Origin of the sequence: Fibrobacter sp. UBA4297 (genome assembly GCF_002394865.1) — a bacterium.
GTDB lineage: Bacteria > Fibrobacterota > Fibrobacteria > Fibrobacterales > Fibrobacteraceae > Fibrobacter.
In genome coordinates this window covers 57672-165048 of the sequence record NZ_DGUZ01000001.1, presented here as the reverse complement: position 1 = coordinate 165048, position 107377 = coordinate 57672, and the positions used below count along the sequence as shown (strand labels likewise).

General features: G+C 48.7%; 83 protein-coding genes, 3 tRNA genes and 1 pseudogene (1 of these 87 running past the window's edge). 29 read left to right on the top strand and 58 right to left on the bottom strand.

The features are described 5' to 3' along the window. The 6 genes and pseudogenes from B3A20_RS00695 to B3A20_RS00670 form a co-directional block, all read right to left on the bottom strand. A pseudogene (locus B3A20_RS00695) lies at positions 1-500 on the bottom strand (HlyC/CorC family transporter); the annotation flags it as partial. Further along, a complete protein-coding gene (gene ybeY, locus B3A20_RS00690) occupies positions 493-978 on the bottom strand; it encodes an rRNA maturation RNase YbeY (RefSeq protein WP_012820391.1) in 486 nt (161 codons plus the stop codon). The pseudogene B3A20_RS00695 and the gene ybeY, both read right to left, overlap by 8 nt. Continuing rightward, positions 978-1268, bottom strand: coding sequence for a hypothetical protein (locus tag B3A20_RS00685; protein WP_012820392.1), 291 nt, complete (start codon positions 1266-1268; stop codon positions 978-980). Before B3A20_RS00685 ends, ybeY begins: the two co-directional genes overlap by 1 nt. A gap of 246 nt (positions 1269-1514) precedes the next feature. Beyond that, a complete protein-coding gene (locus B3A20_RS00680; RefSeq protein ID WP_290760764.1) occupies positions 1515-2303 on the bottom strand; it encodes a metal ABC transporter ATP-binding protein in 789 nt (262 codons plus the stop codon). Then, the gene (locus B3A20_RS00675; protein ID WP_290760762.1) at positions 2291-3169 is read right to left on the bottom strand and encodes a metal ABC transporter solute-binding protein, Zn/Mn family; all 879 of its coding nucleotides are present in this window, start codon (positions 3167-3169) and stop codon (positions 2291-2293) included. The genes B3A20_RS00680 and B3A20_RS00675 overlap by 13 nt, the downstream gene beginning before the upstream one ends. Next, complete coding sequence (locus tag B3A20_RS00670) at positions 3169-3960, bottom strand: HAD-IIA family hydrolase (RefSeq protein ID WP_290760760.1); 792 nt, start codon at positions 3958-3960, stop codon at positions 3169-3171. Before B3A20_RS00670 ends, B3A20_RS00675 begins: the two co-directional genes overlap by 1 nt. Positions 3961-4094: 134 nt before the next feature. On the opposite strand from B3A20_RS00670, the gene B3A20_RS00665 reads away from it, so the two are divergent. Then, on the top strand, positions 4095-4835 hold the full coding sequence (locus B3A20_RS00665) for an RsmE family RNA methyltransferase (protein WP_290760758.1): 741 nt from the start codon (positions 4095-4097) through the stop codon (positions 4833-4835). Positions 4836-4944: 109 nt separating this feature from the next. Here B3A20_RS00665 and purT read toward each other — a convergent pair whose 3' ends face one another. The 17 genes from purT to B3A20_RS00580 all read right to left on the bottom strand — a co-directional run bounded on the left by purT (position 4945) and on the right by B3A20_RS00580 (position 30789). Continuing rightward, positions 4945-6129, bottom strand: coding sequence for a formate-dependent phosphoribosylglycinamide formyltransferase (gene purT, locus B3A20_RS00660; RefSeq protein WP_290760756.1), 1185 nt, complete (start codon positions 6127-6129; stop codon positions 4945-4947). 49 nt (positions 6130-6178) lie between these two features. Beyond that, positions 6179-8890 carry an FISUMP domain-containing protein gene (locus tag B3A20_RS00655; RefSeq protein WP_290760754.1) on the bottom strand — a complete coding sequence of 904 codons (2712 nt, stop codon included), beginning with the start codon at positions 8888-8890 and terminating at the stop codon, positions 6179-6181. 12 nt (positions 8891-8902) lie between these two features. Next, on the bottom strand, positions 8903-10687 hold the full coding sequence (locus B3A20_RS00650) for an FISUMP domain-containing protein (RefSeq protein WP_290760752.1): 1785 nt from the start codon (positions 10685-10687) through the stop codon (positions 8903-8905). 3 nt (positions 10688-10690) lie between these two features. After that, complete coding sequence (locus B3A20_RS00645) at positions 10691-14722, bottom strand: FISUMP domain-containing protein (RefSeq protein WP_290760750.1); 4032 nt, start codon at positions 14720-14722, stop codon at positions 10691-10693. Between the two features lie 75 nt (positions 14723-14797). Beyond that, positions 14798-16336: a hypothetical protein gene (locus B3A20_RS00640; RefSeq protein WP_290760748.1), complete on the bottom strand. Its 1539-nt coding sequence runs from the start codon at positions 16334-16336 to the stop codon at positions 14798-14800. 566 nt (positions 16337-16902) lie between these two features. After that, positions 16903-18576 (bottom strand): cell division protein FtsZ, encoded by a 1674-nt coding sequence (gene ftsZ, locus B3A20_RS00635; protein WP_290760746.1) that lies wholly within the window; start codon positions 18574-18576, stop codon positions 16903-16905. Positions 18577-18608: 32 nt separating this feature from the next. Continuing rightward, the gene (gene ftsA, locus B3A20_RS00630; protein WP_290760745.1) at positions 18609-19850 is read right to left on the bottom strand and encodes a cell division protein FtsA; all 1242 of its coding nucleotides are present in this window, start codon (positions 19848-19850) and stop codon (positions 18609-18611) included. Next, entirely contained in the window at positions 19843-20685 is an 843-nt protein-coding gene (locus tag B3A20_RS00625) for a cell division protein FtsQ/DivIB (protein ID WP_290760744.1), read from the bottom strand. Before B3A20_RS00625 ends, ftsA begins: the two co-directional genes overlap by 8 nt. Beyond that, the gene (murC, locus tag B3A20_RS00620) at positions 20682-22061 is read right to left on the bottom strand and encodes a UDP-N-acetylmuramate--L-alanine ligase (RefSeq protein WP_290760742.1); all 1380 of its coding nucleotides are present in this window, start codon (positions 22059-22061) and stop codon (positions 20682-20684) included. Before murC ends, B3A20_RS00625 begins: the two co-directional genes overlap by 4 nt. Next, positions 22061-23131, bottom strand: coding sequence for an undecaprenyldiphospho-muramoylpentapeptide beta-N-acetylglucosaminyltransferase (murG, locus tag B3A20_RS00615; RefSeq protein WP_290760740.1), 1071 nt, complete (start codon positions 23129-23131; stop codon positions 22061-22063). The genes murC and murG overlap by 1 nt, the downstream gene beginning before the upstream one ends. Continuing rightward, positions 23128-24306: a peptidoglycan glycosyltransferase FtsW gene (locus B3A20_RS00610; protein ID WP_290760739.1), complete on the bottom strand. Its 1179-nt coding sequence runs from the start codon at positions 24304-24306 to the stop codon at positions 23128-23130. Before B3A20_RS00610 ends, murG begins: the two co-directional genes overlap by 4 nt. A 20-nt stretch (positions 24307-24326) precedes the next feature. Then, positions 24327-25712 (bottom strand): UDP-N-acetylmuramoyl-tripeptide--D-alanyl-D-alanine ligase, encoded by a 1386-nt coding sequence (locus B3A20_RS00605; protein ID WP_290760738.1) that lies wholly within the window; start codon positions 25710-25712, stop codon positions 24327-24329. Next, on the bottom strand, positions 25699-27120 hold the full coding sequence (locus tag B3A20_RS00600; RefSeq protein ID WP_290760736.1) for a UDP-N-acetylmuramoyl-L-alanyl-D-glutamate--2,6-diaminopimelate ligase: 1422 nt from the start codon (positions 27118-27120) through the stop codon (positions 25699-25701). Before B3A20_RS00600 ends, B3A20_RS00605 begins: the two co-directional genes overlap by 14 nt. Further along, complete coding sequence (locus tag B3A20_RS00595; RefSeq protein WP_290760733.1) at positions 27120-29006, bottom strand: penicillin-binding protein; 1887 nt, start codon at positions 29004-29006, stop codon at positions 27120-27122. The genes B3A20_RS00600 and B3A20_RS00595 overlap by 1 nt, the downstream gene beginning before the upstream one ends. Beyond that, positions 28999-29316, bottom strand: coding sequence for a hypothetical protein (locus B3A20_RS00590; protein WP_290760731.1), 318 nt, complete (start codon positions 29314-29316; stop codon positions 28999-29001). The genes B3A20_RS00595 and B3A20_RS00590 overlap by 8 nt, the downstream gene beginning before the upstream one ends. Next, the gene (gene rsmH, locus B3A20_RS00585; protein WP_290760728.1) at positions 29313-30326 is read right to left on the bottom strand and encodes a 16S rRNA (cytosine(1402)-N(4))-methyltransferase RsmH; all 1014 of its coding nucleotides are present in this window, start codon (positions 30324-30326) and stop codon (positions 29313-29315) included. Before rsmH ends, B3A20_RS00590 begins: the two co-directional genes overlap by 4 nt. Then, positions 30316-30789 carry a division/cell wall cluster transcriptional repressor MraZ gene (locus B3A20_RS00580; RefSeq protein WP_290760726.1) on the bottom strand — a complete coding sequence of 158 codons (474 nt, stop codon included), beginning with the start codon at positions 30787-30789 and terminating at the stop codon, positions 30316-30318. Before B3A20_RS00580 ends, rsmH begins: the two co-directional genes overlap by 11 nt. A gap of 336 nt (positions 30790-31125) precedes the next feature. On the opposite strand from B3A20_RS00580, the gene fliB reads away from it, so the two are divergent. Both fliB and B3A20_RS00570 read left to right on the top strand, forming a co-directional pair. Further along, positions 31126-32196: a flagellin lysine-N-methylase gene (gene fliB / locus B3A20_RS00575; protein ID WP_290760724.1), complete on the top strand. Its 1071-nt coding sequence runs from the start codon at positions 31126-31128 to the stop codon at positions 32194-32196. Between the two features lie 160 nt (positions 32197-32356). Beyond that, positions 32357-32899, top strand: coding sequence for a TlpA disulfide reductase family protein (locus B3A20_RS00570; protein WP_290760723.1), 543 nt, complete (start codon positions 32357-32359; stop codon positions 32897-32899). Positions 32900-33060: 161 nt separating this feature from the next. Here the strand turns inward: B3A20_RS00570 and B3A20_RS00565 are convergent. Next, positions 33061-33134: transfer RNA gene (locus B3A20_RS00565), tRNA-Arg, on the bottom strand. A 253-nt stretch (positions 33135-33387) separates the two neighbouring features. Here B3A20_RS00565 and metF point away from each other — a divergent pair. After that, positions 33388-34278: a methylenetetrahydrofolate reductase [NAD(P)H] gene (gene metF / locus B3A20_RS00560; RefSeq protein ID WP_290760721.1), complete on the top strand. Its 891-nt coding sequence runs from the start codon at positions 33388-33390 to the stop codon at positions 34276-34278. 181 nt (positions 34279-34459) lie between these two features. On the opposite strand, the gene B3A20_RS00555 is transcribed toward metF, so the two are convergent. Together B3A20_RS00555 and B3A20_RS00550 are read right to left on the bottom strand one after the other, a co-directional pair. Then, positions 34460-36718, bottom strand: coding sequence for an OmpA family protein (locus tag B3A20_RS00555; protein ID WP_290760720.1), 2259 nt, complete (start codon positions 36716-36718; stop codon positions 34460-34462). A gap of 3 nt (positions 36719-36721) precedes the next feature. Next, positions 36722-40996, bottom strand: a complete 4275-nt coding sequence (locus B3A20_RS00550) for a hypothetical protein (protein WP_290760719.1) — start codon at positions 40994-40996, stop codon at positions 36722-36724. A 297-nt stretch (positions 40997-41293) separates the two neighbouring features. Here B3A20_RS00550 and B3A20_RS00545 point away from each other — a divergent pair, with 297 nt between their 5' ends. Together B3A20_RS00545 and serC are read left to right on the top strand one after the other, a co-directional pair. Then, positions 41294-41818: a hypothetical protein gene (locus tag B3A20_RS00545; RefSeq protein ID WP_290760717.1), complete on the top strand. Its 525-nt coding sequence runs from the start codon at positions 41294-41296 to the stop codon at positions 41816-41818. 116 nt (positions 41819-41934) lie between these two features. After that, positions 41935-43041: a 3-phosphoserine/phosphohydroxythreonine transaminase gene (gene serC, locus B3A20_RS00540; protein WP_290760715.1), complete on the top strand. Its 1107-nt coding sequence runs from the start codon at positions 41935-41937 to the stop codon at positions 43039-43041. Between the two features lie 744 nt (positions 43042-43785). On the opposite strand, the gene B3A20_RS00535 is transcribed toward serC, so the two are convergent. The 8 genes from B3A20_RS00535 to B3A20_RS00500 form a co-directional block, all read right to left on the bottom strand. After that, complete coding sequence (locus tag B3A20_RS00535; RefSeq protein WP_014545361.1) at positions 43786-44121, bottom strand: GerW family sporulation protein; 336 nt, start codon at positions 44119-44121, stop codon at positions 43786-43788. A 155-nt stretch (positions 44122-44276) separates the two neighbouring features. Next, the gene (locus B3A20_RS00530; protein WP_290760711.1) at positions 44277-45131 is read right to left on the bottom strand and encodes a hypothetical protein; all 855 of its coding nucleotides are present in this window, start codon (positions 45129-45131) and stop codon (positions 44277-44279) included. 21 nt (positions 45132-45152) lie between these two features. Continuing rightward, positions 45153-45869 (bottom strand): hypothetical protein, encoded by a 717-nt coding sequence (locus B3A20_RS00525; protein ID WP_290760710.1) that lies wholly within the window; start codon positions 45867-45869, stop codon positions 45153-45155. Positions 45870-45983: 114 nt separating this feature from the next. After that, positions 45984-46841: an archaetidylserine decarboxylase gene (asd, locus tag B3A20_RS00520; RefSeq protein WP_290760708.1), complete on the bottom strand. Its 858-nt coding sequence runs from the start codon at positions 46839-46841 to the stop codon at positions 45984-45986. A 104-nt stretch (positions 46842-46945) separates the two neighbouring features. After that, positions 46946-47782: a hypothetical protein gene (locus tag B3A20_RS00515; RefSeq protein WP_290760706.1), complete on the bottom strand. Its 837-nt coding sequence runs from the start codon at positions 47780-47782 to the stop codon at positions 46946-46948. 64 nt (positions 47783-47846) lie between these two features. Then, complete coding sequence (gene dtd / locus B3A20_RS00510; RefSeq protein WP_290760704.1) at positions 47847-48284, bottom strand: D-aminoacyl-tRNA deacylase; 438 nt, start codon at positions 48282-48284, stop codon at positions 47847-47849. A 57-nt stretch (positions 48285-48341) separates the two neighbouring features. After that, entirely contained in the window at positions 48342-49475 is a 1134-nt protein-coding gene (locus B3A20_RS00505) for an asparaginase (RefSeq protein WP_290760703.1), read from the bottom strand. Beyond that, the gene (locus B3A20_RS00500) at positions 49472-50488 is read right to left on the bottom strand and encodes a tetratricopeptide repeat protein (RefSeq protein WP_290760701.1); all 1017 of its coding nucleotides are present in this window, start codon (positions 50486-50488) and stop codon (positions 49472-49474) included. The genes B3A20_RS00505 and B3A20_RS00500 overlap by 4 nt, the downstream gene beginning before the upstream one ends. 68 nt (positions 50489-50556) lie before the next feature. Between B3A20_RS00500 and B3A20_RS00495 the strand changes: the two genes are divergently transcribed. The 3 genes from B3A20_RS00495 to B3A20_RS00485 all read left to right on the top strand — a co-directional run bounded on the left by B3A20_RS00495 (position 50557) and on the right by B3A20_RS00485 (position 53653). Next, positions 50557-51192 carry a hypothetical protein gene (locus tag B3A20_RS00495; protein ID WP_290760699.1) on the top strand — a complete coding sequence of 212 codons (636 nt, stop codon included), beginning with the start codon at positions 50557-50559 and terminating at the stop codon, positions 51190-51192. A gap of 93 nt (positions 51193-51285) precedes the next feature. Beyond that, a complete protein-coding gene (locus B3A20_RS00490; protein ID WP_173474638.1) occupies positions 51286-52116 on the top strand; it encodes a DUF4423 domain-containing protein in 831 nt (276 codons plus the stop codon). Between the two features lies 1 nt (position 52117). Further along, positions 52118-53653, top strand: coding sequence for a hypothetical protein (locus B3A20_RS00485; protein ID WP_290760694.1), 1536 nt, complete (start codon positions 52118-52120; stop codon positions 53651-53653). Positions 53654-54023: 370 nt separating this feature from the next. On the opposite strand, the gene B3A20_RS00480 is transcribed toward B3A20_RS00485, so the two are convergent. Beyond that, positions 54024-55373: an MATE family efflux transporter gene (locus tag B3A20_RS00480; RefSeq protein ID WP_290760691.1), complete on the bottom strand. Its 1350-nt coding sequence runs from the start codon at positions 55371-55373 to the stop codon at positions 54024-54026. Between the two features lie 170 nt (positions 55374-55543). On the opposite strand from B3A20_RS00480, the gene ychF reads away from it, so the two are divergent. Further along, positions 55544-56641 (top strand): redox-regulated ATPase YchF, encoded by a 1098-nt coding sequence (ychF, locus tag B3A20_RS00475; protein ID WP_290760687.1) that lies wholly within the window; start codon positions 55544-55546, stop codon positions 56639-56641. Between the two features lie 194 nt (positions 56642-56835). On the opposite strand, the gene B3A20_RS00470 is transcribed toward ychF, so the two are convergent. The 5 genes from B3A20_RS00470 to B3A20_RS00450 all read right to left on the bottom strand — a co-directional run bounded on the left by B3A20_RS00470 (position 56836) and on the right by B3A20_RS00450 (position 68057). Then, positions 56836-57420 (bottom strand): hypothetical protein, encoded by a 585-nt coding sequence (locus B3A20_RS00470; RefSeq protein WP_290760684.1) that lies wholly within the window; start codon positions 57418-57420, stop codon positions 56836-56838. After that, positions 57420-59900 (bottom strand): formylglycine-generating enzyme family protein, encoded by a 2481-nt coding sequence (locus B3A20_RS00465; RefSeq protein ID WP_290760681.1) that lies wholly within the window; start codon positions 59898-59900, stop codon positions 57420-57422. The genes B3A20_RS00470 and B3A20_RS00465 overlap by 1 nt, the downstream gene beginning before the upstream one ends. 68 nt (positions 59901-59968) lie before the next feature. Then, entirely contained in the window at positions 59969-65260 is a 5292-nt protein-coding gene (gene uvrA, locus B3A20_RS00460; RefSeq protein ID WP_290760678.1) for an excinuclease ABC subunit UvrA, read from the bottom strand. 129 nt (positions 65261-65389) lie between these two features. After that, entirely contained in the window at positions 65390-67222 is a 1833-nt protein-coding gene (locus B3A20_RS00455) for a hypothetical protein (RefSeq protein WP_290760675.1), read from the bottom strand. 1 nt (position 67223) lies between these two features. Continuing rightward, positions 67224-68057, bottom strand: coding sequence for a TIGR02147 family protein (locus B3A20_RS00450; protein ID WP_290760673.1), 834 nt, complete (start codon positions 68055-68057; stop codon positions 67224-67226). A 180-nt stretch (positions 68058-68237) separates the two neighbouring features. Here B3A20_RS00450 and B3A20_RS00445 point away from each other — a divergent pair. The 9 genes from B3A20_RS00445 to B3A20_RS00405 all read left to right on the top strand — a co-directional run bounded on the left by B3A20_RS00445 (position 68238) and on the right by B3A20_RS00405 (position 74594). Beyond that, positions 68238-68313, top strand: a tRNA-Asp gene (locus B3A20_RS00445). 210 nt (positions 68314-68523) lie between these two features. Then, positions 68524-70248 (top strand): SpoIIE family protein phosphatase, encoded by a 1725-nt coding sequence (locus B3A20_RS00440; protein WP_290760671.1) that lies wholly within the window; start codon positions 68524-68526, stop codon positions 70246-70248. A 113-nt stretch (positions 70249-70361) separates the two neighbouring features. Next, a complete protein-coding gene (locus B3A20_RS00435) occupies positions 70362-70946 on the top strand; it encodes a TetR/AcrR family transcriptional regulator (RefSeq protein ID WP_290760668.1) in 585 nt (194 codons plus the stop codon). A 61-nt stretch (positions 70947-71007) separates the two neighbouring features. Continuing rightward, positions 71008-71343 (top strand): hypothetical protein, encoded by a 336-nt coding sequence (locus B3A20_RS00430; protein ID WP_290760665.1) that lies wholly within the window; start codon positions 71008-71010, stop codon positions 71341-71343. A 56-nt stretch (positions 71344-71399) separates the two neighbouring features. After that, a complete protein-coding gene (locus B3A20_RS00425) occupies positions 71400-72596 on the top strand; it encodes an NAD(P)H-dependent oxidoreductase (RefSeq protein ID WP_290760662.1) in 1197 nt (398 codons plus the stop codon). Between the two features lie 17 nt (positions 72597-72613). Further along, on the top strand, positions 72614-72979 hold the full coding sequence (locus B3A20_RS00420) for an ACT domain-containing protein (RefSeq protein ID WP_290760659.1): 366 nt from the start codon (positions 72614-72616) through the stop codon (positions 72977-72979). Between the two features lie 178 nt (positions 72980-73157). Next, complete coding sequence (locus B3A20_RS00415; protein WP_290760656.1) at positions 73158-73790, top strand: GyrI-like domain-containing protein; 633 nt, start codon at positions 73158-73160, stop codon at positions 73788-73790. 48 nt (positions 73791-73838) lie between these two features. Then, positions 73839-74426 carry a zinc ribbon domain-containing protein gene (locus B3A20_RS00410; RefSeq protein WP_290760653.1) on the top strand — a complete coding sequence of 196 codons (588 nt, stop codon included), beginning with the start codon at positions 73839-73841 and terminating at the stop codon, positions 74424-74426. 95 nt (positions 74427-74521) lie between these two features. After that, positions 74522-74594, top strand: a tRNA-Ala gene (locus B3A20_RS00405). Between the two features lie 72 nt (positions 74595-74666). Here B3A20_RS00405 and B3A20_RS00400 read toward each other — a convergent pair. The 7 genes from B3A20_RS00400 to B3A20_RS00370 all read right to left on the bottom strand — a co-directional run bounded on the left by B3A20_RS00400 (position 74667) and on the right by B3A20_RS00370 (position 80941). Further along, positions 74667-75914, bottom strand: coding sequence for a hypothetical protein (locus B3A20_RS00400; RefSeq protein ID WP_290760650.1), 1248 nt, complete (start codon positions 75912-75914; stop codon positions 74667-74669). Continuing rightward, positions 75915-76415, bottom strand: a complete 501-nt coding sequence (locus tag B3A20_RS00395; RefSeq protein WP_290760647.1) for a hypothetical protein — start codon at positions 76413-76415, stop codon at positions 75915-75917. Positions 76416-76459: 44 nt separating this feature from the next. After that, entirely contained in the window at positions 76460-77914 is a 1455-nt protein-coding gene (locus B3A20_RS00390; protein WP_290760643.1) for a sigma-54 interaction domain-containing protein, read from the bottom strand. Positions 77915-77940: 26 nt separating this feature from the next. Further along, positions 77941-79128 carry a serine/threonine protein kinase gene (locus tag B3A20_RS00385; protein ID WP_290760639.1) on the bottom strand — a complete coding sequence of 396 codons (1188 nt, stop codon included), beginning with the start codon at positions 79126-79128 and terminating at the stop codon, positions 77941-77943. 11 nt (positions 79129-79139) lie between these two features. Further along, positions 79140-79862 (bottom strand): tetratricopeptide repeat protein, encoded by a 723-nt coding sequence (locus tag B3A20_RS00380; protein ID WP_290760636.1) that lies wholly within the window; start codon positions 79860-79862, stop codon positions 79140-79142. 174 nt (positions 79863-80036) lie between these two features. Next, a complete protein-coding gene (locus B3A20_RS00375; RefSeq protein ID WP_290760633.1) occupies positions 80037-80465 on the bottom strand; it encodes a DUF3332 family protein in 429 nt (142 codons plus the stop codon). A 98-nt stretch (positions 80466-80563) separates the two neighbouring features. Next, on the bottom strand, positions 80564-80941 hold the full coding sequence (locus B3A20_RS00370) for an NUDIX domain-containing protein (protein ID WP_290760630.1): 378 nt from the start codon (positions 80939-80941) through the stop codon (positions 80564-80566). A gap of 120 nt (positions 80942-81061) precedes the next feature. Here B3A20_RS00370 and B3A20_RS00365 point away from each other — a divergent pair, with 120 nt between their 5' ends. From B3A20_RS00365 to argF, 4 genes are all read left to right on the top strand, one after another. Then, positions 81062-82612 (top strand): sugar ABC transporter substrate-binding protein, encoded by a 1551-nt coding sequence (locus B3A20_RS00365; RefSeq protein ID WP_290760627.1) that lies wholly within the window; start codon positions 81062-81064, stop codon positions 82610-82612. Between the two features lie 48 nt (positions 82613-82660). Further along, positions 82661-84361, top strand: coding sequence for a sensor domain-containing diguanylate cyclase (locus B3A20_RS00360; RefSeq protein ID WP_290760624.1), 1701 nt, complete (start codon positions 82661-82663; stop codon positions 84359-84361). 32 nt (positions 84362-84393) lie between these two features. Next, positions 84394-85422 (top strand): tRNA dihydrouridine(20/20a) synthase DusA, encoded by a 1029-nt coding sequence (dusA, locus tag B3A20_RS00355; RefSeq protein WP_290760621.1) that lies wholly within the window; start codon positions 84394-84396, stop codon positions 85420-85422. A 350-nt stretch (positions 85423-85772) separates the two neighbouring features. Beyond that, positions 85773-86729, top strand: a complete 957-nt coding sequence (gene argF, locus B3A20_RS00350) for an ornithine carbamoyltransferase (RefSeq protein ID WP_290760618.1) — start codon at positions 85773-85775, stop codon at positions 86727-86729. A 215-nt stretch (positions 86730-86944) separates the two neighbouring features. Here argF and B3A20_RS00345 read toward each other — a convergent pair whose 3' ends face one another. From B3A20_RS00345 to B3A20_RS00335, 3 genes are read right to left on the bottom strand one after another with little or no spacing between them, the layout of a single operon-like run. Further along, positions 86945-88315, bottom strand: coding sequence for a sensor histidine kinase (locus B3A20_RS00345; protein WP_290760615.1), 1371 nt, complete (start codon positions 88313-88315; stop codon positions 86945-86947). Further along, positions 88312-88989 carry a response regulator transcription factor gene (locus B3A20_RS00340; RefSeq protein WP_173465146.1) on the bottom strand — a complete coding sequence of 226 codons (678 nt, stop codon included), beginning with the start codon at positions 88987-88989 and terminating at the stop codon, positions 88312-88314. Before B3A20_RS00340 ends, B3A20_RS00345 begins: the two co-directional genes overlap by 4 nt. A gap of 16 nt (positions 88990-89005) precedes the next feature. Beyond that, positions 89006-91240 (bottom strand): inorganic phosphate transporter, encoded by a 2235-nt coding sequence (locus tag B3A20_RS00335; RefSeq protein ID WP_290760608.1) that lies wholly within the window; start codon positions 91238-91240, stop codon positions 89006-89008. Positions 91241-91430: 190 nt separating this feature from the next. Here B3A20_RS00335 and bioB point away from each other — a divergent pair, with 190 nt between their 5' ends. The 4 genes from bioB (at position 91431) to rph (ending at position 95194) form a co-directional block, all read left to right on the top strand. Then, positions 91431-92402 (top strand): biotin synthase BioB, encoded by a 972-nt coding sequence (gene bioB, locus B3A20_RS00330; protein WP_290760605.1) that lies wholly within the window; start codon positions 91431-91433, stop codon positions 92400-92402. A gap of 100 nt (positions 92403-92502) precedes the next feature. Beyond that, complete coding sequence (locus B3A20_RS00325; RefSeq protein WP_290760899.1) at positions 92503-93267, top strand: C40 family peptidase; 765 nt, start codon at positions 92503-92505, stop codon at positions 93265-93267. A 186-nt stretch (positions 93268-93453) separates the two neighbouring features. After that, the gene (locus B3A20_RS00320; RefSeq protein ID WP_290760602.1) at positions 93454-94326 is read left to right on the top strand and encodes a prephenate dehydratase; all 873 of its coding nucleotides are present in this window, start codon (positions 93454-93456) and stop codon (positions 94324-94326) included. A gap of 142 nt (positions 94327-94468) precedes the next feature. After that, positions 94469-95194, top strand: coding sequence for a ribonuclease PH (gene rph / locus B3A20_RS00315; protein WP_290760599.1), 726 nt, complete (start codon positions 94469-94471; stop codon positions 95192-95194). Between the two features lie 58 nt (positions 95195-95252). Here the strand turns inward: rph and B3A20_RS00310 are convergent, their stop codons facing one another. The 7 genes from B3A20_RS00310 to B3A20_RS00280 all read right to left on the bottom strand — a co-directional run bounded on the left by B3A20_RS00310 (position 95253) and on the right by B3A20_RS00280 (position 104511). Next, entirely contained in the window at positions 95253-96899 is a 1647-nt protein-coding gene (locus B3A20_RS00310) for a hypothetical protein (protein ID WP_290760596.1), read from the bottom strand. 139 nt (positions 96900-97038) lie between these two features. Beyond that, positions 97039-99315 carry a hypothetical protein gene (locus tag B3A20_RS00305; RefSeq protein WP_290760593.1) on the bottom strand — a complete coding sequence of 759 codons (2277 nt, stop codon included), beginning with the start codon at positions 99313-99315 and terminating at the stop codon, positions 97039-97041. After that, positions 99308-100135 carry a TIGR02147 family protein gene (locus B3A20_RS00300; protein ID WP_290760590.1) on the bottom strand — a complete coding sequence of 276 codons (828 nt, stop codon included), beginning with the start codon at positions 100133-100135 and terminating at the stop codon, positions 99308-99310. Before B3A20_RS00300 ends, B3A20_RS00305 begins: the two co-directional genes overlap by 8 nt. A 255-nt stretch (positions 100136-100390) precedes the next feature. Next, positions 100391-101797: a hypothetical protein gene (locus B3A20_RS00295; protein WP_290760587.1), complete on the bottom strand. Its 1407-nt coding sequence runs from the start codon at positions 101795-101797 to the stop codon at positions 100391-100393. Then, the gene (locus B3A20_RS00290; protein WP_290760584.1) at positions 101787-102614 is read right to left on the bottom strand and encodes a TIGR02147 family protein; all 828 of its coding nucleotides are present in this window, start codon (positions 102612-102614) and stop codon (positions 101787-101789) included. Before B3A20_RS00290 ends, B3A20_RS00295 begins: the two co-directional genes overlap by 11 nt. Before the next feature lie 311 nt (positions 102615-102925). Next, positions 102926-103540, bottom strand: coding sequence for an imidazole glycerol phosphate synthase subunit HisH (gene hisH, locus B3A20_RS00285; protein ID WP_173564163.1), 615 nt, complete (start codon positions 103538-103540; stop codon positions 102926-102928). A gap of 86 nt (positions 103541-103626) precedes the next feature. Next, the gene (locus tag B3A20_RS00280) at positions 103627-104511 is read right to left on the bottom strand and encodes a DUF3078 domain-containing protein (RefSeq protein WP_173564165.1); all 885 of its coding nucleotides are present in this window, start codon (positions 104509-104511) and stop codon (positions 103627-103629) included. Between the two features lie 116 nt (positions 104512-104627). Between B3A20_RS00280 and B3A20_RS00275 the strand changes: the two genes are divergently transcribed. Further along, positions 104628-105146, top strand: coding sequence for a hypothetical protein (locus B3A20_RS00275; protein ID WP_290760578.1), 519 nt, complete (start codon positions 104628-104630; stop codon positions 105144-105146). Between the two features lie 319 nt (positions 105147-105465). On the opposite strand, the gene B3A20_RS00270 is transcribed toward B3A20_RS00275, so the two are convergent. After that, the gene (locus B3A20_RS00270) at positions 105466-106734 is read right to left on the bottom strand and encodes an argininosuccinate synthase (RefSeq protein WP_173564171.1); all 1269 of its coding nucleotides are present in this window, start codon (positions 106732-106734) and stop codon (positions 105466-105468) included. A gap of 179 nt (positions 106735-106913) precedes the next feature. Here B3A20_RS00270 and B3A20_RS00265 point away from each other — a divergent pair, with 179 nt between their 5' ends. Then, positions 106914-107377 carry the beginning of an MlaD family protein gene (locus B3A20_RS00265; RefSeq protein WP_290760573.1) on the top strand. Its footprint extends 553 nt past the window's final position, so the window shows 464 of its 1017 coding nt (coding positions 1-464); its start codon is at positions 106914-106916; its stop codon lies beyond the right edge, outside the window.

The window sequence follows — 107377 nt, the reverse complement described above, 5'->3', positions numbered from 1 at the left end:
AAGCTAAGCTTGGCATCGTAACCGAGAGCGTCCAAAAGCTTGAGGTAAATCGTATGGCAAACGCGGCCCACCGGCACGAACGGCATGCGGATAAGCCTGTACAGCGGCACAAGCACCACAGACAAAGTATCCGGCTTCAAGTTGCCAATCAGGTTCGGGCAGAAGATGGTCACTATATAAATCACGGCACAGGCGCAAAGCATGTACGCCATGATCCCGAGCAGCCAGAAGTCGTGCGTCCACTGCCACGGGGCATTCGAGAACAGATAAAATCCGAACACACCAATGCCCACGTCCGAAAAGATTCGGCCGATGGAGACGGTCTCGTTGTAGCCACGATTTTCGACAATCTTTGCAATCTTCGCTTCGCGGTCCGTGCGGTCGTGGTCTTCACGCTTGGCATAGATGGCGGCAAAGACTGCCTTGATTAAAGTAAACGATGCCGAAACTAAAAGAAAGAAAACGAGAAGAACAATCGCAATGGTGTTCGTATCACCCATTTTCCATGCTCTCCTTGTCCTTGTACGGATCCAGTCCCAAGAACTCGCATTCGCGGGCGCGCATCACCTTGCGGTCGGCGGCCTTGATATGGTCGTACCCCGACAGGTGGAGTAGTCCGTGAACAATCACGCGCTTCATCTCGGCAAAAAAGCTATTGCCGTACTGCGGGGCCTGGCGCTTGACCTGATCCCTTGCGATGTAGATTTCGCCGAGCATTTCTTCTTCGCCCGGGATTTCTTCGTGCCATTCGAACGAAAGCACGTCCGTCACCTTGTCGAGCCCGCGGTAGTTCTTGTTCATCTCGCGAACGAACTCGTCGGTGCAGAGCACAATGTTGACGTTGTTCTCCGTGCCTTCTTCGGCAAGGAGCTTGCGGGCCATAGCTTCGAACTTATCCTTCCACGGGAAGGACTCGATATTCCCCTCGCACAGGAAATCGATAGTGTAGTCTTTCTTTTTACTAGCAGGGTCTGGCATTAAATGTTATACCACTTTTTTAAGACGTTGATAATGGCTTCGGCTTGCGCCTTGCCTGTAATCTTGAACTTGCCTTGGGGCTTGAACGTGCCTTGCATCTTGCGGTAACGGCGCAGAGAGACCTTCGGTTCGCTGAACTCGCCCGTTTTCGGGTCACGGTCCTGGTAGAAGAACATCACGGTCGGCCAAGCGCCCTTCGAAAGGACTTCCTTGCTCAATTCCTTGATGACAACTTCGCCGGTTTCTTCGTCAGTGTATTCGACGGTCAAATCTTCGACTTCTGCACTCATTTTTACCTCCAATGAAACACAAGTACTATACAATTATAACATTATTCTTTAAGGTATTAGGGGTTAGGGGTTAGGCTTTAGGACTATAATTGTGTCTAGACAAAAGACGGGAGACGAGAGGCTAGAGATTTTTTAGGTTATTGGTCGCTAGTCAATAGTTATTAGAATATTTTTTGCAGCAACACCGCACTATACCAATGCACGAAGTGCATGATATTTCTCCTAACACCTAAAACCTATAACCTACTACCTATCCACCACTTCGTGGTGGTGATGCTCGCAGCAGCCGCCGTGGGTATGGTCATGGCTCCCGAGAACGCGGTGCGGCACCCCGTGGGCAATCAAGTCGACTTCACAACCGTAAGTGCTATGGAGCATTTCTTCGGTCAGGTTAGCCCCTTCGTGATAATGCACGGAGTGGTTCACGCAAACAACGCTTTTTACCTTATGCGATAGCGCCATCAGGTCGTGCGTTACAATCACAATCGTCATCGTCTCGCTGAATTCCGCGAGCATGCTATAAAGCGCTTCTATCCCCGCAACGTCAATGTTATTGGACGGTTCATCCAAAAAGAGGATCTTCGGATTGCAAACAAGAGAACGGGCAATCAAGACGCGCTGGCGTTCACCGCCACTCAGTTCACCCAGACGGCGGTCCAAGAAGCCTGCGATATACACGCGTTCGAGTGCTGCGTTCACTTCATCCGACTTGGGAGAAAGCCCCGTCTTGCCAGTCGCAACGCACTCGCCCACCGTAATCGGGAAATCGATATTCTTGTTCGTGTTTTGCGGCACATAGCCGATAGCCACTTTCTTCGTCGGGACCTTTTCGCCAAACACGCGCACAGTCCCAGACGTAGGCTTCAAAAGCCCAACCATCAACCTCATCAGCGTGGACTTGCCACCGCCATTCGGCCCGATAATGGCAACAAAGTCATTTTCGTCTATAGACAAGTTCACGTCCGTAAGCACGGGCGACTTTCCATAGCCAAACGAGAGGTTTTTGATATCAATGGCGGCCATTACTTTTTGCAAGCCTCTTTAAGAGCATTGATAAGCTTATTCGTATTGCCGATAAAATCCGCGGACAACGGATCCGTTTCAACGACAACGGCCCCAAGTTCCTTCGCAATCGTCTCGGCAGCGCGCTTGCTAAATTCCGGCTGCACAAAAACCGTCTTCACGCCTTTTTTACGGCCAACCTTAATGAGGTTTGCCAAATCCCTAGGTTTCGGCTCCTTGCCGTTTACTTCAATAGCATACTGCTTGAGCTTGTAATCCTTAGCCAAATAGCCATAGGACGGATGGAACACAATAAACGAACGTCTTTCAAGTGGCAGACTCATTACGGTTTCATTCAAGTGACGTTCCACCAGCGCAAGCTGATCCTGAAGTTCTGCATTTCTGTTTGCAAAATAGACAACATGCTCCGGATCAAGTTTCTTGAGTTCAAAGAAAATGTTGTCTGCCAAAAGCCTAACTCGATTCGGAGAAGTCCAAATGTGCGGATCTAGTTCATCTTCATCGTGGTGGTGGCCAAGGATACCGTGATCGTCATGTTCCGACTTCATCCACTTGATGTTTTTGGAAATATCAATCACCTTTACGTTTTTGTTCGCACCCAGAAAGCGTGGCATCCACGTTTTGTCCAAGCCAGAGCCATCCGAGAAATACACCTGCGCCACAGAAAAAGCCTTGATGACAGCAGGCTTTGGTTCAAAATTGTGCGGGTCAGCCCCCGGCGGCAAAAGCGTCACCACATTCACACGGTCGCCACCCAGCATTTTCACAAGCGTCGCATAAGGTTGCAAAGAAACAGCAACAGTAATACGCCCATCGTTAGCGCATACAAAAGCAGCAGGAATCAAGACGAGCAACAGCAAAAGAGCAATACGACGCATTATTTTTTTCCTTCTAAAAAGGCGTTGAAATCTATTTCACTAACGTTGTTGACAATATATTCAGGTTTCACGTCGAGTTTCTCGACATCCGCCATTTTCGATTCACCGCATAGCGGCAGCACAAAACGGCAACCGGAACGTTTCGCCAGTTCAAAGTCCGTATAGAGGCGGTCACCCACAAAGAGGATTTCTTCCGGGCGGTAAAGTTTCAAAAGTCCCGAAAGCATTGCCGGGTTCGGCTTGCCAAAGCTCATTTCGGGTTCGACACCGTAAGCGGTCTTGAGAAGCGCCATGAAGCTACCGATATCGGGCACTGGGCCGCGTTCATCGGGGCAGACAAAATCCGTATGCGTGACCCAGAACGGGATTCCACGCTGCACACGGAACGAAAGTTCGCAAAGTTCACGGTAGTCAAAGCTGTTGTGGTAAGCGACAAGCACAAGTTCCGTTTCTTCAACCGAGGGGCGCAAATTGAGGCTCGGGTCCTGCGCAGCAAACCATTCGTACACTTCCGGGTTCGCAAAGAAAAAGACGTTCTTAATCTTACGTTCGTGAATCGCATTGAGCGAGAGGTACAGCGCCGAAATGATGGAATCATCAGCCAGCGGAAGCCCCATGACCTTGAGGCGGTTCTCGTAAAAGACAGGAGACTTGCTCGTATTGTTGCTCAGGTAATAGACCGGCACGCGCTTAGCGACGCGATTGACCGTTTCGACCGCACCAGGATATGGGCGGCCACTCAAATAGAGAGTTCCGTCTAAATCGAAAACAACAGCTTTTACTTTTTTCACGAGATGTAATATAGAAAATTAGTTACTAGTTACTAGTTATTAGTTACTAGTCTATACAGTCTTAGAGAGTGCATAACTAACAACCAATGACTATTGACCAACAACTAACAGTTATGTTTGCTATTTTTACTCCTATGAAAACTCCCGATAGCCGTTTCTATTGCCCGCTGATTACAGTCGGCACAATCATTCTCGACGAAAACGAAAGTAGCCATGCCGTACGCGTTTGCCGCGCCGCAAATGGCGATACGCTACAACTCTGCGACGGCCTCGGGCATTACGCCGATGCAACAATCACCAAGGCAGACGCCAAGGCCTGCGAAGTCCGCGTAGATACCGTCGAAGATGCCGCGCTCAAGCGCCCGCGCCTAAACCTCGGCATTGCCTGCCTCAAGGATGACGCACTCGAAGAAGTCGTATTCCATGCGGCACAAACTGAAACGGATAGCATCATCTTTTTGCGCACGGACTATTCACAGGAGCCCAAGAACTCCGACTTGAAAAAGACAGTTCGACGCGCCGAGCTCAAATCACTCGTGAGTCTCAAGCAATCCAAAAAGCCCTGGATGACGCGCATCGAGGGGCCGATTGAATTCGACAAGTGGCTCAAGGATTATCAGGGAGACTTGATTCTCTGCGATATCGACGGAGAACGCAAATTGGATTTGGAAGGAAACGCCGACGAGAACTGTTCCGCCGGAGAACGCGCGGCCACTCCCGTTACTTTGCTTGTAGGTCCTGAAGGCGGATTTTCGCCACGCGAAATCGAAACAATAAAGACCTTCCGCAACGGGAAGGTCCATCTGTTGAATCTCGGCAATACGCGCTTGCGTGCGCGCACTGCTGCAATAATTGCGTTAGGAAAGGTGCTGTAGCAGGTATTAGGTTTTAGGCATTAGGTAAATTATCGCGGCTACGCCGCCCCATTACAAACGGGCTTAAGCCCGTGTTTTTTCCTAAAACCTACAACCTACCACCTAAAACCTACAAACTAATTTTCACTTTTTCGCGCATAGCCATGACAGTTGCTTTGGCTTCTTCGACAGTGTCGCGGCGAGCAAGGAGAACGCCCATACGGCGGTGGCCCTTGAGTTCCGGCTTTCCGAACAAGCGAAGACCCGTATCCGGTTCCGCAAGAACTTCTTCCAAGCCGCTGAACTTCACATGGTCGGAATTGCCATCGACAACGATAGCCTTCGATGCACTCGGGCCATGGAAAGCGATGTTCGGGATTGGGAGACCGAGAATAGCGCGGGCGTGCAAAGCAAATTCTGAGAGGTCCTGTGAAATAAGCGTCACCATGCCCGTATCGTGCGGACGCGGGGAGACTTCGCTGAACAAGACCTCGTCCTTGCAAACGAAAAGTTCCACGCCAAAGATGCCACGACCGCCAAGAGCGTCCGTGACCTTCTTCGCAATCACCTTTGCCTGTTCCAAGAGTTCCGGCTTCATCGGCTGCGGCTGCCAAGATTCCTGATAGTCACCGCCCACCTGATGGTGTCCAATCGGTTCGAGGAAGCTCGTGCCACCCACATGGCGGACCGTGAGCAAAGTAATTTCGTAATCGAACGGCACAAAGCCTTCGACAATCACGCGGCTCGCAGCCCCCGTGCGACCACCCGTCTGGGAAATGTTCCAGGAATTTTCAATGTCGGCTTCGGTCTTGATGACGCTCTGACCGTGCCCCGAAGAACTCATCACCGGCTTTACAACGCACGGGATGCCGATTTCCTTGACCGCAGCCTTGAAATCTTCAAAGTTATCCGCAAAGCGGTACGGGCTCGTCTTGAGTCCGAGCTCTTCGGCAGCCAAACGGCGGATGCCTTCGCGGTTCATCGTAAGCTTGGTGGCCTTCGCAGTCGGGATGACATTGTAGCCTTCCTTTTCGAGTTCCACGAGCGTGTCCGTTGCAATCGCTTCGACTTCCGGTACGATGTAGTCCGGTTTTTCCTTTTCAATGACAGCGCGGAGTTCCTTGCCATCGAGCATGTTGATGACATAGCTGCGATGAGCCACCTGCATGCCCGGAGCGTTGGCGTAACGGTCCACAGCAATCACTTCGACGCCAAGACGCATCATCTCGATGATGACTTCCTTGCCGAGCTCGCCAGAACCGCAAAAGAGAACCTTTGTTGCACTAGAACTTAGAGGTGTACCGATTTCTGCCATATTGACTCCTTGTTGTGACTACAAATATAAATATAGTTGGCAGAAAACTTTATTTAAACCAACGGATAACTTTCGCAAAAATACTATACAAGAAGAATTCATCCTTCACACAGCGCACTGAATAGCGGCTGCTTTTATGTTCATCGTTCATAGAAAGATAATGTAAAGTACACTCATTTCCCGATGTGCAGACATCGCCACCATGGCAATCTAGAGGAAAAAAGCAAGCCAATCCAAAGTTATACGATCTAGCACTATCTTTTTCCGAAGCACTCCAAAATTCTGCATCAAGTCCCAAAAAAGTAGCACTAGCAGGAACAGCCGAAAATCCAAATTTATCCGTACCGTTTCCATGACCACTCCAACCATTCGTAGATTTGAGAGCCTTGCTCGCAGAATCCTTCCCTCCGGCCGTATGAATCAACATACTCCATTCAACCGAATCCGGCAAATGCCACCCCGCCGGGCAAGCAGCAATCGCATTATCCCATTGGTAAAACCGACCGAACTTAGTACAGTTGCTATCGGCATTCTGATAACAAGAACTACTATCCATTTTAAACTTCAAATTCTCAGCCATCCAAGTCTGCCATCCTATTTTCACGGTTTTGTAAGTTTGGTCATCGCGAGGGTCTGTAAATTCGCCTTTTGCAACAGAATATGACTTTTTTTCGGCTTGTTCATCCAATTGAGTCAAAATGAGTTCGCGAGTTTTTTCATAGGAATCATCAATTCCTTCTAGTTGCTTATCATTATAATTTTGCATAAATGAATAATAATTAGAACGAGATGAGCTTATCCTTTTACGAGCTTTGTCTTTGATACAACGTACCGACAACTTCTCTTTTGTACGTTTAGCATAATATGGGTCAGCATCGTCGCGGTCATAGAATAAACGCGTGGAATAAGCTTCATTTTCATTAGTCTCTGTAGAACTCCAAAAAGCAGATGCATTTAAAACAGGTTTACCCTCATCGAAAAACCAAGACTCCCTCCGTAAAGCTGTTGGATATGCAGAAAAGCCATATTTATCAGAACCGTCGCCAGCAGTGATGCAACGATAGACAAGAACTCCTTTATCAACCAACATGCTATGTTTATTTTTACACATCCACCCACTTTTCGATTTAAGAACCTTCCCCGCTATACCTTCCCCAACCGTTGATGTCAAGGTATTCCAATCACTAGTATCAGGCAAACGCCACCCTGCCGGGCAAGCTTTCATTGCCAAATTCCAATTGTAGAGGCGACCATATTTACCGATACTATCGCGTCGATTATAGTACTGACTACTCCCCTTTATCTTGTATCTCAAATTTTCGGCCATCCAAGTCTGTTCGCCAATTTTTACAGTCTTGTACGTCTGTCCATCACGAGAATCCCTAAAATTTCCTTTAGCATTATATACTTTAACATCCTTGAGACAGCGAACAGAAGCACCTGTGATTGTGCCACCGTAAAAATCTACTTTATTGTTATTATAAGTTAAATAAATCATATCTTTTTCAAAAGCACCTGCATCCATAAAAAATAATGCATAACGATTTTTACCAACAAATCTCACTTTACTAGAGTCAATTTTTAATTTTGAGATTATATGACGCGGGTCAGTTTTTAATTTTAATTTGGGGGTTCCATGATACGGATTATCATCTATATCCCTTAAGAAAAAAACGAGCCCCGCAGGAAGCAAAGAAAAGCCAAATTCATCTGTACCGTTCCCATCATATAGCCATCCCTCTGTAGATTTTATTTTTTTACCCACCGTAGAAGAATCATTCAAAACACTAAACAACTTTACCCATTCCCATTTAGCAGGCAAATGCCAACCAACAGGACACACTCCTTCCGAATTCACATACAAACGTCCATATTTCGTACAGTTGCTATCCACATTATCATAGCAAAAGCTATTTTCTGTTTTGTAATTCAGATTTTCAGCCATCCAAGTCTGCGGACCTATTTTCACAGTCTTGTAAGTTTGTCCGTCACGAGGGTCCGTCATAATTTTCTTCATTATGGAATTCACACTGCGAGAATCATTTAAATATGTTTTTACATCAAGAGAGTCTCCGTCCTTCTTTATTTCCATATTTTTATCGTTCGTTACTTGACTTCCATCCATTTTTTCATCTTTAACACAACGGACCGAAAGTAAATCAAGCGGAATCCGCTTTTTGACTTCTCTTTCATACATCCTATTTTCGCGTTCCTCCAGATCTATCACTGTAACAGGCTTCAAAGCGGCGGTATCAGTAAAATTCGACAAATTCATACTATACACGCTCGATTCAGAATACACCGTAGAACTCCAAAAAATACACGCCCCGATGTGATCGTTGCAATCCTTATAATTTCCCAAACCATTCCAGCCGTCTGAAGACTTGGGAACTTGATCCACCCATTTTTCTCCACCGATTGAAGAAATCAAAGTTTTCCATTCACTCGTATCCGGCAAATGCCAACCCGTAGGGCAAGCATTCATTGCAGCATGCCATTTATAAAGTCGGCTCGACATAAAGCAATCGCGATTTCCTGGACCAAAACAATAACTGTCGTCTGCATTGTAGTTCAGATTTTCAGCCATCCAAGTCTGTTTGCCGATTTTCACAGTCTTGTAAATTTGGCCATCGCGAAGGTCTTTCATAATACCTTTTTCCATCACGATTTTTTCTCTTAATGTTCCGCCATCATCGCATGCGACAAGAAATGCAAGCACAAGTAAGCAAACACAAGATAAAAGAGCAAAACGGCATTTCATAAAACTTCCCCTCTAATCCTTCACACAGCGAACGGAATAAGCCTTGTTGTTGGAATGATTCATATCAACATTAAAGGCATCGTGTTTCAATTTCACGTAATAGAAATTTTTATCATCTACTTCCTGAGAGCACCAGAAATTGGCAGACTTGCCTTCTTCGCTATTATCATTTTTATCGCCATAGCCAGCAGGAATTGCCGAAAAACCAAACGGATCTGATCCATTACCACCATTTATCCAGCCGGTTTTAGACTTTAGTACACTTCCCGCCATAAATTGTCCACCGACCGCATTGAATAACGTTTCCCATTCCGATGGAGACGGCAAATGAAAACCTGCAGGGCAAACTTCCATAGCCACGCGTTCCTCGTAAAGACGCCCATACTTAGCACAGTTACTAGGAACTTTGCCATAGCAATAGCTTTTATTGGGGACATCGTAATTCAAATTCTCCGTCATCCATGTCTGTTCACCAATTTTTATGGTTTTATAAGTTTGTCCGTCTCGCGAGTCCGTCATAAAAGACTCAGCACCTTTTTCAACTTTCATCGGTAATCTTGTAGAATCAACCTCTTTTCTATTTCCATCCTTGACACAACGGATCGAATACAGCATCGAATAATCACAATTGATAATTCTCGCCATATTCGTATTGTCATTCAAGAACATTAAATACGCATGATTCGAGTCATTTTCTGCAAAGCTCCAAAAATCAGCATCCCCACCAAGGAATACAGACATTGAGGAAGCAATACCTGTAGGTATTGCAGAAAATCCATATTCATCTTTACAATCATCGCAACCATCCCAGCCTGTTTTATTTCTGAGAGCCTTACCCGCTACACGTTGCCCTCCAACAGCAGAGAACAAGGTGTACCATTCCGCAGTTGACGGCAAATGCCAACCTACAGGGCATGCTTTTTTCGCCTCGTTCCATTCGTAATAACGACCTCGCACATCACAAGGACTATCTTCAACCCAGTCCCAGCAATTTGAGCCCGCCATGTCATAACTTAAATTTTCGGCCATCCATGTTTGGTCGCCAATATCCACCGTTCTATACACATGTCCATCGCGAGAATCGGTCATACTTTGCATCGGCATTACAGAATCTGAAGGTATTTTAGTAGAATCTATACTTTGTATTGAATCAATCAATTCATCTTTAACACAACGAACATGATACTTCATATGCTTATATGTTTGGTCTAAAGACATTTCTTTATTATAGAAAGCCAACATATATGCCAAGACTTCATCAAATATGGTAGAACTCCAAAAGCCCATATTTTCATGCATTTTCCAAGCGTTCTTCGACCTAAGCGCAAGCCCCGCCTTGTCTTTTTCATCTAGCAACGAAAGCAATGTTTTCCATTCATCGCGAGACGGCAGATGCCATCCCGTAGGGCAAATTCCCTGTACCGGATACGTCGGAGAACAATATTTCCATAGTCCACAACCTTCACCATTTTTGGTAAATGTCGCAGAGCTATCCATAGCGGCAGCCCAGCTGTATCGTCGTCCAAACCGGGCACAATTTATGCTTAGATCTTTTAGGCAATCACTATCATCTGTTTTATAGTTCAAATTTTCGGCCATCCAGATTTGTTCGCCTATTTTCACGGTCCTATAGACCTGACCATCGCGAGGATCCACAAGAATCTCGCTAGAAGTCTTTTCAGAATTTACAGCAACACCATCAGAATTTACCGTTGCATTTTTGGAAGAACTGCACGCGATAAGCGTTGCAAAAACGGAGCAACAAACAAAAGCAATTAAAGCAACACGTTTATTCATAATTTAATCCTTGATGCAGCGAATATTTGCTCCATAATATTTTTCATAACCGTTCACGTAATTATCTAGTTCAACACTTTCGATGCCGCTATACATAAGCAGAAGATAGGATTTACGTTTGTTCGATTTCGTAGAAGTCCAAAAGCCAGCCGTTTCACCGGCATATTTAAAGTTGCCATTGTCATCCCGCAACCCTGCAGGGAGAGCCGAGAAGGAATAGGCATCCACACCATTCCCATTGTCTTTCCACTCAGCCGTTGAGCGGAGCTTTTTACTCGCTACAAACTTACCACCGACACTCCCAATAAAGTTACGCCATTCATCAACGGACGGCAAATGCCAACCTTCAGGACAAATTCCCCGCACATTTCCCTTCGGTTTACAATTTCCACCATCCATGTAGCCACAACCTTTACCATTGGGGCTAAACTCGCCTACGCTATCCATTGCTACTGCCCAAGTATAAAAACGACCATATTCAACACATTTATTTGGCTCACCCTTATAGCAATAGCTATTGGCCGTTTGGTAATTCAGGTTTTGAGCCATCCAAGTCTGTGTGCCTATAGTCACCGTTTGATAAACTTGATTGTCGCGAGAATCAGTCATAGACCCCTTGATTACACTTGAAGGAGAAACAACAGAAGAACTGCTCGATTTTGCAGACGAACTAGAAGATACTTTTGAAGATGAAGATTCCATAGCATCTACATCATTCATGACGCAGCGAACGGAGTGCGCTTCGCGTTCATCACCACTATTAAAAGAAGCTACGGAGGTTAAATAATCAAATTGTACAAAGTCATATTTAAAATAACGTTTATCTAAATTATTCTGACGTTTCTCGGAGGCCCAGAAAAATGCATCGAAGCCACTCTTGAAATATTTTCCTTCATAATTTCTTTTTGCCCCCGGAAGTATCGAAAAGCCATATTCATCTTTTCCTTTACGATCGTTAAACCAACTTTTGGCATCTTTAAGCTTAAATCCGGCTATAAGCGGGCCTCCCACGGATTTGAACAAAGCTTCCCAATCTGCACGTGTAGATAAATGCCATCCACCCGGACAAGCTTCATTTGCAGCCTTACCTTTATAGAGGCGGCCATACCTAGCGCAATTTTCTAGGCTATCTCCAAGGCAATAACTGTCTGTTGTTTTGTAGTTGAGATTTTCGGCCATCCAAGTCTGTTTGCCAATAGTTACAGTCTTGTAGATTTTGCCATCACGAACATCCACAAAAGAATCGTTAACAACATTCGATGGAGATACCGTCGCAAAGCCGAGTATCGTCGCCTTCTTTTTACGAACTGGCTTCACCGTTTTCGATTTTGCCACAAGCGAGACGCTATCTAAAATACATCGAATCGGAATTTCATATGTATCCTTGTCTTTCCCCCATTCTACAGGCTTATCATAATACAGATTTACAAACGACCGATCCATAGAACTCCAGAATTCCGCATAACCGAAATCTCCATATGTTCTTTTACGATAGCCACTAGACTTAGACTTTTCTTTGGAATTTTGGGGAGTTTCATACTCCTTGAGACCCGATAAAAGCGCAGTAAATCCAAATCGATCCGCATACTGAATACGCGGAGGGTCGTCTTCAAACCCATAGAAAGTGCTAAAATTCCATTCCAAGCCCGATGAACATTTTGACGAACCTACAATCCGATCACAATTACTATTTGGCACAAAATGAAGCACTCGCCCCGCCACGGAATCACCGCCCACAGTAGCAAACAAAGTTTTCCATTCTACAGAATCGGGCAAGTGCCAGCCCGCAGGGCAAGCGTTCTTTGTCGCAGTCCATTTGTAATAGCGTCCTAACTCGGCACAAGATGCAAGAGAATCTTGTTCGCAACTGCTATTCGCCGTCTCGTAATTCAAGTTTTCTGCCATCCACGTCTGCGAGCCAATTTTTACAGTCCTATAAGTCTGACCGTCACGCACATCCGTCATAGAACCATGTTCTACGAATACCGAGGACGAAGACAATACTTCAACATTATTTTTTATTTCGCTTTCCTTCCCCATTCCATCTTTAACGCAACGCACAGAAAATCCACGATTTTTATTTTCGTTGGAATATTCAGAAAAGCCGTTTTGCATGCCCTGATACCAAGCTTTGAACGCATCTGTTTCTGTAGAGCTCCAAAAAACAGCGGTTTCACCCACAAGGAAATCACCATCAAAATCCTTATCACCAGCCGGAAGCGCCGAGAATCCATAATCATCCGTGCCATTACCATTTATCCAGCCGTCCCTAGACTTCAACAAATTCACATTCTTTTCGCCAACAACAGTTTTCAATGTATCCCATTCAGCCTTCGTCGGCAAATGCCACCCAGCAGGGCAAGCGCCTTGTACTGGTTTTGTTAGCGAACAACGTCTATCGTAACCACATTCTTTGCCCGTTGCACGGAGAATGTTTACGCTATCTACCCCAGAAGCCCACGTATAAAGACGCCCGTACTTGGCGCAATTACGATATTCATTCTGGTAACAAGAACTCCCCTCCGTTGCGTAGTTCAAATTTTCCGCCATCCAGGTCTGCGTTCCAATAGTTACAGTCTTGTAAAGCCTACCATCGCGGGAATCAGTTACAAATCCTTTCTCAACTTTCAAAGAAGAAGAACTTGATTTAGCCATAGAACTAGAGGATAAATTAACAGCCGGTTCTCCTTTTAGGCAGCGGACAGACATTCCAATTTTTTTGTCATCAAAATCTAAATCAACTTTATCGTAATAATACAGGGACAGTCCATACGCTCCGCCATTCTCTTCCGATGAGCTCCAAAAGAATGCGAATTCACCATCGGCGCTATACGTGCCGTCACTGAACCGAAAGCCTCCCGGCAAAGCAGCAAATCCCATTTCATCAATACCATTTTTTCCATTAAACCAGCCATCTGACGATTTGAGCGCATTCCCAGCCATATTCAATTTCGTCATGTAAGCCCAACCCATCTGTTTATCTTCTTTCCACTTATCCAGTAAATTTTGCAATTCACTTTTTGTAGGCAAATGCCAACCCGCAGGGCAAGCTTTCTGAGCAGCCGACCATGTATAAAGCCTTCCATATTTATCGCAATTCAATTCGTCATTCGCTAGACAATAACTCTCATCTTTTTTGTAATTGAGATTTTGAGCCATCCAGACTTGGTCGCCAAATTTCACAGTCTTATAAATTTGGCCATCACGAAAATCAGTCAATGAATCTAATTCAACCTTTCGAGATGACGATGAGCTTGTTGCCGATTCCGAGCTTGAGTAATTTGACAATTCAAGGCTATCATTTTGCACGCACCGAACTGAAAAAGCGGATTCCGGACTATCCTTATTAATACTAATAGAATCATTATAGTAGTAGAAAGACACTCTACTCGAATCTACAGAGCTCCAGAATGCAGCATCCTTCCCTCCTGCAATATAATAGACATCATCCTTTTTGGAGAAAATATCTCCGAAGGAATTCGGACCACCCTTTGCTCCAGCCGGGAGCACAGAAAAACCATATTCATCGATGCCATCGCCCCCATTCAGCCAGCCAAATGTTGATTTAAGCTTTTTACCTGCAGAATTTTTTTCACCTACATAAGAAAACAGCGCATTCCATTCAGTTGTATCAGGAAGATGCCAACCGTCTGGGCAGGCTTTTACCGCCCGTTTTTGCGGATAAAGGTATCCGAATTTGATGCAGTTGCTAATGTAACCATCATAACAATAGCTGGAAATCGTTTCCTCTTCGTATCCTTCCTCCGATATTGACTCATAGCCATATCCATACACAACGAAATTGTAGATTTTTTCGATTTTGTAATTCAGATTTTCGGCCATCCAAGTCTGTTCGCCGATTTTCACGGTCTTATAAATTTGGCCGTCACGATTGTCTGTCATAGTTCCGTATTTGACACCATCACGCAAAGGATTTTCCGCATCAACAGACGAATTCCGCGTAGAGCCACACGCAGCCAAAAGTGCAAGCACCAACGTACTTGCAACAGACAAAAAAGCAACTCGTTTACTCATGATTCATTTCCTTTATTAAGGAATAAATACAAATTTAGTAAACGAATTCCCAACTAATTTGGGTAAAAAAATTTATTAGAATTTCAAATCGACCGGATTGAAATTAAACTTCACGCCCGAGCGGATCCAGGCATCCGAACCGTCTTCGTTTTTGTCGTGAGCAAGATTACGATACACTCGGAAACCACCACCCGCATAGAACTTGAACCAGTCCGTGACATTCCTTTGGTACAGCACGTCAACAAGGAATTGCTTTTCCACAACGCCAGAAAGAGCGTCCTCGGATTTCAAAGCCACATCGTAGTCCGTATAAAGTTCCTTATCGCCTTGGCGGAGCCATGCAAGCGTAAGCGTTGCCGAATGCGCATTCCATTTCCAGTTCATGTCAAACCAAAGGTCGAGTGCATCACCACCCCTGCGGTATCCAATGGGATAATCGACAAAGTAAGCATCGGCGTAATCGCTATCGCCCTGTTCGCGGTAATTGCTGCGGTAATTGCGGCGACCCGTGTATTTCAATAACGGAAGCCGGCTGTTGTTCGCTGCCGGATCTGTTTTCACAACATCCAAGCGCCAAGAAAACTTGCCATAGTTACGCGTTTCAAGCTCGTGATAGTAGCCGACCATGTAATTTATAATAGAGCGGTTTGTGCCCATTTTTTTGTCTTCGCCGACCGGGCTTGCAATATCTTCCATATTAATTTGGCTATAGAACTTTGCACCATTAGAAGTCTTGTAACCAAATTCTACAGAAGTTGCCGCCGATGTGTATCCCGTCGCATAATTATCGTGCCAGTACATAAACGGATTGAACGAACGGAACTCCAAAGACTTGCCACCAATGACACTTTGTTCCACAAGGTAAATCCAGAATTTATTCGTTTCTACACCAAGCCTGTGGAACACCGTGTTCTTTACATTTTCGGTATAAGTGCGGTTGCGCTGGTTACTTACTTGGTAGCCGGGCGATGTACACTTTTGAATGTAAGCTTCGCTCCCTTCCGGCGGGCAGCCCGTCTTATGATTAATCACATCGTTAAAAAGCCACGCATTCAGTGAACTCAGCAAAAAGTCATAACGGAAAATGCCAATGTTTAATTTCCAGTGGATGCCATCGTGGTAAGGCAAACCGCCAAGAAAAATATCGTTCTTGGAAATTTTTAGGTCTTCGGGATTGAACCTGCCAAACTGCACAAAGCCAACAGGATTGTCCCACTTGGCGTAGGCGTTGATCGGCACGTTGATATCAAGCTCGCTCGGCTTGTACGTAAAATTCGTTTTGAGTTCGCTATTGTACCAAGCTTCCAGATCCTTGCGCAAAGGCGCTTCCATCAAAAAATGGAAATTCTTGTAACCAGCACGGAAGCTGAGCGTAAAGAACGGATTGATGCGTTCCTCGTAATTGCGGGCTGTCTCTAGCGGAATGCGGAGGCCACGCCAGTTGCCACCGTAATTTTCGGCCGTATCTACAGCAAAGACGGGATCGGTCGGGCCGCCGTTAAAGCCGAAATTGAAATCGGTCCCAATCTGGAAATAGCCAACCTTTTTCGCAGGCTGTTCAGAACCATTTTCGGCCATGGCAAACGGCACCACAGCCATCAAACAAGCAAACAATAACGCACGAGATAACATAATATAAATGTATTAAAAAGTCTTTTGAACATGGAGATGCCCGCTCAAGGCGGGCATGACAAATCAAGCATGAAGCAGAGCGGACACGCCGTGAGCCACAAGAGCCTCGTATCAACGAGTCATCGAAGGCGACCTTTGACCACTTAGTGCTTTTATACGATACTTGGTGCTTTAGCACCTTAGTAGAGTTATCCTCTTTGGGGAAGCACTTATGTGGGCATGGCCACCTTTAGGTGGGAGCGTAGCGCCGACGGAGCTTTTCTATTGATTCAAAGCGGAGCGGGTACCCGTGAGCCATAAGCGGCACGGCATAAGCGTGCCGTGTTGGCGAGAGTGAGGCGAAGAAGGAACTTGTTCCTTGCAAAAGAGCCGAACGGTGCGCAAGAAGGACCACCCAGGCAGGGAGACCCGGGTGATCCCTTGTGTTGTGGTGGGTGCGCACTCACGCACCCGTGTGTGTGTTATTTCTCGGAGGCGCACTCGAAAACATTCGAACGCACCAGATCGAATTTCGTTTTTTGCTTTGTAGAGCTAATCGTTATTCACGATTAGAACAAGTCATTCATACGCATAAAGGCCGGCAAGTCATAATCGACATTGCGTTCCTTGAGAGCGTCTTCGGAACCACTCTGGTTGCGCATAAAAGCAGGCGTGTCATAGTCAACAGTGTTGGCCTGTTCGGCCTGAGCCGGACGAGATTCCTGCTTGAAAGAGCTTGCATAATTGCCATTGGAAAGCGGGTCAGCGTCTGCGGCACCCGGCATTTCTTCAGATTCGCGAGTCGTCTTGGCTGCCGGAGCTACAGATTCTTCTGCATAGGAAGCCTTGGCGTCAAAATTCGAAGAAGCGAAAGAAGAAACCGGAGCAAACATAGCTGCAGCGGCATTCACAGGCGTTGCGGGGCGAGCGGCGGCGCTAGCGCTAGCATAGGAGTTCTGCGGTGCCGTGTTGTAAGACGGAGCTGCAGTTGCCGGGACATAGCGCTGCGTGACTGCCGGAGCAGCAACTGTCGGCGTGGCAGGCATTGCAGCGGTCGGCATAGCGGAAGCCGGCATTGCTGTCGTAGAACGGCCAGCGAGAGCAAGGAAGTTCGTCGTCGGACGCGGAGTTGCAGCCTGAACCGGAGCAGGAGCGGCCGGAGCCTGATAGCCCTGAGCCTGCTGGTAAGCAGCAGAACCAATGCCACCATAGTTTACAGCAGCAGCGTTGTTCGTGCCCCCGCAACCTGTTGCGATAATGGTAATGCAAACCTTGTCGCCAAGTTCCGGAAGAGTGATGTCGCCGACGATGATGTTCGGGTTGCCCTCTTCACCCACGGCATCGTAAATGTGTTCCATTGCTTCGTTGTGTTCGAGCAAGGAGTAGTTTTCGCCATGAGAAACGTTGACGAGCACGCCAGAAGCGCCCTGGATATCGATATCTTCGAGAAGCGGAGAAGAAAGTGCGGCATCAGCGGCAGCAATGCCACGGCCTTCACCTTCAGCAGAACCCGTACCCATGAGAGCGGAGCCACCCTTGAGCATAACCTTGCGAATATCGGCAAAGTCAACATGCACAAGGCCATGACGGAACATGATGCTGCAGATGCTCTGCACGGCGTTACCGAGGATTTCGTCAGCCATCTTGAAAGCTTCATCCATAGTTGCATTCTTGTTCGTATTCTGGATGAGGTTCATGAGCTTCTTGTTTTCGATAACGATAATCGTATCGGCGGCTTCGCGGAGCGCACGGACACCGTTCTGAGCCAAGGAATTGCGGACGTTACCTTCAAAGCGGAACGGCTTCGTCACGACAGCGACCGTAAGAATGCCAAGTTCACGTGCAACAGTTGCAACGATCGGGGCTGCACCAGTACCGGTACCACCGCCCATGCCTGCGGTAACGAACACGAGGTCCGCACCCATCATGGCCTTCTTCAATTCGTCGATATTTTCTTCGACAGCCTTGCGACCCATTTCCGGGTCCATGCCCGCACCAAGATTTCTCGTGCTCTTTTCACCAATAAGAATCTTGTGGTCGGCGAGACTCTGGTCCAAAGCCATGGCATCGGTATTGACGGCGTAGTATTCCACACCTTCAATATTCATCTGCTTCATGCGGTTCACAGTGTTGCCGCCGGCACCGCCGACGCCGAACACCATCACCTTAGCCTTGCTGGTTGGAGTGTCATCACCTGTGATACGAGACTTAGCCTCGAAGTTGATATTTGGATAGTCACTCATAGTTTATCTCCCTGATTTGAGTGGTTTAACGGTTAAAAGTAAGTCTTGATGAAGTCACGAAGGCGCTGCATACCTTTTTTGACAGTTACGATCAACTGGGTATCCGTATCGCGCTGTTTTCTTTCGTGATGTTTCTTGTTCGCGTAGTACAAGAGGCCAATGCCTGTTGCATAGGACGGATTCTGGAAAGCTTCCTGAATGCCGCTCATGCCTCTCGGCTTGCCGATATGGACAGGCTTCTTGAATACTTTAGCAGCAATTTCTTCAATGCCGGCAAGGTTGCAGCAGCCACCCGTCAAGACGATACCGCCATCAATGACCGTATCAAGGTGGTGCTTTTCCAAGTCCTTTGCCAACAGCTTGAAGATTTCTGCAACACGCGCAGTAATAATCTGAGCCAAAAGCTTACGGGAACAAAGAACATCTCCACGGTCGCCCACACCTGGGACCGGGAATGTTTCGTCTTCAATCAAATTGTTGAGCGAGCAGGTACCATACTTTTTCTTGAGTTCTTCGGCTTTCGAAAGCGAAACCGGAACCTTAAGGCACTTGCTAATATCGCTAGTAATAACGTTACCGGCAATGTCAAGCGAAGCGGTGTAGCGCACAGAATCCTTGACAAAGACTGCGACGTCTGCAGTGCCTGCGCCAATGTCGATTAACGCAACACCGAGTTCACGTTCATCGTCTGACAACACCGCAGATGCAGCGGCGAGCGGTTCGAGCACAAAACCTGCAACATTGAGGCCGGCACGGTTCACGCATTTGGCGACATCCTGGAGAGCGTTCGGGCGTGAGGTAACCACCTGAACTTCAACCCCAAGGCGACGGCCTGTATAACCCTTAGGATTACGGATGCCGCTTCTATCGTCAAGCGTATATTCACCCGGGAAAATATGGATGATTTCGCCCGCCTTATCCGGAAGCGTGCTAGCCTGTCTCTGGACATTCATGATGTCTTCTTCACGGACTTCGTTTGTCGGAAGCGTCACGATGCCCTTGTAGCTAAACGAAGATACGTCCTTACCGGCAATGCCCACATAGACATCGCGTACATCGACTCCCGCCGATGATTCAAGCACATGGACAGCCTTCTGCAAAGTCTCTACGACAGAATCGTATTCGTCTGACGATTCCAGCGGAAAATCTCCGCATTCCACGACTCGGACGGAATTTCCTTCCGAGATGCCGACGAACAAATTCACCTTCGAGGCGCCGATATCGAGCCCGAAAATGTAGTCTTCTTTCTTGACTATTTGCTTATTGTCATCCATTGATACACCTCTTATCAAAGTTTTTTATATACGCAAATCCATGAAATCTCATATCAACCTCGCTAGCACAAAGGAGATCTTTACGGAAACCCTTTCCGATAGCATCGTACAAAGTAAATAGTTCCTTATTCCAGTTTGATTCCGGGAACATCACGCGGAATCCGGCATCCTTGAAGAACACTTCGAAAGCCCTGTCCTTCTCAGACCAGCCCACCTGCGACACGCGATCATAAAGCGGCTTGTCCTCTTTACGCATCGCGTACAGGAACTGGGCAACCTGCTTGACCATCCCGGCAGATTCCGTTTCAAGAATCGGCAGGCGCAGCGCCGTCATCATCGACATCGGAAGCGAAAGCCCTCTTTCGGAGTAGACCGTTCCCTTGCCGTTTTCGAGTACGGACAAGATTGGCGACGCCTCTTGCAACTTGATGAACAAGGACGACGGGAACTTGCTTTCGACCTCGACAGAATGGATAAGCGGAATCTGTAAAAGTGACTTTTTCACAGAATCGGCGTCCAGTTCCGACATGAGCATACCCGTTTCCACCTGGGCGCTCTGCACCACATCTTCCCACGAAAGCATGCGATTGCCTTCAATTTCGATGTACTGCAAGTGCCTGAGTTCAAGCGGATTGATCTGATGCAGATAGAAACGGCTCTGCCACAGCGCGACAGTCGCAATCACAAGAAGCAGAGTCAAGACCCAGCCCTTGCGCTTGAACCAACGAATGCCAGCCCTAGCACGCATCCGTCTCACACGGGCGCGCTTACGACGACGTTTCTGTTCGTTGAGTCCGATCCGTCGACCGAACATGTCCGTTTCTTCTAAACTCAAATATTCTCCAAAATCGTCTGTCCAAGTTTCCAGATGTTACCGGCGCCCATCAGAACAATCACGTCATTCGGCTTGAGCAAATCCTTGCATACAGGAACCAGGTTATTCAATTCACCAATGAAGCGGGCATCGCGATGTCCGCGGTCTGCAGCGCTATTTGCAACCATCGCACCCGTCACGCCTTCAATCGGCTTTTCGCGGGACGGGTAGATGTCAGTCACCAAGAGCACGTCGCAGTTCGAGAACGCACTGCCAAAAGCTTCGTGCTGGTCGCGGGTACGCGTAAACAGGTGCGGCTGAAAAGCGACAATGATGCGCTTGTCCGGGAACGCTTCGCGGAAACCGAGAAGAGTTGCGGTCGCTTCTGTCGGGTGGTGCGCATAGTCATCAAAGACCATGATACCGTTCTTTTCGCCAATGAATTCAAAGCGGCGCTTCACACCTTCGAATGCAGCCACGGCCTTGCGAGCAATTTCAATCGAAATGCCTTCTTCAACAGCGAGAGCGACAGCAGCAGTCGCATTCAACACATTGTGGCGGCCCGGAATCTGGAGTTTGAACTGGCCGAGGCTCTTGCCGTCATTGAGGATTTCGAACTGCGGATAGCCCTTCACGAACGTGAGATTTTCAACGCGGTACTTCGCCTGGCGAGTAAAGCCGTACGTAATCACCGGCTTCTTGAGGTGCGACAAAATCTGCTGCACGTTCGGGTCGTCGAGGCATACAATCACCTGACCGTAGAATGGTATCTTGTTTGCAAACTGCGTAAACGCATCCTTGATGGCATCGATGTTCTCGTAAGTATCGAGATGGTCGGCATCGATGTTCGTAATGATTGCCGAAGACGGCATCATCGAAAGGAAGCTACGGTCAAATTCGTCACTTTCGGCAATAAGGTAGTCGCCGTGGCCCACCTTGGCACCACTGCACTTGCCCTTCACAATGCCACCCACGATAATCGTCGGATCAAGGCCAGCTTCTTCCCAGATGGCGCCAACAATGGACGTCGTCGTAGTCTTGCCATGCGTACCAGCAATAGAAAGCGTGTACTTGAGGCGCATGAGTTCACCGAGCATTTCGGCACGGCGAATCACCGGAATACGGCGGTTGCGCGCTTCGACAAGTTCCGGATTGTCATACGGAATCGCAGAAGAATAAACGACCAAGTCCGCATCTACGACATTCTTTGCTTCGTGCTTCGGGGCAATACGGATGCCAAGGCCTTTCAGGTAATCTATAACTGCACCTTCACCCATATCGGAACCCGTCACCACAAAGCCGTTTTCGTGGAGCACTTCGGCAATACCGGACATACCGGCGCCACCGATACCCACAAAATGAAGGCGACGAACACGTTTACAATCATTAATCTGCATTACGATCTCTCCATATCCAGGATAATTTTTGCAATCTGGTCAGCGGCATCGGGCATGCCAAGCGTCTTGGCCGCTTCGCCCATCTTCTCCAGACGTTCAGAATCGTACAGGAGAGCTTCCACCTTGTTCCAAAGATCATTCGGTTCATCATCAAGTTCCACAAGAGCTGCGCCCGCTTTCTCAACCACGCGTGCATTGTGTTCCTGATGGTTCGCAGTCGCATGCGGGTACGGGAGCAAAATGGACGGCTTTCCAAAAGCGAGGATTTCAGCAAGTCCCGATGCACCAGCGCGGCTAATTATCAAATCGGCGTGCTTCATGTAAGCATAGATGTTATCCAAAAAACCACGGACAGCGACGTTCGGCAAAATGCCGAGGCGCCCGTTAATTGCATCGACATTCTTCACACCCACCTGCCACACGACGCTAATATCTTCGTGGGCGGCAATGCGGCCAATGCTTTCTTCAATCTTGTTGTTGATGCCTGCAGCCCCCTGGGAGCCGCCGACAATAAACACTGCCTTGCGGCCTTCACGGTATTCAATCGGGCGAGCCAAGGAATCCGCTGCAGGCAAGTCACGAATCGGATTGCCAAGAATGCGGGTCTTTTCGATCGGGAACCCCTTCATGGCCTCTTCGGAGGTCACAAAAACAGTCTTTGCATAACGGGCACCGACCTTGTTTGCAATACCGGCAACAGCATTCTGTTCCTGCAAATAAACCGGAATACCCATAGAACCTGCAGCAAGCACAATCGGGAGCGACACATAGCCACCCGTTGCAATCACCACATCCGGAGCCACTTTTTTTACAACGCTCTTAGCACGGATCAAGGACTTTGTCAAGTTGAACGGCAAAGCCAAATTCTTGAGGAACGGTCCACGGTGCAGTGGAACCGCCGAAATGTATTCGTACGGCCAGTTCTTTGCCACAAGGCGTTCTTCCATAGAATCCTTACGGCCTGCAAAAGTAATCTGAGTCACACCCATCTTCTTCAAGCTCTCGGCAATAGCCACTGCCGGGAAAATATGGCCACCCGTGCCACCGCAAACAAAGAGGAACTTTTTCATACAGAACTCCTTCTTGTCCTAAAATTCATAACAGGATTCACGTCAAACGAAACCGGATTGCTCATATAAGGTTCATGAATGCTCCGTCCGCTCGTCGGGCGAGATATATTCAACAAAATTCCAATAAACGCAGATGTCACCATCAAGTTCGTTCCACCAAAACTGATAAACGGAAGCGGCTGACCTGTCGCGGGGATAAGTCTAACGCATACGCAAACATGAATGACAAAATTCATGAAAATCGATGTCGTAAGCGCCACAGCCAAATACCTGCCAAAACGTGTCGTCGAGGCCCTTGCAATGTTATAGCCCTGCGAAAAGAGAATCGCAAAAGCAACCAGCACGAGCAAGGTTCCCAAAAATCCATATTCTTCACCAATCACAGCGTACACCACATCCTTATAAGCCTCGGGCAAATAGCCGAACTTCTGAACGCCAAGGCCTGCACCCGTCCCAAAAATGCCTCCATTTCCAAGCGCTTCAAGAGCATGGTCCACTTGGTACTGCGCACCAGCGCTACTCGTTCCCTCATCCGAGAAAAACGCAAGAATGCGCTTGCGAGTATGCGACGTGCAAAGCATCGCGATGATTCCTGCTGGTATGCTCCCCAAGGCGGCAATGCTCACGTACTTGTAGTTTGCGCCAGAAACAAGGAGAAGCACAAGCAGCAACATGCAGAACATGATGAACATCGAAAAATTCGGCTGGCTAAGCAAAATGACCGCAGATATTCCAAGAGGAATTGCCGGCTGGATAATTGTACACTTGAGCGACTTGATATCATCACCAGCATCCGAAAGCTTAGAGCAAATCCAGATGATAAAGCCAAACTTCAAAATTTCAGACGGCTGGATACCAAAAATCCAACGGCTAGCGCCCTTCGTCGCAACACCCATAATCGTTGCCGCCAACGTGAGGATGGCTCCAAAGCCAAAGATATAGCGGGCCGCCACCTTCCAAAGCGCATAGTCAATCTTGCAGAACGCAGCAAGAATAACAAACGAAGCAAGGACTTTGGAGAGGTGCTTCATGAGGTAATGTTCCGGAGCCAAATTCTTCAAGGACGCCACAGGCGCAGATGCAGAATAGATAACAGCAATGCCAAAGCACATTAATGCTAATGTGACAAAAAGCAAAAGCTTGTTAATTCCGGCTGTCTGTGTTGTCGTTGACATATTGACTGCTAGACCTTACCTTAAACCTTGAATACCGGCACCATGCGGAGGAGTGCGTCCACCACCTGCTCCATGTGCATGCCACGGCTCCCCTTCACCAAGAGGATATCCCCTTCGGCGACAATTTCGCTCAGTTCGTTGATGACTTCCGGGACTGTTTCGAAATACTGCACGTTCTTCATGCCACGGGACTTTGCGCCTTCCACGTACTTCTTCGCTTCCTTGCCAACAGCGAGGAGCATGTCAAAATTCATCTCAGGCACGAGAGCACCAATCTGCTTGTGCAAATTGCCACTTTCCTTGCCAAGTTCGAGCATGTCACCAAGCACAGCAATGCGCTTGCCTTCGACACGCATGTTGCCAAGTGTCTGGAGCGCCATCTTCGTCGAAGACGGGTTTGCGTTGTAGCAATCCGAAATCACCTTGAAGCCGTTTGCCGCCTTGATTTCCATGCGCATGCTCGTAGAGCTAAAGCCTGCCAAGGCCTTCGCGATATCGCCCTTCGGGATGCGGAGAGCTTCGCCAACGGCAATCGCCGCGAGAGCGTCATAAAGGTTATGGTCACCCGGCACGTTCAAAACAAAATGCGTACGGCCAACGTAGAAATCTGCGCAGAGGTTTTCGTTCCACTTGAGCTTTTCGGGCTTCACGACACCACGGCGGACACCGAAAGTCACGACCTTGTAATTCTTGGTCGCCTTTACCTTGCAGAGGCGTTCGTCATCGGCATTCACAATCAGCGTGCCGCCCTTCTTGAGGCCTGCGACAATATTGATCTTTTCATTGAACACGCCGTCCAAATCGCCAAGACGTTCCAAGTGGCTTGCGCCAATGTTCGTAATCACGGCAATATCGGGTTCTGTAGCCAAGGAAAGCGGGCGGATTTCGTCCGGACCGCTTGTTCCCATTTCGACAACAGCGGCTTCGTGGCTGTGCTTCAGCTGGAACAGCGTCATCGGGACACCGATATGGTTGTTGAAGTTCCCCTTTGTCGCGTGGGTGTTGTACTTCATCGAAAGCACAGCCTTCGTCATTTCCTTTGTAGTGGTCTTGCCGTTACTACCTGTAATGGCGACCTTCTTCAACTTGAAAAGTCTTTGATAGCCCTTGGCAAGCTTCAAGAGAGCCTTCGTCGTATCATCGACCGGAGCGTACATCTTGAAATTCGGATCGATAGCGGTTTGGTTTACTACGCTCATCAGAGCTCCATCCTTTTCCATTTGAGGTACAAACTGGTGGGCGTCAAAACGGACACCCTTAATCGGCCAAAAGACAACGCCCTTGGCACTTTCACGAGAATCCATGCAGAGATTCACCTTGCGTTTCAAGGTGCGGGCCGGAACGCCGACAGCTTCGGTTTCCAGAATCTCGAGCATTTCTCCAATAGTCAAATCAAGCTTCAGCATCAGTCATCGCCTTCACCGCGATTTCGCGATCGTCAAAATGGTGTTTGGTCTTACCAATAATCTGGTAATCCTCATGGCCCTTCCCTGCAATCACAAGCCAGTCGCCGCTCTTGAGTTCTGCACAAGCGCGCTTGATGGCTTCTTCGCGGTTTTCGACCACTTCAAACTTGTCCGTCGTCATGCCGGCGCGAACGTCAGCGATAATGTCCGCAGGCTTTTCGGTACGCGGATTATCCGAGGTGAGCCAAGCCTTGTCCGCAATGCGTTCGGCAATGCCACCCATAATCGGGCGCTTCGTCTTGTCGCGGTCACCACCGCAACCAAATACGGTCGAAAGCTTGCCGCGACAAAGGCTACGGGCCACATTCAGCACGCGTTCAAGAGCATCCGGCGTGTGGGCATAGTCCACAATCACGTGCTTACCGTCCTTGCTCCAGACCTTTTCAAAACGGCCCGGAACGCGCACAGTCGCAATCGCCTTGCGCATGGCATCTTCAGGCACACAGAGAGCGTGAGCCCAGGCAAGCACCAGGAGCAAGTTGTCCACGTTAAAGTCGCCACAGAGCGGAGTTTCAAACTTTTCGTTCGCAATCATCGGGAGCGTGAATTCAAGGCCATCTTCCGTGCTCTTGATTTCACCAGCCGGCTTCACATCTGCCTTTGCCTTACCAAGCCTCGAGACCGCAACCTTGCGACAATCGAGAGAATTAAAAAGCTTTTCGCCGTGAGCATCGTCAATGTTGATGACGGCCACGCCATTTTCGGCGAGGTACTTTGTAAAGAGCAACTTCTTTGCTTCGAAGTAGGCATCCATCGTCTTGTGGTAATCGAGATGGTCCTGCGTCAAGTTGCTAAAGAGTCCGCTTCTGAATTTAATGCCAGCCACACGGCCCTGGTGGAGCGAGTGCGAAGACGCTTCCATCACAAGGTCGGTGCAACCCGCAGCAACAGCGCGGGACGCAAAGTCGTAAAGATCCAAAAGCCCAGGCGTCGTAAGCGATGCCGGCACAGACTTGTCACCAATCTTGTTCTTGATAGTGCCAAGCAAAGCAGTCTTGTGGCCAGCCGCCTCAAGCATCGCATTCATGAGGAACGCACTTGTCGTCTTGCCGTTCGTACCCGTAATGGCATGGCAAGTGAGCTTGCTGAACGGATCCTTGTAGAAAATCTTAGCCGCTTCGAGACGCGCCGCCTTCACATCGGGCACCTGGATCCACTTCGACGTCAGGCCTTCGGGAGCCATCGTCTCGCCCACAACCGCAACGGCACCAGCCACAATAGCGCTACGGGCAAAGGCTTCAAAACCTTCCGTAGGAACGGAGAAGAACAAATTCCCCGGTTTCACACGGCGGGAATCATCGCAAAGCCCCGTCACGGACAACTTTTCCATCAGTCCTTCCGAAATCATCAGCTTTTCTCCTTTAAGGTCAGCTTGCAAATCATGCCCTTCTGCAAAGTCTCTTCGGCTTTGGGCTCCTGAGCTACAACACGTCCCTTTCCTGTATATTCAACATTCATGCGGATATTCCCCATCACCTCAAGAGCATCCCTCAATGAGAGTCCCTGCAAGTTGGGCATCCTGCTTGCCACGGCATCGCCGAGCATAAGCACCTTTCCATTCACGAGACCGGCATCGACACGCTCCGAAATCACACGGAGGCCCTTGCCTTCAAAACGCACCACGCACTGGTGCTTACGAGCGTAATCCTTCGCGGCACTCACCGGCATACCGGCAAAATCCTTGTCGCATGCAGACCCGAGTTTCACCTGCTTTAAGTTGTGCGCAATCGGAGAGAGCGACGGGTGGTAATAAATTCCTTCCATGATGCGGCGGAAAATAGGCCCAGCAGTAAGGCCACCTACATGCTTCCCTTGCGGATCGTCCACAAGCACCAAGCACACATAACGAGTCTCTTCGGCCGGAGCAAGCCCGATGAAAGATGCCACCTGGGAATTGCGGTCATAAGAACGGGTCAAGTGGTTGTACTTTTCAGCCGTACCCGTCTTGCCGCCAAACAGAACGTCAGTAAGCTTCTGCGAAGCGACGCGCTTTGCCGTACCGCTATTCACCACGCGATAAAGCATCTTGCGAATCGTCGCAGCCGTCTTTTCAGACACAACCCTGCGGAGTTCTTCCGGTTCGACCTTCCGGATGACCTCGTTATTGGAATTGCGCCATTCCTTCACAATCTGCGGACGCATCAGTTTTCCGCCATTTGCAATAGCCGCATACGCCATCACCATCTGGATTGGCGTCGTCGAGACGGCATGTCCAAAGCCCATCGTCTTTAGCGTTCTATCATCGCGAGTGAGTTCCGTCGGCTTCAAAAGCCTTCCGTTTTCTTCGCCAACATAATTGTCAAACGCCTTCTCGCCAATGCCGAACGCACGCGCCATCTTATGCATACGGACAGCGCCCACTTCAGAGGCAATCTTTGCAAACACGATATTCGAAGACTGCACCATGGCTTCGCTCATGTCCATATCGCCATAGACGTGGGTATCGCATATCTTTTCAGAGCGCGGGTTCCACTGCCAGCAACGGCCTTCGTTTGCAAAAACCTTTTGCGGACTGACCACGTTATTTTCAAGGGCTGCAGCAGCAGTAATGACCTTGAACGTAGAACCCGGCTCGTACGACATCGAAATGATTTCGTTCTTTGCCGCGCGGTCAATCCCCTGATTCTTGGAATTCGGATCAAACGTCGGGTAGCTCGCCATCGCAAGGATTTCGCCTGTATACGGATCCACCACCACAGCACTTGCACTCTTTGCGGCAAATTCGGCAACGCCATCCTTCAAGGCCTTTTCGACAATTTCCTGCATATCGCGGTCAATCGTCAGCACAAGATTCAAGCCAGACCTAGCTTCGACAACGTTCTTCGAGCGCGAATAAACTTCGCTCTTGTTCTCTTTCTGGATGCTCAGGCGAATACCTTCATCACCGCGGAGGCTATCGTTGTAAATCTTTTCCATGCCAAGGTTACCGCTACCGCTATGGTCAACCTTGCCCACAATCTGGGATGCAAGGGAACCCTGCAAAAAGAGGCGGCTATAGCCCAGAAACGCATTTGTATCGCGCATGCTTTCAGCAAACACGACGCCATTCCTATCCATAATGGAGCCACGTTCGGCATGCAAGTTCTTTGTATGCGTCACCATGGAACGGGTCTTCATCTGGTAAACATTACGGTTCAAGACCTGGATGTCAAACGTCTGCAGCACAAGCACGAAAATCGTGCAAAGTACGAGACTCTTCAAGATAAACAGAGGATCAGCACCGAATTTATTCATGCGATTCCCCCATTATCATGACTTTTACAGGAACAGAATTCAAGCCAAGATTCGTCTGTTCCGCAAACTTTGCAAGGTGGTTCAAGGACATGAGCTTGTTGATTTCGTAATCCTTCAAAAGGATTTCACGATTCAGAAGTTCAGCCTTCTTCTTCAGACCAAAATAACTACCGTAAAGATGATCAACGCTATTCTGCATATACACAGGGCACATGCTCGCAATAGTAATCATGAGGACTAAAAGGAATACCAATCCCATGACACCCTGCTTTTCGGACCCTATGGTTTCATTCTGCACATTATCAGTCATACTCTTTCATAGACCCTTAATTTTGCAGAACGAGCCCGGCTGTTCCTGTTGATTTCTTCGGCCGAGGGCAAAATCGGCTTACGGTTCACTTTCTTTAAGCGCTGGTGGTTGCCACCGCACATGCAAACCGGCAAGTTTTCCGGGCAAATGCATGCTTTTTCAAATTCTGCCGCCGTTTCCTTGACGCAGCGGTCTTCCACGGAATGGTAGCTCATCACCACGAGGCGACCACCCACCTTAAGGCAATCAACAGCAGCGCGGAGACTATCTTCAATCTGCTTGAGTTCGCCGTTCACTTCCATGCGTACAGCCTGGAACACGCGGGCGAGCAAACTATTGGCGTCACGGCGCTTGTCCGGGAACACAGCTTCGACAACGGCCTTGATATCGCTCGGGAGCACGTCGCGACCTTCGGCAGTAATTTCTTTAACCTTTTCCTTGATACGCGTAGCGAGCTTGAACGCACGATCCATATCGGCATTCTTGCGCAGCGCCGCGGCAAAATCGTCTTCGCTTACGTTGCGGAGCCATTCCTGAGCAGACACGTTTTCGCGGCGGTCCATGCGGAGGTCGAGCGGATTATCGCCTACAAACGTAAAGCCACGGCTAGAGTCATCTACCTGGTGGCTGCTGATGCCGAGGTCGTAAAGGATACCGTCGAGTGAATTCGGTTCAATCTCGTTACCAAGTTCAGCAAACGGAACTGGATGGACTATAAACTTGGGGAGAACACCAGCAAGGCGCTTCGTCGCAAACTGGACCGCTTCGTCATCGCGATCAAAAGCATGGAGCACGCCGTTTTCATTGAGTTTCTGGGCAATGGCGTAAGAATGGCCGCCACCACCGAGGGTGCAGTCCGCATACGTTCCATCGGCCTTGATGTTCAAACCTTCAAGGCATTCCTGGAGCATTACCGGATCGTGATAGAATTCTCTCCCTTGAACCCCTGCGACCGCGGCTTCGGAAATTTCATTTACATGTACTGACTTGCGGAGGTTCTTATCTGCCATTAGCCCCCTCCGTCAAACCTTCACCATAGAACGCGGCATCGAAGGCATCGATTGCTTCACTTGTCTGCAATCCATACTTTTCGTTGAATCGTTCAGGATTCCATAATTCGAGAGTCTTACCGCTGGCCTGGACGTAAAGAACTTCGTCTTTAAGGCCGGCATATTCCAATAAAATCTTCGGAAGTAAAATGCGGTTCTGGCCATCCATCTCCACAACCGTGGGGCAGAGGCCTCTCCGAACTAGGTCGGTTTGACGGCGGTCGGACCTAGCATCCAAGTCCGCCATGAATTTCTCATACTCGGATAGGACATACAACCGGAGGGTGCGGTCCGGGCCACGGGTGACCACGAACTCATTCCCTTCGGACGCCGAAAGCTGACGACGGAATTCCCTAGGGAAGGAGGTCCTTCCCTTTCCATCGATCGCCGTCTGGGCTTGTCCTATGAAAGAAGTGAAATCCATATTTGACACATTTTACCACAACACTTAACACACGTGACAAATATACCCACTTTCTACCACCATGGCAATAGAAAACAGAGGTCGAACTTAAAAAAAGCATACTTTTCGGCTTTGTTAAGAAAATTTTACATAAATTTTCGTTCCTCCCAGCAATTTTCAGCCGACACATGGTAATATTTGCGTAAGATTTTTGTTACAAGCAATATTAGTTGGCAGAACTGAGTCCGCTACGCTCTTAGAACTTAGACAACGCATCCCAGAGACAGCGGAGCAACCATCTTAAACTCTTATTCTATATTCTAAGCTCTAAGTTCTACCAACTGCCAACTAACTCCTATGCTTCTCCGCATTCCCGCTTTTTACGATTCGTTCCATTGTACCGCCGACAAATGCACCGACACCTGCTGCGTCGGCTGGGAAATCGACATCGACGAAGTTAGCGCCAAGCGCTACGCCAAAGTCCAGGGAGAATTTGGCAAAAAGCTCCGGCAGAACATCGAAGACAACCATTTCAAACTGCGCCCTGGCGACCGTTGCCCGTTTTTAAGGCAAGACGGACTTTGCGACATAATTTGCCATCTCGGGGAATCTAGCTTGTGCGACATTTGCCGCGAGCACCCGCGATTTGTGGAAGTCTACGGCGACATCATGGAAAAAGGCGTGGGTCTCTGCTGCGAAGAAGCCGTACGATTGCTGCTCGAATGCAAAGGCACAGCCACCTCGCCCATTACGTTTGTCGAGCGCGAAATCAACGAATTTCCAGACGACATTCCCGAAGACGCCATCGAAGCCCGCAACGCCATCTTTGAAGAGCGAAATCATTTATTTGCAATCCTCGCCGACCACGGCAAGCCACTGAACAAACGCCTAGCCGAACTGCTAGATTACGCCATCGAAACAAGCGGCCTCGATATTGCAGAACAAGGCGATAAGCACCGCAGCAACATCATAGATAACGAAATTTCGAACAACATCCACCAGTCGTGGATCAATATTCTCGGCAAAGGCGAAAGCTACGGCCCCACCTGGGACTCCGCCTACAAGCAACTAAAAGAAAATGGTCGGCAAATCACAAAAGACGCAAGCCAAGACTTACGCAATCCACTTTTCTCAGATAGCGATGGCGAAAAAATCATCGCCTACTTGCTATTCCGTTACTACGAAAAAAGCTTGTTCGACGGAAACTCTCTCACCAAGGTCGAGTTTGCGATTTACTTCTGGATTATGCTTCAAAAGCTCGGACAAGTTTTCGCAAGCGCCACAAATCCGCAAGCAAAAATTGACGCTGTAAAATTGCTGAGCAAGCAAACCGAATATTCCGAAGAAATCATGGCGATTTTTGAGCAGGAATTCATGGAAAACCCTTCATTTTCGCCCACAAATTTCAAGAGAATCTTAGCCGAATAACATGAACGCGCGCGAACCGAACGCGCGCAAACCATCATTTTTTACATTATTTTTGCTTTTTTTTGACGAAAATCACAATTAACCCCCTTATTTTTTGGTATTTTACAATTGTTTAAAAAGATCCTCTAGATCAGCGAAAAACGTTTTTAGGAGTATGTGTATGCTTAGTCGCATTTTCAGTTTGGTAGCTCTTGTAGCCGTCATGGGTTTTGCGCAGTTCGCACCGGAGCCGCAAGTCGCCGATGTTAAGTTAATGATGGATCCCAAGACTGAAAAGCCCATGATCATGGACTTTTCTACGCACCTTTCGGGCATCAGCGATCCGGGCATTTTATTCGCGCAATTCAGCAACCGCCCGTTGCTCATCTACTATTTCAGCCCCAAGTGCCCACACTGCCAAAAGCACTTCCCCGAAATCCAGAACCTCATCAAGGAATATGAATCCAAGGGACTCACAGGCATTGCAATCGGCTTGAACGGCGGCATCAAGAAGAACGACATCCGCCTGTTCATCGACCAGTACCACGCGGTCATTCCGGTGTTCCAGGACACGGATAGCAAGTTTGGGCCGGCTTACGGCACGGGCTATATCCCGGTGGTCTACCTCGTGCAGAAGGACGGCACGTTCTACCGCTACGAGACGCTCAACGAAGCGAACATGAACCACTTGCGCGCAACGCTCAACAAGATTCTGAAAAAGTAATAAGACTTGTCATTCCCCTAACGGGGAATCTCCATTTTTAGACAGCCCCGGCCTCTGTGCCGGGGTCTGTTGTTTTATAGACCGTCGGCGGGGCGAACTTGGGTTCTCCTCAACACCAAAAACATGAAAGGTTCGCACGCCTACGGCGCACGAACCTTTCATACCGTCGGCGGGAGTCGAACCCACGACCCGTTGCTTAGAAGGCAACTGCTCTATCCAACTGAGCTACGACGGCGAGACCTTTTTCAAGGTGGGTCATAATATAGCAAATATTTTGTTTTTTCGTCAATTTCAGCGCACGACTCGCGACATTTTACATAGCAGTCAATCATCCACTTCTCCAAAAAATTACGCTCTCCCTATTGCCATCATCGGGAATTTTATCTACATTTATGCATGAATTTAAATATTTGCATAAACCTATAGCGCAACGCAAGGCTTTGCCTCACAATTAAACACCACAAGGCCAACCGATGCACGGAGATACAATGAAGATTATCGACATCCTGAAGCAAGACAAGATGAGCCTCTCCTTCGAGGTGTTCCCGCCCAAAAAAGAAACGAGTTTTGAAAACGTTAAAGCAGCCACCGAGGCAATTGCAGCCCTCAAGCCGGCGTTCATGAGCGTCACATACGGCGCAGGCGGCGGCGTAAGCCAGTACACGCTCGAAATTGCGAAGAATCTCAAGTACAATTTCAACATTCCGATGCTCGCCCACCTCACCTGCATTTCGAGCACCAAGGAAACCATCCACCAGCGCATCGAAGACATGAAGGCCGCCGGCATCAAGAACGTGATGGCCCTCCGTGGCGACCTCACGCCGGAACTCATTGCAAACGGTCGCGGTGATTGCGACTACCACCATGCTGTGGAACTCATCCGCGAACTCAAAGCCGCTGATGCCGATTTTTGCATTGGCGCCGCATGCTACCCGGAAAAACACCCGGAAAGTCCAAACCAAGCCGAAGATATCAAGCACCTCAAGGAAAAGGTCGAAGCAGGCGCAGACTTCCTCACAACGCAGATGGTCTTCGACAACAACCTTTTCTTCAGCTTCCTTTACAAGCTCCGCGATGCAGGCGTGAACTGCCCGGTGCTCCCCGGCATCATGCCCATCACGAACGCAAACCAGGTCGAACGCGCCATTAAGCTATCGGGCTCCTTCATGCCGCAGCGTTTCAAGTCGCTTGTGGACAAGTTCGGTAGCGATCCGGAAGCCATGAAGCAAGCCGGCATCATCTACGCCAGCGACCAGATTATCGACCTCTACGCGAACGGCATCACAAACGTACATGTTTACTCCATGAACAAGCCGGACGTCGCCGAGGGAATCCTCAAGAACGTCTCTGCAATTCTCGGCAAGAACTTCGCCGGGTAAACAGCGCCGACGCTTCGGCAGGCTCAGCGACCTTTCCGATTGATGAGTCCAGCGACCTTGGCTGGAGCAAGGATTACAAGCAAAAAGACCTGGCTCACGGCCAGGTCTTTTCACATTTTCAAGAGGGTGATGCCCTCCCGGAACGGGGTCCGGGATGACAATCGCCGGGCATGACATCGCCCTACGGAGCCGGAGCAGGCGCACTTGCCTTTGCCGGAGCAGTCTCGGCCGGTTTCGGCTTTGCAGCGGCAGCAGCTTCCGACTTCATTTCGACAACAGCCTTTTCAGCTCTGTCGCGCATGTTCTTCAAGCGCTTCAGGCCAGCCTTAGAAGCAGACCTCACCTTCTTTTCGGCATTGGCCTTGAGCTTCACCTTCACTTCGGGCTTGGATTCCGGCTTCACCTCGGACTTTGTCGGAGGCGGCACAGCCGTGCTGTCGTTCAGCAGAGAGTCAGACGGAGCAGCCACGGTGCTATCGCCTTCGGTGTAGTAACCGAACGGGATGAGTTCCACGCGGCGGTTCTTGGCACGGCCTTCGTCCGTTACGTTATCAGCAACAGGCACGCGAGTACCAAAGCCGATTGCACGGAGGCGTTCGCCAGGAATACCCTTCGACTGGAAGTAATCCGTCACAGAGTGAGCACGGTCTTCAGAAAGCTTCTGGTTGTAATCTTCAGTACCCACGATATCCGTATGGCCCTGGACTTCAAGTTTCACTTCCGGAATCTTTTCCAAGAGAGCGATAATGTCGTCCAAAGTCGGGTAACTGGACTTCAAAAGCTTTGCCGAGTCGAATTCGAACTGAATACCCTTCTTGAGGTAGTCCAGGTCTTCCTTGCGGCGCAGCGGGCAGCCACGCTTGTTCACCTGAATTCCCGGGAGCGTATTCGGGCACTTGTCACGGTAATCCGGCACGCCATCCTTATCGGTATCGAGCGGGCAACCGTCAGCATCCACGGCGACACCTTCCGGCGTATCCGGGCACTTGTCCGGCCCATCAAAGACTCCGTCCTTGTCGCTGTCGAGCGGGCAACCAACAGAATCCACAGGCAAGCCCTTCGGCGTTTCAGGGCACTGGTCCTTGTAATCTGGGACCGTGTCTTCGTCCGTATCCAGCGGGCAGCCGACAGAATCTACCTTGACGCCCTTCGGCGTTTCAGGGCACATATCCTTGTAATCCGGGACCGTATCTTCGTCCGTATCCAGCGGGCAACCGACAGAATCCACGGCGACACCCTTCGGCGTTTCCGGGCACTTGTCGAGACCGTCAAAGACCTTGTCTTCGTCAGTATCGATGCCGCAGCCGTCTTCGTCCACGACTATCGGCGGGAACGTTTCCGGACACTTGTCCTTGCGGTTCTTTACGCCATCGTTATCGTCGTCGCCGTCAAAGCCAAACGTCCACGTGAGCTTTGCGATACCGGCAATAAGCGGCTGGGCAACATAGCAGTAGCTAGCCCTGTAACCCGTTTCGCCCTTGAACTTGATCTGGAAATCCTTGCAGTTGTCCATCGCGTCTTTACGGTCATAGCCATCCACAAGGTTTCCGATACCGATATCGATACCCGCAGCAAAGTCAATGTTGAAGAACGGAATCTTCACATTGATACCCGGCGTGAGCACCATCGGGTCGGTAATCGGGCTGAACGGATACGCATCGTTGCCAAAGCGCATTTCGCCACTGAATTCGAGGAACGGCTGGAAATAATCGTTCACGAGCCAGTTCACGCCCGTGCTATACACAAGCGTATTCGAGGCATCGCCAAAGCCGATCATGAGTCCAAGAGAAGAATTCCAGACAAGCGGAACACCCTTCTTGTTGTAATCGACAGAGACAACCCCCGTAAGGCCGAGCATTACGCTGTTTGCCGTGTAGGCATACGTCGGGCCGCCTTCGTTATCGAGGAACCAGGCGTGACGCGGGCGGATACCCACGCCCCTCCAGCCAGTCGGGACCGTCAAATCCACAACGGCGGCAGTTGTCATGTAATCCGGGCCAAACCAGTGCGGCGTGCGGTATTTTGCATAGAACTGCAAGTCACCGAGGCCACCCTTGCCCATGTGAGCGCGGATAGCTTCGCCAGAGTAGTCCTTTGCGTGGTCGTAGTAAATCGGGAGGCTCACGCCGATATCCAAGTCGTCACGGAGGCCAAACGCAAAGTTAAAGTTACCGGCCAAAGCGCCGTCAATGCGGCCCTTTTCCATACGGGCGTCCCACACATCGAGTTCCTGGGTACGACCATGTTGGTCCGTAAACAAGGCGCCACGGGTGTAGCCCCAGTTATCTGTCGCAATTGTACCGCCCGTCCCTAAACGGAAGTGGAAAAATCCAAGCGTATTCGCATCTTGCTGGTGGAGGCCAGTTTTACCCCCCAGGAGGCCAGTCTGAGCAAAGACAGCCGCCTGCGCAAGTGCGAGTATAAGGGTAAGTTTTTTCATGTTCTAGTACAAAAGGGTAAGGTCCCATTCCCTGGAACTTTCGTAATACGTATAAATGCCAAAATCAAATACGCAGAGCCCTTTATGATCCTGACTAAACGCATCGCAATATTCTTCTGCAGTTTCTGCTTTCTTATAACCTTGTTCTGTTTTTACGTAGTATTCCGTTTGTTCGTAATACTTAAGAGTAGACATAGTTATATCTTCACCTTCATGATTGACAAATTCACAGGCGGAACCTGTAGAATGTTTATCGCAATATACTGCCACAGATTGCCACACGGTATCCAAATTGACGAAAGACTCGGTACCGACATGGCAGATTTTCTTGTCGGTTTCCGTTTGACATTCAATACGTCTACCACAGTGAGACATACTAGAAGAACTATACGGATTATCAAGATACCCGCCATATGTCAAATTTTCACCATGAGTTTCGCAGTACTCATCAGAAGTAATCCACTGATACATGGATGATTCATCCTTGTACGCACAGACATAGATTACGCTTTCTTTGGTAACTGTTGCATCTTCGTTATCTCTGTTGCAAATCTTGTCGAGAACAATGTCTGTGGAGGCGTCAACCCACTTACCATAGTCATTTACGACGTCTTTAGCTATAGAGCACTTGAAACTGTGGCTTTCACCATCCTTGAGGGTTTCGCTCTTAATGTCTGCAATGTTTTTAGTATCACCTCTATCGGTATCGCAATAACCAAACTTGGCGTTAAGGTACTCATTTTCATTAATTTTTAGCCAATCTGTGGAGGAAGAACTTGCGGGGATTCCTTCTGCGTTACCATTACTAAGACATTCATAGTATACGTCACCGACTACAGCGGCATCTTTTTTTCGATTTCTCGTGCAAATTCCAAGCGTTGCGTTTTCATCCAAATCGCTTGCTTTAACCCAAGAGTAGTATCCGCTGGAAGGACCTCCAGAAATGTAGTTACACTTGTATTTTTCCCCTCCGTAAACAGCTACTTTGGTTTGATTTTCCATCTTATCTTTATCGCATTTGCCATAGATATCCTCAAAGGTAGGTTCGTGCCAATCATCTCTCTTGGCACTAGCGACAAACGTCTTCGGATTTTCGCCACTCTTTAACGTTACGTTGACTTCAAAGGCGATGCCGTCGGCGTAGCCACTAGCACGCTTGTAATCGCCATAGTTGCAAAGGACATTAATCCATTTCTGTTTTTCGACTTCTGGCATATTCGAGGCAATTTTACTCTGCACGGTTTCTACAGAAACTGGCTCACAGTAGATGTTGACCCAATCGTTACAAGCGTAAATTATATTATCCTTATAACCATTCAAGAGCAAGAGGACGCTGTTTCTTGTGCTTTCGTTGGTAAAATTACCGTAGTACACCCATTCCTTGGCCCCGCTAGCAGTATTGTTTCTCGCATAGGTAGAACCGTGGTAGCTACACTTTTCGTTGAAGGTCGATTCGCCGAGGTCTTCGTCTTCAAGCTTCTGCACTGTAGCCTCGACGCGATCACCCACGCAAAATTCATCAACAGTCGTTTCACGCCATTCATGGGTATGGTTACCGTCGTTGTCTGTATATTCAGAATTTTCTTCACAAACATATTCATAACCGGATCCAGTAACCATTTTTTTATTGACATAGCCATAATGGCAAGCCTTTTCATTATACACGTCTTGCCAATCAGCAGCGATCCATTCGTATTTTTCCTGTTTATCAAGGTAATCGCACTTATAATGTTCGGAACCATTTTCTTCCTTGACTTCGCCCTTTTCCATCGTAGTTTTTGAACATATTCCATATTTCTCATCATGATAATCTTTCTGTCTCCATTTGGAGCCATCGCATACAAAGGTTGTTTTGCTTGTTGTCGTGGCAAGTTCCGCATTCCTGATGTCGAACAGTTTTTCTTTGCCTTCGTTGTCGACATTGCACACACCGAGGTAAAGCTTGGATTCCGGATTGTTGGCCTGTTCTTCTGGAGTCTTGCCACTTGCAGCGCTAGAAGAGGATGCAACAGAGTTCGAAGAGTTCGGAATACCAGGCACAAGATCATCGCAAGTAGAAGAAGCTGATAGATCACATTCGCACTCATACTCTTGAATTTTCCCGTCTACAAACCAGGCGCCCTTATCTCCTTTATTACGGCCCAAGCATACATTTTCAGTATATTGCCAGCCGCAGTTTCCATTGTCGCATACACAAACGGCATTGTCATCAAGACCATCAAAGCTATAGAAGAAGGTCGAATTAACTGCGTTTTCATCGCAATCTTTTTCCGCCGTCGCGGCCCCTGCAGCCCAAATTACAGGATACCAAACTTGTTCGTTTTCGATATATTCAAAGTAACGGAAATATCCCCCTTTGACATCAGACTTATATACCTTGCTGCTATAGCCATCCGGATCATTGAAAACCTTTGCGTCTTCGACTTTAAGCTTATAGGCTTCCACAAATCCATTCTGCAAAATCTTGTAATAGACGGCATCTGAACCGAACCAGCCATCTATCCCGGTTTCATAGGCAACCCGCAAGTTGAATGCGGCGTCGATAAGCAAAGCGAGGTAATCAACAAAGAACATGCTGTGTTCCTTGCCTGCATAAGTCGTATTGACGGCGGTGTTAAAGTTGCCGTTTTCGGCAAAGACATTGCGGAAAGCGTTATAGACCGAGTTAAAACCCGGAGTCTTGTCCTTTTGTTGAATGAGGGCAATCACCCAGGCGATACTGTTGAAGTTTTCGGCCAGACCAATCTGGTCAGGGACAAAGTGTTCGAAAGACGGATATTCTTCGCTGTTTTCCAAATAAAGGGCGTGGGCAAGTTCCTTGTTTGCCTGCTCGTTTGCAACACCAAAACCGTTACCATCGTCAACCAACTTCTTTACGCGGGCAGCCTTGTAGTCGGTCAAGAAGTCGATGACAATCGTATCGGATGCATCGGACAAGTCTGCATAGGCATTGAAAATAACATCCGTTGTAGGCTCCGTTACTAAGCCATGAGGGCCGATTATGCCTATGCCTAGTTTCGCGAATACGCTTGGTGTCAAGCTCAACTTGACGCGGAGTTTTACAATCGGGGTCGTAAGGTTCGTGATGTCGAGATCCCCTTCGAGACGGGCAATCTTGTATTCCACCATTTTTTCGTTGGTTTCTTCGATTGTCACAAAGGATTTATTGGCAGAGGCGAACAAGTCCTGCATAAACACCTTGCCGCTCGGGGCGAACTTTTCGTCAAGGTCCGTCACGGTGAGTTCTGTATTGTCGCCGCCCCTGAGTTCTTTCCAGATTTCTTCGTAGATGTTTCTGGAGCGAGTTTCCTTATTGGCCTGCACCGGGAAACGCACCACCACATGCTTCTTGTACACCTTGGCGAGGTTCTCGTTCACGACTGTGAACGGGATTTCCATCTTGGTCTCGGCGTCGCCGCACTTGATGGTCACGGTGATGATAGCCTTTTCGTCGTTGCGTTCCGTATTGACGATTTCGCATTTTTTGTCTTCAAGTTCAGCACTCAAGCTACTGTAAGCATCGTTGAACTTGCTGTCGATATCTTCGCCGAACTTGTCCGTTGCAGAACTCAAGTTCTTGAGGGCGTCATCGACATCCTTCTGGTTCTTGGCAGAGGCAGAGCTCAAGTTCGCAAGAGCATCGTCAATATCCTTCTGGTTCTTGGCAGAGGCGCTGCTCAACTTGGCGTTGATGTCCTTTTCGCTCTTAGCAGAGGCTGCGCTCAAAGCGTCATTGATAGACTTCTTGATAGCGGCTGTATCGACACTTACGCCATTTGAACCATTCGAACCGTTGGAGCCGTTCTTTCCAGCTTCTCCCTTCAAGGATGCAAGCCATTCCTGTTCGGAGCCCTTGAAACCGTTATCCTTTGCGATTTCATAAGCGGACTTGCCATTCGTACCGCTGGAACCGTTCGCGCCGCTGGAGCCGTCGGAACCATTCTTGCCATTGTAGACAACACCGATTGTATCGTTGCCATCGCAAATAATCGCAATGCCGGACTTGTCCTTGAGTTCCTTGGATTCGCAACGGTACTGGATGGCTTCATGGTCGTTCATGGCGACCCATTCGCCTTCAGAGCACACGTACATCGTAGCCTTGGACTTTACAAAAGCCATAGAGCCTTCGGTCGAATCGCTACAGTCTTCAGGCTTCAGCGAAGAAACCGTAGTAAACTGATTGACATCCTGTGAATATAACAGGTCATCGCCACAACCGGCGAAATAAAGAGCCATTGCAGAAACTGCAAGCCCGAACTTGATGGTTTTCTTGTTCATCTTTTGTTTCCAATTATTTACATTTGGGTAAAAACCTGTACAAATTTAGCTTTTTTTAAATTTATCGTAAAGAGTTTAGGGCATAACCCATTTGGGCTATAGCAAATCCAAAAAGTTTTAGTAACATGGCATTTTTAACCCGATAAAATGATTTTTCGACACATCCCATCATTTTTTGCGTAAAAAACAGGCTTTTTCCCTCCTTTTAAAAAAAACAGTCGATTTTTTAACTAAGCTTTATGTATATTCAAGTCATGGGCATCAACAATGCTCGAAGTTTTTAAAAAAAGGTTAATAATGCTTTCTTATCAAGACGCCTACAAAATTGCAGAATCCGTCCACAAAGGCCAGCAAGACAAAGCCGGTGGCCCATACATCGATTTCCTCCAGAATGTCGCCGACTATCTCAAGAACAAAGGCGAATCCGAAGATGTCCAGGTTCTCGCTATTTTGCAGGATTCCATTACTTCTGCCACTAAAAAGACTCCGGACGACATGATCAAGATGGGCGTACCGGCCGACATGGTGGACCTCATCCAGAAGATGACCTACCACAAGAACCAGGCATGGATTGACGAATACAGCTGCCACCTCATGGAAAAGGGTGTGCCGGCCGAAGACGCTACCTACGACGCCCGCGAAAAGGACTTTGTACGCTTTGTCGAAACGCTCAAGGATAACCCGACAGCCGCCAAGGCCAAGAGCGCCATTTTGAACGTGCTCATGGACGACAAGTACATCCACCGTCAGGAACGCCGCGAACTCAAGACGAAGTTCCGTCTCAAGAAGTACAAGGCTGCCATCCAGGCACTTGGAGTTTAAAAAAATGCCCGCCGCGAGCGGGCTTTTTTTATTGCCACGCCAACACCGATTTACTAATTTTACACCGTAATTTTTTTAGCCCCAACGGGCACAAACCCCTAAAAAGGAACACAACAATGGCAAATAAAGTCTATAACTTTAGCGCAGGACCGTCTGTCCTGCCCGAACAGGCACTCAAGGAAGCATCTGCTGCATGCATCGACTTCGAAAACAGCGGCATCAGTATCCTCTCCATGAGTCACCGTTCAAAGCCGATTGAAAACATGTTCGCCCAGACGGAAGACTACCTCCGTGAATTGATGGGCATCCCGGAAGACTACGACATCGTGTTCCTCGGTGGTGGTTGCTCACTTTTGTTCTGCATGCTCCCAATGAACTTCCTCGACCAGAACGCTACGGCCGACTACGCTTTGACTGGCGTTTGGGCAAACAAGGCTTACAAGGAAGCTAAGCAGTTCGGTAACGCTCTCGCCGCTTGCGACACCAAGTCTGAAACTTACAGCCGCATCGACAAGAACTTGAAGCTCAGCGACAACGCAACTTACCTCCACGTGACCGCAAACAACACGATTTACGGTACGGAATGGCACAACTTCCCGAAGCCGAAGTCCGGCTTCCTCATGGCAGACGTGAGCTCCGACTTCCTCGCCCGTAAGATCAACGTGTCCGACTTCGGCGTTGTGTACGGCGGCGCCCAGAAGAATATCAGCTGCGCTGGCGTGACCGTGACGATCATCAAGAAGGGCCTCCTCGGCAAGGTGAACCGCACCATCCCGACGATGCTCAACTTCCAGACCCACATCGATGCAAAGAACATGTTCAACACACCTCCGGTCTTTGCCGTGTACGTGATGAACCGCACCCTCAAGTGGCTCAAGGAATTCGGTGGTGTTGAAGCTATCGAAAAGGTGAACCGTTCCAAGGCAGCCCTCCTCTACAGCGCACTCGACAACTCCAAGGTGTTCGTCGGTACAGCTGCTAAGGAAGACCGTTCCATCATGAACGTTCCGTTCGTGTTCAACAAGGACGTCGTTGCAGCTGACAAGGCTGACGATCTCGCCAAGGAATTCCTCGAATTCGCTAAGGCTCGTGGCCTCCAGCAGCTCAAGGGTCACCGTTCTGTCGGCGGCTTCCGCGCTTCTATCTACAACGCTATGCCGGTCGAAGGCGTGCAGGCTCTCGTGGATTGCCTCGGCGACTTCGAAAAGAAAGTTCTTGGGTAATTAATTAACCGCGCAACGCATTTGAGAAAGCCTCGGCCTAGTGCCGGGGCTTTTTCGTTTAAGGGAGATGCCCGATCATCCCCGTCATCCCCGTCAAGCGAGGACAGGCGCGAGGACAGGCGCGAGGACAGGCGTCGGGCATGACAATGGGAGTATAAAAGAAGAACCTCCTCATGGAGTATGAGGAGGTCCTATTTTTTGTGTTAGGAGTACGCCATTACGGCGCCTTGGAGGAGGATTTCGTGGCACGTATGTCCCCGTGCCGGGTATTTCACAAGGTCCAACAACCAAAACACGACCTTGTAAAACCACCGAGATAAGTTTAGAACCTTCTTTTTGTTCTCAAAATTACTAACCCACACACACCCAAAGGCTTTCACTTTCTCGTTTTTACATAAGTAAAGATACTCTTTTAAATTGCGAATGTCAATAGAAAAAAGCAATTTTTAATATATTTTTGCAAAACACCACATTTTCAAACATACTCAAGATGTTCTCAAATTTTTAGCGAAGTTTTCAAAAGTACAAAAATAGAGAAAAAGACCAATAAAATTCTGTTTTTGACTAGAAAAGGAGATTCCCGCTCAAGGCGGGAATGACAAGGAGCCGAGCGATGCAGAAACATGCTTGCACGTTTCTATATCCGAGGCGAACAAGTCAAGCCACGAAGTGGAATGACAAATCAAAAAAAGTCCGCACAAAGGCGGACATTACAAACACAAAAGAGCGCTCAGCGACAACTTCTTAATTGTCAGCGGGCTTCTTAGCAAATTTATTCGTAATATCAGGGACGATGTCCATGATTTTCGACACGAGCGAGCTATCCTTGGTAATCGGCATGATGCGCACGTCATCGCCCTTGATGACGAGAAACGCGACCGGGTCGACCGAAGCGCCACCGCCAGATGCAGATGTATCGCCCTTGTTCTGGTGACCGCCAAAGCCAAAGCCTACGGACACGCGGCTTACAGGCACAACGGTTGTTTCGCCCGCCTGGATAGGTTCACCGATGACAGTTTCCGCCTTCGTGATGAAGCGGAGCTTTTCCAAAAGAGTTTCTGCAAGTTTTTCAATAGCCATGGCTCTAATATAGATTATAGACGAGAGACGAGAGACGAAAGACGAAAGAAATACATAAAAAAGAGGCTAGTGGTTAGTTTTTCATAATCGCGGCAAAGCCGCCAAACTAGTCCTATCTACTGCATACTGTCTACTGTCTACTGCGGCTAAAGCCGCTAATACCTCGCACCGTAAATGCGGTCACTCGCTGTAAAAAACTTGCGTTCCAAGTCAGTCCAATCAAGGTAACCCCACACGGCCACGACTCGCCCACCCGGGAGTCTCGTTGCCATGCCGTTCACGCCCTCGCCCGCATTAAAGTAAAGCGTCGAGGTTTCGCGGTAAATGCCTTTGGGCTGTACAATGCTCAGCTGGCGGCCCCAGGCGATAAAGTCGTTCTCTTCGACAAGATCCCAACTGCGGGCGACATTCCACTGCAGGTCGGCATCCCTGTAGCTCTGGGCGAGCACAGGGAAATAAGCCTTAACGCCAATGAAATATTTTGTCTGTATCGAAGTATGCCCCGGTTCGCGATGTTCAAACGGAAGACTCAGGAATTCCTGCGGGAACCCGCCATGTCGAGCGTTCGGGAACTGGTGGACATAAGTTTCAAGATCGCTGCGTTCGTAACGGCGGAAGCTATCGTGCTTAAAGATGAAGATTCGCGCGGCAGAGCGAATACTTTGTTCAAGAAACGAGCCACGCAAAATCGGAACAATCCCCTGAAAGCGCCCACTGTTCATGTAATAGTCAAGCGCATAGACGTCGCTCTTGAATTCAAGAATCGTCACATCCAAAGTGTCGCCGAGCATCACGGGGTAGCGTAAATCGATGCGTCGCACAAGAGCCTTGATATCGTCGTTCGGATTTTCATCGATACGAATTTCGTCCATCGGCCACACGTCATTGTAGCACACTAGCGTGTAATCGACAATTTCTTCGACCTTCTGTTCGCATGCACACAGCATGAATGCAACGAAACAAGCTCCCGCACAAACAAACTTAGGCAACACCGAAAAGAAACGATTCATACACATAAAATTTAGCATACATCAATCTCGTTTGCGGACTTCGGCGTAATTACAATACTCATAAAGCGGACACTTCGCGCAATGCGATGTCAGCTCGCGGCAAATAAAGCCCTCGCTCCCATTTTCCAGAAAGAACTGGAGCGAATGCGCCGCAAAATACGGGTTCTCCGGAGCAAGCGCCATAAAATATTCATTCGCGAGTTTTTGTTTTTGAGCGGGTTCCAGTTCCGCAAAGCTAGATTCCTTCGCAGGCCCAAGCATCGCAAGGAACCGTCGAGCGCCCATCGTGAGCGGCAAGTGCGGCATTCTAGAACTGTCGCGGCACGTAAGTCCAAGGCCAAGCGGCTTAGGCGCAAGCATGCGATAAATCGCAGCACACGCTTTAGGGCGCGGATTCGAGCGTCCCATGAAATAGATTTCGCCCAAGTCTTGCCACATTTCTTCGGGAGTTTGCTCACGCACCCACGCCACAAGGTCCGGGTGATGGCGCACAAAAAGCCCAACGCTCCAAAAAATTCCGGAGACATGTTCAAAGACCGTCCAGTTGCGACTATTGAACGTCTGCTCAACAACATCTTCGATTTCGCCACCTTTCGGCACGGGGAGCGACCAAAGCTTATCACCCGGGAAACGCTCGTACAGTTTCACGAGAAGGCGTAAAATATCGGGATAAGAACGATCCTGGAATAAGACCGTTCCAAGCAACGTCCACGCAATCTGTTCATTCGCCGTGGGCATTTTTTGAGCAACATAAACTATGGGGTCAGCGCACTTGAAAAGGAGCGCTACAAAGGCTTTCGAAGCCTTGAATAGCGCTGGTTCATCGTGAATGAAACGCTTTACCGAGACCAACTAGAGAGCCTCGCCCACCTTCACCGCCTGTCCAAGACGGGACTTGAACAAGTCCGGATGGCGTTCGCGAATTTTCTTGTCGACCACGAGAATCACGGTACTGCCCATTTCAAAGCGGCCAAGTTCATCGCCACGGTCAAAAGAGAACTGCCGATTCGGGATCCAGTCCAAGCGCTTTTTGTCGCGCGGGAGCTTGCCTGCGTTCGTCAAGATGGAATCGTTATACACGACGCCAATGCGGCCAACGTTTGTCGCACCGACCTTGACCACGAGCACTTCGGAACCGTCCGCCAAGCGGAGTTCACTCGTCAAGCGTTCATTGATACTGAAAAGACCTTCGACACGTTCAACACTACCTGGGTTAACCGGCCAAAGCGTACCCGGGCAATAGCTCGAAAGCACGAGGTCGCCCTTGACGGGGCTGTGGATGCGGTGGTAGTTAAACGGAGCCAAGTAAATCGTCGCAAAAGCGCCGCCCTTGAAACGTTCTGCAAGTTTTTCACTACGCAAAAGGCTCTTGAGCGTGTAAGTTTTGCCCTTCGCCTGGATCAAATTTTGGTCATCGCCATCGAACGTTCCCGTCTGCGAAAGCACGCCATCGACCGGGCTTACGATTTCGGCACCGTCGGCAACCGGTCGCATACCCGGTTTGAGCTTGCGGATAAAAAGTTCACCAATGTTCTTGTAATGGCTGAGCGGGTATTCCGATTCAGACATGTCGAGTTTGTAATAGCTAGCAAAGGCGTTGCGAGCGAACTTGCTCAAAAACGGGATGCGCAAACGCGTAAAGGCACCGAAAATGCGGCTTGCGGCATTTTTCGGCAAAAGCTTCATAAAAACGTAGAAAGGAGTGTTCATGTTTTTAAAGTTAGTAATTAGTCTTTAGTCAATGGTCAGTAGTTCTTTACAATCGCGCCGAAGGCGCCAAAAATTAATCTAACGACTAAGAACTAGTAACTAAATCAATGGTTTTCGAAATGCGCGACGTCGGTATTGAGCAGTTTCCAGAGTCTAGCGGCAAACGGTGTTGCCCATTCCTTTTCGGGCGCCACGCGGGTCGTCGTTGCGGCAGTGAACTTAGAGTAAGTGAGGGCGACAAGTTCACCGTAGCGGGCATCCCACATGCTCCACACGATTTGCCATTTGAAGCCGCCTTTTTTGCCCAAATCCGGATCCATCTCCACATTCAGCACAAGCGGAATTGTCAAATAACGCAGTTCATAGCGGCTAGCAATTCCGTTCAACAAGTCCTTTAGCTTAAATGGCAATTGGCGTGCAATCGTCTGTTCCACGCCATCGCGCTCTTCCCACGGAGTCACGTCATCCAGGCGTTTGCCTTCCACGAATTTTTCAGCTAGAATCTTTGCAGACAAAGAATCAACATAAGCGGAATCCGCATCCGGCACGCGCATGCCGACAATCATCAAATCGCGTTGCATTTTCGGGAACGCTTTTGCAAACAAAGAATCTTCGACGCGTGCAAGGTCAAAGTCTAAAGCATCGGCACTGAAGCTGTGGCACATTTTGCATTCTTCGGGACGGGTCGCCGTCACCTTGAGCGCAGGGAAAACGCCCACAACGGCATTAGAATCGATACGGCTAAATGCGACCTGGTTCCATTCGCGGTAGAACTTTTCGTCCGTGATTTTCAGCACGATATCGCCTTGCGTGCCGCATTCCGTGCAAGGAGCGTCAGCCATGTCGCCACCTTCGGGAGCACTATCGCGCGACCCCGCACAAGAGACGAATAGCGTTGATGCGAACAATAAAGCCATGAACGACAAATGATTCTTTTTCATAAAGAACTCCAAGCAAAGGAGATTCCCGGCTGATCCGGGAATGACAAAAGCAATAAGACTCGTGCTATTCTAGCATTATAGTAAATGGGCCGTCGTTGACGAGGCTCACTTGCATATCGGCACCGAATTTTCCGGTTTCGACAATGGCAACTTCTTTTTTGCACTGTCCGATGATGTACTCGTACAGTTCATTGGCTAGCGTCGGGTTGCCAGCACCATTGAATGTCGGGCGATTGCCCTTGTTGCAATTGGCATACAACGTAAACTGTGAAACAAGCAGAAGCGAACCGCCCACGTCCTTAATGGAGAGGTTCGTCTTTCCGTTTTCATCGGCAAAGATGCGAAGCGCAAGCATTTTCTTGATGAAGCGGTCGGCGATTTCGCGGGTATCGCCCTCGCCTACGCCAATCAGCACAAGGAATCCCTTGTTATCAATTTTACCGACAGTTTGACCTTCAATATCGACTTGAGCCTTAGTGACTCGTTGGATGAGAAATTTCATAATGATTGTTTTCCAAGAGGGGGTGCCCGCTTTCGCGGGCATGACAAAAATAATAGTTCAGGATGGCAAGATGAACGATGTTTCAAAAAAATTTTGAATGGCAGCGGAGTCATTCGTGATGGTTAGCGCGAGGCGCAAGAGGACGGCGGCTTTGGCTGGGGGTAAATCGTAAGCGGCAATCGTTCCCGACACAAGGAGCTGTTCCGGGACAATGCGACCACGATTGATTCGCGTCGAAACCACGATGGGGATATTCTTTTCTGCAACAGCATCAGCAATCGCGTCTGCCCATTCACGAGAAAATTCTCCAGCGCCAGCACCTGCAATGACAAGCCCTGCCGAACGTTCTATCGCAAAGCGCACAAGTTCAGCATCGGCATCTGCGTTAAAGTAGAGCACAGAAACGTGCGGCAATTCGTGCACATTCGAGATGTCGAATGCTTTTACGAGAGGGTGGCGCCCGCTTCCTGCGACTTTGCTCAGGACAGACTCTGGTGGGCATGACAATTCAGCAAAAGCATCCAAATCATTCGCGTGAATTTTTTGCACCGAGCGAGCGTTCATTAATTTACCTGCAAAGGCTACGTAAACACCTGCGGGATTTTTTTCATTTACGAGAAGGGGATGCCCGCCGCCTACGATTTCGCTCAAGACAGACTCTGGCGGGCTTGACAATGTTGAATCCGGCGATTTTCGCACACTAAGCTCACACAAGTCTACAGCGCTTTTCACGGCAAAGAGGATGTTTGCGGGGCCGTCAGGTTCTGCAGCGGTAGCGGGGCGCATCGAACCAGTCAAAATCACGGGTTTCGCGGCTTTTTCAACGACACTCGAGCAGTCCTCACTCTTACCCGCGACTTTCGAAGCAGAACCTCCCAACGTGAGACTCAAGAAGAAAGCCGTTTCTTCCATCGTATCGGTCCCGTGCATCATCACGATACCGTCGACATCTTCGCGCTGCAAGAGTTCCTGAATCCGGCGAGCCAAAGCAATCCAAAGTTCAGAAGTGATATCATCCGAATTGATATTGCAAACTTGCTCCACGCAAATATTCGCCACATTCCTCAATTCTGGAATTGCATCAATCAGCGTTTGCGCCTTGATTGAGCCCGACTTGTACCCAATATCCTTACCTTGCTCGCCCGCGCCGGCAATCGTCCCGCCGGTCGCAAGAATCACGACATTTTTCATTTTACAGACTCCAACAAATCCAGGGCGGTCAATCCATAATGCTTTTTCAACGCACCATCTGTACCAAGTTCGCGCAAATCCTGCAAGCAGATGGCAAACTTGCGGAAAGCCTCCGGACCGTCGCCATCACGCTTCAAAAGTTCCTCGACCATACGCCTCGAATACCAATAAAGTTTCTTTGCCTTTTCTGTATTCGGCTCGTTCACAAAAGGTTCCGTGAGAGATTTAAGATTCGGAATTACACCAAGCGGCTTTACCTCATCGTTATGCGAGCCATCGACAACCTGCGCGATTCCCTCGTTCATCCACAGCGGTACCTGCGCACGCGTCATAGCACGTACAAATGAATGCGTCAGTTCATGGAACAGCACCGGGCGATAAACTTCACGGTACGCCATCAGGTTCACAGGCACACGTAACTTGCCGTCAAACACAGCCGCCACCCAGTCCGGGCGAGGCCCCACGCCCTGATATTCCTTTTCCTGATACAGCACAAGGCTCATCTTGTTTTCGGGCAAGAAATCGAACAAGTTACTAATCGAATCGTACGCCACTTCCAAAACGGCAAGTGCTTCCATCACATCTTTCTTGGATGGGCTTCCGTCAAATTCCAATCTGAAATGCATCGACTTCTCGACGCCGAGATTTTCCATTTCCTGTTCCAGACGTTTCGCCTTCTCTGCGAAATAATCTAGTTTTTCACTTTTAAAATCCAACGACTCGATATAGTTCAAGCATTCCCTATAGCGTTCCTGCTCCAGTAAAAGCCCCGCCAAATGCATCCGCAAATTCGTATCGTTCGGTTCCGTTTTCAAAAGCGCACGGACATTGCGTTCGGCGCATTTCCAGTCGCCAGCCGCAAGGCATTCATTCGTTTCCTTGATAGTCGCTTCGTGTTTTTCAAATTTCGTTTTTTCCTTACTGTAGGTGATAAAAGCAAATGCCAAAACAACGCAGACTATAAGGCCAACAGCCCATGTACCCGATTGAGACCTATTTCCACTTTTAGCCATAAGTAGTGTACCAAAATATTTTTTTATAATTCTAGTAAAATTTCAACACCGCACACCAAAAATTTTTGATGTTTAATCTCTACCCACAGCTAACCAATCTCGTCGCATGGCTATACGACATTGTCAACTGCGGAGCAGGATTTGAAGGTACGGCGGCCGTCAGCGGAATTATTCTCGTTGCACTCATCCTTTCACTCGTCGTTATCGGTATTTTGCTAAACCTTGTCGAGCGGTTAGAATTTGCATTCTTTTGTTACTTTTTCGGCTACAAGGCTGCGTTTTACCTTGTCAACCATGTCACCATTCCGGGCACAATTCTCCATGAACTTTCGCACGCCCTGCTCGCGACAATCACAGGCGCAAAAGTGAATGAAGTAAGTTTTTTCGACCGCGACAAAAATTCACTCGGACACGTAACTTATCAGGCTAAAGGCCCGTTTTTTCTACAAGCAGTCCAGCACTCGCTTACGGCGTGTGCACCGGTCATTGTGGGGCTTGCAAGTTTCGCCCTCGTTTCATACTTTTTACTTACAACAAAAGGCGGATTTTGGACGCAAACGCTGCTCATTTATCTTGGAATTTCAATCATCAACCATTCCTCCATGAGCATCGCAGATTTAAAGCTTTATTTTAAAGGCGTCTGGGCTCCCGCCATCCCCCTATTTGTTATCATATTCATTTTTTGCAAAACGGCACACTCCTAAATCGACTCTAACGCGCTGCAATACGCACGACCATCAACAATATGAGTGTACGAAGCCCTGAAAAATAAAGTATATTTCTCCATAGGTTTGGTTATGGCAGAAATCTTTGATTACGATGACTACCGGGATATGATCAAGGATTATTACTTGGAGCATAAGAAACACAACTCCTTGTATTCCTTCAGCACTCTCGGCAAAACGCTTGGCTTGGATTCAAGTCACGCTTACTACATTGTTCAGAAAAAGCGCAATCTCCCCGTCCACGCAGTCCCCGCCGCAAAGAAAATGCTCGGGCTTGACGGTCGCGGAGCCGCATACTTTGATTTGCTGATTGTCGCATCGCGCACGAAATCCGAAAAGACAAAAGCGGAAATTTTGCAAAAGGCGTTCCAGCTGCGCGATGTGAAACGCCATTTGCTCAAAGACAACGAGCTCAAGTATTTAAGTGCCTGGTGGACCATCGTCGTAAGAGCGCTCATCGAAGTGAAACACGGCAACGTGGACATTCCGGAAATTGCAAACAGCGTAATTCCGCCTATCACCGAAGAACAGGCGCAAGAAAGCATCGAGATTTTGAAATCGCTCGGATTTATCCAGCCGATTAACAACAACAGCAAAGTCCGCCTCGCCGACCCGCACATCACGGTTCAAGGCGCCGAAAAGGCAGAAGCCATCCGCAGCTTCCATTCGAAGGTCATGCAGTTCGGCATCCGCTCGCTCAATGAAATTCCGCCAGAAAACCGAGATATTTCGACCATCACCATGGCCGTTGACGCCAAAGGTTTCGAAGACCTGAAGAAAATGCTCAAGGAATTCCGCAAGGAAATCCAGATTCGCGTCGACAAGTGCATCGTCCCCGATCGCGTTATGCAGTTGAACCTCGCCTTATTCCCCGTCGCACTCAATAAAAAGAAGGAGAAGTAAAATGAAAAATTTTAACAAGCTTCTTTATTTGGTTCCCTTTGGACTCCTCGCTGCCTGCACCGCAAGCAACGACACGGCCGGGAATACGACGGAAATAGAAAACGCCATCGCGATTCGAATCTTTGATGCCGGTACGCCGGCTGCCAAGGTGCGCTACCAGGTGCTCCCCTCTTGGTATGTCGCTGACACCGCCGAAACAGCTACTGTAAACTACACCTACGAAGGTATAACCGACACGAACGGTTGGGTCCACATCGACGGTCACCAGAACGGTTCATACACTATTAATTTTATCAAGGGCGATTCGTCCATTGTCTTGCAGTACACGTTCAACAACTTGAACCACGAATACAAGCTCGACAGTGCATCGCTCGAAGCGACAGGCACGGTCAAGGGACTCGTAGACCTGCCGGACAGCGCAAGATTTGCCTGGGTAGCCGTTCAGGGCGTGAACACGATTGTCAAGACCGATACGCTCGGACAGTTCGTCATTCAGAAGGCTCCGTGCGGAAACCTCACTGTGAGCGCCTGGGACGATGACGACATAAACTCTATCGGCCAAACTTCGACAACAGTCACGCCGAAGGACACGATTGACCTCGGCCTCATCGAAAACCCGAACAAGACGTTCCCGGAAAAATCCATCCGATTCATGCCCTCCGAATTGATTTCGGACTGGATGCGCCCGCTCAGTTTCCCGACCGTTCTCGTTCTGCGCCTGACCGAAGAAAACTTTGATTTCTCAAAGGCAGAGAAGGACGGTAGCGACATTCGCCTCTACGACGGAAGTGGCAACCTCATCCCGTTTGAAATCGACGGCTGGGACACGACCATCAACAGTGCAACCCTCAACATCCGCGTTGAAAGTGCAGCCGATACGGTCAGACCATGGCTACTCACCTGGGGCGACAAGAAAGCAGCCAAGCTCGACAGCGTCAAAGTCTGGGAAGGGCTCAGCGATTCGCTTATCAGCGCTCTCAACAGCGTCGAGGTTTTGAATTTCGAAGCAGGCACCGACTTAAACGCACTGCCCGCGCCACTTAACTACAACTGGTACGTACAACCGCACGATAGTGCAACGGTCAAGAACAACCTTGACCAAAAGCCGACCAACGGCATCGAAAAGGCTGACAGCACCATCTTCGGCAAGAACATGCTGCATGTGCAGTACCAGGCGAACAAGCTCGGCCGCTACGTTGTCATCGGGACGCGCATAGCCGCGCACCAGCACGACTTGAGCAGACTCGACTCCGTGGAAGTTTGGCTCAAGGGCAGCGGGGATTTCGAAGTATTCCTCGAGACGATTGTAGAATCCGATACAAACTACAAGACCTCGTATAAAGGAAGTGTCAACGAAGAATGGACTCGTGTCGCCATCAAGCCATCCGATTTCACAAATCCGGACAAAAAAAGCTACCACGGCTGGGACGTGACACGCAACAAGATTACGCGCTTTACCATCTTTGTGTACAACGGCACGGATATCTGGATTGATAACGTCAGAATGTACGGGATCAATTTAGACGACTTGCTGTAACTAGTTATTCGCTCAGAGTTACTAGTTGATAGATACAGGGTTGTTGTGGAAAAAATGGCCGTTTGGGATTGGAAACTCTATTCGGCCAAGGTCACTAGGTAAAAAAAATCATGAAGAATAGTGATCCGAGTCTCCATCCGATACAGAAGCATCAATTCTCCAACACTAATTGACACCATTGAATCCAATCCCAAATCGGCTGTATTTGGACACCCGTAAACTATCTTTATTTACGGCTTATTTCTCAAATGGCAGTTTTTTGACCATTGACAAAATGTCAAATAATTGGCAATACTGCCCAAACACGCAAGTCGGATAACAAATATTTACGTCTATAAAAGCCCACAAAAATGCAATATGCGGGCCTTTCCTAGAATTTTGTGCGTTTTACGTAATAGATGTAAATGCCAGCAAGGACAGATATCGTAGCCACCCAGCTGAGCGGGTAAATCACCATCAGAGAAGCAAAAGAATTGTACTTGGGGAACACAAGGAGAACCCAGGTAATGCGGATACCGCAAACCCCGACCATACAAGTAAGCGCTGGCAAAAGCGACTGTCCCATGCCTCGGAGCGCGCCCGAGAACACATCTAGGAACACGTTTATGAAAAGGAGGCCCACCACGACGTACATGCGAATCGCACCAATTTCGATAATGCCCTGGTCAGAGGTAAACACAGAAAGTAGTGGGTGCGCAAAAAGGCAACAGAGAAGGCTCAACACAATCGTCGATGAACCGCCAAGCAAGAGCGTCCAGCGCACGGTACTGCGGCAACGCGCCATGTTCCTTGCACCGTAATTTTGTCCCACGAACGTCACACAAGCATGCGAGAAAGAATTGAGCCAGTAGTAAACGATGAACTCGTAATTGAGTGCAGCCGCAGAAGCCGCCACCGTCGCAGAACCGAGACTATTGATAGCCGACTGGAGGCAGACATTGCTAAACGAGAACACAACGCCCTGAAGCCCTGCCGGGAGCCCCACACGCATGATGCGTCCTAAAAAGAACGGAGTAACACGCAGTTTCCAGAATTCGAGCTTGAACGGTCCCATTTCATGTAGCAAGAAGTAGCACAACGTAAGCCCGCTAATGGCGTTTGCAAATACGGTCGCTATCGCGACGCCCGACACGCCAAGCCCAAAGCCTGCGACAAGAATCAAATTCAAGACAACATTTATCGCCCCTGCGACAAGGAGCACGTATAGCGGGCGTTTCGTATCGCCTTTTCCACGCAAGATGGCCGCTATAAAATTGAACAACATCATAAAGGGCATGCCCGCAAAATAAATTCGCAAGTAGCGTACCGCCATGTCCAGGATGTCCAATGGCGTGGAAATCGCCGAAAGGATGGGCCTTGCAAAAAAGACGCCGATAAACGAAAGCAGGATTCCGCTAAAGAACGAAACAATAACGGAGGTGTGTACGCTGCGCGTCACGGAACGGTAACTGCGTTCGCCAACGGAATTGGCGACCACCACGTTCACGCCAACAGAAATCCCTACAAACAAGTTGATGAGCAAGTTTATCACGAACGTGTTGGCACCGACAGCAGCAAGCGCCTTGTCGCCTGCAAATTGCCCGACCACGGCAATATCGGCCGCATTGAACAGTTGTTGCAAAATGCTCGTCGCCGCAAGCGGAATGGCAAACCTCAAGATTTTTCTTCCGAGAGGGCCGTTCAGCATATCCATGTTCGTCTTTAACGCATCTGTTGCCATATAGCACCTGAAAACCGCGGCAAATTTAGATTTTTTGCTAGCCTCATCAAAGGGCATTTTTCTACCTTTACATCGCAAAAATCAGGTGACTAAAATCGCTATAGGATAAAGCGATTACTGGCGCCACAAAATTAGTCGGCGGCAAATTCCGCCACAAATCGGAGATTATCATGGGTTTTAAATGCGGCATCGTAGGCCTCCCGAACGTAGGCAAGAGCACAATTTTCAACGCAATCACCAACGCGGGCGCAGAATCTGCAAACTACCCGTTCTGCACCATCGACCCGAACGTCGGCATGGTGAGCGTCCCGGATGCCCGCCTTGATGAACTTGTGAAGGTCTACAACCCGAAATCCATCGTCCCGGCCGTTACAGAATTCGTGGACATTGCAGGTCTTGTAAAGGGGGCTTCCAAGGGTGAAGGTCTCGGCAACCAGTTCCTCACCCACATCCGTGAATGCGAAGCCATCATGGAAGTGGTGCGCTGCTTTGACGACGAAAACATCATCCATGTGAACGGTTCCGTGGACCCGATCCGCGACGTCGAAGTGATTGAAACGGAACTTATCCTCAAGGACTTGGACACCGTCGAAAAGCGCCTTGCTACCGAAGCAAAGTCTGCACGTACCGGTAACGCCGAAGCCAAGGCTCGCCTTGCCGCTTGCGAACTTTTGAAGACGACTATGGAAGAAGGCCGCGCTGCCCGCACCGTGATGCACGACAGCGAAGAAATGGAAGGCATCGTCAAGGACCTCGGACTCCTCACCGCAAAGCCGCTCTTCTACTGCGCAAACGTGAAGGAAGACGATATCCTCACCGGTAACGCTTACGTGGATAAGCTCAAGGAATACGCTTCCAAGCACGGTCACGACGTGATTGTCATCAGCGGCAAGATCGAAGAAGAACTTTCTGCCATGGAGCCCGCCGACAAGATTGAATTCTTAAAGGAACTCGGCATGAAGGAATCGGGCCTCGACGCCGTGGTCCGTAAGGGTTACGAAATCCTCGGACTGCGCACGTTCTTCACCGCTGGCGAAAAGGAATGCCGCGCCTGGACGTTCCACGCAGGTTTCAAGGCCCCGCAGTGTGCAGGCGTCATCCACACGGACTTCGAACGAGGCTTTATCCGCGCCGAAACCTTAAGCTATGCCGACTTCCTCAAGCACGGCAGCTGGAACGCCGCCAAGGAAGCAGGGCTTGTCCGTACGGAAGGTAAGGAATACCTCGTGCAGGATGGCGACATCATGTACTTCCTGTTTAATGTGTAATGGCGCCGGTGGCGCAGTAGGCAGGATCGCCAAAACAAAACTTGTCATGCCCCACTTGATGGGGCATCGCCTTTTTAAACGAAAGGGAGATTCCCGCTCGGAGGCGGGAATGACAGAGCATGAGAAAAGGTCGCGAGCAATCGCGACCTTTCTTATTGAAATCATTAGATCCTTCGACTTCGCTCAGGATGACACTACTTACGAGCTTTCTTCCGTTCGCGACGGGCCATTACCATCGGGCGAACAAGCGTTGCGATGTTCATCGCCGTTCCGATCAAAATGAGGAAGCTTGCGCAGTAAAGCCCAACGCCCCCCTCAACTTTTAATAGCGGGATTCCAAGCGTAGCCCCGATTTGCGAGAGCTTCATCAAGAGCGACCACAAAGAAATCATGGACAAAAGTCCCATCACGATTGACGCTAACGGAACAATCCAGGCAAACACAGCCGCCAAAAAGATTGCCGCTACGATACCGTACAAATGATGGACAGGTTCCATTTTCGGGTAATTCGGCATTTGCGTCTTGAAATGATCCAGAATCTTCGGATTTTCCTTGACCATGCGATTCATCTGGTTCAAAGCCGAAGATTTAACCGATTCATCCAAATCAACGCCCGATGCAATCTGGTAAAAAGTCATTTGAGCAATTGGCTTGCTATCGTCTTTTGCCGAGCAAGAAACATTTGCCAAAGGCATCAACAAAGCAAGCAATACGAGCAAATACGGGAATGCAGTCAGTTTCTTGAAAATGCTTTTTTCCTTATTAGAATTATCACTCATTATCTTTTTTCCTGGAGAATTCTTTCGAGCGGGAACACACAGCGGAAGCCAATGAAATCAGACCAATAGCGAGGATCTTCATCATCACGCACGGTCATGTTCAACTTTTTCACCTTGTCCTTCCAAGAACCGCCCTTCAGCACCTTACTCGTTCCCCAATAAGAGCCAGTCGGATTCGAATCTTCAATAGAGAACGTAATGGCAAAGTAGTTATCACGAGTCCATTCAGCAACGTTGCCCGACATATCGTAAAGGCCCCAAGCATTCGGAACTTTCGAAGCGACATCGTGCGGACCATAGGCTTCATCGCCCTTGCCTACCTTCAAGGAGTTTTCTGCATAAATAGCATACTTGCTCACACTCATGACATCATCTGCAGTCCAGAGAACGCCATCGTTGCTTCCGGCACGACCAGCAAATTCCCACTGGGCTTCAGTCGGCAAATCACCACCAAGAACCTTGCAAGCGTACTGAGCATTTTCCCAAGTGATATTTTGCACCGGTTTCTTTTCGCCCTTGAACACAGACTTGTCCGGATAGCGCTTTGCAGAATCCAAACGAGCCATGATCTTCTGGAAAAATTCTTGAGTCACTTCAGTTGTATGGATTGCAAACGGAGACATGGACACAACTTTACCACGGAAGCGGAACGAGCCAGAATCAATAACAGCAACAGTTCCGCGGGTCGCGTGTTCAACAATTGTTGCACACGGAGCAGTCTTAACTGTATCCTTCGGAGCAGAAGACGATGAACTTACGATTGCAGAAGAAGAAGACGATTCCGTTCCCCTTCTGAGCCATTCCACCACTTCCTTTTCCATAGCGATGTGTTTCGGCAAAATAAATTCACCCATGCCCACGTAAAGGGAATCGCCAAGTCTGAAACCAAGCTTTTCGTAACGGTACTGGAAGCGACCAACGAGGCTCCCTTCCTTAAACACCCAAACCGGCTTATTGTTCACCAAGAACAAAGTCGTCACGAGATTGGAGTCTCCGGAGGCAAGTTTTTCAACGAGCGTATCCATCGAAATTCCATCGACAACGCCTTTCCACGTCACCTGGACACGGCCATGATCGGCACCAAAGTTCAAGCTCAAGGAATCCACCTTAGTCACAATAACAGTTTTCTTCGCTGTATCTGCCGCAGCCTTTTTTGCTTTGCCCTTCGTCACTTTCTTTGACGGTTCCACAGGAACGGTTATTGTATCCGTCCTGACAATTTTTTCGATGGCAACAGGCATCATGTTAATCTGAACCGGGAGCGCCTGGAGGCTATCAAGTTTTGCGTGAAATGCCTTATAAATGTTGCTGACTTCCCCAAGTTTTTTGTTGCGCCACAATGTCTGGGCTTCTTTACGCTTGAGGTTATAGTGAGAAACATAGCCTCGATAGTCCTTGTCCGATTCGGCAAGTCCAAGAGAATCCGCAGGCTTAATTGCCGGATAGAATTTCGAGAATTCCATCGTGTCCACGCGGTTCACATTTTTTTCAACATCTGCAGAGAACGTATCATAAAGAGATTCTGTTTCTTCAAGCGTTTGCAGAGCGTACACCTTATCAAGCGTGACAGACGTCTTTGCCGAAGTAGAGGATTTAGAATCCGAAGAGGCAGCACTAGAAACAGGAACTGCGCTAGAGCTAGAAACACCTGCATCAAAGTCAGGAATAACGATTTCCGAACTGGAACTAGAACCCACAAGAACGGCCGCCGGAACAGCTTCGCTAGAGCTCGAGCTTTGCATAGCCACAACCGCAGCAGCTTCGCTTGAACTAGAAGCAACAACAGCTGAATCCGGGCACGGGAACTTCACATTGAACGTGAGCACTTCACCCGGCTTGAGCACAGCGGCATCCACATATGGAAGCTGATCCGGAGCGCCAAACGAGAAAATATAAACGCCATTTTCAGCAGGATAAAGCGCACGGGTGCCCGGTTTCATTTTAGAATTCAGAGGCAGGACTTCCAAGTTCTTTTCGTCCGACTGGATTTGCACCATGCCCGGATGATTGCTTTCCTTCAGAACTTGCCACTTGCCATTCTTCATGAACAGGAGCTTCGAGACTCGAGGAGAATAAACATATTCGGCATCAAAATAGATGTCCGCTTCATCCTGGAAAGCTTTGTACTGGCGAGAAGCGTACAGGCGCATTCCAAACACTTCGCGTGTTCCCAAGTGATTTTCCTTGAGGCTAAATGCATGGAGCTTTTTATATTCTTCTGGTTTTGCCTCACCCGAGAACCACAAATACTCTTTCGCCGATTTCTTGTGGCGGAGATAGAGACGATTGGGATGCAACGGGAATACCGGTTCCTGAGAAATGGCGACAGAGCTATCCAATGCAATAGCCATATCCGTCGCATGTTCTAGAACATTACCAACTTTGAAATTACTCGGATTCAATTTAAAGTTGCGATCTTCATCTGCCATGGTAATTGCTGGCACCAGCAATAAAAGCGGAAGCAATCGGGAAATGTTCATATGCGCTCCAATCTTATTAAGGATCTTCTTCTCAAAAAAAATAATTTCTTCTAATCAAATTAGTTCCATTATTTTGTAGAATTAGCCCCCATTTCGAGCAAATAACCGCCATTTGAACCGCCCACAGGTCCCAATTCAACCTTCCAATCCGCTAAACGGATAATATCGGGGTGGTGTTCGATGACTATGACCGTATCGCCACGGGCCGAGAGCCTGCGCAAAAGGTTCCAAAGGATCTGAATATCCTTCAAATGGAGGCCAGTTGTCGGCTCGTCAAGCAGGTAGACCATTTCTGTTGCCGGACGGCGGCAAAGTTCTGCAGCAAGCTTCAAGCGCTGGGACTCGCCACCCGAAAGTGTCGTCACGGGCTGACCAAGCTTTACGTAAGGGAGGCCCACATCGCGGAGGCACTCGAGTTTCGGTAAAATTTTCGGCTGGTCCCTAAAGAACTCGCAAGCTTCGACGACGCGCATGTCGAGCACATCGGCAATGTTCTTGCCCTTGAACGTGACTGTTAGGGTTTCCTGGTTGTAGCGTTTGCCGCCGCAAGCTTCACAAGTTTCCCAAATGTCCGAGAGGAAGTGCATTTCGACAGCGATGGCGCCGCGTCCTTCGCAAACGGGGCAACGCCCACGCGCAAGGTTGTAACTGAAACGACCGTAATCAAAGCCTTTAACCTTGGACTGTTCAAGCTTGGAGAATAGCTTGCGGATATCGTCAAACACCCCCGTGAAGCTCGCCGGCGTACTGCGCGGCGTACCTGAAATCGGGCTCTGGTCCACAAGCAATACTTCGCCGCTCTGCTTTTTGCGACCGCGTGCCTGGAACTGCTTTTTGAGTGCCGGGAAAATTTCATCGACGACAAGTGAACTCTTGCCCGAACCTGAAACACCACAGACAACGCTCACCGCCTTTTTCGGGAACTTCACAGACAAATTCTTCAAGTTATTTGCCTTGAGGTTCTTGAATTCGTAAAATTCCGTATCGTCCGTGATTTGCACGGGATCCAGCTGGTTTGCGACTGGAGTCGAATACGTGAGGAACTTGACCGTTTCGCTGCGCGGGAACTGCTGCAACGCATAAGGTTTCGCAAGTTCTGCAGGCGAGCCTTCGGCAACAACTTCGCCACCGAAATCACCCGCACCCGGGCCCATATCGATAATGTGGTCTGCGGCCTGCATCATCTTAAGATCGTGTTCCACAACCACGAGCGTATTGCCAAGGTCACGCAAGCGGTAAAGCGTGTCGAGGAGCTTCGCGGTATCGCTTTCGTGGAGGCCGACGGTCGGTTCGTCAAGCACATACAAGACGCCCTCGAGACCGCTACCAATCTGACTTGCCAAGCGGATGCGCTGGGATTCACCGCCCGAAAGCGTATCGCCCGCACGGTCAAGGCCAATATAGCCAAGGCCCACGCTAATCAAGAAGTCCAAGCGGCCAATAATTTCGCGGAGGAGCGGCGCGGCAATCGTCTTTTTGCTTTCGGCGGTCACAGAAGTCGCATTTTCTTCTTTTGCAAAATCGACTTTTGCAAACCAGTCGCGGGCTTCGGCAATGCTCATGTGATGCACATCCATGATGTTCTTGCCCAAGATGCGCACTGCAAGATATTCAGGCTTCAAGCGTTCACCATGACAATCGGGGCATTCTTCGCCATCCTTGAAGTGACCAAGACCAAGGCAAGTTTCGCAAGCACCCCAATGCGTGTTGAAACTGAAATGTTTCGGGTTGAGTGCAGAATCCATGTACCAGCCGCATTCCGGGCAGCCCGGCTTTTCGCTAGCCGAGAGACGTTCTTCGCCTTCGCAATCCACATAAAGGATTCCGTTACCATCGCGATAACCGCGTTCAAACGCTTCGACAAGGCGTGCGCGATTTTCTTCCTTGACCACCACAGAATCAACCACGGCAAGCAACTGCTTTTCGCGTGTCGGAACTTTGGGCAACGGAAGTTCCACGAGCTTTTTACCGAGATATGCCTTGCGGTAACCCTTCTCCGTCAAAATCTTGGACAACTTAATTTCGTCTTTGATTTCGAACGGAGCAAGAACCGTCACCATTTTGTTGATGTCTCGGTCAAAAGCAAATTGCATCAAGTCGCCAGCGGCATAAGAGCTGACCGGCTTTCCGCAATGGAGGCAGTGGGCGGTTCCCACGCGGGCCCACAAAATGCGGAAGTAATCGTAAATTTCGGTAAGTGTTGCGACCGTACTGCGCGGGCTCTTGCTTGCGCTCTTCTGGTCAATCGCAATGGCAGGCGCCAAACCCGAAATGGAATCGATGCTACCGCGATCGGGGCGTCCCAAGAAGCGGCGAGCGTACGTGCTAAGCGTTTCGACAAAGCGGCGCTGGCCTTCGCTAAAGAGCGTATGGAACGCAAGGCTCGACTTGCCCGAGCCCGAAACGCCCGTAATCACCGTGAGTTTGTGGCGCGGAATCGTGACGTCGATGTTCTTGAGGTTATGCTTGCGCGCTCCGTGAACTTCGATATCAAGCGAGTAATCTTCGCCCTTTTCGTCCGTACGGACAAAGTGTTTATTTTCGCCGTGCTTTTTCGCCAAGACCGGAGCCAAGTAACGCCCCGTTTCCGACTTTTTGCATTTGGCAATTTGTTCGGGAGTTCCCGTAGCGATAATGCGACCGCCGTTTACGCCCGCATCCGGGCCAAGGTCAATAATCCAGTCCGCGCACTTGATCACATCGAGGTTGTGTTCAATCACCACGACGCTGTTGCCGAGACTACGCAAGCGGTTCAAGCATTCGAGCAATCGGCGGATATCTTCAAAATGCAAACCGGTTGTCGGTTCATCAAGCAAGTAAAGCGTCTTACCCGTCCCCGGGCGGCGCAGTTCCGAAGCAATTTTTACGCGCTGCGCTTCACCGCCGCTCAAAGTTGTGGAGGGTTGCCCAAGCGTAAGGTAGCCAAGGCCCACTTCGCAAAGGAGCTTGAGCGGTTCTGCAATTTTCGGAATGTCCTTGAAAAATTCAGCCGCATCGCTGATGCTCATGTCGAGAACTTCGGAGATGTTCTTGCCCTTAAAATAAACTTCACGAGTCGCTTCGTTAAAGCGCTTGCCGTCGCACACATCGCAAGTGACTTGCACACTCGGCAAAATGTGCATGTCGATGACCTTCACGCCCGCGCCTTCGCAAGCATCGCAACGACCGCCCTTCACGTTAAAGCTGAAGCGGCTCTTCGTGTAGCCACGCACCTTACTTTCTTCCATGCCGGCAAAGAGGTCGCGAATGTCATCCCAAATTTTCGTGTAAGTAGCAGGGTTGCTTCGCGGAGTGCGTCCAATCGGTGTCTGGTCAATTTCGATGACCTTGTCGATGTTTTCAAGACCTTCCAAGTGGTCAAACTTGCCGACCGGTTCTTCGGAATTGTAGAACACACGAGCCAGTTCGCGGCGCAAAATCTGGTTCACAAGTGTACTCTTGCCCGAGCCCGAAACGCCCGTGACTACTGTAAACGCACCGCCAAGCGGGATTTCAACATCAATGTTCTTGAGATTGTTTTCGCAAGCACCGCAAACCTTGAGCTTTGGCGTATTCTTGTCAATTCTCATGCGCTGCGCTGGAATTTCAATCGACTTGCGACCGCTCAAATAGGCACCCGTAAGTGATGACTTGTTCTTTTCCAGTTCTTCGACCGTGCCAACCGCCAAAATGCGACCGCCTTCGACACCCGCGCCAGGGCCCACGTCAATCACGCAGTCCGCATGACGCATCGTATCCTCATCGTGTTCCACGATGAGAAGGCTGTTGCCTTGGGCTCGCAAGCGCTCGAGCATCTCGAGCAACTTATCGTTGTCACGTGGGTGCAGCCCGATACTCGGTTCATCAAGCACATAAAGCACGCCCTGGAGCCCCGCCCCCACGGCGCTTGCGAGCCTGATACGCTGCGCCTCACCGCCCGAAAGCGTCGAAGCCTTGCGGCTAATGTCCAAATAACCAAGGCCCACCGCCTTCAAGAATCCAAGGCGCCCACGGATTTCCTTGAGCACTTCACGACCGATGCGCTGTTCCTTCGGCGAAAGCTTTAGCTTGTCAAAAAACTCGACGGACTTTTCAACGGACCATTCCGTCATCTCGCAAATGTTATGACCGTGGAAATCGACCGCTGCAGCAATGCGGTTGATTCGCGTGCCATGACATTCCGGGCAAACGCCTATCTGCATGTACTTTCGGAAGTGGTAAATATGCCACATATCCCAAAGTTCCTGCATAATCGTCACCACACCGCGTTCACTCCCGCTCGGAGTCCCGTACAGCACGGCATCCTGTTGCGCCTTCTTGAGTTTACACCACGGCGTATCCAGCGAAAAGTGCATTTCGTTTGCAATCGTGCGCAAATTACGCCAGCCAAAATCGCTAAAGATAATGCAGCCGTCATCCTTCTTTTGCGGGGCAAGGCAACCCTCTTTCAAAGACAAATTCGGATTCGGCACAATCAAGTTAATGTCAAATTCGCAACTTTCGCCAAGGCCCTTGCACGCGGGGCATTGACCCTTCGGGTCATTAAAGCTAAAAAATCGCGGTTCGAGTTCCGGGATAGAAATTCCGCACTTCGGGCAAGCGAGCTGCGTACCCTGCAAGCGGTATTCTTCCTTCGCGGCACCATCCACGCCCGCCTCTTGCGATGTCAGCAAGAACGACACGAGCTTTCCGTCCGTGAGCTTGAGCGCACCTTCAATCGATTCGCGCAAACGGCTCATGTTCTTGCGTTCGAGCGTCAAGCGGTCAATCACCACTTCAATCGTGTGCTTCTCGTAACGCACCAAAAGCGGCACTTCTTCGAGCCTGTAAATCGTCCCATCGACACGCACGCGGACAAAACCATTTTCCTTGAGTTCGGCAAGTTCCTTGCGGTATTCGCCCTTACGCTCCTGCACAATCGGCGCCATCACCAGAATCTTTTTATTCTCGTCGCTAGCGTACAAGTTATCGACAATCTGATCCACCGACTGCGCCTGAATCACCTTGCCGCACTTGGGGCAATGCGGAACGCCGAGGCGAGCAAACATCAAACGGTAATGGTCCAAAATCTCGACCACCGTACCCACCGTACTGCGCGGGTTACGGTTCACCGTCTTTTGGTCAATCGAAATCGTCGGCGAAATTCCGCGAACGCTTTCCACATCCGGATGCTTCATGCGACCGATGAACTGGCGCGCATACGCCGAAAGCGATTCCACAAAGCGGCGCTGCCCTTCCTGGAACACCGTATCAAACGCCAAGCTCGACTTGCCCGAGCCCGAAACGCCTGTGACCACGACAATCGAGTCGCGGGGAATCGTCAAATCAACATGGCGGAGATTGTGTTCATGAGCATCGCGGATTTCAATAGATTTCGTCATGACCGCAAATATAGGAAAAGACCGCCAAATTGTCTAAAAAATAGTGAACATCTGGATAGAATATAGATAGAAACAGCCACGATTTCTCGTGGCTGATCTTCCTCCTCACAATATAACTCTCAGATTTCTTTAGTTACCACACTGGTCATAGGATCCGAACTTATCCACGACAAATTCGCCATCCACAGGGAACTGAAGTCGCACGGACGTAATTTTTCCGATGACATCTTCAATCTTTTCACTAGATTCCTCGTCAATATTCTTGAAAGCCTTCCAAGAAACCTTGCCCCACGTCATGTCGTCGGAATATTCAACTTCAGTATACCAGTATTTATTTGCAGCGGCATCGGTGACAAGAGCGATTCTAATGAAGTTGTAAGTACTGTAATGGATGCAAAAGCCATCCCATGCGCTGATATCAGCCGGTTCATTATTTGAACTTACAGTATTAAAGCCAATCGTCGCAACACTATCCAAATTATAGAGAAAATCATCAGATTTCACGTATGCCGTAAACTTATGATGTTTATTCAACAAAGATGCAATGACATTTCCGTTATCATCAGCTTCAACATCGTCGGGGAACCCGAAACTATACGTATCCATTTCATCCGGAGAGTTGGTCCAAACGCCACCAGCCGTTGCACCGGAAATTCCGAGATCCACATGGTCGCCGTCAACGGATGCATCCCACAAGAAGCTCTTTCCAGACTTGTAGCTAGAAGACTGCGTCGGCTTCACTTCTTCAAATTCACCTGATTCCTTAACAGAAAGGTTTTCCGGCACCAAGGCGCTAATACGTCTGATTCCGAAACGTGTTCCAGCCTTGTTTTCCTTTGCAAATTTCAAGCGTACCTTCGCCAAATGCTTCAGGATATCGTCAGAACCATTCAAGACATCGGCGAACACGGCACAGTTCTTTTCCATATCGTCGTTCTTTGCCAAAGTCATTGTCTTGACACTCTTTTCAAGAGTTCCCGTCGAGGAATCCCCAGGAACAAGTTCCATCACAATATCCATTTGCGATTCATATTCCAAGCACAGGCCCTTCCACAAGCCAGACACATCGGCCGTATAAATGAAATCCTTGTCATTTTCAGTGGTTTTCCCAGCAACAAGGAATCCAAAACCAACATCCGGATTTGAACTAGAACCCTCGAAGACTACATTTCCATAAAGGCCTTCACTATAATAGATCCTTTCAGCCATATCCGAAAAATCACCTTCGCCATCCCAGTCAAAGTAAGCTTCGGAAGAATTTTCAAAGAAAGTCAGCTCGCCAGAAGTACCCTTATCGCCTTTTTCAAAGCCAGTCTCTACGCAGGACTTGCCATCCTTACCAATCCACATATCCGAGCGAACATAAGGAGTCAGGCGCTGGATGCTAAATTCACCCGATGCACCCGATTCGCCCACAAAGACCAGCTGCACAGAGCGCACCTTCTTGACAACGTCAGAACCATCCGTATCATCCGACTTCTTCATCTTGAAATCTTCCCAAGATGCGCAATGACTTTCGGATCCAGAATCCTTCATATTCAGGCTGACAAAAGGCACATCCTTGTCTACAGAAGAGCTTGCGTAGTCTTCCGTGTCAAGGCGAACTTCCACAACAAAGTCAGACTTGTACGAGACGCACAAACCATCGCCACCCTGAGAAAGATCGGTTGGAGAACCATCCGGGTTGGAAACATCATAGGCGATACCGGCACGGGCAAGGTCATCCCCGGACTTTTTCAGCGAAACACGGCCGAGCAAAGCGCTCTTGGTATTTTCCAGCTTAATATCGGATCCCTTCATGACATTCCAATCCTTAAGATTGGCAGTCTCATTCCAGAATGCATTTTTTTCTTCGGTGGTTCCATAGCTTTTGGAAGCCACGGAATCATCTGAACACGCCGTCAATGCAAGGGCCCCTAACAACCCCAAACACAAAACGTTAGTTCCAATATATTTATTCATATCAGCCCTCATTATTTTTATGTGTATTTTTAGACAAAGGGAACATCTGCAAGTTCAATCGATAAACTTGACACGGTTCCTTACACATGTTGGCAATCGCCACAATCTTTCTGCGACAGGAATCCAGCTCCCGCACAATCTGTTCGTAAGTTTCTCGGTCAATCCCCATGGTCACACCGGAAACGTCGCGGTCATGAACATCAAACTCATCAATGGCTTTCTGTGCAAAGCCCGCCATTTCACGGTGCATCGAGCGAACAACCAAAGGCATCACTTCAGAATTACCGACCAAGGCCTTATCCGTTTGCTCATAGACATTTTCGGACTTGCGTTGCAAAATCCCGACTCTCACCATAAAATCCAGGGAATTACGGACTTCATCGGCAGTGATCGGATTCCAGCACATTTGGGCAACATCTTCGGGAGTAGCCCCAGGCATCATCGCCACCAGTTCACGCAGAACCGGATTTTTCCAGGATTCAAAATACGTGAACGCATCCCCATCGACCACTCGAATTTTGTTGGCGTCCGCAATATTTCTCATGTTTGCAAAGGCGGTCTTTTTCGTTTCGTCATCCTTCGCTTGGTTATACCGCACCAAATTGCGAAAATAAGCATTTTCAAAGCCGCCCAAATTCATAGCCGCAGCGACTCTTTCAATCCCCAACTCGCTAAGGCTGCTTTTCCCTTCACACACCAACTTCAAGTAAGTTGGTGACGTAAAGCCAGCCAGACGCGCGAATTCACGCCACGTAAACGAGCTAGTCCTCTTACGCTCATCATAAAAATCCTGCATGCAGCAGCGATAATCACGATATTCTGTTACTGGTTTCATAAAACCGCCCAATAAGAAACTTTTCTCTCCATGACTTTAATATAACATATTTTGTATCATTAGACAAGTTTTTAATGATACAAAATTAAAAAAATTCACTTTTTTTGCCTAAAGGACTTGACTGAATCAAAACATATTTTTAAATATGGTTCACCGATTGAGAAATCAATCGAACCATTTGGGGTGGTAGCTCAATTTTGGTTAGAGCACCGGCCTGTCACGCCGGAGGTTGCGAGTTCAAGCCTCGTCTATCCCGCGAAAAAGCACTTCTCTTTGAGAAGTGCTTTTCATTTGTTGAGCGCAGCGAAACAAACAAACATCTCACCTCTCAAAAGAGAGGGTTTTTCGTTTTTTAGCCATTTTCCACCCTCCACAAGCCATTTCAATCCATAGTCGCAATTGTACGAACACGTTTCAACACCTTCTTCAAAAAATGTTTATATTAAAAATTAAGAAGGAGTTTTTTATGAAGAACATTCATAAATACATACTTATCGTTTTAATCTGCGGGCTTATTTTCTTTATTCTCGGCTACCCCTGTCGAGAACTTTTCAGAATTTCAGAAACGACCGAAGTCCGCATTGTGGCGGCCCTCCCCCTACTTTTCGGCATTTCCTTTGGATTTGCAGGCGTCCTCGGCTGCGCGATTGCAAACCTCATCGCCGACATCATGTCAGGCTATGACGCCATCATCTTTATCCCGGGATTTTTCGTCCAGATTATTTACGGTTACGTCCCTGCCGTGATTTGGAACAGGCTCCGCAAAAACGACAAGAACAAGTTCAAGCTCGACAAGATTTACAAGAACGTGCAGTACATGCTCATCGTCATCCTAGATTCGCTTGCGGCAGCGTTCATGGTCGTAAGCGTCATCAAACTAAAATTTGACGAACACTATTTTTCGATGCTCTCGGCAAACATTTTCTTCAATCAATTTATCACGATGGTGATTATAGGGTTTCCGTATCTAATCTGCGCCTCGCTCATTTGCCAGCGAAAAATGCGCAAAAAGCAAAAAAAATCCACAAAGTTCATCTTTTCTTTTTCGCTCAACGAAAAATTCATTTTGTTTTTCCTCGCCACAAGCATCATCATTTCAGTAGCATTTGGAATTACAAGCTACCCAAGCATTGCACTTAAATACGGCGAGAACAATCTTTACCTCTGGAATTACGTTTACTTTTACATCGGCACATTGCTGAACATCGGTATCTGGGTTTCACTCGGGTTCCTCTACTACATGGAGCGCACCGTCACAAAGCCTATCGAAAGCATGAGCGAAATTGCCAAGACATTCGGGCAAAATACGGACATTTACGAAAGAATCCACAACACTCTGCAAAAATGCCACCAGTACATCTATTTTACCTCTGAAGTCGGGAAACTCGCACGTTCCTACGAAGAAATGGCCAAGGAACTAGACGATTACGTCAAGAATCTGACCGAAGCGACAGCAACGCAGCAAAAAGTCCACACGGAGCTTTCCATTGCAACGGCAATCCAACGAGCCTCACTTTCAAAGCCCGTCAACGTCGAAGGTTTTGAAAATTACGCCATGATGCGCCCCGCCCTCGAAGTTGGCGGTGACTTTTACGACAACCTCATGCTAGATGACGACCACCTCGCACTTGTAATTGCAGATGTTTCGGGCAAGGGCGTACCCGCCGCGCTCTTTATGATGGTTTCCAAGATCGTGTTGAGGCACAACTTGCAACACGGCCTCTCGCCTGCCGAAGCGCTCAGCCGCGCAAACGACGAACTCGCCGAGCACAACGTTCACGACATGTTTGTCACATGCCTTTGCGGCGTGCTGAATATCAAGACAGGACACCTCGTTTACGCCAATGCAGGCCACGAAAAGCCATTCATCAAACACGCTAACGGAGATTTCGAAGTCGCAACCCTTAAAAGCGGATTCGTCCTCGCCGGCATGGAAGGCTACAAGTACAGGGAATTCGAAGTGCAGCTTAAGCCAGGCGATACGATTTTCACCTACACCGACGGCGTTCCCGAAGCGACAAACGAAAAAGACGAAGAATTCGGCATGGAGCGCCTCAAGAAAGTCCTGAACGAAGCGAAAGACGATTCTATCCGACTCCTGTGTCGCAAAGTCCGCATGGCGGTCAAGGAATTCGCCGGGAAAGCACCGCAGTTCGACGACATTACAATGCTCGCATTCAAGATGAAATAAAAAAGAAAAAGACCGCCTCTTGACAGGCTAACACCTATTAGCTATTTTAGCTAACAGATATTAGCTGCTGTAAAATACCGCAAGAGTCGCGAACTCCAAAAACAAGAGGCGTCATGTCCACTAAAGAAAAAATTCTCGAAACCGCCCTAACGCTATTTGCCAAGAACGGATATGACGGCACAAGCGTAGAGCAAATTGCCCAGGATGTCGGCATCAAGGCACCGTCGCTTTACAAGCATTTCAAGGGCAAAGAAGACATTTTGAATTCGCTGATTGACATCGCCGAAGCGCGTTACGAGGAATCGTTCGGCTCAGCAAAGAAAGTTGGCGCAATCCCAGAAAGTATCAACGGTTTCATCCACGAGACGATGAAAAAAATCCGCTTTACGATGACCGACCCGATCATCAAGAAGATGCGCATTTTTTTGGTGCAAGAACAGTTCCGCAGCGAACGACTCGCCGAAATCACGACAAGGCATCAGGTGGACGGTCTTTTGCAAATGTACAAGAAAGTTCTCGAAACGCTAATGACCGCAGGCATAATCGTCAAGGACGACCCGGAAATGCTTGCGACAGAGATTACGGCACCCGTTGCACTATGGATTTCTAAAGTCGATCGCCAGCCGAAATGCGAAAAAGAAGCGCTCAATTTTATCGAGAAGCACTTACAACATTTTTTCAAGATTTACAAGAAATGAATCGACCAATCACCACATTGTTCATGCTAATGTCCGTTGACGGGAAAATAAGGCAAAAAAAATGGCAAAAGAAATTGATCCGAAAAGCACAACAAGAGCTAAGGCATTTGAGTTTTGGATGCAAGCTCCAAATCCGATGGTAACATTTTTCAAAACGCTGAACGTCACAAAGCTCGTGAAAGCAAGCAAAAAACACGGTTTGAAATTCAATATGCTTATGGATTACTGCATCAGATTACCTCAAGTACACAAAAATCGTGGCGGAAAGTTGCCAGGATTGGGACTTGTCCGCTATGAATTGCCGATTTCATTCCAATTCCACCACACGCAAATGGACGGGGCTCACGCCGGGAAGTTCCTTGCGAACTTGCAAAAAGCAATCGATGAACTTCGATAAAATTCGGTAACACTTTTCAAGACCTCAGGTGTTACAGATAAAAAGGATTATCAAAAATGACTTTAGTTTTGAACACATTGGAATCGGACGATTGCACGGAACAAATTAACGCTCTATTTGCGGATAAAAATGAAGAAATAGAAATCATCAACACCGCAGACTTGAAAATCATGCATTGCATGGGTTGCAACAACTGCTGGCTAAAAACTCCAGGCATTTGCAGCATCAAGGACGATTACGAAATCATCCTCATGAAATTGGTCAAAGCCGAGAACTTCTGGATTGTGGCTGATACGAAATTTGGTTTTATTGACTATCGCGGCAAGCGAGTCTTAGATCGCATCGTCCCGATGCTAAACATGTACATCGAATTTCGCGATGGATGGGAACGCCACCAGTTGCGCTATCACCCACTGAATTTTGGAGTCATTTACAAGGGGGACGGCAACCGCAAACTTCTCGAAGAGTGGAGCATGCGAGTCGCCAGAAATATGGCAGGGCATTCGCTCGGCGTAATCTCGCTAGACAAGGATGAGGCTTGCGAAAACGCCGCAGTTCCTTCTGCAAAATGCGTCGCGCCCACTTCTGCCGAACACGTCGTTATCATCAACGGAAGCCCGCGCGTCAAAAAGAACAGCAACACGAACAAGATTGTCCAAGCTTTTGCCGAAGGACTCGAAAAAGCGGGAATCACGCATAAGCTTTATTCGCTCTCGAACCATACCGAATGGGACGAAGCCCGCGAAGCGTTCATTACAAACGACAACATCATCATTGCCGTGCCGCTTTTTGTAGAATGTCTGCCGAGTTTGCTGCTTGAATTCTTAAGCACACTCCCAACAGAACGCAAGCAACCGGCAAAACTTTCGTTCATTCTCCACGGCGGATTCGATGAAGGACATCAACTGCGACTCGGCGAAAAATTTTTGCAGTCGCTCCCCGCCCAACTCGGCTGCACTTGCGGCGGCGTTCTCGTGAAAGGCGGCAGCTTCATGCTTTGCAACCGCGAAAACAGCTACATCAAAAAGATGACCGACAAAATTCTAGCATCTTACGCAAAGATGGGGCTTTCATTTGCCCGCAATGGAAGTTTCTCGACCCCAGAAGCACAAAAATTTACTGGACCCGAAAAGAACCCCTGGATAGGTTTGCTGCTCTTCAACCTCATTTTCAAGCGCATCGTCAAAAAGAATTTCGAGCGTATGGCCCAAGAATTGGGTTGCACTCGCCCGCTAAACGACAAACCGTATTAAAACAAAGAATCAACTTTATGAAACTAAAGAAATTAGAATACAAACTAACAGTCTGTAAAGTAGCGGACATTAAAGATGTTGATACGGACAAGGATTTCTATTTCATAGGTAAGACCGATGAAGAAATATCTCTCGTATGCAAAACAGATGATACGCCACAAAATACTATTGAACGGGATGATGGATGGCAAGGTTTCCGCATTCAGGGTGTGCTAGATTTTTCTCTTATTGGGATTCTTTCAAAGCTCTCAACTATTCTTGCTGAAAATGGTATCGGAATTTTTGCGGTATCCACTTTCAATACGGATTACATTCTTGTGAAAGCTGAAAATTTTGATAAAGCGCTGAAAGTCTTGTCTGATGCGGGATATGATGTGGTGTGATTAGCAGCCATATTTCGTACCACTCGTCGCTAATTGACTATGAAAAAAAACTCTCGGAAATGGACAACAGAAACACGAAAGGTATATGGAAAAAGATACTAACAAATTCTACAAAAAAGACTTGACAGAGCCCTTTAAATAGTATACATTTGTACACGTGTTATAAGAAGGAGATTTCATGCCTTTTGACTTTAAAAAAGAATATAAAGAATTCTACATGCCGAAAGGCAAACCCGAAATCGTCACCATTCCGAAGATGAACTACATCGCGGTGCGTGGCAAAGGCAACCCGAACGAAGAAGATTGCGAATACAAAAAATCCATCGAACTTTTGTACGGCATCGCCTACACTATCAAGATGAGCAAGAAAGGGGACCATAAAATTGAAGGTTACTTTGATTACGTGGTGCCTCCACTTGAAGGATTCTGGTGGCAAGAAACTGTTGACGGAATCGATTACAGCCACAAGGAATATTTCCAGTGGATTTCAGTCATTCGACTTCCAGACTTCGTCACCAAAGCCGATTTCGAATGGGCGATTGAAGAAGCGACCCGCAAAAAGAAAATAGACTTTTCGAAAGTCGAATTTCTAGAAATCGAAGAAGGGCTTTGTGTGCAATGCATGCATTCCGGCTCATACGACGATGAGCCTGCAACTGTTGCAGCAATGGACAAGTTCATTGCTGACAACGGCTATGAAAATGATATTTCGGACACGAGGCGTCATCACGAGATTTACCTTTCTGACGCACGCAAAGTCGCTCCGGAAAAGTTGAAAACAGTCATTCGCCACCCAATTAAAAAGATCTAATACAAATGACGCCCGTCCAACGGGTATGGCAATCTAAAAGGAGAACTTATGGAAATGAAATTTTGTCAGAGCTGCGGAATGCCGCTCACACTGGAAATCCTCGGCACCAACGCCGATGGCAGCAAAAATGATGATTACTGCATCTACTGCTACAAGGACGGCGCCTTCACTGGCGACTTCAACATGGAACAGATGGTCGAATTCTGCTCGCAGTTCGTCGATGAATTCAACAAGAACACCGGCAAGAGCCTGACTCGCGAAGAGTACAAGGCAGAACTCCGCAAATATTTCCCGACGCTCAAGCGCTGGCGCCTCCCCGCGGACCAACTTCCGCACGCCACCTCGCCCATGAAGCAGAAGTTCATCGAGGAGGTCAATGCGCTTAACATCAAGGATATGCCAACCATCGACAACCTCTTTGTTCTGCAGGGTTCGTTCATCAATCAGGAATACAAGATCAACGGCAACATCGTCAAGCTTCTAGACGATAATGCGAGCTACTGGGGCAACCAGGTCGAAAAGATTGGTGCCGAAGGCCGCTGCTTCGGAATCGCCTGCAACGAACGCTACATTCTCGTAAGCGAATATGGCAAGAACGGCACCGATGCAGAAATCGTCGTATTCAAAAAGAGGTAACAGCGCCCCACCTCCAGTAGAAGTCCGCCCATCCCTAGCCCATTCACTTGCCAAACTGCTTTACTTTAGCTATATTCAGCCCACCATCCAATTATGGGGATATAGCTCAGTTGGTAGAGCGACAGGTTCGCAATCTGTAGGTCATGGGTTCGACTCCCACTATCTCCACGTAAAAGAGGCAAGCTTACGCTTGCCTCTTTTTTACTTCATATTACCAAATTCATTAAACAACAACGCCGCCTAAATGTCCCATTTCACGCCAAACTTGAGCTGCGTGAGGACCGTACTTTCGCGGTACAAGCCCTTGTAGAAATTGGGCAAATCCATGTGTTTATAATTACGGTCTAGTCCTAAATAAAAATTCATCATCTTGTATTTCCAAGAAATCAGGCCTCCCCAAGTGCCATTGAACTTCTTGATTTTCTTGAATTCATCGTCCGGACCACCAATTGCAAAACCGTAGAACAAATTCATTTTCGCTTCAACGGAAATACGGTTCTTAAACTTATACGAAATTCTAGAACGGAAAACCGGGCCAAGCCACTTGCCCATCGTCTGGCGATAGACAAAGCTTTCCACCGACGGTGTTTCAGGCGCATTCGCCGCATACGCATCAAATTCCTCATCATCCATGTAGGCGCCATTTTCCTCATAATACTGCCAATAACTATTATAAGCGCTTACCGCCTGCTTGTACGCCGCATAAGATTCCTTAAAGGCCTTGTAGTCAAAGGCGGAATCGGCTTCGAACTTTGCGCCTACATAAACCGTTCCGTTCAAGCCCTCCGAAACAGTCCTATGCCACGACGCATAAGTCGCAAACGACATCGGGCCTGAAGTTTGGTAATAAGCCCAGGCAACAGCGCCGACGCGCTGCTTTTCAAAGCGGAACAAATCTTTTTCGAACCAGAGGTAAAAATCAGACGAAAGTTCCTCGCCCTCGATATTGAAATCATAGCCCGCATCCAGGAGTATTCCATGACCCATCAGCGTGTATTCCAAGCCCAGCACAAGGTTCCAGTCGTTCGTATCAAGAACCGACATTTCATCGTTATTCAAGAAATAGTCGCCCTGCACCGAAGCGGCAAACGTATGCGACCAAGTCGCCGCCGTGTAATCAAAATACGGGTTCACGTTCAAGAAGAGGTCGCCGCCTTTTTCGGCCTCTTCCAAGCCAGTCTCCTTGTAGTGCATGCCGTAAAGCCCAAGCTCGCCTCCCACATGGAATTCCCACGGGCTTGTTGCGCTTTCCGCGCCTTTGGCCTCATCGTCTGCTAAACCAAGTGCAGCCCTGTAATCGCGGATAATCCCCTGGATTTCTTCGGTGTACTCGCCAGGCAACGACACCGCTTCTTCAAAAGCCTTAAGAGCAGCAGGAATATCTCCAGCCTCTTCCGCCTTCATCGCGCGGTAATACGCTTCTTCCTGCGTCTCGGCATAGAGCGCAGTCGCAAGCACAAGCATTATCAAACCAAACCAACGAATCATTTACTTTTTCGGGAAAAGCCCCTTCTCCCAATCTTTCTGATTTGGTTTTTCGCCCCAAGGACCCTTTTCTATCGGACGCGGCATAAACGGATGCTTGGGTTCCATGTGGCCGGGGACAAACGGATTCATACCACCCTGCGGTCCCTTGTGCTGTTCCTTTTCGTCCAATTTCTTTTCGCGGACAAGCTCGTCCTTGGGCTTTTCCATATTCTTTTCATGCGGTTTCTCAGGAATCGCAGGCTTTGCAGCGACACTCGGCATTTCCTTTTTTTCTACCGCCGAATTGTTCCTCAAGTCCCTGAGAATTTGTTCGCGGGCAATGCGGCGTTCTTCGCGCATTTTCTGCCAGTCCACATTTTCCTTTTCGGACATTTTCGGAACTTTATCCAAAGCCTCGCGAGCCTCGACAGGCGTCGGGACGCTTGCTTCCGGGCTAGATTCCAAATCGCCCGCCATGGCAGCGGCAGCCATCACAGCAGAAGCCATTACAATCTTCTTCATGGTGAGTCTCCTTAAATTGAGCTTCAACATTTTACAAATCATCCCTATACCTTAAAGTCTTCTTTTTTCAAGCCCAGGCGTTCCATGATTTCACGCAACACCTTGCGGTCAATGCCAAGAATCGTCGATGCAAGCGTGAGGTTTGCATTCGTGTCCTTGAGAGCGCGAGAGATGACTTCGCGTTCGACCGCTTCGCGGGCTTCCTTGAGCGTGCGCGGCGATTCCTTCGCCTGCACCTGCATATCATCAAGCCCTAAATCCTTGGGCTGAATCACGCCATGCACGGCCTGCACCAAACCTTTCTGCACGCGGTTTTCAAGTTCGCGCACATTGCCCGGCCAGTGGTAACCGAGCAGCGCCTTTTCGGCGTTTCGGCTCAGGTGGAATTTTCCACGGCCATATTCTGCACCATAGCGCTGGATAAAATTCTCCGCCAAGAGCACCACGTCCTGACCGCGATCGCGCAGCGGCGGGAGTTCAAGCGGCAGCACCTGAATGCGGAAGTATAAGTCTTCGCGGAAACGCTTTTCGCGCACCGCCTCTTCCAAATCCACATGCGTTGCGCTTATCACACGCACGTTCACCGGAATTTCGCGGTTATCTCCCACACGCGTGATGTGTTTTTCTTGCAACACGCGCAAAAGCTTCACCTGCATGTTGAGCGGGAGCTCGCCAATTTCATCGAGAAAAATCGTACCGCCGTCGGCTTCTTCGAAAAAGCCCTTCTTGTTCTCAATGGCGCCCGTGAACGAGCCCTTGGCATGCCCGAACATGAGCGATTCCATCAAGTGTTCCGGAATGGCACCGCAGTTCACCGCAATGAACGGCTTTTCGGCACGCGGACTATGCTTGTGGATGTAACGCGCCATCACTTCCTTGCCCGTACCCGTCTCGCCACGGATAATCACCGGAAGCGGGAGCGGCGAAAGTTTATCGGCCATCGCAATCACATCGACCATCGCCTTCGAAGAATAGACAATTCCATCCTTGCGGACAACATTCTTAAGCGTATCGAGCGATTCCTTGTCGCGCAAACGGTCGTAAGCGGCAAACGCAAACTTTTCACAGACCTCCACAAACGAATCGAACAGCGCGCTGTCTTCTTCCGTGAACGGTTCCTTGCGGGCGGCACGCTGCAAATAGAGATACCCGGCCTCAGATTCCGGCGTCCTAAACGGCGACACCATAATGCTTGTGAGCTGGTTCTGCACAATCGACTTGGACAAGTCCGCCGATTCGTCATCTAGCTGGTTCCACACCACGGCGCGTTTTTCGTTTTTCGCAAGCTTGACTGCCGAAATTGAAATCGTGACCCTTTGCGGATTCGAGAAATGGAGCGGATTTTCGCCACCGACATCTAGCACGGCGGCATCGGCATGCAACACGCCTTTAGCCACTTCGAGAATTTTCGGGAAAAGAGCCTCCGGCTGTTCCTCATCTAAAAGAGTCTTGACCACATCAAGCATCTTTTCTGTGGCGAGCATGGATTCCGATTTCATAACAAAGCCCTTTTGCGTTTGCGCTGCTATTCGGCAGAGGGCACCGGGAGCTCCATGAGCAAGCTATCCACCTTCAAATCCGGGGCTTTCTCGCTTTCTACAGACGGCTCAATGTTCCTCGACCGCTTTAACAGCCGGTCCCCTGTCGCATCGATACCGAAACTCATTGTTCCACTCGTAAGCAACAGCACTATCAAGAGTAATATAAGTCCAGAAACGCCTAAAACGGCCCATTTTAGCCAGTTATTTTTCTTGCAAACGACAAACGGAAGCCCCTTTTCGAGGGTGTCCGGAACCTTTTGTACCGCATTCTTTTTGCCATCCGGGCAATTAATGGACTTGGCATATCGGGTAACGCAAGCCGAAAGCGCAATCTCCCCATGCGACACTTTATCAAGTGCAATTTCCAGGATTTCATCAAGCTCGTCAAAGTCTTCGACGCGGTCCGAGATGTCCGCACAGAGAAGCCCCGACCAAAGCGGCTCCAGCGCCGAAAGCTGTTGCGCGCCTTCGGGCGAATCAAAGGCGCCTGTGGCATAAAGCTTTTCCGAGATGTTCAGGTCCTGCACACTTGCCATCTGCTCTGCAAACCGCTCATAGCCATCCGCAGTAATCAAGTCCCTACCCGCAATCCAGCGATACAGCAAAAGCCCAAGGCTAAAGAGGTCGCTCTTTTCGTCGGCAGGCTTGCCCTGAAAGCGCTCCGGAGCCGCATACGCAAGCGCGCCCGGCCCGACAATGCCGCAGTCAATCAAGACCGTACGCAGTCCAAGTCCAGTGTTTTCCGTACGCTCACCGGCAGCATGCGCACTTTCATCTACCGCAAATATTACATTCGCAGGGCTCAAGTCGCCATGCGACACACCCTGTTTGCGCAACGCCGCAAGCGTCGAAGAGACTTGCCTCAGCGCCACAAGCGCGACCGCCACCGGCATCCGTCCAAGCGTTTCCGAAGATTCGCCATCTATATAATCATAAATCAGGTAGGGCGTTCCATCACGATTACCCCATTCTTCAATGCGATAGAGCCCCGGCTCACGCACCTTGCAGGCACATTCCACAACGCCTTCGTCAAACGAGAATCCGTCGTTATACCACTTGAGTACAAAAGGCTTGCCGCCCACATTCAACAGGTAAATCGAGGCTTCGCCGCCCTGGTGCAGCAAGGAGCCTCCTTTCACGGAGTCCAAGAGCGTCTTTTCGAATTTTCTCATGGCTTACCCGCTCACAGTTTACCTGAATAGACCATAGCCTTGAGCGAGTCTTCGGCTATGCGCGTCCACTTGGCAAGTACCGCATCCTGTGGCAACGCCTCACGCCCCATCGACCAGATATCCCATGCGGATTCGTAATCATGAGCATTCCAGTAAAGGTTTCCGAGATTCACATACGCCGAAGCAAATTTCGGCTCTTTGGTTACGATGTACGCATAAATGGTCTTCGCGCCATCGACATCGCCAAGCCCCGCTAAGATCAAGGCTTTCAGGTTGTAGCTAAAGTAATTTTCCGGGTCCAGCTGGATGGACTGGTCCAAAAGCGGTATGACCTTCGCCTGCGCATTTTCGGCAAGCATCGCGCGCGCAAGGTAAAAGAGCGATGTCGAATACATGGGCTTCGACTTTTCGCTAGAATCGACTACGGATAAAATCTTGAATTCGCGAACCGCGCGTTCCCAGAACTCAAGCGTACTCTCCTTCAAACGTTCCCTGTCTTCGGCAATGGCGTAATACGCAATCGCAAGCCCGTAGCGGGCATCGCGATTTGCAGGTTCAGCATCGAGCACTTTCGAGAAGTTCGCGACAGCGCGGTCATAATCGCCAATGCGGAGCGCCTCATCGCCACGAGCCAAATCGTTCCCTTGGCATGCGCAAAGGACCGCCGCGATGAATATCGCGAACAAAGCCCCGAGAGCGTTACACAGACGATGATGGACAAACCGACATTGCATGCTAGAAGTATATATAAAATTTTAGTTATTAGTTACTAGTTATTAGTGAGTAGCATTGTTTATTTGTCAGCAGCTTACCGTTGACTATTGACCAATGACCATTGACTAATGACCAAACAAAAAACGCCCTCCGGAATTTCCAGAGAGCGTCCAAAGACTAGATCGATAAATTGATTACTTTTCGATTTCGTACTGGGCAACGAGGTCGCCATTGGCATCAAGAGCACGGACGACGTTTTCATCGCGCTGGAGCGTGAGGTTGGAGACTTCGCCCTTTGCAGTGGTGAACTGCACAGAGAGAGAACCGTCTTCGTTCTTCACAGCAGCAACGGAGTTGCCTTCAGCGTCCTTTTCATAGTAGGAATCGCCAGCCGCAAACGGATTGGAACCCGTCCAGAATTCGAATGCGTTAAACAAAAGCCAGTCAAGGCCAAAGCAAATGCCATAAACCGGAGTAGCAATGAAGTGAACCAAGGACTTAGCCCACTTGTTACCAATGGTTCCGACGAGTTTGTGGAACCAGTGGAAGGCGCCATAGCTACCATAGCAGCCAGAGAGAACAATCATACCTGCGCAGAGAATAGCGAGGATACCTTTTTTCATGTTTACAAACTCCTTATATTTAAGTGTTTTTGTTTTTCAAAAATATAAGAAAGAACACGTTTATTTGCTAGAGCGAGAACGCAGTGTGTATCATAAATTTACAATCCATGATTCACTCTAGTGAGCAGCGTCACATGGGGCGTCAGCACCCGGAGTCGCCTTAAATCCTTCGGTTTCACCCAGCGAAAGTCCTCATATCCATATATATGGACAAAATTCTTGCTAAGCTCGACATCGTACGCTAAAATCCGGCACCCTTCACCATAGTCGAAATCCACCGCTCCTAAAGGCCTCATCGTCTGCGGAATATCCGTTAAACGTTCGAAAAAGACCTTTTCCAAGGCATCTTCCGCCATTTCGCCGTCTTCCAAGGTTTCTGTCGGGAGCTCCCAAACCCCCGGGAATAGCGTCCCGGAACCTCTTTTGCACATCAAGATACGCCCTTTTCGGCGAACAATTCCGCAAACAGCCAGCATTTTACCCCCTCCTGAGATATCAATCAAAATTTTTTTCTTGCATTTCTTTTATTTTTTTAATAAATCTACAAATATCATACATACTTGATACATTTGATATATACGAAAAGGAGGTGAACAATGAAATCATTAACAAAATTCGTAAGCATTGTCACAGCAATCGCAGTATCATCTATTTTCGCAGCAAAGGGCCCTGTCGCAAAACCGAAACCGAAGCAAGAACAGCTGACCGTCTGGATTATGCCAAACGGAGCTTCGCCTCAAGAAAAGCTCGAACAGAGATTAAACCTCTTTACCAAGAAAACAGGAATCAAGACAAAAGTCACCGTTCTGGACTGGGGTGAAGCCTGGAACCGCATCACGACGGCACTTGCCACCGGCATAGACGCACCAGACGTATTACAGCTCGGCACAACATGGGTCCCGTACTTTGCTTCCCGCGGCGAAATCAAGCCTTTGAACGAATGGCTCACACAAATTGATTCCACGAGGTTCGTTCCCGTCAGCTGGAACACGACTCATATTGACTCCGACACGACCATCTATTCCGTTCCGTGGTTCATCGATATCCGCCCAATTTTGGCCAACAAACGCATTCTCAAGAAGAACGACATCAATCCTGACGATGTCTCTACATTTGATGGATTCGTTAAAGCCATCCGCAAGGTGAACAACAGCCACGAAGTGCTCGACGACGGCACCAAGGTCCGCGCATTTGCATTCCCGGGAAAGAACGACTGGAATATCCCGCACAACTTCGCCCCGTGGATCTGGAGCAATGGCGGCAATTTCATCGAAAAAGACGCTAATGGCAAATGGAAAGCGAGTATCCTCACCCCAAAGACCATTTACGGTATCGCAAAGTACTTGAGCTTTGTGCTTGATACGCTTGTAAGTACAGATGCTTTGCAGATGAATACGGCCCAGATTGTGCAACACTTTAACGCGGGTGAACTCGCCTTTATCGTAAACACATCCGAAGTCATCATGCAGACGCGAATCGAAGGCGAAAAAGGCGGCCTTTTGAACACGAGAATCGGTAAGGATAGCGTGATGGCACTCCCCATCCCGACAGGCACGGAAGGCTCTGTCAGCTTTATCGGCGGAAGTAACCTCGCCATCCCGACAGGCAACAAAAAGCAAGAATCTTTGGATCTTTTACTTTATCTCACCAACGATGAAAACTTGGATGCATATACAAAGCAAATAGGCATGCTCCCCGCATCGAAGAAGGTTCTTGCCAACTGGTCCAAGGACGACGACTACAAGACGCTCGTTCCTATGCTCGGCACAGGGCGTGCCTACACAGCCATTCCAGAATGGGGCGATATAGAACAGATTCTCGGATCCATGTTCAGCGCCATTTGGGACCATCTCGAAATCCCGGCGCTTTACTCCGAAGAAAAGATTTATGAAATCCTCGCGAATTATTCAAACGACATAAACAAGCACCTGAACCACCCGATTTCCGGAGACCTCACATTCGCAGAATTCCGCGAAACCTGGCACAAGGCCCTGGGCATCAAGGACGGAAACCAGAACAAGGGTATCGAAGAAAAAACAAAGCCGACCGAAGAAAACGATTCCGGTTTCAGCCGTACCCCGTGGATTTTCGCCATCGCCGTGCTCTTCGGGTTCATTTTTGCGTTCACCCGTAGGAAAAAACACTAACCAGTTGCAAATCCGTTAGTTATATTTCAAGAAAAGACGCAAAGAACTATGAGTTTAAAATTTTCCAATCTCACAAACAGCATCATCATCAAGAGTTTACTGCTCTTGATCGTCTCAATGCTTGTCATCGTGATGATTGGAACTTACGTTTTCACCCAGAGGCAAATGAAGACCACGCTTAAACTGAGTTACGATACCAACGAAACCCAGTTACAGCAACTCGCAAACACGGTCAACAACGAAATGGAGCAGTTTGCAAGTCGTCTGACTTTGTTGGCAAAGACTTCCGAAATTCAAAGCATGGACAAGCTCATAGCGGCCGGTTACCTCAAAAGCTTCAACATATCGTCGCTATTCATTTCGGGCGAATCCATATCGCTCTTTGACCGTAGCTACAATCTTGTCTGCAACAACTCCATGCTAGGCACAACCAAGATAACCTACCCTATCGAGTTCAATAGAATTTCTCCTCACAGGCCGACCATTTCTCCATGGTTCCGCGACACCGACGGCACTCCCAAGCGAGCCTTTGGCGTTGTCGTTTCGGACAGAGCCATGGGTGATGGAAGACTGGTATCAAACTTTTCGATTCGCCGACTCTGGAAATACTTTTCGGAATACAAAGTCGGGCAAAACGGCATTCTCATCGCATGCAATGGCCAAGGCGAAATCCTTTACCACCCGGATATGAGAACTTGGCTTGACGGAGTCCACAAGATTACGGAACTCGGACTTGGCGACATGAACATCAAGCAGGATAGCGATAATTCCATTCGTTTCGTAAAGCTGGACAATGGAAAATCCTACCTCATCAACAGGACCTTCAATCCGACATACGATCTTGGCCTTATTGCTCTGCAGCCCAAGACTGAAATCGACGCGATGGTCTCGTCGGTACAGCACGTGAGCCGCATTATCTTGTATAGTTCCATTATCGCCATTTTGCTTGTCTCTCTTTGGCAAATTTTGATTGTCTGTAAGCCGCTCAACAACTTGATTGACCACATCACCCAGATTACCGAAGGGAATCTCAATATTGGAGAATTCAAGGCGAAGAGCAGCCAGGATGAAATTGGACGCCTCGCCAAAGTATTCAACCAGATGCACGCAACAATCAAGCGGCAGATTGAAGAACTGAACGCACACAGGGAGTTGCTTGAAAAAGAAGTCAAGGAACGCACTTACGAGCTTGAACAAGCAAATAAAAAGTTAGATGTAATTTCTAGAACAGATGAACTTACGCAGTTGCCGAACCGTCGCGACATGCACAAGACTATCGAAAAGGAAGTGGAACGAGCAAACCGATTCAGAAAGGCGTTCAGCATTATCTTTATCGATATCGACCACTTCAAGGATGTGAACGACACGTACGGACACGCCACAGGCGATGCCGTGCTCAAGTCGGTCGCAAGCACCCTTCGCAGCTTGTTGCGCAAGTACGACGTGCTCGCCCGCTACGGCGGCGAAGAATTCCTGACGTTACTTCCCGAAACGGAGCTAAAGGACGCCGCCCATGTGGCAGAACGATTCCGCAAGCAAATCGAGAATCAGACCATATTCTTTGGCGGCCAAGAAATCAAGGTCACAATTACGCTTGGCGTAGCCCAGTTCGACAGCAGCCAAGGTGCAGAACGCTGCATCCAGCTTGCCGACAAGGCGCTTTACGAAGGCAAGGAACATGGCCGAAACAAGGTCATCCTCTGGGAAGACGACAAGGCTGTTGAAAGCACCGACAAGCCTATTGCATAAATAAGATTCGCAAAATTTCTATTTTTGCGCTCATGAACATCGACTTCAACCGTAGACTATCCATCGCTCCGATGCTTGACTGCACGGACCGCCACGAACGCTATTTTTTGCGATTGCTATCCAAGCACATTTTGCTTTACAGCGAGATGGTTGTCTCTACGGGGCTTCTCCATTGCGAGAACAAGGACTTGTTCCTCGGGCACGAGCCGTTTGAACACCCGGCTGTGTTACAACTCGGCGGTAGCAATCCGGCGGATCTTGCCGCAGCTTCAAAGCTTGTGGAAGCGGCTGGCTTTAGCGAAGTCAACTTGAATTGCGGTTGCCCATCGGACCGTGTGCAGAACGGAAATTTTGGCGCTTGCCTCATGAAAGAAAAGAACGTCGTTGCCGATTGCTTCAAGGCGATGCAGGATGCCGTTTCGATTCCGGTTTCTATCAAATGTCGCATTGGTGTCGATGACCTGGACAGCTGGGAATTTTTCACAGATTTTATCCAGACCGTGCGAGATGCAGGCTGCAAAATTTTCATCGTGCATGCGCGCAAGGCTTGGCTCAAGGGACTCTCGCCTAAAGAAAACCGCGAAGTGCCGCCCCTCCATTACGAGTTCGTTCACCGTCTGAAGGCCGAGATGCCTGAGCTCAACTTGAGCATCAACGGCGGCATCAAGACGCTCGACCAAGTCAAAGAGCAGCTCAAGGATTTGGACGGCGTGATGGTCGGTCGCGAAGCGTACGAGAATCCGTGGTTTCTGCACGATGCCGACGCAAGAATTTTCGGTGATGTCCGCCCTGAAAGCAACGATCCGGCTGAGATTATTGCCGGAAACGCTCGCCCCGCCACAAGAAAGGCGCTCCTCGAAGCCTACCTCCCCTACGTCGAGAAGCAAACTGCCGAAGGCTGCCCTGCGACAATTCTCGTGAAGCACCTCTACGGACTTTTTGCAGGACTCCCGGGCGCACGCAAATTCCGCGCCACGCTCAGCAACGAGAGCCCCCGTGCCCACCTTTACGGAGGCGCCGCCGCCCTCATCCGAAAAGCAATGGAACTCGTCGGAGAATAGCACGAAATCTTCGCCCCTACCCCTTGACAACCGAATAAAATTTTTCTCTATTTGGTGGCGTATTTTTAAGTTTAACCTTTAACGGAGATACAACATGCCTTGCGGAAAGAAAAGAAAGCGCAGGAAGATTGCGACTCACAAGCGTAAGAAGCGCCGTCGTCGTGACCGTCACAAAAAGAAACTTCGCTAATATCCGTTAGCATTTTCTTGTGATTTCCTGTAAAAGACGGAGTGTAAAAGCTCCGTTTTTTCGTTTTTCATTTAGAAAAGTGACCAATTTTAGTGACAAAAAGACATCTGTTGATTCACAAATCAAACGATAAATAGGGACAACCCCCAAAGGAAACCAAATGATAGATCGCAACAAACACTTCCTCCGCCTCATGGACTGGAGTGAAGAAAAAGTTCTCGAAACCATCGAGATTGCCTCGCGTCTCAAGGCTGAAGTTCACGCTGGTAAGGTCTCTGACCGACTCCACGGCCAGAACATCGCCATGTTCTTCGAAAAACCGTCGCTGCGAACTATTACGACTTTCCAGGTGGGCATGAACCAGCTCGGCGGCCACGCCGTGCTCCTCTCCCCGGATTCTATCGGTCTTGGCAAGCGCGAAAGCGTCAAGGATGTCGCCCGCTGCCTCAGCCGCTGGGTCAACGCCATTGTGGTCCGTTGCTTCAAGCAGCAGCTCGTCGAAGAACTCGCTGAATACGGTTCCATCCCGGTTGTGAACGCATTGACTGACGATTACCATCCGTGCCAGGCTATCGCATTTGCGCAGATGATCAAGGAAAATCTCGGCGGATTCACTAACGGCAACAAGCCGAAGACGGTCGCCTTCATCGGTGATGGCAACAACGTCGCGAACTCCTTCCTTGCCCTTTGCTCTAAAGTCGGTATGAACTTCACGCTCGCTTGCCCGAAGGGTTTTGAACAGCCCGCCAAGGTTGTCGAAGAAGCGGAGGCCGGCTTGAAGAAGCACGGCTGTCAGTACCGCGTTTTCCACGATCCGAAGGAAGCTGTCAAGGACGCCGACATTCTCTATAGCGACGTTTGGGTTTCTATGGGTCAGGAAGGCGAAAAGGCAACAAAGCAGAGCCACTTCTTGCCGTTCCAGATCAACGACGAACTCTTGAAGCTCGCTCCGTCTCACTGCAAGGTCAGCCACTGCTTGCCGGCTCACCGCGGCGAAGAAATCACAGACTCTGTGATGGACAATCTCGACGTGAACATGAGCTTCGAAGAAGCTGAAAACCGCCTGCACGCTCACAAGGCTGTTTTGTGGCAGGTCATGGAGCCTTTTTCCCGATAAGCTTCGCTATACGGCGTTGTTCGGCCTCTCACGTACCTTTTAGTACGCTACGGGCGAGCGACGCCTCGTCTCACTCGTTTCTTGAGCAAAATGCGTTCTAGATTTTTTTTCTAGCTTGCTTCTCTGAAAAAAAATTGAATTAAATTAGCCCGGCCTCACCGCCGGGCTTTTTTGTGGCAACAAGGAGCGTCTTTAGCCACTTTCGTTTTCGGATTTTATCCAAATTCCACGCTGATTTCGGTACCTTCGCCCACAACGGACTTCAGGGAAATATGTGCGTGGTGCACTTCGGCAATATGCTTTACGATGGCGAGGCCGAGGCCGGTGCCGCCGGTAGCCTTGGAGCGGCTCTTGTCGACGCGGTAGAAGCGTTCAAAGATGCGTGGCTGATTTTCTTCGGGAATACCGATGCCCGTATCCCTTACGACTAGAGCTTTTTCCTTGACAAGGACCTGGACGCTGCCGCCCTGTTCCGTATAGCGGATGGCATTGTCGACTAGGTTGTACAGCATTTCAAAAAGGAGTCGGCGGTTTCCTTGCACCTGGGAGGATTCTTCGCCTTTTAGCGAGACCTGGACCCCCTTCTTATCGGCATTGAAGGTTAGTTCATCTACACAGCTGCAGGCAAGGGGCCACAGTTTCACGGTTTCACCTAAATCCAGCGTTGATTCGCCCGGCACATCCAGTTTCGAAAGAGTCATGATGTCATTGGCGATAGACAGCAAGCGGTTCGCTTCCTTGTGAATCTTGCCCGCAAAGAGTTTTACATCTTCAGGCTTGGCCATCCCGTTTTCGATGAGTTCCGCGTAACCCGAAATCGAAGTGAGGGGCGTTTTAAGTTCATGGGAGGCGTTAGCGGTAAACTCGTCACGCATCTGGGCGGTTTTCTGTTTTTCCATCGAAAGCTGTTCCACGGTCAGCTGCAATTCCCGGTTCTGTTTACGGATTGTCTTCACGAGAGGAGCGATTTCCTTGTAGATTCCCTCGTCGTCCATCAATTCCGGCTGTCCCAAGTTGTCGGCAAGCCTCTGCACTGGCCGCACAAAGGCGCGGCTCAAGCCGATCGCAATCAGTATCGACACAACGACCACGGCTGCCAACAGCGCGATAAGGTAAGGCATGGTCTTAGACACCGACTCGTGGAGGCTCGCCTGGCGGCGGCTCAGACGCAAGATATTCCCGTCTGCAAGGCGTTCCGCAAAGTAAAACACCTTGGCGTTCAGGGTCACGGAATAGCGGAGATTTTCACCGAAGCCCTTAGCATAGGCATCCATGATTTCGGGGCGGTTCCGGTGATTTTCCATCTTGCCGGCCTCGGCATCACTTTCGTAGATGACCTTACCGTCACTGCCCACCAAGGTAATACGCAAATTTTTACTGGAAAAGGCGGACAAGTTCGCAATGGGTCCACCATCGGCCGAATCCATCTTGCCGTAAGAGACTTCGATAAGGTGCGCCGTTTCACGCAGGTCCCGTTTCAGCTGTTCTGACATTTCATTTTCAAAAACCTGTGCAGTAAAATACACAGCAAAGAGTGCCGCGAGCACCCCCACGTAAATCAAGCTGAACCGGATACTGTTTTTCATAGCGCCTTATACCCTACGTTTCTGACGGTTTGTACGATGGACCCCTGGTCCCCCAACTTCTGCCGGAGGGTTTTCACGTGCATATCCACAGTGCGCGTGTCCATATCAAAATCAATGCCCCATATTTTTTCCAGAATCTGCTGACGGGAATAGACCGTTCCAGGGTGAGACATCAACAATTTCAGCAATTCATATTCCTTAAAGGTCAAGTCGACCGCATTCCCGTTTACCCGTACCAGGTGGCGCCTGTCATCCAATTCCACATTGCCGACAGAAAAAATTTCCGATACCTCCGATACCACAGTCCCCCGATCAGAACGACGGAGAACCGCCCGCACCCTGGAAATCAGTTCCAGGATTCCGAAGGGTTTTGCCATATAGTCATCGGCACCCAAGTCCAGACCTTTTACCTTGTCCAGTTCCGCTCCCTTTGCCGTAAGCATGATGACCGGAATATCCCTTGTAATTTCCTGGCTTCGCAGACGCTTGAGGATACTCAGGCCGTCTTCTCCGGGAAGCATGATATCCAGGATAAACAAATCCGGCACATTGACCTTCACCTGTTCATCCATGGCCTTGCCACAATCAAAGGCCAAGACCTCGAAACCGCTACTTTTTAAAGCGTAGGTTTCCATTTCCCGGACTTCGGCATCATCTTCAACAATATAAATCATAAGGCAGCCTGCAAAATTATTGTTTTACGGTTAGGAACTTCCTGCTGGCCTTGGCCACGGATCCTACCGAGTCCAACAAAGCCCAGGACTCATAAAGAATAGTTAAATAAAGGATTTCCGCCCTGATATTTTCTGAACCGGTCTTCATCATTTCCGCTTTCCGTTCACCGAAAATTTTGGAGCCTTCTTCGCGCAATTGATTGCGCACATCGTCATAGCAGCTGAAATCCATGGATTCCACCATATCGGCCGTATATTCTATTTTCTGTCTCACATGGGCGGCCATCCGCAAAAGTTTCTTCCGCTTTTCCTTATCCACGGGGCTAAAGCCGTTATCCACATGATTCTTGCACGGAGACGAAATCTGTTCCAGACTGAACAGGGCGTCTCCCATAAAATCGTTGGCCTGATACAGGAAAAAGTTCTTTACCACCAAATCTTCCTGGGCAAGCCTTTCCGTGCAAAGGGTTCCATGGCGTCGGTTCCGTTGTACGTGTTTCTTCAAGATTTTTACTTTCTTGTTCACCGACCGGAGTTCTCCCAGGTCTTCACGTAAAAGGCCCACCAGCAGTTTTTCGTAGCAATCTGCACACCACCGAAGGATTTCACTCCATTCTCTGCGACTGTAATCCTGTATTAGCGGGTACACCTTGCTTTCGGGACTTGCAGCAAGGATTTTCTCAAACCGTTCTTCCGTCTTGTCCTTCTTATTTTCACGGTATTTCAGATTTGACCTGACCAGGACAAAAATGACCACCGCAAACAGGGCGAAAATCACGGGAAGCCCTCCCAGATGAAGAACCGTGGCTACCACCGAGGCGCTGGCAAAGGCAGCAAAGGCTGTCAAGAACCAACCACCGATTACCGAGAGTACTCCCGTAATGCGATACACCGCTGTTTCCCTGTTCCAGGCTCTGTCCGCAAGGCTTGTACCCATGGCCACCATGAACGTCACATAAGTGGTGGAAAGAGGCAGCTTGAGAGAGGTTCCAAGGGCAATAAGGGAACTAGCCAGCATCAGGTTCACGCAGGCACGCAGCAGGTCGAAGGCGGCTCCTTCTTCTTCCAAAATCATCTGCTTGGTATTGAACCGCGAATTAAGTTTATTAGAAATCTTCCTTGGAACAAGACTAGAAACGAACTTGACCACAGCATTGGACCCGCGAACCAGTGCCCGGGCTACCGGGTTAGTTCCGAAAATTTCATCTGAGGAATTCTGGGCAGCCAAGGAAACGGACGTCTTTACTACGTTCTTCGCCTTTTTGGAAAACACCAAGGAAAGGACCATGATAAGGCCCGCAATCATCAGAAGGTACCACTGTCCCGGCTCCGACTGCAACAGGAAAGACATATTGTAATCTAGAGGATTACCGGAATCGCTAAGCAAGTGCAGCAAAGAAGAGAGGCTGGTCAGGGGCACTCCTACGAAGTTCACCAAGTCATTTCCAGCAAAAGCAAGTGCCAGGGAGAAGGTACCGAAAGCGATAATCACCTTCAATACGTTCACGCCAACGGCATGGAGCAAATGGCATATCGCAAAAAAGCCCACGAACATGGCCATAATAAGGAGTGTCTCGTTTTCCGAGAGGAAGGTCTTGTACCCTTCACCCACAAAACTCATATTCTTGAGCCCCTTGACAAGGATAAAGTAGAAGATGGAGGTAAGGGATACGCCGCCGAAAATTCCTACAAAGTAACGGAGTTTTTTCTTGTAGCCAAAAGAGAATATCAGGCGAGTTACATATTGCACAGCAAGGCCCACCACAAAGGCGATGGCCACCGAGAGGAAGATGCCCATAATCACCGTCAATGCCTTGGAAGTATTAATGAGGTTCCCTAAAGACAGGGAATCGTCCCCCAGGATCTTGATACTGGCTATAGCGACCGAAGCCCCCAACAGTTCAAAAACCATGGAAACGGTAGTGGAAGTGGGCATTCCGTAGGAGTTGAATATATCCAAGAGGATTACATCGGTAAACATCACCGCCGCATACACGCACATGAGTTCGGCGAAGGTGTAATACTGGGGCATATAAATGCCATGCCGCGCAATATCCATCATGCCACTGCTGAAGGTGGCTCCACAAAAAACTCCTACCGCAGCAAAGATTATCAGTGTTTTATACTTAAAAGCTTTGCTTCCTACGGCGGAACTCAAAAAATTCACAGCATCGTTACTGACGCCCACGAACAAGTCGAACAGGGCAAGCACCAGCAACATCGCCACAAGAATGATATAAAAAGTCGTCATAAAAACCTCACGGACCTTAAAGTAAAAAGCCCCGAAGCAAAGCGCAAGACTCAGAAATCGCACTTTCCAAAGGTTTTATCTGGACTTTACAAAGGCTTTACATCACTTTACACAGACTTTACATTCCTTTCATGACTCTTTCAAATCAGGGATACTTTTCTATATTTGGGCGCGCAACAAGGAGCGCAGCATGTCTTTTATCGAAAATCTCAAGTTAAAGGTATTGCAAGGTTACGAAATCACGCGCGAAGAGGCGATTAAGCTTTTGAGTGAAAACTTGCAGGAACTCTGCGATGCCGCCAACGAGATCCGCGAAAAGTTCCACGGTGACAACTTTGATTTTTGTTCCATCGTGAACGCCCGCAGCGGACGCTGCTCCGAAAACTGCAAGTACTGCGCCCAAAGCAGCTACTACCACACCGGAGCTCCCGAATACAAGCTCCTCAGTGCCGACAAAATCGTGGAAGACGCAAAGAAGAAAGAAGCGGCAGGCATCCCGCGTTACTCCATCGTGACTTCGGGCCGTACGCTTTCGAACCGCGACGTGGAACAGATTTGCGAAGCGCTCCGCCGCCTGAAAAAAGAAACAAAGCTTTCGATTTGCCTTTCGGCAGGCCTCTTGAACAGGGAACAGTTCGACAAGCTCAAGGAAGCAGGCCTCACCCGCTTCCACAACAACCTGGAAACTTACCGCCGCCACTTCCCGGATGTTTGCACAACGCACACCTACGACGATAAAATCGGCGCACTCCAGAACGCCCTTGCCGCAGGTCTTGAAATTTGCAGCGGAGGCATCATGGGCCTTGGCGAAACGATGGAAGACCGAATCGACATGTGCCTGGATTTGCGCAAACTCGGCGTCAAGTCCACACCGGTGAACGTGCTGAATGCGATTCCCGGAACGCCTTACGAGAACCTCCCGAAACTCACGAACGATGAATTCTGCCGCATCGTGGCCATTTACCGATTTATCAACCCGAAGGCATTTATCCGCCTTGCAGGCGGTCGTGGCGTACTCGGCGACGACGGCAAGCGAGCATTCAAGAGCGGTGCAAATGCAGCCATCACGGACGACATGCTCACCACTGCCGGCGTAAACAGTTGCAAGGACTTCGAGCTTGTGAAAGGTCTCGGATTCAAGCCACACGGATTTATTGAGTAAGCTCACAGAAAAATTTTCTTGAGAGCCGTAATTATTTAAATTTAATTTGATGGCTTTCAAAAGTCGCATTTTAACGGGAATTTTAGTGGTATGCAGTTTGGTGTTACTCGCCAACTGCGCTTTTCCCGTGCGCCCAGGATACGACAGAAAGAGCGGTACCTACAAACGATACAGGGTGGCCACCACAACTCCCGAACCCGTCGATACCACCGCCGTAGACCCGCAAGAAGAACTTGTCCTTGAAGAAAAACTCGCCGCATCCCCAAATACAAGCGCAGACTCGCTTGCAACCGTTGAAAAAGATGCAAGCCCCAAAGATTCTACAGCGCATTTGTCTGCAACACAAAGCAAGCGTGATTCGGCGACTGTACAGAAAGGCTCCATAAAAGCCGATTCTGCAAAAAAGGAAGCAAACAAAAAAGAACTCGCTACAAAAGCTGTAGCAGCAAAAACCGAAGCCGCTTCTAAAGCAAAGAAACAGACGAAGCGCGCGGCAAAGCCTACGAACCTTGAAAAATACGCCAAGGAATGGCTTGGAGCCAAATACGTTTACGGGGCTGCGAACAAAAAGAAGACAGACTGCTCCGGCTACGTGATGCAAGTCTACAAGGGCTTTTACAACATTTCGCTCGACCATAACGCACAACGTATTTACGATGACGGGCGCGGCTATTCTATCAGGCGCTCAAAATTGCAAGAAGGCGATCTCGTATTTTTCGGAAACTTCTGGAAAATTAGCCACGTCGGCATTTACTTAAAAGGAAACCGATTCATTCACGCCAGTACAAGCAAAGGCGTGGTGATTACCTCCATGGACGATAACTATTGGTCGTCTAAATACAAAGGTGCAAGGCGGTTTAAGTAGGTGTTAGTTTTTAGTCAATGGCTCTTAGTCATTAGTTTTAAATGAGGCGCCGATGGCGCGATTACAATAACTAGAAACAATTAACCAACAACCAATGACTATTGACTAATGACCAACTACTAAATTCCATATTCTTTTTTCCTCCTACTTCCTACTTCTAACTTCCTACTTTTTATATTTCATCTCATGAAGAAAATAGCATTCCAGGGCCGTCGCGGGGCCTACAGCGAAAGCGCCGCCTACCACCTGTTCGGAAACGATATCGAAGTCGTGCCGATGGACACGTTCGAACAAATTTTCCAAGGCATTGAAACAGGTGTCGTTGATGGAGGCGCCATCCCTATAGAAAACTCGACCGCAGGTTCCATTTACGACAACTATGACTTGCTTTACAAGTGGCGCCATCCGATTGTCGCCGAAGTCAAGTTGCAGATTGAACATACGCTCTGCGCATTGCCGGGCACAAAGCTCGAAGACCTTACCGAAGTGTTGAGCCACCCGCAGGGACTTGCACAGTGCAGCCGCTTTTTCGGACAGCACCCGAACATCAAGAGTACCGCTTTTTACGATACCGCAGGCAGTGCCGAAGAAATTGCGAAACGTGGCGACAAGCACATCGGTGCGATTGCAAGCGCTTATGCCGCCAAATTCTACGGTCTTGACATCTTGAAGCAAGGACTCGAAAATTTGCCGGGCGTGAACTTCACGCGCTTTTACGCCATTCAAAAAACGGCCATTGAATTGCCTGACTTCAAGGCAAATGAAACAGGCAAGCCACCCATCAAGACAACACTTCTGTTCATGTTGAGCGATTCAAGCAAGTCTGGCGCTTTGTACGAAGCACTCGGTTGCTTTGCCAAGCGTAAGCTGAACCTCACGCGCATCGAGAGCCGCCCGCATCCGGACCGCCCGTGGGAATACATTTTTCACCTTTCGTTCGAAGGCAATCCGAAGGACCCGAATGTCGTTGAAGCGCTCAAGGAGCTACAGCAATATACGGACTTCATCTACCGCCTCGGAAGTTTCCGCGAAGGAACAACAGAGAAACTGAGCTATTAAGCACAATTGTCACCCCGGCCGCTGTGCCGGGGTCACCACATGCGAAAAACGTGATTACAAAAATTAATTGGTCCTATCGCCTTCGGCTCCAGGATGACAAGATCAGAATGATGAGGCCGGGGAGACAACGCAAGGAGATTATATGGCTTACACACGTACTGATAGAAAACCTGAAGAATTTCGCAATCTCAAGATGACCACCGGCTTCATTTCCAGCGCCGACGGTTCTGTCCTCATCGAGATGGGACGTACCCGCGTCATCTGCAACGCGACGCTCCTCCCGAAAGTTCCGGACTGGCTTGCCGGTCGCGGCACGGGCTGGATTACCGCCGAATACAGCTTGCTCCCGCAGAGCACGGGCAAGCGTGTAGAACGCGAGCGCAAGGGAGCAAGCGGTCGCACGCAGGAAATCCAGCGTTTGGTGGGCCGTTCGCTGCGCGGCGCAGCCGATCTCGCCGCCCTCGGCGAGAACGCCATCGTCGTGGACTGCGATGTGATTGAAGCCGATGGCGGCACGCGAACGGCTAGCATCATCGGTGGCTTTGTCGCACTCGCGATTGCCGTCAAAAAAATCAAGGAACGTCTCGGCATCACACAGCAAATTCTGAAACACGGCATCACGGCCATTTCCGTTGGCGTCGTGAGCGGTAATCCGCTTTGCGACCTCTGCTATGTCGAAGATTCAGCCGCCGACGTCGATATGAACGTCGTTATGCAAGACGCAAAGAATTTCATCGAAGTGCAAGGTACGGGCGAACACGCGAGTTTTGACCGCGCCATGCTCAACACGCTCCTCGACCTCGGCGAAAACGCCTGCAAGGAAATCTACAAGAAGCAGATGGAACTCATCGGCGGCGAACTGCCGTAGTTAACCTTACTTTACAAATGTCCAGTGAAAACCCGCCGCGAGTGCGACGGGTTTCATATTATTTGATAACCAATCCCAGCTTTCCTGATACGAACGGGTCTTCGTCCGTCGAACAAAAATTCGTTTTTTCGGAATACTTGCCAAGCCCTCTTATATTAATTCGGCTTTTGGTATTCGCTTCGCCCTGTACTGCAAAGAGAATCGATGTCATAAATGCCGTACTGACTTCACTAAACACCGTCATAAAATTATCCCAATCGGCACATACCGTCTTTAGCTTAATGGACTTGGGCAATGTCATCTTAGGCATTCTAGAAAGATTTCCAAATCCACCTTCTTGAGTATAAGCCAAAACAACTTCCAAATCAGTGTCCGAAGCATACGTTACACACAAGCCTCCCCAACTTGAGATATTAGCCTTAGCAGCCGGTAAATCACCATCAAGCGGATCAACAACACCAGCGACATGGAAACCTATACCCAAATAACCATCTTTTGTAAATTGCAATTCACCACAAGCGCCCATACAGTAATCATAAATTTCATCGCCCGTCGGATATTCAATCCCAAGCGGTTGCGGCAATTTTACAGAACCAACACCGGACATATCATCGTCAAAGCTGAACCAATATCCTGAAGTTTCGGTACCATTATCTAATCCCGTCTCAACGGTCGTCAGAGGAGCAGCAAATCCATTCCACATTTCGCTAACTTCTTTCGGTTCAGTGCAATCTCCGCGGGGACTGCTACTCGACGAAGCTCTTTGCCCAGAACTAGAACTGCGCAATACGATAATTCCTTCGTCAACACTACTCTTTGGCAAAACATAGGCATAGCCATCGACATCGCAAGCTCCATTCGCATCGTATTTACCGACAGCGGCAATAGAGAGGTGTCCCTTTGTACCATCGGCACCCGGCATAATGAAACGAATGCTAGACACATGTTTTGAAGCCTCGGTTGCATTCAAGGCATCCCATGTAACGCATTTTTCTACAAATTCAGTTGATTTACCAAATTCAGCTTGATAAAAGGTATCGTTGCCTGCATAAAGCCTCAAGAGCACATCCCTATCCGCAGCGTACGTCACACAGACGCCGCCCCAATCGCTGATGTCACCATACCTTAGGGCGTACGAGACATAGGGTTCTTCAATGCCCGCAACATTGAATCCCATTCCCCCAAAAATTTCAGCAGAGGTTCCTTTTCTAAAACGATATTCAGCGCAATAACTACCACAATATTCTACAAGCGCTTCCGCACATTCATACTCAGAAGTTTCAAAACCGCACACATCCGGGCTATAAACCTCAGTAACACCGCCATCAGGATCATCGCTAATATTATACCAAAGTCCAGCACCACGTGTACTATCAGGATCATATCCCGTATTCACCAAATAGTCACCTTTGCTAGCATTCCACAAACAAGCGGCCGTATTTTTCGGCACTTTTGCACTACTTGAGGAATTTGCAGTCACGCTACTTGATGACGTCGCAACATTTTCGCTGCTACTCGACGCGACATTCGCGGCACTCCCGCCACTGCTTGACTCCGCAACAGACGAACTGCTTTCGCTGGACACCACCGAGGTTCCGCTGGACTCCGGCGATACGGCAAACGCGTCCGACGGATTGTCATCGGAACAGGCGACAACGCCTAGCAGCAAGGCCGAAATCACGACCCAAAGATATCTCCTAAACATACAACACTCCTTTTTATTTTATTATAAACTACAACATATATTGTTTGTCTTCAAAAGGTGATTCCGGCTTACTTCGACTCCGCTCAGCACAGGCTCCGGCCGGAATGACAGATTAAAAAGGGGATTCCCGAATCACTATTTAAAGAACAGCTGGTTCTTGGCATTTTAAATAAGATGTACCATCCAGTTCTTGATACGGGGCAATTCCCAAAATATTGAACGAACTACTGGCATTATTCTTGGCATAAGCATAGAACAAAATTGACGAAATTTTCGCAGGATCTATAGACTCTTTTGTTTTACCATCGACAAATCCATTCCAGGATTTACATTCAATCTTGGCATAACCATCGGTCTGTGGCAACGTCACGCCCGGCAATTTAGATACGTTCGCAAAATCATTTTGTTCTGCATCATTTATTGCAATATGTAAATCATTCTCTGAAGCATAAACAATGCACATGCCTCCCCAATATTTAAGATCTTTCGCCTGTAACTTGCCATTTTCATTTTTATTAGCAACGTTGAATCCAAAGCCTGCATTTCCTGCGCCTTTATTTGTTGTACAAAGTCCTTGACAGTAATTTAGAACAGGTTTCAACGAATCCTGACCTAATTCGCCATTCACTTGTACAGGATAAATCATATTGATTTCGTCATTATCCTTGAATGCATACCAATGGCCACCATCACCTGTCGCTGTCGAATACCCGGTTTTCACACTCAAATAACCATCTAGGCCATGCCAGACCGGACTGAGATTTTTGAAAGAGCATTCATCTTTATATACCTTGCTACTGCTAGAACTGCGCGGAGTGCTGTTCGAAGAACTCATTGGCGTATAAGCAGTTTTGGGAATAGAGCAAGCCCCATTAGCTGAATATTTACCGATACCCGCTATATTAAACTGGTTCCTATCGCCGTTTTTTGAACTCTTTACAATAAACTGCACCGTGCTCACCGCCGTTCCTAGATTCGGGACACTCGGTTGAAAATCATCCCAGGCAAAGCACTTTTCAATAAGCTCTCCCGATGCAGGGAGAGATGCTTTCGGAGAATCATCATACGGGACATCTTTTACAACAACATTTAAGTAAGCATCCTTTTCGGAATAATAAGTGATGCAAAGGCCGCCCCAATCCTTAATATCGGCAAATTTAGGCGTTCCATAGCAAGTGTTACCTTCACAAGAAGTCAATGTATCATCTGCAATATTGAACGCTACAGCAGATGCGGCATAATCCGCTTTTTCCAAAGTAAACTCCATCGTTCCACAAAAGCCATTGCATTCCTCGACAATAGCAGCATACATGTAGGGCTCATACTCCATACTCTTATATGCAGGGAATTCTATCGTAGAATACGCGCCCTCGGGAGAAGCATCGAAATCATACAACATTCCGACAAATTCATCACGGTCGTTATAACCCGTATTTACAATGCCAGACCCATTCAAGCCCTTCCACAGGCAGGTCAAGGAATCGCCATCATCAGCAATTGAACCGACGTCCTGTTCATTCGTGCCACCATCACGCCACTGCGGAAGATTCTCGTCGTAAGTACTGACGCCTACGATATTGAATTTTCCCGAGCCATCGGAATTACCCATAAATACAAAGTTAATCGCCTTGATTTCTTTGGCAGCCTCTTCGCCAGAATAGACCTTGCTTAATTTCGCCTTATTGTATTCCGCCCAGCTAGAGACCTTAAAATCACTCCACTTGGCACAACGCGTAATGGCAACATCAGAACCAAGCATATTCTTAAGCGTCGGCGCACCCGTCACCGTTTTCGGGAGTGTTATCATCGGATAAGTCATAAACGGAGACACATTGCTAATCGTATCTATGCCACCGACATCCACATTGAGATAGACATTCACCGGATACTCAGAAGCATACGTTACACAGATGCCACCCCATGCGGAAACATCCGCGGTAGAATCCTCTTCGGCAAGCATGATGCCAATACCCGCCCAAGGCATCGTCTCCGAGCCACGCAACTCAACTGTACCGCACACGCCTTTGCAATATTCAAAAACAGGATCCAATGTATTATCAGAATATTCATTGCCCATCGACACAGGCCAGCTGATGGTTGACTGGCCCCCTTCCGCATCATCGCCATAACTGAACCAATACCCCGTGTTTTCGTTATTGGTATTTATCTTGTAGTCAACCTCGCCGTTCCACAAATCAAACTTCGGAACAGACTCTACGCTACTAGAGGATTGCACCGCAGAAGAGCTTTCAACAGCAGATGAGCCACCCACTGCAGACGAACTACTTTCACCATGGGCAATCGGATTGCCATCTTCCACGACTCCCGCCGTATTGTCGTCCGAGCATGCCACAATACCAAGCGCAAACGTACATGCAGAAACGCACGCCGATATATCAAGAAGTTTTTTAAGCATGATTTTTACCCTCCTCCCACGTCAGCGGGAACAACTGTAAATTCAACCGGTAAACTCGGCCGACACCGCGGCCTTTCAAAGCGATTTGAGCAATCCGCCTGCGGAAAGCATCGATTTCTTGCACAATTTGCTCGTAATCGGCCTCCGAAATTCCCATCGTAAGGCCAGAAAAATTTCGTTCTTTTGGAGAAAACTGTTCAAGAGCTTCATCCGCAAAGCGAGTCATCTCATGATGCATGGAACGCATCGCAACAGACATGATTTCAGGAGAACCCGTCAAATGCTTATCGACCTGTTCATAGGCATCTCCATTTTTCTTAAGCAGTCCCGCATTCACCATAAAATCGAGCGACTTACGAACATCCACCGCCGAGACATCTAAACAGCAACGCCTTGCGATTTCACCTGGAGTCGCCCCCGGCATTACCGACGCAAGTTCCCTCACCACCGGATGGACCCAAGTTTCAAAAAACTTGTACGCATCAGCGCCTACAACTTTTACGCTATTTTCCCTTGCCAGTTTCAACATCGCCTCAAAAGCGATTTTACGGTCATCTTCCGTTTTGGCATGGCAACATTCCACCATCAGCTTAAAATAATCTAGCTCATAGTCCACCAAATGCATTGCAGCGCCAACTTTCTCCGCCCCGAGAGACGAAAGGCGCGTCTTTTTTTCACACACAAGTTTCAGGTACGTTGGCGAAGTAAACCCAGCATCGCGAGCAAATTCACGCCAGGAAAACGACGATACGCGCTTCCGTTCATCGTAATAGTCCTGCATGTAGCAGCGATAATCCTGATATTCCGTAATCGGTTTCATATCTACAAATATACTTTCTCCTTTTCAAAAAAAGCAATATTTCATGATACTTTTTAGCCTAATTTTATAAAATTAGGCAATTTTCGCAAAAAATCAAAAAATTGATGCAATTTTCCATGATACACTTACTATAAAAACAAAGCCCGCATCCACCGACAATCCCACACTTCAGCATTGCTCCGTGCAGGAAGGACAGGTTCTAGCGGGCTAGAAAATTTTCAAATTTTTACGGCCCAATAGCCAGGCAGAGCCCCATTATTTAAAGGAGACCACCCGTGCTTCATCAATAGCGCAAGAGCCACCATCGTTATATTTGCCGATAGCGATAATATTAAACCTTGCACTTAGATTCTCGGAACTCCTCATCTCGAACTTGATTAAACTAGCGTTTTTCGCCACTTCCTGAGCAGACATATCTTCCCAGGTCAAACATTTTTCCACAGGAGTCGCCGATTCAGGCAACGTTGCAGAAGCCTCTAGAGTCGAATCGGCAAAAAGCACCAAGCGCATTTCCTTTTCGGCCATGTAGGTCACGCAAAGCCCACCCCAGTGGCTGACATCTCTCGATTGCGGATAAAACCCATCGTTTTTTGCGTCATACTTCAAAATCTGGATCAGAACACCTGCAAACGCTTCGGCAGCGTCCCCCTTGTCCAGAACAGCGTTTGCCGCAAATCCGCCATTTTTACTCACAACACTATCAACCCACAAAGACGTGCTCATGAATTTATCCGGAGAATAATCGCCCCATTCCAAGCTTGACGCACCGCCTTTCTGCTTGTCATTGTACCCTGACCAGAAACCGCCTTCCAGACCGCCAACGATTTCTTTCAAGGAATCAGGCGGCACCGCATTCCAAAGGCAATTCAGCGTATCAAAAGGAACTTCCAGAGAATCCAGGTTCACAATACCATGCTTGTACGAGCTCACTCCACGAATATTGAAGTATCCCATTTCCTTCGCCTTACCGAAGAACTTGAATATAAGCGAAGTCGCCCTCTTCGACGCATCCCTGCCAGAAGAGTCATTTGCAGAACCCTTCTTAAAATCCGTCCACTTTGCACATCGCGAGGCCGTCTTCCCCACTGTAGTTTTATCAAAATCAACATACGGCATTTCTCCCGAAGGCACATCCGACTCTCCTTCCTTGTAGCCGAGCAGGCCCTTCATGGCAAGTTCAGATTCATAGGAGACGCAAAGACCGTCCCATCCCGAAATATCGATTGAAGAATCTTCTTCTGCAAGAGCAACGCCCAAGCCCGCATTCGGATTGGCAGAGCCCTCTCCGAGCTCAACCATTCCGCAAAGGCCACCGCATCGCGAGACAACCGACGCCACATTATTCAAAGAGTCCACATTCACAACGGGAACCGGGAAATGGATTAAAGACGAGCCGCCCTCCTCTTCGTCGTCAACGCCATACCAAAAGCCGGCATTGTTACCAACATTTACACGGGCTGCACCGCTAGCACCATTCCACAAGTCAAACTTGTAACGCCCGAAATCAGCGCTACTCTCCGGCCACGCGATAGACGAGCTGCTTATTTCGGCAATCGGATTCCCCTCCTCCGTAATCCCCGCCGAATCATTGTGTTCAGTACACGCAGCGGCAATAAGCAAAAATGCACATGTCGTAACATTAACGGTTTTATTAAGCATCATCCTTATTCTCTCCCCACGTGAGTGGAAACAATTGCAAATTTAATCTGTAAACTCGTTCGGTCCCGCGACTATTCAAGGCAATCTGTGCAATCTTTTTGCGGCAAGTATCAAGTTCCAGCAAAATTTGTTTGTAATCTTCGGCAGAAATTCCCATGGTAAGCCCCGTAAAGTTGCGTTCCGATGAAAGGAATTGGCCGATAGCTTCTTGAGCAAAGCAGGCCATTTCACGGTGCATGGTACGCAACGCCACAGAAACTACATTTGATGAACTTTTAAGATGCTTGTCGGCCTGCACATAGGCATCGCCATTTTTCTTTAACAAGCCAGCCCTGACCATAAAGTCGAGCGATTCGCGAACCTCTCCCGCCGTCACGCCCTGCCAGCAGCGCTTGGCAATATCCCCAGGAGTCGCCCCCGGCATCACTGGCGCAAGCTCTCTCACAACCGGATGCACCCACGATTCAAAATACTTGAACGCATCGCCATCAACAATCTTGACCTTGTTATTTGCCGCCAACTCAAGCATGGCATCGTATGCTATTTTGCGCTCCTGGTCCGTCTTAGCATGGCAATATGTAACCATCGTCTTGAAATATTCAAGTTCAAAGCCGGCCAGGCTCATGGCCTCACCGACCTTTTCGGCCCCTTGTGGAGAAAGACGGGTTTTGCCTTCACACACCAGTTTAAGATAAGTCGGAGACGAGAATCCCGAAGCTCGCGTAAATTCACGCCACGAAAACGACGAGACGCGTTTGCGCTCGTTGTAATAATCCTGCATATACATGCGGTAATCTTCGTATTCCGTTACCGGTTTCATTGCACTAAATATATATTAATTTATTATTCAAAACAATAGCCTATGATACTCCAATGCTTATTTTAAGCCAAATTTTAGCAGATTTCAGAAAATTTTACAAAAACCAAAATTTTATGATACTAGAAGTTGGTTGTTAGTCATTGGTCATTAGTCATTAGTCATTAGTCATTGGTCATTAGTCATTGGTCATTAGTTATTGGTCAATAGTTATTGGTCAATAGTTATTAGTTATTGGTTTATGGATTGCTTTGGGTAAAAGAAAAAAGGCGGGCAAACGCCCGCACCTTCTATAGTTTACTTTATAAAGCCTACTAAATATTCCAATCGCAGAAGTTCTTGAGCATGGCAAGGCCCACTTCACCGCTCTTTTCCTGATGGAACTGGCTTGCGATTAAGTTATCCTTACCCAAGAGCCCCGTGAATGTCTGCGTACCGTAAGTCGTTTCGGCAAAGGAATATTCTGCCGGAACCTGCGGGTAATAGGAATGCACGTAGTAAAAATCGCAACCGCTGCGGATGCCCTTCATAATCGGGTGTTCACGCGTGAAGTTCACCTGGTTCCAGCCCATGTGCGGAATCTTGAGCCCCGGTTCATCCTTGAAACGCACCGCGCGTCCGGGGATGAGGCCAAGCGTCTTGACGCCACCGTCTTCTTCGCTTTCTTCAAGAATAATCTGGCAACCAATGCAGATGCCAAGCACCGGGTTTCCAGCCTTGACCACCGCCTTGATGGCCTCGCCGATTCCAGTCTTGGTCAAGGTTTCCATGGCAGATGCGGCAGCGCCCACACCCGGGAAAATCAAGCGCGTCGCCTTCGAGATTTCATCGGGATCGCGGCTCACCTTAGCGTCTGCACCAATGAACTTGAGCGCATTCATCACCGACGTCAAGTTGCCAGCATTGTAATCCACAACAGTAATAGCCATAGGAACCTCTTTATTTTTACATGAACAAAGATAGAAAAAAGAACCGCCGAAGCGGTTCCCTTAAGTAATTTGAATTTGATTCCAAATTAGAACCAGCGCCAGGTCACACCGACGAGAATCATGTTCTTGTGCTGGGAATCTTCATCCAGGTCCTTGTCGTAAGCGATATCGTAACCAACCTGGAATTCAAAAAGCGGAGAAAGGGAGACGACAAGAAGGTTTTCCCAACGGCCATCAATCTGGTCAAAACCCTTGAAGTTCACGAAAGCCCAAAGACGGCTCTTGAAATTCACGATGTCGGAGAATGCATACTTGAACTCAGTGATGCTTTCAAGACCCGGTTCATCCTTGAACTTTTCAACCTTCTTTGTGTCCTTGTCATCGGCATAGGCGTATGTATCGGAATCGTCATTCACAATCGTCATGCGGTTTGCAAAAGCAAGGCGCGTAGAGAAGTTGTCGTTCGGGAAGTAGCCGACACCAGCCATCTGAGTCACATAGCCCGGAGCCATGAAGTGCGAAATGGTCGTCTTGATTTCGTTGCCATCTTCGTCTTCGCTGTAGTCATAGCCTCTCGTAAACTGAGATTCGAAGCGGGCGCCAACATACGGCTTAATCTTTTCGGAAACGTTGAAATCAGCCATTGTTTCGTAGAAAATCTTATCAGAAGACTTGCGCTTGCCAAGGCCGTCCGTCCAGGTGTAGCCGAGAGCAAGGTTCAGCTTGTTGCGCCAGTCCACAACGCTCCAGTGGTTCTTAAGGTCAGCATCGTAGCTGAAAAGCCACGTGTACGAAGACGTACCGTCTTCGAGCTTCCAGTTGCTGAACTGCATGCGTGTGAACTTCACAGCAGCAACCACGTCAGCCGTCATGTTTTCAGGGAGCCAAGCTTCGAACATGCCCCCATCGGCAAATGCCGTCGATGCAGAAATAAGAGCTGCGCATCCGATTGCGAATAATGACTTTTTCATATTCCTTCCTTGTTTATGGTCCTTCTTTCCCATAGACCTTTTGTTTGGCTTAAAGATAACATTTTTTTAGGAAAAAAACGAGTTACGTATAATTTTGGTTTACTATTATTACGGATATGTCACCTAGAAGCCTAGTCCTCGCCCTCATTATTACGATTTTCGCAGGATTTGCGTTCGCCGCAGAAAACACGCATAATTCGCCCTGGCAATTTGAAGCAGGCATTTCGGCCGGCAGACCGACTCCTATCATGTTAAACGCCGGCGTTGGATACAAGAACCTCTTTTTCAAGGCAATGGGCGGCGGATTCCACTTGCAACCGGATGAATATTGGATTGGTTTCCGCGGAAGTTTTACATGGAGGTTTTTCCGCGAATTGCCGTTTTCGATTGACGCAGGAATCGGAAGCGGATACGCATTTGCAAAAGCCCCGAACGGCTACCACAAGGCACTGAACAGAGCTAACAAAGTAAAATACGTACGTTCGTACAACTACAAAGAATCGCTCGACATTTCTGCCGAAATACGAGCAAATATTTACGGAATATTCACGCAACTAGGGATTCCGCTCCACTACTTCATGAAGCACGACGAACCGACGGTGCTGTGGCAAGTCGGATACGCGTATAAATTTTAATTGAAGTTTAAAATAGACACATTCATAATGTCATAGATAAATTAGAGCGCCTTATATGAAATCTTTTTTATGCCGGTTATTTATTGTTTCATTTATTGTAGGTATTATAACTTTTTGCAATCAATATGGAATTGGCAACATTCCCAAAAAGCCCATGTCAAGAGATGAGCTTTTATTCGTTGTTCCGTGTACGATTCTTACATTGGTTGCTCTATCGTATTTTTTTAAAGTAAAAAAAATTGATGAAAAAAATCCCGGCTCGGATGAGTCGGGAAAAGACGATCCCCGGAACTAGTCCGGGGTGACATAGTCAAGAAAATTACTTCTTGAGGCTCGGAACGCCACCGAAGTCGACGTTCGTCTTCTTGCCGAGCAAGAGAGCGCGAGTCTTGAGCGGGAGGCCGTAGCAGCGGATGAAGCCCGTTGCATCCTTCTGGTCGTACATGTCAACGTCCGTGAAGCCGCCGAGGCCCATGTCGTACAAGCTGTACGGGCTCTTGATGCCAGCCGGAATGATGTTGCCCTTGTAAAGCTTGAGGGTCACGTCACCAGTAACGACCTTGTTGACTTCGTTGAAGAAGGCGTCCATTGCTTGGCGGAGCGGAGTGAACCACTGGCCATTGTAGACAAGGTTTGCGTATGTCATAGACATCTTCTGGGCTTCGAACAAAGTTTCCTTATCGAGCACGAGCTGTTCAAGGCATTCGTGAGCCTTGTAAAGGAGCGTGCCACCCGGAGTTTCATAAACACCGCGGCTCTTGAGGCCGACGAGGCGGTTTTCGACGATGTCCAAAAGACCGCAAGCGTTCTTGCCACCAATTTCGTTCAAGAATTCGAGAAGTTCAACAGCGCCCATCTTCTTGCCGTTGATAGCCACCGGATTGCCCTTTTCGAAGGAAATCGTCACGTGGTCAGCCTTGTTCGGGGCCTTTTCATATGTGTTGGTGTGCTTGAGGAATTCGTACTTGTGTTCCTGTTCCGGGAATTCCAAGACGCCACCTTCGTGAGAGAGGTGCCAGAGGTTGCCGTCTTCGGAGTAGATCTTCTTCTTGCTGATGCCGTTGAGCGGAATCTTGTGTGCAGCGGCGTAGTCGATAGCGTCTTCGCGGCTATGGAATGTCCAGCGCGGGTCCTTCCACGGAGCGATGACTTCGAGCTTCGGGTTAAGAGCAGCGTAGGTGAGTTCGAAACGGACCTGGTCGTTACCCTTACCGGTAGCACCGTGAGCCACAGCGTAAGCGCCTTCCTTTTCGGCAATCTTCACCTGGTACTTAGCGATGAGCGGACGAGCGAAAGACGTACCGAGGAGGTAAGTGCCTTCGTACTTTGCACCGGCGCGAACGGTCGGCCAAACGTATTCTTCAAGGAATTCCTTCTTGAGGTCGAGAACGTAGCACTTGGAAGCACCGGTCTTGAGAGCCTTTTCTTCGAGAGCCTTTGCGTTCGGGAAGTCATTCTGGCCGAGGTCGGCTGCGAATGCAATCACTTCGACGTCGTAGGTTTCCTTGAGCCAAGGAATGATGATGGAGGTGTCAAGTCCACCGCTGTAAGCGAGGACGACTTTCTTCTTGGATTCTGTTTTAGCCATTTTGAATGTCCTTATGGAAAATTTTTTAGACGGAATAAATGTAGTAAAAAAAGTTATTAGTTGTTAGTTACTAGTTAATAGTCTTTAGTTACTAGTTAATAGTTACTAGTTGATAGCAATTAATTGATTGTTGGTTGTTAATCGTCAATATAGTTGGCAGAATTTTCTATTTTCAAAATATGAAACTTTCGGACAGAGCGCTTGGCTACATTTCACTGGTTGTTTTCGCCTGCATTTTTGGAGGCATCGCTTTGGGCATGTGGGAAGCCCACCAAAACGTGCACCAGACGGCAATCGTCGATTTCAAGGAACTCGGTTCGTTGCAACCCGAAGACCCTGTCGTTTTGCGCGGGTACCGCATCGGCACTATCGGCAGCGTCACCTGGCTTAAAGACCGTTCCCGCGTCGTCATCCACTTTACCGAACCGCTCAAGCTCCGTGAAGGCACGCAATTCAACAACGTAAACTACGCGCTCATGGGGCAACGCCGTCTCGAAATCATTCCGTCAAAGACGGGAATGCTCATGCCAGAAAACCACGTATTCCAGGGGCATTTTGAACCGGGCATCGCAGAAACTTTGCGCTTGATAGAAAATGTCAACGAACAACTCGACGCCGTGCAAAAAACGATTATGTTGCTCGC

What these genes read in the sequence shown, in the direction of transcription:
- ybeY (WP_012820391.1), bottom strand. Translation starts at nt 978, where the DNA reads ATGCCAGACCCTGCTAGTAAAAAGAAAGACTACACTATCGATTTCCTG.
- B3A20_RS00685 (WP_012820392.1), bottom strand. Translation starts at nt 1,268, where the DNA reads ATGAGTGCAGAAGTCGAAGATTTGACCGTCGAATACACTGACGAAGAA.
- B3A20_RS00675 (WP_290760762.1), bottom strand. Translation starts at nt 3,169, where the DNA reads ATGCGTCGTATTGCTCTTTTGCTGTTGCTCGTCTTGATTCCTGCTGCT.
- B3A20_RS00665 (WP_290760758.1), top strand. Translation starts at nt 4,095, where the DNA reads ATGAAAACTCCCGATAGCCGTTTCTATTGCCCGCTGATTACAGTCGGC.
- purT (WP_290760756.1), bottom strand. Translation starts at nt 6,129, where the DNA reads ATGGCAGAAATCGGTACACCTCTAAGTTCTAGTGCAACAAAGGTTCTC.
- B3A20_RS00655 (WP_290760754.1), bottom strand. Translation starts at nt 8,890, where the DNA reads ATGAAATGCCGTTTTGCTCTTTTATCTTGTGTTTGCTTACTTGTGCTT.
- B3A20_RS00650 (WP_290760752.1), bottom strand. Translation starts at nt 10,687, where the DNA reads ATGAATAAACGTGTTGCTTTAATTGCTTTTGTTTGTTGCTCCGTTTTT.
- B3A20_RS00645 (WP_290760750.1), bottom strand. Translation starts at nt 14,722, where the DNA reads ATGAGTAAACGAGTTGCTTTTTTGTCTGTTGCAAGTACGTTGGTGCTT.
- ftsZ (WP_290760746.1), bottom strand. Translation starts at nt 18,576, where the DNA reads ATGAGTGACTATCCAAATATCAACTTCGAGGCTAAGTCTCGTATCACA.
- ftsA (WP_290760745.1), bottom strand. Translation starts at nt 19,850, where the DNA reads ATGGATGACAATAAGCAAATAGTCAAGAAAGAAGACTACATTTTCGGG.
- murC (WP_290760742.1), bottom strand. Translation starts at nt 22,061, where the DNA reads ATGCAGATTAATGATTGTAAACGTGTTCGTCGCCTTCATTTTGTGGGT.
- murG (WP_290760740.1), bottom strand. Translation starts at nt 23,131, where the DNA reads ATGAAAAAGTTCCTCTTTGTTTGCGGTGGCACGGGTGGCCATATTTTC.
- B3A20_RS00610 (WP_290760739.1), bottom strand. Translation starts at nt 24,306, where the DNA reads ATGTCAACGACAACACAGACAGCCGGAATTAACAAGCTTTTGCTTTTT.
- B3A20_RS00605 (WP_290760738.1), bottom strand. Translation starts at nt 25,712, where the DNA reads ATGCTGAAGCTTGATTTGACTATTGGAGAAATGCTCGAGATTCTGGAA.
- B3A20_RS00600 (WP_290760736.1), bottom strand. Translation starts at nt 27,120, where the DNA reads ATGATTTCGGAAGGACTGATGGAAAAGTTGTCCGTGACGGGGCTTTGC.
- B3A20_RS00595 (WP_290760733.1), bottom strand. Translation starts at nt 29,006, where the DNA reads ATGAATAAATTCGGTGCTGATCCTCTGTTTATCTTGAAGAGTCTCGTA.
- B3A20_RS00590 (WP_290760731.1), bottom strand. Translation starts at nt 29,316, where the DNA reads ATGACTGATAATGTGCAGAATGAAACCATAGGGTCCGAAAAGCAGGGT.
- rsmH (WP_290760728.1), bottom strand. Translation starts at nt 30,326, where the DNA reads ATGGCAGATAAGAACCTCCGCAAGTCAGTACATGTAAATGAAATTTCC.
- B3A20_RS00580 (WP_290760726.1), bottom strand. Translation starts at nt 30,789, where the DNA reads ATGGATTTCACTTCTTTCATAGGACAAGCCCAGACGGCGATCGATGGA.
- fliB (WP_290760724.1), top strand. Translation starts at nt 31,126, where the DNA reads ATGCTTCTCCGCATTCCCGCTTTTTACGATTCGTTCCATTGTACCGCC.
- B3A20_RS00570 (WP_290760723.1), top strand. Translation starts at nt 32,357, where the DNA reads ATGCTTAGTCGCATTTTCAGTTTGGTAGCTCTTGTAGCCGTCATGGGT.
- metF (WP_290760721.1), top strand. Translation starts at nt 33,388, where the DNA reads ATGAAGATTATCGACATCCTGAAGCAAGACAAGATGAGCCTCTCCTTC.
- B3A20_RS00555 (WP_290760720.1), bottom strand. Translation starts at nt 36,718, where the DNA reads ATGAAAAAACTTACCCTTATACTCGCACTTGCGCAGGCGGCTGTCTTT.
- B3A20_RS00550 (WP_290760719.1), bottom strand. Translation starts at nt 40,996, where the DNA reads ATGAACAAGAAAACCATCAAGTTCGGGCTTGCAGTTTCTGCAATGGCT.
- B3A20_RS00545 (WP_290760717.1), top strand. Translation starts at nt 41,294, where the DNA reads ATGCTTTCTTATCAAGACGCCTACAAAATTGCAGAATCCGTCCACAAA.
- serC (WP_290760715.1), top strand. Translation starts at nt 41,935, where the DNA reads ATGGCAAATAAAGTCTATAACTTTAGCGCAGGACCGTCTGTCCTGCCC.
- B3A20_RS00535 (WP_014545361.1), bottom strand. Translation starts at nt 44,121, where the DNA reads ATGGCTATTGAAAAACTTGCAGAAACTCTTTTGGAAAAGCTCCGCTTC.
- B3A20_RS00530 (WP_290760711.1), bottom strand. Translation starts at nt 45,131, where the DNA reads ATGAATCGTTTCTTTTCGGTGTTGCCTAAGTTTGTTTGTGCGGGAGCT.
- B3A20_RS00525 (WP_290760710.1), bottom strand. Translation starts at nt 45,869, where the DNA reads ATGCCCACGGCGAATGAACAGATTGCGTGGACGTTGCTTGGAACGGTC.
- asd (WP_290760708.1), bottom strand. Translation starts at nt 46,841, where the DNA reads ATGAACACTCCTTTCTACGTTTTTATGAAGCTTTTGCCGAAAAATGCC.
- B3A20_RS00515 (WP_290760706.1), bottom strand. Translation starts at nt 47,782, where the DNA reads ATGAAAAAGAATCATTTGTCGTTCATGGCTTTATTGTTCGCATCAACG.
- dtd (WP_290760704.1), bottom strand. Translation starts at nt 48,284, where the DNA reads ATGAAATTTCTCATCCAACGAGTCACTAAGGCTCAAGTCGATATTGAA.
- B3A20_RS00505 (WP_290760703.1), bottom strand. Translation starts at nt 49,475, where the DNA reads ATGAAAAATGTCGTGATTCTTGCGACCGGCGGGACGATTGCCGGCGCG.
- B3A20_RS00500 (WP_290760701.1), bottom strand. Translation starts at nt 50,488, where the DNA reads ATGGCTAAAAGTGGAAATAGGTCTCAATCGGGTACATGGGCTGTTGGC.
- B3A20_RS00495 (WP_290760699.1), top strand. Translation starts at nt 50,557, where the DNA reads ATGTTTAATCTCTACCCACAGCTAACCAATCTCGTCGCATGGCTATAC.
- B3A20_RS00490 (WP_173474638.1), top strand. Translation starts at nt 51,286, where the DNA reads ATGGCAGAAATCTTTGATTACGATGACTACCGGGATATGATCAAGGAT.
- B3A20_RS00485 (WP_290760694.1), top strand. Translation starts at nt 52,118, where the DNA reads ATGAAAAATTTTAACAAGCTTCTTTATTTGGTTCCCTTTGGACTCCTC.
- B3A20_RS00480 (WP_290760691.1), bottom strand. Translation starts at nt 55,373, where the DNA reads ATGGCAACAGATGCGTTAAAGACGAACATGGATATGCTGAACGGCCCT.
- ychF (WP_290760687.1), top strand. Translation starts at nt 55,544, where the DNA reads ATGGGTTTTAAATGCGGCATCGTAGGCCTCCCGAACGTAGGCAAGAGC.
- B3A20_RS00470 (WP_290760684.1), bottom strand. Translation starts at nt 57,420, where the DNA reads ATGAGTGATAATTCTAATAAGGAAAAAAGCATTTTCAAGAAACTGACT.
- B3A20_RS00465 (WP_290760681.1), bottom strand. Translation starts at nt 59,900, where the DNA reads ATGAACATTTCCCGATTGCTTCCGCTTTTATTGCTGGTGCCAGCAATT.
- uvrA (WP_290760678.1), bottom strand. Translation starts at nt 65,260, where the DNA reads ATGACGAAATCTATTGAAATCCGCGATGCTCATGAACACAATCTCCGC.
- B3A20_RS00455 (WP_290760675.1), bottom strand. Translation starts at nt 67,222, where the DNA reads ATGAATAAATATATTGGAACTAACGTTTTGTGTTTGGGGTTGTTAGGG.
- B3A20_RS00450 (WP_290760673.1), bottom strand. Translation starts at nt 68,057, where the DNA reads ATGAAACCAGTAACAGAATATCGTGATTATCGCTGCTGCATGCAGGAT.
- B3A20_RS00440 (WP_290760671.1), top strand. Translation starts at nt 68,524, where the DNA reads ATGAAGAACATTCATAAATACATACTTATCGTTTTAATCTGCGGGCTT.
- B3A20_RS00435 (WP_290760668.1), top strand. Translation starts at nt 70,362, where the DNA reads ATGTCCACTAAAGAAAAAATTCTCGAAACCGCCCTAACGCTATTTGCC.
- B3A20_RS00430 (WP_290760665.1), top strand. Translation starts at nt 71,008, where the DNA reads ATGGCAAAAGAAATTGATCCGAAAAGCACAACAAGAGCTAAGGCATTT.
- B3A20_RS00425 (WP_290760662.1), top strand. Translation starts at nt 71,400, where the DNA reads ATGACTTTAGTTTTGAACACATTGGAATCGGACGATTGCACGGAACAA.
- B3A20_RS00420 (WP_290760659.1), top strand. Translation starts at nt 72,614, where the DNA reads ATGAAACTAAAGAAATTAGAATACAAACTAACAGTCTGTAAAGTAGCG.
- B3A20_RS00415 (WP_290760656.1), top strand. Translation starts at nt 73,158, where the DNA reads ATGCCTTTTGACTTTAAAAAAGAATATAAAGAATTCTACATGCCGAAA.
- B3A20_RS00410 (WP_290760653.1), top strand. Translation starts at nt 73,839, where the DNA reads ATGGAAATGAAATTTTGTCAGAGCTGCGGAATGCCGCTCACACTGGAA.
- B3A20_RS00400 (WP_290760650.1), bottom strand. Translation starts at nt 75,914, where the DNA reads ATGATTCGTTGGTTTGGTTTGATAATGCTTGTGCTTGCGACTGCGCTC.
- B3A20_RS00395 (WP_290760647.1), bottom strand. Translation starts at nt 76,415, where the DNA reads ATGAAGAAGATTGTAATGGCTTCTGCTGTGATGGCTGCCGCTGCCATG.
- B3A20_RS00390 (WP_290760643.1), bottom strand. Translation starts at nt 77,914, where the DNA reads ATGAAATCGGAATCCATGCTCGCCACAGAAAAGATGCTTGATGTGGTC.
- B3A20_RS00385 (WP_290760639.1), bottom strand. Translation starts at nt 79,128, where the DNA reads ATGAGAAAATTCGAAAAGACGCTCTTGGACTCCGTGAAAGGAGGCTCC.
- B3A20_RS00380 (WP_290760636.1), bottom strand. Translation starts at nt 79,862, where the DNA reads ATGCAATGTCGGTTTGTCCATCATCGTCTGTGTAACGCTCTCGGGGCT.
- B3A20_RS00375 (WP_290760633.1), bottom strand. Translation starts at nt 80,465, where the DNA reads ATGAAAAAAGGTATCCTCGCTATTCTCTGCGCAGGTATGATTGTTCTC.
- B3A20_RS00370 (WP_290760630.1), bottom strand. Translation starts at nt 80,941, where the DNA reads ATGCTGGCTGTTTGCGGAATTGTTCGCCGAAAAGGGCGTATCTTGATG.
- B3A20_RS00365 (WP_290760627.1), top strand. Translation starts at nt 81,062, where the DNA reads ATGAAATCATTAACAAAATTCGTAAGCATTGTCACAGCAATCGCAGTA.
- B3A20_RS00360 (WP_290760624.1), top strand. Translation starts at nt 82,661, where the DNA reads ATGAGTTTAAAATTTTCCAATCTCACAAACAGCATCATCATCAAGAGT.
- dusA (WP_290760621.1), top strand. Translation starts at nt 84,394, where the DNA reads ATGAACATCGACTTCAACCGTAGACTATCCATCGCTCCGATGCTTGAC.
- argF (WP_290760618.1), top strand. Translation starts at nt 85,773, where the DNA reads ATGATAGATCGCAACAAACACTTCCTCCGCCTCATGGACTGGAGTGAA.
- B3A20_RS00345 (WP_290760615.1), bottom strand. Translation starts at nt 88,315, where the DNA reads ATGAAAAACAGTATCCGGTTCAGCTTGATTTACGTGGGGGTGCTCGCG.
- B3A20_RS00340 (WP_173465146.1), bottom strand. Translation starts at nt 88,989, where the DNA reads ATGATTTATATTGTTGAAGATGATGCCGAAGTCCGGGAAATGGAAACC.
- B3A20_RS00335 (WP_290760608.1), bottom strand. Translation starts at nt 91,240, where the DNA reads ATGACGACTTTTTATATCATTCTTGTGGCGATGTTGCTGGTGCTTGCC.
- bioB (WP_290760605.1), top strand. Translation starts at nt 91,431, where the DNA reads ATGTCTTTTATCGAAAATCTCAAGTTAAAGGTATTGCAAGGTTACGAA.
- B3A20_RS00320 (WP_290760602.1), top strand. Translation starts at nt 93,454, where the DNA reads ATGAAGAAAATAGCATTCCAGGGCCGTCGCGGGGCCTACAGCGAAAGC.
- rph (WP_290760599.1), top strand. Translation starts at nt 94,469, where the DNA reads ATGGCTTACACACGTACTGATAGAAAACCTGAAGAATTTCGCAATCTC.
- B3A20_RS00310 (WP_290760596.1), bottom strand. Translation starts at nt 96,899, where the DNA reads ATGTTTAGGAGATATCTTTGGGTCGTGATTTCGGCCTTGCTGCTAGGC.
- B3A20_RS00305 (WP_290760593.1), bottom strand. Translation starts at nt 99,315, where the DNA reads ATGCTTAAAAAACTTCTTGATATATCGGCGTGCGTTTCTGCATGTACG.
- B3A20_RS00300 (WP_290760590.1), bottom strand. Translation starts at nt 100,135, where the DNA reads ATGAAACCGATTACGGAATATCAGGATTATCGCTGCTACATGCAGGAC.
- B3A20_RS00295 (WP_290760587.1), bottom strand. Translation starts at nt 101,797, where the DNA reads ATGATGCTTAATAAAACCGTTAATGTTACGACATGTGCATTTTTGCTT.
- B3A20_RS00290 (WP_290760584.1), bottom strand. Translation starts at nt 102,614, where the DNA reads ATGAAACCGGTAACGGAATACGAAGATTACCGCATGTATATGCAGGAT.
- hisH (WP_173564163.1), bottom strand. Translation starts at nt 103,540, where the DNA reads ATGGCTATTACTGTTGTGGATTACAATGCTGGCAACTTGACGTCGGTG.
- B3A20_RS00280 (WP_173564165.1), bottom strand. Translation starts at nt 104,511, where the DNA reads ATGAAAAAGTCATTATTCGCAATCGGATGCGCAGCTCTTATTTCTGCA.
- B3A20_RS00275 (WP_290760578.1), top strand. Translation starts at nt 104,628, where the DNA reads ATGTCACCTAGAAGCCTAGTCCTCGCCCTCATTATTACGATTTTCGCA.
- B3A20_RS00270 (WP_173564171.1), bottom strand. Translation starts at nt 106,734, where the DNA reads ATGGCTAAAACAGAATCCAAGAAGAAAGTCGTCCTCGCTTACAGCGGT.